Annotated in this window: 91 protein-coding genes and 1 pseudogene (1 of these 92 cut by a window edge); 34 read left to right on the forward strand and 58 right to left on the reverse strand. The window is 37.7% G+C overall.

The window, feature by feature from the left end:
* Window positions 1-102: 102 nt before the first annotated feature.
* On the reverse strand, window positions 103-240 hold the full coding sequence (locus PLEUR7319_RS42425; protein WP_019503500.1) for a hypothetical protein: 138 nt from the start codon (window positions 238-240) through the stop codon (window positions 103-105).
* A 487-nt stretch (window positions 241-727) separates the two neighbouring features.
* On the opposite strand from PLEUR7319_RS42425, the gene PLEUR7319_RS0101835 reads away from it, so the two are divergent.
* The 9 genes from PLEUR7319_RS0101835 (at window position 728) to PLEUR7319_RS33855 (ending at window position 12605) form a co-directional block, all read left to right on the forward strand.
* Window positions 728-1036: a hypothetical protein gene (locus tag PLEUR7319_RS0101835; RefSeq protein ID WP_019503501.1), complete on the forward strand. Its 309-nt coding sequence runs from the start codon at window positions 728-730 to the stop codon at window positions 1034-1036.
* Window positions 1037-1108: 72 nt separating this feature from the next.
* Window positions 1109-2383 carry a hypothetical protein gene (locus tag PLEUR7319_RS0101840; protein ID WP_019503502.1) on the forward strand — a complete coding sequence of 425 codons (1275 nt, stop codon included), beginning with the start codon at window positions 1109-1111 and terminating at the stop codon, window positions 2381-2383.
* A gap of 345 nt (window positions 2384-2728) precedes the next feature.
* Entirely contained in the window at window positions 2729-2944 is a 216-nt protein-coding gene (locus tag PLEUR7319_RS42430) for a hypothetical protein (RefSeq protein ID WP_019503503.1), read from the forward strand.
* Between the two features lie 429 nt (window positions 2945-3373).
* Entirely contained in the window at window positions 3374-4270 is an 897-nt protein-coding gene (locus tag PLEUR7319_RS0101855) for a DPP IV N-terminal domain-containing protein (protein ID WP_158441806.1), read from the forward strand.
* A gap of 170 nt (window positions 4271-4440) precedes the next feature.
* Window positions 4441-6477: an NAD(P)H-quinone oxidoreductase subunit 5 gene (locus PLEUR7319_RS0101860; protein WP_019503505.1), complete on the forward strand. Its 2037-nt coding sequence runs from the start codon at window positions 4441-4443 to the stop codon at window positions 6475-6477.
* 511 nt (window positions 6478-6988) lie between these two features.
* Window positions 6989-8635 (forward strand): NAD(P)H-quinone oxidoreductase subunit 4, encoded by a 1647-nt coding sequence (locus PLEUR7319_RS0101865; RefSeq protein WP_019503506.1) that lies wholly within the window; start codon window positions 6989-6991, stop codon window positions 8633-8635.
* A 169-nt stretch (window positions 8636-8804) separates the two neighbouring features.
* Window positions 8805-10175 carry a guanitoxin biosynthesis MATE family efflux transporter GntT gene (gntT, locus tag PLEUR7319_RS0101870; protein WP_026102249.1) on the forward strand — a complete coding sequence of 457 codons (1371 nt, stop codon included), beginning with the start codon at window positions 8805-8807 and terminating at the stop codon, window positions 10173-10175.
* A 960-nt stretch (window positions 10176-11135) separates the two neighbouring features.
* Complete coding sequence (locus tag PLEUR7319_RS41170) at window positions 11136-12101, forward strand: hypothetical protein (RefSeq protein WP_019503508.1); 966 nt, start codon at window positions 11136-11138, stop codon at window positions 12099-12101.
* Window positions 12102-12155: 54 nt separating this feature from the next.
* Window positions 12156-12605, forward strand: coding sequence for a phosphate-starvation-inducible PsiE family protein (locus PLEUR7319_RS33855; RefSeq protein ID WP_019503509.1), 450 nt, complete (start codon window positions 12156-12158; stop codon window positions 12603-12605).
* 448 nt (window positions 12606-13053) lie between these two features.
* Here the strand turns inward: PLEUR7319_RS33855 and PLEUR7319_RS0101885 are convergent, their stop codons facing one another.
* A complete protein-coding gene (locus PLEUR7319_RS0101885) occupies window positions 13054-13587 on the reverse strand; it encodes a universal stress protein (protein WP_019503510.1) in 534 nt (177 codons plus the stop codon).
* A 465-nt stretch (window positions 13588-14052) separates the two neighbouring features.
* On the opposite strand from PLEUR7319_RS0101885, the gene PLEUR7319_RS0101890 reads away from it, so the two are divergent.
* On the forward strand, window positions 14053-14526 hold the full coding sequence (locus tag PLEUR7319_RS0101890; RefSeq protein WP_019503511.1) for a response regulator: 474 nt from the start codon (window positions 14053-14055) through the stop codon (window positions 14524-14526).
* Between the two features lie 162 nt (window positions 14527-14688).
* On the opposite strand, the gene PLEUR7319_RS0101895 is transcribed toward PLEUR7319_RS0101890, so the two are convergent.
* A complete protein-coding gene (locus tag PLEUR7319_RS0101895; protein ID WP_051044375.1) occupies window positions 14689-15732 on the reverse strand; it encodes a hypothetical protein in 1044 nt (347 codons plus the stop codon).
* An 838-nt stretch (window positions 15733-16570) separates the two neighbouring features.
* Between PLEUR7319_RS0101895 and PLEUR7319_RS0101900 the strand changes: the two genes are divergently transcribed.
* The 3 genes from PLEUR7319_RS0101900 (at window position 16571) to PLEUR7319_RS0101910 (ending at window position 22687) form a co-directional block, all read left to right on the forward strand.
* Window positions 16571-20122 (forward strand): plasmid replication protein, CyRepA1 family, encoded by a 3552-nt coding sequence (locus tag PLEUR7319_RS0101900; RefSeq protein ID WP_019503513.1) that lies wholly within the window; start codon window positions 16571-16573, stop codon window positions 20120-20122.
* 205 nt (window positions 20123-20327) lie between these two features.
* Entirely contained in the window at window positions 20328-21914 is a 1587-nt protein-coding gene (locus tag PLEUR7319_RS0101905) for a BamA/TamA family outer membrane protein (protein ID WP_019503514.1), read from the forward strand.
* A 74-nt stretch (window positions 21915-21988) separates the two neighbouring features.
* Complete coding sequence (locus tag PLEUR7319_RS0101910; protein WP_026102250.1) at window positions 21989-22687, forward strand: hypothetical protein; 699 nt, start codon at window positions 21989-21991, stop codon at window positions 22685-22687.
* A 68-nt stretch (window positions 22688-22755) separates the two neighbouring features.
* Here PLEUR7319_RS0101910 and PLEUR7319_RS0101915 read toward each other — a convergent pair whose 3' ends face one another.
* The 12 genes from PLEUR7319_RS0101915 to PLEUR7319_RS0101975 form a co-directional block, all read right to left on the reverse strand.
* On the reverse strand, window positions 22756-23418 hold the full coding sequence (locus tag PLEUR7319_RS0101915; protein ID WP_019503516.1) for a Na(+)/H(+) antiporter subunit B: 663 nt from the start codon (window positions 23416-23418) through the stop codon (window positions 22756-22758).
* Window positions 23418-23978, reverse strand: coding sequence for a DUF4040 domain-containing protein (locus PLEUR7319_RS0101920; RefSeq protein ID WP_019503517.1), 561 nt, complete (start codon window positions 23976-23978; stop codon window positions 23418-23420). The genes PLEUR7319_RS0101915 and PLEUR7319_RS0101920 overlap by 1 nt, the downstream gene beginning before the upstream one ends.
* A gap of 53 nt (window positions 23979-24031) precedes the next feature.
* Window positions 24032-24301: a monovalent cation/H(+) antiporter subunit G gene (locus PLEUR7319_RS0101925; protein ID WP_019503518.1), complete on the reverse strand. Its 270-nt coding sequence runs from the start codon at window positions 24299-24301 to the stop codon at window positions 24032-24034.
* Window positions 24298-24549: a hypothetical protein gene (locus PLEUR7319_RS0101930; protein WP_019503519.1), complete on the reverse strand. Its 252-nt coding sequence runs from the start codon at window positions 24547-24549 to the stop codon at window positions 24298-24300. Before PLEUR7319_RS0101930 ends, PLEUR7319_RS0101925 begins: the two co-directional genes overlap by 4 nt.
* A gap of 3 nt (window positions 24550-24552) precedes the next feature.
* On the reverse strand, window positions 24553-24963 hold the full coding sequence (locus tag PLEUR7319_RS0101935) for a Na+/H+ antiporter subunit E (RefSeq protein ID WP_019503520.1): 411 nt from the start codon (window positions 24961-24963) through the stop codon (window positions 24553-24555).
* Window positions 24936-26456: a cation:proton antiporter gene (locus PLEUR7319_RS0101940; protein ID WP_019503521.1), complete on the reverse strand. Its 1521-nt coding sequence runs from the start codon at window positions 26454-26456 to the stop codon at window positions 24936-24938. The genes PLEUR7319_RS0101935 and PLEUR7319_RS0101940 overlap by 28 nt, the downstream gene beginning before the upstream one ends.
* A 136-nt stretch (window positions 26457-26592) precedes the next feature.
* Complete coding sequence (locus PLEUR7319_RS0101945; RefSeq protein ID WP_019503523.1) at window positions 26593-28116, reverse strand: cation:proton antiporter; 1524 nt, start codon at window positions 28114-28116, stop codon at window positions 26593-26595.
* Window positions 28113-28448: a cation:proton antiporter subunit C gene (locus PLEUR7319_RS0101950; RefSeq protein ID WP_019503524.1), complete on the reverse strand. Its 336-nt coding sequence runs from the start codon at window positions 28446-28448 to the stop codon at window positions 28113-28115. The genes PLEUR7319_RS0101945 and PLEUR7319_RS0101950 overlap by 4 nt, the downstream gene beginning before the upstream one ends.
* Before the next feature lie 97 nt (window positions 28449-28545).
* Window positions 28546-28764: a hypothetical protein gene (locus PLEUR7319_RS0101955; RefSeq protein ID WP_019503525.1), complete on the reverse strand. Its 219-nt coding sequence runs from the start codon at window positions 28762-28764 to the stop codon at window positions 28546-28548.
* A gap of 36 nt (window positions 28765-28800) precedes the next feature.
* A complete protein-coding gene (locus tag PLEUR7319_RS0101960) occupies window positions 28801-30198 on the reverse strand; it encodes a cation:proton antiporter (protein ID WP_019503526.1) in 1398 nt (465 codons plus the stop codon).
* A gap of 136 nt (window positions 30199-30334) precedes the next feature.
* Window positions 30335-32029 carry a SulP family inorganic anion transporter gene (locus PLEUR7319_RS0101965; RefSeq protein ID WP_019503527.1) on the reverse strand — a complete coding sequence of 565 codons (1695 nt, stop codon included), beginning with the start codon at window positions 32027-32029 and terminating at the stop codon, window positions 30335-30337.
* Window positions 32030-32538: 509 nt separating this feature from the next.
* Window positions 32539-34029 (reverse strand): cell wall metabolism sensor histidine kinase WalK, encoded by a 1491-nt coding sequence (locus PLEUR7319_RS0101975; protein WP_019503529.1) that lies wholly within the window; start codon window positions 34027-34029, stop codon window positions 32539-32541.
* Window positions 34030-34210: 181 nt separating this feature from the next.
* On the opposite strand from PLEUR7319_RS0101975, the gene lon reads away from it, so the two are divergent.
* The 6 genes from lon to PLEUR7319_RS0102005 all read left to right on the forward strand — a co-directional run bounded on the left by lon (window position 34211) and on the right by PLEUR7319_RS0102005 (window position 40681).
* Window positions 34211-36790: an endopeptidase La gene (gene lon, locus PLEUR7319_RS0101980; RefSeq protein ID WP_019503530.1), complete on the forward strand. Its 2580-nt coding sequence runs from the start codon at window positions 34211-34213 to the stop codon at window positions 36788-36790.
* The gene (locus PLEUR7319_RS0101985) at window positions 36729-37241 is read left to right on the forward strand and encodes a pentapeptide repeat-containing protein (protein ID WP_083892432.1); all 513 of its coding nucleotides are present in this window, start codon (window positions 36729-36731) and stop codon (window positions 37239-37241) included. The genes lon and PLEUR7319_RS0101985 overlap by 62 nt, the downstream gene beginning before the upstream one ends.
* Window positions 37242-37295: 54 nt before the next feature.
* Entirely contained in the window at window positions 37296-38849 is a 1554-nt protein-coding gene (locus PLEUR7319_RS0101990; RefSeq protein ID WP_019503532.1) for an NAD(P)/FAD-dependent oxidoreductase, read from the forward strand.
* Window positions 38850-38935: 86 nt separating this feature from the next.
* Window positions 38936-39460, forward strand: coding sequence for a universal stress protein (locus tag PLEUR7319_RS33860; protein ID WP_019503533.1), 525 nt, complete (start codon window positions 38936-38938; stop codon window positions 39458-39460).
* A 179-nt stretch (window positions 39461-39639) separates the two neighbouring features.
* Window positions 39640-40158: a universal stress protein gene (locus PLEUR7319_RS33865; RefSeq protein ID WP_019503534.1), complete on the forward strand. Its 519-nt coding sequence runs from the start codon at window positions 39640-39642 to the stop codon at window positions 40156-40158.
* A gap of 58 nt (window positions 40159-40216) precedes the next feature.
* Window positions 40217-40681 carry a hypothetical protein gene (locus PLEUR7319_RS0102005; RefSeq protein ID WP_036798343.1) on the forward strand — a complete coding sequence of 155 codons (465 nt, stop codon included), beginning with the start codon at window positions 40217-40219 and terminating at the stop codon, window positions 40679-40681.
* A 46-nt stretch (window positions 40682-40727) separates the two neighbouring features.
* On the opposite strand, the gene PLEUR7319_RS0102010 is transcribed toward PLEUR7319_RS0102005, so the two are convergent.
* The 4 genes from PLEUR7319_RS0102010 to PLEUR7319_RS33870 form a co-directional block, all read right to left on the reverse strand.
* Window positions 40728-41834: a right-handed parallel beta-helix repeat-containing protein gene (locus PLEUR7319_RS0102010; RefSeq protein WP_019503536.1), complete on the reverse strand. Its 1107-nt coding sequence runs from the start codon at window positions 41832-41834 to the stop codon at window positions 40728-40730.
* 105 nt (window positions 41835-41939) lie between these two features.
* Window positions 41940-43241: a UDP-glucose/GDP-mannose dehydrogenase family protein gene (locus PLEUR7319_RS0102015; protein ID WP_019503537.1), complete on the reverse strand. Its 1302-nt coding sequence runs from the start codon at window positions 43239-43241 to the stop codon at window positions 41940-41942.
* A gap of 114 nt (window positions 43242-43355) precedes the next feature.
* Window positions 43356-44594, reverse strand: a complete 1239-nt coding sequence (locus tag PLEUR7319_RS0102020) for a glycosyltransferase family 4 protein (RefSeq protein ID WP_019503538.1) — start codon at window positions 44592-44594, stop codon at window positions 43356-43358.
* A 93-nt stretch (window positions 44595-44687) separates the two neighbouring features.
* Window positions 44688-46688, reverse strand: coding sequence for an alginate lyase family protein (locus PLEUR7319_RS33870; RefSeq protein ID WP_019503539.1), 2001 nt, complete (start codon window positions 46686-46688; stop codon window positions 44688-44690).
* Between the two features lie 1015 nt (window positions 46689-47703).
* On the opposite strand from PLEUR7319_RS33870, the gene PLEUR7319_RS0102030 reads away from it, so the two are divergent.
* From PLEUR7319_RS0102030 to PLEUR7319_RS0102055, 6 genes are read left to right on the forward strand one after another with little or no spacing between them, the layout of a single operon-like run.
* Entirely contained in the window at window positions 47704-49974 is a 2271-nt protein-coding gene (locus PLEUR7319_RS0102030; protein ID WP_083892433.1) for a polysaccharide biosynthesis tyrosine autokinase, read from the forward strand.
* Between the two features lie 41 nt (window positions 49975-50015).
* A complete protein-coding gene (locus PLEUR7319_RS0102035; protein ID WP_019503541.1) occupies window positions 50016-51275 on the forward strand; it encodes an O-antigen ligase in 1260 nt (419 codons plus the stop codon).
* Window positions 51265-52539 (forward strand): oligosaccharide flippase family protein, encoded by a 1275-nt coding sequence (locus PLEUR7319_RS0102040; protein WP_019503542.1) that lies wholly within the window; start codon window positions 51265-51267, stop codon window positions 52537-52539. Before PLEUR7319_RS0102035 ends, PLEUR7319_RS0102040 begins: the two co-directional genes overlap by 11 nt.
* 46 nt (window positions 52540-52585) lie before the next feature.
* Entirely contained in the window at window positions 52586-53443 is an 858-nt protein-coding gene (locus PLEUR7319_RS0102045) for a glycosyltransferase family 2 protein (RefSeq protein ID WP_019503543.1), read from the forward strand.
* Between the two features lie 41 nt (window positions 53444-53484).
* Window positions 53485-54621, forward strand: coding sequence for a glycosyltransferase family 4 protein (locus tag PLEUR7319_RS0102050; RefSeq protein WP_019503544.1), 1137 nt, complete (start codon window positions 53485-53487; stop codon window positions 54619-54621).
* A gap of 31 nt (window positions 54622-54652) precedes the next feature.
* A complete protein-coding gene (locus tag PLEUR7319_RS0102055; protein WP_019503545.1) occupies window positions 54653-55540 on the forward strand; it encodes a bifunctional 2-polyprenyl-6-hydroxyphenol methylase/3-demethylubiquinol 3-O-methyltransferase UbiG in 888 nt (295 codons plus the stop codon).
* Window positions 55541-55929: 389 nt separating this feature from the next.
* Here the strand turns inward: PLEUR7319_RS0102055 and PLEUR7319_RS37675 are convergent, their stop codons facing one another.
* From PLEUR7319_RS37675 to PLEUR7319_RS37685, 35 genes are all read right to left on the reverse strand, one after another.
* The gene (locus PLEUR7319_RS37675; protein WP_026102253.1) at window positions 55930-58524 is read right to left on the reverse strand and encodes a condensation domain-containing protein; all 2595 of its coding nucleotides are present in this window, start codon (window positions 58522-58524) and stop codon (window positions 55930-55932) included.
* 46 nt (window positions 58525-58570) lie between these two features.
* Window positions 58571-59701: a 3-deoxy-7-phosphoheptulonate synthase gene (locus PLEUR7319_RS0102065; protein ID WP_019503547.1), complete on the reverse strand. Its 1131-nt coding sequence runs from the start codon at window positions 59699-59701 to the stop codon at window positions 58571-58573.
* A gap of 60 nt (window positions 59702-59761) precedes the next feature.
* The gene (locus PLEUR7319_RS0102070) at window positions 59762-60313 is read right to left on the reverse strand and encodes a chorismate pyruvate-lyase family protein (protein ID WP_036798420.1); all 552 of its coding nucleotides are present in this window, start codon (window positions 60311-60313) and stop codon (window positions 59762-59764) included.
* 115 nt (window positions 60314-60428) lie between these two features.
* A complete protein-coding gene (locus PLEUR7319_RS0102075) occupies window positions 60429-60683 on the reverse strand; it encodes an acyl carrier protein (RefSeq protein ID WP_144054223.1) in 255 nt (84 codons plus the stop codon).
* A gap of 170 nt (window positions 60684-60853) precedes the next feature.
* Window positions 60854-62365, reverse strand: coding sequence for a class I adenylate-forming enzyme family protein (locus PLEUR7319_RS0102080; RefSeq protein WP_019503550.1), 1512 nt, complete (start codon window positions 62363-62365; stop codon window positions 60854-60856).
* A gap of 62 nt (window positions 62366-62427) precedes the next feature.
* Window positions 62428-63417, reverse strand: a complete 990-nt coding sequence (locus PLEUR7319_RS33880; RefSeq protein WP_019503551.1) for a hypothetical protein — start codon at window positions 63415-63417, stop codon at window positions 62428-62430.
* 77 nt (window positions 63418-63494) lie between these two features.
* Window positions 63495-64748 (reverse strand): GDSL-type esterase/lipase family protein, encoded by a 1254-nt coding sequence (locus PLEUR7319_RS0102090; RefSeq protein WP_019503552.1) that lies wholly within the window; start codon window positions 64746-64748, stop codon window positions 63495-63497.
* 412 nt (window positions 64749-65160) lie between these two features.
* On the reverse strand, window positions 65161-66483 hold the full coding sequence (locus PLEUR7319_RS0102095; RefSeq protein WP_019503553.1) for an NAD(P)H-dependent oxidoreductase: 1323 nt from the start codon (window positions 66481-66483) through the stop codon (window positions 65161-65163).
* A gap of 97 nt (window positions 66484-66580) precedes the next feature.
* Window positions 66581-67123, reverse strand: a complete 543-nt coding sequence (rfbC, locus tag PLEUR7319_RS0102100; protein ID WP_019503554.1) for a dTDP-4-dehydrorhamnose 3,5-epimerase — start codon at window positions 67121-67123, stop codon at window positions 66581-66583.
* Window positions 67124-67155: 32 nt separating this feature from the next.
* A complete protein-coding gene (locus tag PLEUR7319_RS0102105; protein WP_019503555.1) occupies window positions 67156-67971 on the reverse strand; it encodes a sugar phosphate nucleotidyltransferase in 816 nt (271 codons plus the stop codon).
* Window positions 67972-68028: 57 nt separating this feature from the next.
* Window positions 68029-68928: a putative capsular polysaccharide synthesis family protein gene (locus PLEUR7319_RS0102110; protein ID WP_019503556.1), complete on the reverse strand. Its 900-nt coding sequence runs from the start codon at window positions 68926-68928 to the stop codon at window positions 68029-68031.
* Between the two features lie 515 nt (window positions 68929-69443).
* Window positions 69444-70478 (reverse strand): heparin lyase I family protein, encoded by a 1035-nt coding sequence (locus PLEUR7319_RS0102120; protein WP_019503558.1) that lies wholly within the window; start codon window positions 70476-70478, stop codon window positions 69444-69446.
* 27 nt (window positions 70479-70505) lie between these two features.
* Complete coding sequence (locus tag PLEUR7319_RS37680; protein ID WP_019503559.1) at window positions 70506-71573, reverse strand: polysaccharide lyase; 1068 nt, start codon at window positions 71571-71573, stop codon at window positions 70506-70508.
* A 208-nt stretch (window positions 71574-71781) separates the two neighbouring features.
* Window positions 71782-72858 carry an NAD(P)-dependent oxidoreductase gene (locus PLEUR7319_RS0102130; protein WP_019503560.1) on the reverse strand — a complete coding sequence of 359 codons (1077 nt, stop codon included), beginning with the start codon at window positions 72856-72858 and terminating at the stop codon, window positions 71782-71784.
* Window positions 72859-72940: 82 nt separating this feature from the next.
* The gene (locus PLEUR7319_RS0102135) at window positions 72941-74200 is read right to left on the reverse strand and encodes a glycosyltransferase (RefSeq protein WP_019503561.1); all 1260 of its coding nucleotides are present in this window, start codon (window positions 74198-74200) and stop codon (window positions 72941-72943) included.
* A 2-nt stretch (window positions 74201-74202) separates the two neighbouring features.
* Entirely contained in the window at window positions 74203-75462 is a 1260-nt protein-coding gene (lhgO, locus tag PLEUR7319_RS0102140; RefSeq protein ID WP_019503562.1) for an L-2-hydroxyglutarate oxidase, read from the reverse strand.
* A 39-nt stretch (window positions 75463-75501) separates the two neighbouring features.
* Window positions 75502-76272, reverse strand: a complete 771-nt coding sequence (gene rfbF, locus PLEUR7319_RS0102145) for a glucose-1-phosphate cytidylyltransferase (protein ID WP_019503563.1) — start codon at window positions 76270-76272, stop codon at window positions 75502-75504.
* Between the two features lie 30 nt (window positions 76273-76302).
* Window positions 76303-77250, reverse strand: coding sequence for a glycosyltransferase family 2 protein (locus PLEUR7319_RS0102150; RefSeq protein ID WP_019503564.1), 948 nt, complete (start codon window positions 77248-77250; stop codon window positions 76303-76305).
* Between the two features lie 85 nt (window positions 77251-77335).
* Window positions 77336-78091 (reverse strand): DapH/DapD/GlmU-related protein, encoded by a 756-nt coding sequence (locus PLEUR7319_RS0102155; RefSeq protein ID WP_019503565.1) that lies wholly within the window; start codon window positions 78089-78091, stop codon window positions 77336-77338.
* Window positions 78084-78626 carry a glycosyltransferase gene (locus tag PLEUR7319_RS0102160; protein WP_019503566.1) on the reverse strand — a complete coding sequence of 181 codons (543 nt, stop codon included), beginning with the start codon at window positions 78624-78626 and terminating at the stop codon, window positions 78084-78086. Before PLEUR7319_RS0102160 ends, PLEUR7319_RS0102155 begins: the two co-directional genes overlap by 8 nt.
* Window positions 78627-78665: 39 nt before the next feature.
* Window positions 78666-79115 (reverse strand): PssD/Cps14F family polysaccharide biosynthesis glycosyltransferase, encoded by a 450-nt coding sequence (gene pssD, locus PLEUR7319_RS0102165; RefSeq protein ID WP_026102255.1) that lies wholly within the window; start codon window positions 79113-79115, stop codon window positions 78666-78668.
* 133 nt (window positions 79116-79248) lie between these two features.
* Window positions 79249-81099 (reverse strand): heterocyst formation ABC transporter subunit HepA, encoded by a 1851-nt coding sequence (gene hepA / locus PLEUR7319_RS0102170; protein WP_019503568.1) that lies wholly within the window; start codon window positions 81097-81099, stop codon window positions 79249-79251.
* 116 nt (window positions 81100-81215) lie between these two features.
* Window positions 81216-81938, reverse strand: a complete 723-nt coding sequence (locus tag PLEUR7319_RS0102175) for a hypothetical protein (RefSeq protein ID WP_019503569.1) — start codon at window positions 81936-81938, stop codon at window positions 81216-81218.
* Between the two features lie 147 nt (window positions 81939-82085).
* Window positions 82086-82913 (reverse strand): sulfotransferase domain-containing protein, encoded by an 828-nt coding sequence (locus tag PLEUR7319_RS0102180; RefSeq protein ID WP_019503570.1) that lies wholly within the window; start codon window positions 82911-82913, stop codon window positions 82086-82088.
* A gap of 295 nt (window positions 82914-83208) precedes the next feature.
* Complete coding sequence (locus PLEUR7319_RS0102185) at window positions 83209-83448, reverse strand: sulfotransferase domain-containing protein (RefSeq protein WP_019503571.1); 240 nt, start codon at window positions 83446-83448, stop codon at window positions 83209-83211.
* Window positions 83429-84619, reverse strand: a complete 1191-nt coding sequence (locus tag PLEUR7319_RS0102190; RefSeq protein ID WP_019503572.1) for a glycosyltransferase — start codon at window positions 84617-84619, stop codon at window positions 83429-83431. The genes PLEUR7319_RS0102185 and PLEUR7319_RS0102190 overlap by 20 nt, the downstream gene beginning before the upstream one ends.
* 21 nt (window positions 84620-84640) lie before the next feature.
* A complete protein-coding gene (locus PLEUR7319_RS0102195) occupies window positions 84641-85498 on the reverse strand; it encodes a sulfotransferase domain-containing protein (protein WP_019503573.1) in 858 nt (285 codons plus the stop codon).
* Window positions 85499-85569: 71 nt separating this feature from the next.
* Entirely contained in the window at window positions 85570-86418 is an 849-nt protein-coding gene (locus tag PLEUR7319_RS0102200) for a sulfotransferase family 2 domain-containing protein (RefSeq protein WP_019503574.1), read from the reverse strand.
* Between the two features lie 46 nt (window positions 86419-86464).
* Window positions 86465-87592 (reverse strand): glycosyltransferase, encoded by a 1128-nt coding sequence (locus PLEUR7319_RS0102205; protein WP_019503575.1) that lies wholly within the window; start codon window positions 87590-87592, stop codon window positions 86465-86467.
* Between the two features lie 38 nt (window positions 87593-87630).
* Window positions 87631-88812, reverse strand: coding sequence for a glycosyltransferase family 4 protein (locus PLEUR7319_RS0102210; protein WP_019503576.1), 1182 nt, complete (start codon window positions 88810-88812; stop codon window positions 87631-87633).
* Window positions 88800-90200 carry an O-antigen ligase gene (locus tag PLEUR7319_RS0102215; RefSeq protein ID WP_019503577.1) on the reverse strand — a complete coding sequence of 467 codons (1401 nt, stop codon included), beginning with the start codon at window positions 90198-90200 and terminating at the stop codon, window positions 88800-88802. The genes PLEUR7319_RS0102210 and PLEUR7319_RS0102215 overlap by 13 nt, the downstream gene beginning before the upstream one ends.
* On the reverse strand, window positions 90181-92430 hold the full coding sequence (locus PLEUR7319_RS0102220) for an exopolysaccharide transport family protein (protein ID WP_019503578.1): 2250 nt from the start codon (window positions 92428-92430) through the stop codon (window positions 90181-90183). The genes PLEUR7319_RS0102215 and PLEUR7319_RS0102220 overlap by 20 nt, the downstream gene beginning before the upstream one ends.
* 48 nt (window positions 92431-92478) lie before the next feature.
* Window positions 92479-93498, reverse strand: coding sequence for a glycosyltransferase (locus PLEUR7319_RS0102225; protein WP_019503579.1), 1020 nt, complete (start codon window positions 93496-93498; stop codon window positions 92479-92481).
* Between the two features lie 655 nt (window positions 93499-94153).
* A complete protein-coding gene (locus PLEUR7319_RS0102230; protein WP_019503580.1) occupies window positions 94154-94564 on the reverse strand; it encodes a hypothetical protein in 411 nt (136 codons plus the stop codon).
* Window positions 94565-95965: 1401 nt separating this feature from the next.
* Complete coding sequence (locus PLEUR7319_RS37685) at window positions 95966-96790, reverse strand: DUF3102 domain-containing protein (protein WP_144054224.1); 825 nt, start codon at window positions 96788-96790, stop codon at window positions 95966-95968.
* 1491 nt (window positions 96791-98281) lie between these two features.
* Between PLEUR7319_RS37685 and PLEUR7319_RS0102240 the strand changes: the two genes are divergently transcribed.
* Complete coding sequence (locus PLEUR7319_RS0102240) at window positions 98282-100519, forward strand: amino acid permease (RefSeq protein ID WP_019503582.1); 2238 nt, start codon at window positions 98282-98284, stop codon at window positions 100517-100519.
* On the opposite strand, the gene PLEUR7319_RS0102245 is transcribed toward PLEUR7319_RS0102240, so the two are convergent.
* Together PLEUR7319_RS0102245 and PLEUR7319_RS0102250 are read right to left on the reverse strand one after the other, a co-directional pair.
* Window positions 100494-103244 (reverse strand): cation-transporting P-type ATPase, encoded by a 2751-nt coding sequence (locus PLEUR7319_RS0102245; protein ID WP_019503583.1) that lies wholly within the window; start codon window positions 103242-103244, stop codon window positions 100494-100496. The genes PLEUR7319_RS0102240 and PLEUR7319_RS0102245 overlap by 26 nt on opposite strands.
* Window positions 103245-103275: 31 nt before the next feature.
* Entirely contained in the window at window positions 103276-104181 is a 906-nt protein-coding gene (locus tag PLEUR7319_RS0102250) for a hypothetical protein (protein ID WP_144054225.1), read from the reverse strand.
* Between the two features lie 460 nt (window positions 104182-104641).
* On the opposite strand from PLEUR7319_RS0102250, the gene PLEUR7319_RS41550 reads away from it, so the two are divergent.
* On the forward strand, window positions 104642-104794 hold the full coding sequence (locus tag PLEUR7319_RS41550; RefSeq protein WP_019503585.1) for a hypothetical protein: 153 nt from the start codon (window positions 104642-104644) through the stop codon (window positions 104792-104794).
* 931 nt (window positions 104795-105725) lie between these two features.
* Here PLEUR7319_RS41550 and PLEUR7319_RS33895 read toward each other — a convergent pair.
* A complete protein-coding gene (locus PLEUR7319_RS33895; protein WP_019503586.1) occupies window positions 105726-106091 on the reverse strand; it encodes a response regulator transcription factor in 366 nt (121 codons plus the stop codon).
* Between the two features lie 750 nt (window positions 106092-106841).
* Between PLEUR7319_RS33895 and PLEUR7319_RS0102265 the strand changes: the two genes are divergently transcribed.
* From PLEUR7319_RS0102265 to PLEUR7319_RS0102290, 6 genes are all read left to right on the forward strand, one after another.
* Entirely contained in the window at window positions 106842-110621 is a 3780-nt protein-coding gene (locus PLEUR7319_RS0102265) for a GAF domain-containing protein (protein ID WP_019503587.1), read from the forward strand.
* A 156-nt stretch (window positions 110622-110777) separates the two neighbouring features.
* Window positions 110778-112430 carry an IS1182 family transposase gene (locus PLEUR7319_RS0102270; protein WP_019503588.1) on the forward strand — a complete coding sequence of 551 codons (1653 nt, stop codon included), beginning with the start codon at window positions 110778-110780 and terminating at the stop codon, window positions 112428-112430.
* A gap of 122 nt (window positions 112431-112552) precedes the next feature.
* Window positions 112553-113332 carry a sensor histidine kinase gene (locus PLEUR7319_RS33900; RefSeq protein ID WP_019503589.1) on the forward strand — a complete coding sequence of 260 codons (780 nt, stop codon included), beginning with the start codon at window positions 112553-112555 and terminating at the stop codon, window positions 113330-113332.
* Between the two features lie 96 nt (window positions 113333-113428).
* Window positions 113429-113632, forward strand: a complete 204-nt coding sequence (locus PLEUR7319_RS0102280) for a hypothetical protein (protein WP_019503590.1) — start codon at window positions 113429-113431, stop codon at window positions 113630-113632.
* Complete coding sequence (locus tag PLEUR7319_RS0102285; protein ID WP_019503591.1) at window positions 113629-113898, forward strand: type II toxin-antitoxin system RelE/ParE family toxin; 270 nt, start codon at window positions 113629-113631, stop codon at window positions 113896-113898. Before PLEUR7319_RS0102280 ends, PLEUR7319_RS0102285 begins: the two co-directional genes overlap by 4 nt.
* Before the next feature lie 212 nt (window positions 113899-114110).
* On the forward strand, window positions 114111-114743 hold the full coding sequence (locus tag PLEUR7319_RS0102290; RefSeq protein WP_019503592.1) for a response regulator transcription factor: 633 nt from the start codon (window positions 114111-114113) through the stop codon (window positions 114741-114743).
* Window positions 114744-114805: 62 nt separating this feature from the next.
* Here the strand turns inward: PLEUR7319_RS0102290 and PLEUR7319_RS43045 are convergent.
* Window positions 114806-114973 (reverse strand): annotated as a pseudogene (locus PLEUR7319_RS43045) (Uma2 family endonuclease); the annotation flags it as partial.
* A 126-nt stretch (window positions 114974-115099) separates the two neighbouring features.
* Between PLEUR7319_RS43045 and PLEUR7319_RS33905 the strand changes: the two are divergent.
* Window positions 115100-115343 carry the 5' portion of a transposase DNA-binding-containing protein gene (locus PLEUR7319_RS33905; RefSeq protein WP_019503594.1) on the forward strand. 419 nt of this gene lie beyond the right edge of the window, so only the first 244 of its 663 coding nucleotides appear in the window; its start codon is at window positions 115100-115102; its stop codon lies off the right edge, out of view.

The following is a 115343-nucleotide window of genomic DNA, read 5'->3' on the forward strand; positions in this document are numbered from 1 at the left end:
CTTCTTCGCCGTCGCTGGCGACATCGACTAGATATTGTTCGTCACTCAATACTTCGCTGAGTAATTCACTTATTTCGCGATCGTCTTCGACTAACAACAGTTTCATGATTTATCTCTTTTTTTCTTAACTACACTACGAGGGACAAACTGATCTTCAATTGGTGTTATGTCTGCTACTTGCTTCTCAAATAGTCGCTTGTTTACTTTACGGTAATCTTCGGCTGCTTCCGAGCAGCTCACTTGATGAAGACAATTTTGGCAGTGGGTCTAATTCCACCTACTAATTTCTAAGTCAGAAAGCTGCAATCTCATTGTTCGCCTTCACAAAACGACTAAATTAAATCCACGAGACAACTCTTACTTTACACTACTTTATATTAAAATTGAATCATTCGGCTATTATCCTTATCCACGATGGACAAAGTCTCGTCAAGCCAAGTACGAGGGCAGTTTTAGATTATGATTTAATTGTAAAAAACGAGATAAGTATAAATAACTAACTAAATCTCTACACAACACATACTTTGAAATTGATATCTGAACTTTTAAAAACTTGAAACTTCGACGTATAGCAACTGTTTTTAGCTAAAAATACTAAGATTTTTACTAGTTTGTTACTTTTTTGTTCCGAGTTCGTTACTTTGATCGGTTTATTCTAAAGGCGGAAATTAATTTCCACTGCATCTATCCCTATTGCTATCTAGTCTAGAGGAACAATTTTTTGGTTATGACTTCTTCTTTATCTCAACTCACTAACTCCCAAAACCATTCTCACTCTATTCCCCATTACCGCCATCGCTCAATCATGACTCAGATTGCTAACGGTCGTCATGTTGTTGCTGGTGCCATTATTAACTCTCAAGTCACCGCTAACTGTTTACCCTCTGTTAATTCTGTTCAGCGCCGTAGACGCTCTAAGTCTGCTCGCCAAAAGCTTTTTAATGGCAATTATCTCTCTGTCGTTACCACTACCTCTTCCACTACTACTCAAAATAATAAAAATCATATTGTGGCCGATAGTTATCTCGCTGCCTGAAACATAATCAGCTTGTTTTTAATAGCGATTTTTTCCCTTTAATTGTAATTTAATCTAACTTTTACCAACATAATGTCATCTGGCTTTTTCCAACGTAAATCTCCTTTGAGCCAACTCAAAGACCAATTTTTTGGTAACCCTGAGCAATCTCTCAAGACTGCTTATGAGGCTGCTTCTAAAATTAAGACGATTGAAAACCACTATTTCAGTGGCTATCGTGTTCCCATTGAATCTCTACAAAACGACCGCTTACAAGCTGAAGTTCTGGAAAATTTGGAGATTTTGCAAGCTGGAGTGGACCAATTTAACTCTAGCAGTTCCGCCTCAGGCAAACTCGGTTCCAATCATCTCGAGAAATTGATTTTTGCCGAAGGGATTTTAGCTAACTATAATCAATCTGGCTCCCCTGCTGCCTTGGTTCCCCTCTCTGAGCCTCCAGCATCTGGCTCCTCCTTATCTACTAATCAGGTAGTCGATGTCCCCTCCAGCACTGCTCCCATCTCTCCACCCCGAGCCCGCACTCAGCAGCCTCGTAATGTTTCTAACCCGGTTAATAACTTTTTAAACACTGGCTCGGTTGGTAAAACTTTTGACAAGATTAAAAATGACTTCAATCCCAAGTCTGAGCAAGAGGTAGTCAATGAGTTTCGCCGTTCTCGTGCCATAACTAAAGTTGCAGTGCGGCTATTAGCCTTACTGATTGTGATCCCGATTTTGACTCAGCAAGTCTCCAAGCATTTTGTGATTGCACCTATCGTCCAGGAGTATCGTGGTGATACTCCGGTTTCTCTCGATGAGTTAAATTCTGAATGGCGCGAAGAAGCACTCATGGAGCTTAATGCCTATGAAGAAGAGCTGAAGATGGAGCATATGTTCAAAGGTGTTCCTCCTATCGCTCCTGAAGTTCTCGAAGAGAAAGTTCAAGAGGAAGCTAATGAAATTGCTACTACTTACCATCGTAAAAATATCAATTCCATTAGTAATGTCTTCGCTGATTTTGTCGGTCTATTTGCCTTTGCCCTGGTGCTCTTAATTCGGCGCCGAGATATTGAGACTCTCAAGTCCTTTGTGGACAATATTATCTACGGTTTGAGTGATAGTGCCAAAGCCTTTGCCATTATTCTGTTTACCGATATGTTTGTCGGTTTCCACTCTCCTCATGGTTGGGAAGTTCTCTTGGAGAGTATGGCTAATCACTTAGGTGTTGCCGCTAATCATAGTGCTATTTCCCTGTTTATTGCGACGGTGCCGGTGGTGATGGATACCATTGTCAAGTACTGGATCTTTAGATATCTCAGTCAAATGTCTGCTTCCACTGTTGCTACTCTCAAGGAAATGGATGATTAATTTTGTTCCCTTTTCCTTCAATTGCTTTCTCTCAAGTTGATTTATGAACTTATCTTTTATAGTGATCGACAATTTTTTAAAGCGTAAAGCTAAAAACTAACTATCTTAAGTTCATACTTCAAACAAGCAATGCCTATTTTCTTCTTGTTTTAGACACTCTACACTTTGAGTTGACTGTACGGAAGTTGAAGTAATTATTACCTCATTAATCTTCATTCTTGATATTGTCTTAGTTTATGTAGATTTAATTGACTGCTAAATCTATCTGTGGAAGAAATTTGGCTTCGGTTAATTATTGTATTAGTTCAATAATCTCTACCTCAGACGTCTCAATTAGCAGTATCAATGCAGGTTAAATGGAAAAAATTAATCGTAAAAACAACTGTTTGGTTATTCATAGAGGTTTTATTTAGCTTCCTGGGTCTAGATAACCTAGCTGATTATAGCGAGTTTGTGTTCGAGAAGTATCTTGCCGATTCCGACTCTAGAAAATCAAGCTTAATTGTTGATAATCTAGCCATGACTACACCAGGAGGTAACAGCCCAGACTCTCATCAATAGAGATTCTTATTTATATTTGATGAGAATTAGAGTAGAGTTAGCAAAGCTTCTTGGTGTAAGGACTCGACAATATATCCCAAAATTCATCTGTAACATTAGGTTGAGTAAAAGCAATTTTGAAGACCTCGCGCAACACATTTTTGATTTCTCAAAAACTATTGGTCTTCTAAAGTTGCCTTAAAAAATTCCATAATTTTGACCGCTGTTAATTCAGAAGCATATCGTTCAATTTTTAGTCCATTTAGTTTAAGGAAAACATTATGTTACTCTTATTTGCCATTGTTGTATTTGCTCTTCCCCCAGTTTCGATCGCCCTAATTGTTTTTGCTCCTGATGCCTATGACTAAAAAACTAATAACCAGTCAAACATAACTACTTGTTTGATTTTTTGATACTAACCGCTAAGAAATGATGATGTATTTTTCTCGATTGATAAGTCCCACGCTATTAGGTTTATTTCTTACTACCTGTCTTACTAGCCCAGTTCAACCTGCTGAAACAGTCTCAAAATCCAATGGCAAGATTGTCTTCTATTCATTTTTTGAGTATGTTTCTTCTGATGGTATCTATGCCGTCAACCCTGATGGTTCTGAACTGCAACAGCTAATTAACTTTGGTATAGAACCAACTTGGTCTCATGACGGTAGTCAAGTTGCGTTCGCCTGGGATGGTTCAATCTGGACAATGAACGCCGATGGAAGTAGTCCATCAAGAATTACTGATCCCAAAGCGGGAGCATTTAGCCCTAACTGGTCTCCTGATGATAGCAAAATTGTCTTTTCTGGATCTGAAGACTCTAAATATATCTATGACCTCTATATAGTGAACTCTGACGGTTCTCAAGAGCATCAACTCACCGATCATAAGCTCACTAGTAATAATGCTCAATCTCCCGTCTGGTCGCCTGATGGTAATAAAATTGCCTTTGTTCTTTTCCCACAGAAATGTTGTGGTAATGAAGATGCTGAAATTTATACTATCGATGCCGATGGTTCTGACTTACAGCAGCTAACCAACAATAGCGAGTATGATTTAGCACCTAGTTGGTCTCCCGACGGCAGCAAGATTGTTTTTAGTAGCGGGCTTCAGAGCTTTGATATTTATATAATGAATACCCAAGGAGACCAATTTAAACAGCTTACCAATACTAAAGATCAAGAGAAAAATCCTAGCTGGTCTCCTGACGGTAGCAAAATTGTATATGATCGCGGTAATGTTTTGTTCACCATGAATACTGACGGTACAAAGCAAACTCAGTTAGTAAAACCGCAAATAGCAGGATTAGACATCAACCCTGACTGGCAATCTTTAGCTTCGACAATATAGGTTAAATTAACTAATCAAAACCATTACTTCATTACTTTAAATCTTTTTAGCAGAAATTTAGATGTTATTTATCCTGGCGATCCCAAGGCTAGCGTAGCTAATCGTCAAGACCTCTATTAACTAATAACAAATTTATCAAGCAAATTACAGCGAAAATTTAACTTAAAATCATGGAACTTCTTTATCAATATGCATGGCTAATTCCATTGCTACCGCTCTTAGGAGCAGCAATGGTTGGAGCTGGTCTGATATCGCTCAATAAATTTACCAATAATCTTAGAAAAATCAACGCTGTCTTCCTGATCTCTCTGATAGGGAGTGCGATGGTACTCTCATTTAATTTACTCTGGAGTCAAATTCAGGGACATGAAGCTTATTCCCGGACAATTGAATGGGCAGCAGCAAGTGATTTTCATATCACGATGGGCTATACCATCGATCCTCTCAGTTCTCTGATGTTGGTCATTGTGACTACTGTAGCTTTTTTGGTGATGATCTACACCGATGGTTATATGGCTCACGATCCAGGTTATGTAAGGTTCTATGCCTACTTGAGCATTTTTAGTTCCTCAATGTTAGGTTTAGTTGTTAGTTCTAACCTGGTACAGATATATGTGTTCTGGGAATTAGTCGGTATGTGTTCTTATCTGCTGATTGGTTTCTGGTTTGAGCGGCAAGGTGCTGCTGATGCCTGTCAAAAAGCTTTTGTAACTAACCGAGTGGGTGACTTTGGCCTCTTACTGGGAATACTTGGTTTGTATTGGGCTACAGGCAGTTTTGATTTTGGATTCATGGGAGAACGTCTACAAGACTTAGTTTCCTCTGGTGCTTTGCCAGGAGGACTGGCAGCTCTGTTTGCAGTGCTAGTTTTTCTAGGACCAGTAGCAAAATCAGCACAATTTCCTCTCCATGTTTGGCTACCAGATGCCATGGAAGGTCCTACGCCTATTTCTGCTTTAATTCACGCTGCCACTATGGTTGCTGCCGGAGTTTTTCTCATTGCTCGGATGTATCCTGTATTTGAGAATATTCCAGTAGTGATGAATACCATCGCTTGGACAGGAGCTTTCACTGCTATGTTGGGAGCTACGATCGCTCTGACCCAAAATGACATTAAAAAGGGTCTAGCATATTCCACTATGTCCCAACTTGGCTATATGGTAATGGCTATGGGGATCGGTGCCTATTCAGCTGGTTTATTTCACCTCATGACCCATGCTTATTTCAAAGCAATGCTTTTCCTTTGTTCTGGTTCAGTAATTCACGGCATGGAAGAAGTAGTCGGACACGACCCAGTCTTAGCGCAAGATATGCGTCTGATGGGTGGTTTACGTAAACATATGCCAATCACAGCTGTGACTTTTTTAATTGGTACTCTAGCAATCTGCGGTATTCCTCCTTTTGCTGGCTTCTGGTCTAAAGATGAAATTTTAGGACTGGCTTTTGGTGCTAATCCTGCTCTCTGGTTTATTGGCTGGGCAACTGCTGGTCTGACTGCTTTTTATATGTTCCGCATCTATTTCATGACCTTTGAAGGTTCATTCCGCGGTAATGAAATGTCGATTAGACAAGAACTTCTAGTAGAGGCGAATCGTCCCGCTTTTGGTCCTGGTGCGATGAATGTTCAAGAATTAGCATCTGAAAACCACGAACATGGTCATAGTGAATCTCCTCATGAATCATCTCTCACCATGACCTTACCTTTAATGGTGTTGGCTATTCCTTCTTTCTTGATCGGTTGGCTTGGTAGACCTTGGGATAATGTCTTTGAAAAATTTATTCATGCCCCAGGAGAAATTGTTACTGAGGCCAGCCACTTTGATTGGACAGAATTTCTGATTATGGCAGGTAACTCTGTAGGTATAGCTTTGATTGGTATTACAGTGGCTTCCCTGATGTATCTTCAGCATAAAATTGAGCCAGCAGCGATCGCCAATAAGTTTCCTGCTCTTTATCGATTATCTCTCAACAAATGGTACATCGATGATATCTATGACAAGATCTTTGTTCAAAGTACTCGTCGTATAGCAAGACAGATTATGGAGGTCGATTCTAAAGTAGTTGATGGTGCAGTTAACTTGACTGGTTTAGTTACTCTCGTTGGTGGTGAAGGTTTAAAATACCTGGAAACTGGTCGTGTTCAATTCTATGCTCTAATTATTTTTGGTGCTGTATTAAGCTTCATGGTGCTATTCACCCTGACTTAGATAAAAGAGTTAATACAGAGTTAATGGACTTTGGTAGTTAGCAAGATAGGCTACTCAATGTTCAATAGCAACCAATAAGAAACACCCAACAACAAAGCGATCGCTTTACCTACAGCGATCGCTTTTTCTTATGTTTAACCACAACTTTTGGTTATAGCACTACGAGAAAATATTAGGACATCTTCTATTCCCTGTTCCCTTTGAACCAATATCTCATGTCCTAAGCTTAAAGCGTAATGCTATGGCTGATAGCTAATAATTGATAACCAAACAACTCTGAGAGCCTAAAACAGTTAATCAAAATAATCAGTAACTAATTCTTGTAACCTATATATGCTAAAGAGATCGCATCCTTTTAAGCACTTTTTTTGGATCTATTTCATTTCTGTTCCAGCTTTGTCACTTTTGTAGGACTACTATAAGTACAAGAAAAATTTGCAGATGGTAAATAAATCTCCACGGTTTTTTTGCACCCATCTTAACTTAACTTAACTTTTACTTATCAAGTCCAATGATTAATACTCATATTCCCTGGCTGACGATAGTCACCGTATTCCCGTTATTAGCTGCCTTGTTCATTCCCTTCATTCCCGATAAAGACGGCAAAACTGTCCGTTGGTATGCCTTCGGTGTTGGTCTGATTGATCTGGCTTTAATCGCTTTCGTTTCCTGGCAACATTACGATTTTCATAATCCCGCATTTCAGTTAGTCGAGACCTATTCCTGGCTCCCCCAACTCGGTCTGAGTTGGTCTCTGGGTGCTGATGACCTCTCTTGGCCCTTAGTCATGCTCACTGGAGTCGTCACTACTCTGTCGATCTTTGCCGCTTGGAAAGTTCAAACTAAGCCCCGCTTGTTTTACTTCCTCTTGTTGGCCATGTATAGCGCCCAGATTGGGGTCTTCCTCGCCAAAGATTTACTCTTATTCTTCCTCATGTGGGAATTAGAGTTGGTTCCTGTCTATCTACTGATTTCCATTTGGGGTGGTCCCAAACGTCGTTATGCTGCTACTAAGTTCATTCTCTACACCGCTCTCGGTTCGGTCTTTATCTTAGCTGCTGGTCTAGCTCTAGCTTTCTACGGTGGTACTACTACTTTTGATATCGAAGCTTTAAGTCTCAAACAATATCCTCTGGCATTAGAAATTCTCGCTTACACTGGTTTCTTAATCTCCTTTGGTGTCAAACTGCCCATCTTTCCTTTCCATACCTGGTTGCCCGATGCCCACGGTGAAGCTTCTGCTCCCATCTCCATGGTTTTAGCCGGTGTCTTGCTCAAAATGGGTGGTTATGCTCTGATTCGCATGAACATTGAAATGTTAGCTGATGCTCATGTTTATTTTGCTCCGGTCTTAATCGTCTTAGGAATTGTCAATATCGTCTACGGTGCCTTCGCTGCTTTTGCACAGACCAATATCAAACGCCGTATGGCCTACTCTTCAATTTCCCACATGGGTTTTGTCTTAATTGGTATTGCTTGCTTCAACGATTTGGGTTTGAGCGGTGCCATGTTACAAATGCTCTCTCACGGTTTGATTGCTGCTAGCCTCTTCTTCCTCTGTGGAGTTGCTTACGAACGCACCCATACTTTGTGGCTGGATGAAATGAGTGGCTTGGCTCAGAAAATGCCCAAAACCTTCGCTCTGTTCACTGCCGGTTGTTTTGCCTCTTTAGCTCTTCCTGGTATGAGTGGTTTTGTCGGCGAGATTACTATCTTCCTCGGTTTAACTACCAGCGATGCTTACACTCCTACTTTCAAAGCTGTGGTAATCATCTTGGCGGCAGTTGGATTGATTATGACTCCCATCTACTTGCTCTCGATGCTCAGAGTCCTCTTCTATGGTGCGGAAAATCCGGTCTTAAGTGTCAAAGACCTAGTTTGGTCCGATGCTAAACCTCGTGAAATCTTCATCACTGCTTGTCTTTTAATTCCCATCATTGGAATTGGTTTCTATCCTAAGTTAGTCACTCAAACTTACGATGCTAAAACTACCGAAGTAGCAGCACATGAACACCACATTTTAGCTCACACTTCACAGATGCCTGAACTCTATGCCTCAACCAAGAATCATCTTGTGCCTGAGCTGCCACACACTGAAACTCTCGGTTTACTTAGTGTCAACGAGTTCGAGCGATTCACTCTCTCCAACATCAGCTAGTTGCTTCTTACCTGAATGTACTAAATAGAACTCAATTGAATAATCGAGAACAGAAGGTAGGTGAAACAAAGCTAAACTTTTGGCTCATCTCCAAAACCTACCTTCACTGTTTTCTCACTATTTGATTTCTTCCAGTTAATACAGTTATCAGCTCAAACATAGCTTTTCTATGAATTCATCACTTTTCTCTCTTTCTCTTTCATCTCGTTATAGTAGCTTTTTACCTCGATTTTCCAAGCTCGCAAGTGTCAATATTTTCTCCAACATGATGATCCCCTTAGCAGGAATCTGCGACACTGCTTTTCTGGGTCATCTCGCAGATATCCGATACTTAGCAGGAGTAGTTTTAGGAGGTATATTATTTGATTATATCTATCGCATATTAAAATTTTTTCGTAGCGGCACTAATGCCATTACTGCTGAAGCAGTAGGTGAAGATAATCATCAAAAAATTCTTTTAGCAGGTTTAAGAGGTGCTGTAGTTGCCCTGGCGATCGCATCAGTCATTTTAATCTTACAATACCCAATTCATAAACTTGGTTTTGCTATCTTATCGGGTTCTCCAGACATTGAAGCTTTCGGGCTTGATTACTTTAATGCTCGGATTTGGGGAGCACCAGCAGTTCTGCTTAACTTCGTTCTTATCGGTTGGTTTTTAGGACAAGAAAAAAGTGCTGTGGTACTAGCAATTTCCATAATCGCTAATGGCTCTAACGCTATTTTAGATTATCTAATGATTAATCAATGGGGCTGGGGAAGTATGGGAGCTGGATTTGCTACAGCATTAAGTCAATATCTAGCACTAATTGTTGGTTTGATCGGTGTCGCTATTAGTATCAAGTGGAAAACGTTACCCTCAGCTTTGAATGAGGTCTTCGATTGGCAAGCCCTAAAATCTATTGTTATGCTCAACGGCAATATTTTTATTCGCTGCCTAGCAGTAATTACTGCTTACTCATTATTCACCAACCTAAGCGCAGGTATGGGAACTGAGATAATTGCCATCAACGGATTATTGCTACAGATTGTACTTCTCAGTCAATATACAATTAATGGTATTGGTCTTACTACCCAAACGCTAATTGGAAACTTTAAAGGGAAGGGTGAAACTGAACAAATGATACCTTTATTAACCGTCTCTATTTTTTCCGGCGTAGCAATTTCATCTATATTTTCCATAATAACGATTCTGCATCCTCAAGCAATTTTGGGTTTACTCACCAGTCATACCGAAGTCAGTCAATCGGCGATCGCCTACTTAACCTGGTTACTGCCGCTTTCGACCTGTTGTGCAACTGGTTACATTCTGGAAGGATATGTTGTTGGCTTAAAAGAAGGGACTATACTAAGAAATTCTGCTTTAACCGCTTTAAGTTTAGGATTTACTCCTATGGCTGCGATTTCTTGGCATCTTCAAAGCAATCATCTACTTTGGTTATCATTGACTCTTTATATGGCAACACTAGCAATTGCTTTAGTCGTGAATATTTTTTCACTTCAGAGTAACCAAAATTTGGCATTACAGAGCGAGTTGAAATAATCAGATTAGTTCCCAATTCAAATTTGAAATTTTTTTCAGTCATCAAAGTATTAATCAACTCTTTTAACAAAAATTACTTTCTCAATGAAACGTAAAACTCAAAGTCTCCCACCTCTCTGTATCTAACAAAAATAAAGGGCAGAATAATACATTCTCTTTCTTCACAGATGAAGAGTCGGGAGAAACTGAGAGTTTAGCTTAAATAACAGTAGAAAAAAATCTACATAAGTAGGTAGACAGAATAATTTATGAAACCATACTATTGAGCTGTTTCTCTGTTCCCTGTTCCCTATTTTCTTGCCGTAGGCATTTTATATTTAATTACACCCACCTACTTATATATTTTAATCTAATTGATTAACCTACTTGATATTAAATATCTTTAGGGAGCATCCCACTTTTGCACACTCCTAATTTCTGTTTTTTGTCAAGTGTATAAAAACCTTGGAAAAAAGGTCATTTTAGCAATGAGTATAATTACTTAATCGAAAAAGTGGGATGCTCCCATATCTTTAATCGTGTAACTAATTTTTTTATTACTTTTAGTAACTACTAAATAAACCAAGCTTTTTATATCTTGTTTGTCAAGTAAAAAGTTTGGTTTATTTTTTAGACTACCTACTTATGTAGTTTGGATTATTTATCTATAAAGATACCAACTAGTAAATCAAAGAGTAAAGCTATCAGCTACCAACCAATTAAATAGGGTTTTAAACCTGATAGCTAACTACGGGTGAGCAAGATTATTTTAAGATAAAACTCACTTTACTCGAACAAGCTCTGAATTTTTAATCAGCTATTTAGTTACTATACAAGTAACTAATTCAACACTTTGAGCCATTAGGTATTAGTTTTCAATTAAAATTGGGAGTTTTTTATTTTTCTTGTTCCGATTTTGTCACTTTTTTTGATTAATGTATATGGTGTAGAAATTAATTTATAGCTCTTAATTCCCAAGCCATGAAATTCGATTTAAATTTATTAAAAGTTCTTCCATTAGCAACATTATCAATTGCACTTTTAGCACCAGGAAAAATTGCTGAAGCTGCTGGCGGTTACGGTGCTGAGACTGGTTACGGTGCTGAGACTAGTTACGGTGCTGATGCTGGTCATGGTCCTGCTACTGGCGGATATGGTGCTGAAACTGGTTACGGTGCTGATGCTGGTCATGGTCCTGCTACTGGCGGATATGGTGCTGAAACTGGTCACGGTGCTGATGCTGGTCATGGTCCTGCTACTGGCGGATATGGTGCTGAAACTGGTTACGGTGCTGATGCTGGTCATGGTCCCGCTACTGGCGGATATGGTACTGATGCTGGTCACGGTGCTGATGCTGGTCATGGTTCCGCTACTGGCGGATATGGTGCCGATGCTGGTCACGGTGCTGATGCTGGTCATGGTCCTGCTACTGGCGGATATGGTGCCGATGCTGGTCACGGTGCCGATGCTGGTCACGGTGCTGATGCTGGTCACGGTGCCGATGCTGGTCACGGTGCTGATGCTGGTCACGGTGCCGATGCTGGTCACGGTGCCGATGCTGGTCACGGTGCTGATGCTGGTCACGGTGCCGATGCTGGTCACGGTGCCGATGCTGCTGGTGGTCCTCTAGGAATTCCTGAGTTCCTTGTCTCTAAAAAAGCACAGCGAATTGAATTTTTCAGTTTCTTAACTGCAATTGGTTTAGGAATAATTATTCCTGAGTTTGTTTATAAACCTAGAAAGAATAGTCAATCGCAAAATTCTAGCGCAAATCAGCAAGAACAAACAGCAGAAATCAAACAAGATACTCCATCTTTAAAAGTTGTTTCTGAAAATACAAAAACACTAAGTGTAGCTGCTGACAATACAGAAAAATCTAACAATCAAGACACGATTGAATTTAAAAATCAAAGCGAGCAAGATCAAGAAGATCAGAAAGCTGCCTAAATAGATAATTTTAACAAGTAACAAAATCGCAAAACTGTAGTAAAAAATAGAATCATGAATAATACAATGGGTGTTCAAAGCAATAATCGTTCTTTCGAGTCTAGATTCAGTCTTAAGCGGATGTTTAAAAGTCTCGATAACTTCCAAGACGTACTTGTCTTCGGCTGCGGGATTGCTTTGGTATTTAAAATGTGTCTGGTCTTAGTAGATACTTTTATGGGATTAAGCGCAGGAGCAGATATTAAGCAAGTTACTGGTCAAAGTCTCTTTTTATTAATCTTAGTAGAATTATTCCGCCTAGTGGCAGTTTATTTAAAACATCATCGCATCTATGTGGGCGTAGCGGTAGAACTTGCTGTTGTATCTGCCTTAAGAGAAGTAATTGTTGAAGGTATAATTCACCTGAGTGCAATGCACATCTTCGCTATCTGTGCTTTCTTAGCCTCTATGGGAGCTCTGATGTTTATTAGCTATAAAGTCGAAGATTTACCAAAAGAACACTAATCTACATTAATTAAATAATGTTGAGTTTATAATAAACATTCCAATTCTTACCTAATTGGAATGTTTTTATATTTAGAATTCGTAGTTAATAGTGAACAAGTTTAAATAAAGATATATACAGGTTGCCAATAAAATCTGTAATAGCTGTTCCAAGTAATTAGGGTTTACTTAGATCAAATAAAGGAAGTTATTAGTAGTTAGTACATGAGGCGAACCAAATCGCCTTTGTTAGTAGTTAGTCATTCAAATATAGTCTTGAACTATACCTAAACGGAGACACTATAAAGACAGTGGAGTCTTATACTCAATTTGTTTTTAGTACTTAATTTAAACTAAAAACTAAAGACTAATGACTAAAAACTTTGATAAAAAAATACCTCCTATCTCATTGAATATTTTGTTAATCAATGTAAGTAGATTTAGCATAACTACTACTTAGTTTATTTTTCTACTGGTTATTAGAAGCTAATTTTTCTTCAGAAGTAATATCATTTGAATCTGATTCTCCCGCAATCGCCAAACGCACAATTAAAACTGAACAAGGCGCATGATGAGTAACATAGTTACTAACACTACCAAGAAACATTTCTTTAATGCCTTTAAGACCACGACTGCCAACCAAAATTAAATCAGCTTCCCAAGTATCTGCTAATTCACAAATCGTCCGTCCTGGATTGCCAGTTAATTGAGTGTATTCAGTGGCTACTCCTTCTTCTGTTGCTTGCTGAGTTAGTTGCTGTAAAAAATCAATGCCCCACTGTTTATACTCTTCTAACTTTTCGTGATACATTTCGTAATTACGATCATCTACTATTGGATAATAAGCATAAGTTGGCAACATAGGATAACCTGCTTCTTCATCCGATAAAACGTGCAAGAGCATCAAAGTTGAACCAGTCGTTTTGGCAAGTGCTACTGCTGAATTAAAGACAGACTTGTTTCTTTCGGAACGGTCTACTGCTACCAGGATTCTATTGATCATCTTAATTTACCTCTAATCCACCTCTTTAAGCGTTAAATAAATAATACTTTGAGACTGATAATTCTTTTGTATACAACCAAGTTGAGGAACTTGTGAAGATTTTTGATCGTGTCACAAAAAAAGATTGTATTGAGAGAAATTGAAACTTGATTTAATTTTCCTCTAGGGAGCTTTTTAATCAGTGTCGTGGTATTCTCTCGACTATAATACCTATAACTATTTTGATAATAAATCTAGTAGAAGATAGATTACTCTCATTTGCTTATTAATTTTTAACGTATAATCATAATTAATTAAGCTATTTTAAATAAAAGAAACTTTACTCAAATCATTCTCTCCTTAACTAGATATCTAAAAGCAGAGAGCGGTGCGATCTATAAGAAAATCTGGCGATCCAACTTACAGTCAGTGCAGATACTCCACTAACCAAGTTGCGTTTTTTTATATCAACTATTAAAGATAAAAATGAACGTAAAATCCTGTCGTCAAAGAATTAAAGCTAATAATTCTAACGTACCTATTATCTTAGTTGTAGAAGATGATGAAGATAACCTACTGTTTATTTCCCAAACGCTAATTTTATTAAACCATAATTTTGTTACAGCAGATACAGGCAAAGATGCTCTAAATTTAGCAACTAAATATGAGATAGATCTAGTTATTCTTGATTTAGTACTGCCAGATATAAATGGATTTGAGGTAATTAGTCTTCTTAAACAACATAAATTAGCTAAAAATATGCCCATTATCGCTATTTCTGCTCTAGCTAGAAAGCAAGAAATAGATAGAGCTTTTGAGGCTGGTTGCGATGATTATCTAAGTAAACCCTATTTTATTGAAGACCTAAAACAGAAAATTCGCCACTATTTAGCTTCTTTTTTTCAAAAAAACATATTTGAAAACTCATTTTGCTCATACAAGCTATCTGCTATCTGCTAGCAGCTTCTGCGTAAACTAGCTTAACAATATACTAAAATTTCCTCTACCCTTGAAAAACTACACAGAAACAATTGAATATCATTTTTTACTGGTTCTTCGCAGTTTCAGTACCTCATGGTTACTATTGATTCTGTCTTGGTCAACTTTTTATGAAAAAATTAATTAATCAATATTTATACATTTAATCTTTTGAGGATTGATCTGAAACTGAATTTTAGTGCGATTGCGTTTTCCTGCCAACTCTTGTGCTTCGTGAATATAATCATCTTGGTTAAGTTGTTCGATAGTACGCCATAAAATTTTGTTGTTACGAGACTTATTACTACCTAAAAGATCGAGATTTTTAAGTAAACAATTCTTAGATATTAATAGATACTGACCATCCCTTAATCGATCCCACTTCATTCTGCTGGCTAAATAAATCAGTAGCTTAGATTTATAGTCGCGTTTAGCATTGCCTCCTGACCTTTCTTTAATATCAATAGTGCTCGAAAAAAGCACATCATGATCTGGTCTTGACGAACCTTCAAAAAACTCAAGCGCAACAGTGTAGGCATCAGCTAGTTCGTAGGTATAGTCTGCCGCCTTAGCTAAATCAAAATTACGGGGAACCTTGTCAATTTCGTAATCTCGAATGCGAAGAATACTTTTGACAGTAACTTTAGCACCCACTTGCTCTCCCTTTTGCAAGGAACGAGCAAAGACTAATTCTGTACGATGCAAAGCTACCAAATCTTGGTTTAGTTGCGATCGCACACGGGCAGTAAATCCACCATCTTTGGTTTTAGAGTATCCTAAACTCTCTAGCAAATCATTAGAACGAAAGGATATCAAAGGACCATTACCCTGACCAGCTGCTTCTCGATATAAATAGAGAATGATACTTACTTGTCTCGGATTCAAGAAAGTCAGCAGAGCTAAAAACAAACGCTGAATTCGACAGTCACTGATTTTTTCTAAAGCTTTATTGATCCCTATATCGTTACAAACACTTAAGTCTAAATCATTATATTGAGCCTCTAATTCGCTCCATTCAGCTTGAGAAAGCTCATTTAGGGCAACACGTCGAGTAACTGCTAACTCTCGGTCATCTTCAGGATCGGCATCAACCTGCATCTCCAGATAATAACTGCTTTTATCTTTCCTGAGAATTGGCAATCGTACATCAGGATTTCTGAGGGATGCTGAGGCTCTAGGTAATACCATCAATAGCTGCCCATCCACCGAAAAAAATTCGTTAGCTTCTCTTTCACTCACTACTTTAATGTCATATCTATAAATATCTTCTATAAAAATATTAACCTTAAATTCTCTTGATTCAGAAACAGTAGCAGTCTCTAAAGTTTACATAACTTAAACTTTACCTGTGAAGCTCGCGTACGATTTTACCTGTGAAGCTCGCGTATTTTTTTTTCTTCTACCTGTGAAGCTCGCGTACAGTTTTACCTGTGAAGCTCGCGTATTTTTTTTGGCTTTTCAAAATTAAAAAACCAATCATAACAGTACCTTGTGAGATTTCACCTGTGAAGCTCGCGTATAGTTTTACCTGTGAAGCTCGCGTATTTTTTTTTCTTCTACCTGTGAAGCTCGCGTACAGTTTTACCTGTGAAGCTCGCGTATTAGTAACTTTATACTATTGAATTAGTATTTTTACCAATGTTAAGCTGCGAGAGAACTAAAGAAAAACAGAGGGAGATTGAGTAGAGACCAAAAAAGTTTAGTAATCCAGTAAAGCCACTGTAAAAAAATAATTCAGTAACTTATCAGCTCCATTTTAAATTTGCACATAAAAATAGAGCCTAGATTCCATGCGATGAATATAAACACAAATCTAAGCCCCACCTACAAACCATTGTCATTTCCCTGGCAGGGGAAACGGCAAAAAATGATAATTATCCAAACATAGTTATTATTCTACCGTTAATCTTTTGAGATTGAAAGCAAAATGCCAAAATTTTTAATTAAATTTAGCATTTGTGGGCTTTGTAGTGCTTATTCAACATGGGATTAAGGCTTCAAACAAAATTTGAAAGTCTTTAATCTAATGACCCAGCAACCAACTTTATCTCCTAACCAATCTCAAATACGAAGCAATTATAATTCAGCAAAACTAAATGATAATACTCTACTACCCAATCAATTAACTTCTGCTCAATATCAAGAACTTAATCTAGGCAGTGGTATTCATCCGGATCTAATCAAGCTCAACTTTTTTCATTTAGCAGGAAATACAGCATTAGATCGTTTGTTTATATCTGATCGCCTGAGCAGAATTAATACAGGTGCAGTTAGCTATAGTGTACTCAAGCGTTATCGACATGTTGAGCAAGGAGGTTGGTGGGTCTCGGGAGTTAATGTTCTCAACAATTATCAAGACGATCTCTGGGGGCAGTTTAAACCACTTCAGCCTCGACTATCGGCAGATAAGGGCAAGATTATTAAATATGAAGCTCCGCCAAAACACCCGACGGGAATAATTGCGCTCAAAGTTTCTCAATATATATGGCTCAAAATCGCCGAACAAAATAATGTAAAACTATTTTTCTCTGCTCTAGCTTTTAAACTGCGGGACAGAAATGAACCAATATCTTTTTGGGAATGGGTAGTAAACCATCCTGAAATTCCCCTAGTTATTACCGAAGGAGCCAAAAAAGCTGCTGCTTTGTTGAGTCAAGGCTATGCTGCGATCGCTCTTCCTGGTGTCTTCAATGGTTATCGTCAACCAAAAGATGAATTTGGACGCAAAACTGGTTTGGCTAAACTCATACCGCAACTTGAAGTCTTTGCTCAACCTGGACGGACAATTTATTTTGCTTTTGATCGGGATACCAAAGCTAATACTATTGCTAATGTCAATAAAGCGATCGCCAAAACAGGAAAACTCTTAGTCAGAGCTGAAGCTCAGGTAAAAGTGATTAGTTGGTTAGAACCAGCCAAGGGAGTTGATGACCTAATTGTTACTCATGGTTCAGAAGCATTCCATCACGCTTACAATAACGCACTAACTTTAGAAACCTGGTTAGTTCAAACTCAAGTGCAACTTACCTATCCAATTAACATAAATCTCAATCAACGCTACTTAGGTTCTCTAGCTAATTCAAAAAAAGAAAGATCTGTTCCCCGTTCCTTATTCCCTGTTCCCTCTCAGACCAAGTGCACTCAACTAGAAGATAATCAAAAAGACACTGACCAGAATCAAGTATCTATCCCAACAGATAATGTTTTATCAGCAGCCTCTGAATCAACCTTAAAAATTCCCGATGATGCCCAACTTATATGCCTAAAATCCCCCAAAGGTACAGGGAAAACTCATTTACTCGAACAAATTGTCAATCAAGCCACTAGAGAGGGAAAATGGGTTTTGCTATTAACTCACCGCATTCAACTTGGTGAAGCACTATGTCAAAGAGTAGGATTGCCCTACCTGACCGAAATAAAGACAGTTGAATACGGTACTGTACTGGGTTATGGACTGTGCATTGACTCCTTACATCCTAATTCTGGTGCTAGATTTGATGCCAATAACTGGGAAGATGGAATAGTAATTATTGATGAAGCGGAACAAGTTATTTGGCATTTACTCAATTCAGCAACCTGTACTCAAGAGCGAGTTGAGATTTTATCCCAGTTTAAAACCCTAATTCAAAATAATCTTTCTGGAGAGGGAAAAGTCTATTTAGCTGATGCAGATTTATCAAATGTCGCGATTGACTACATTGTTTCCCTTGCTGGTTTTCATGTCGAACCCTTTGTGGTTGTAAACGATTGGCAGCCTCCAGAAGAGCAACGCTGGACAATTTATAACTACGAAGAGAAAAATCCCGCTCATTTAGTTCGTGATTTGGTTAGTCATATTCAAGCTGGTGGCAAACCATTTATTAGTTGTTCAGCTCAAAAACTACAATCGAAATGGGGTACTCAAAATTTAGAATCTTATTTGCAGCTAGAATTTCCCCATAAGAAAATTTTGCGTATCGATTCCGAGACAGTAGCCGATCCTCATCATAGTGCTTATGGTTGCATTGCTCATCTCAATGAAATATTACCGCTTTACGATATTGCGATCGCCTCTCCATCAATTGAAACCGGAGTCAGTATTGAATGTAAACGACAGATTACTCCCTATACTCAAATTCCCCTAGCATTTAAGCTTTTATTACAAGGCATTATCACATCTCTAGGAAAAGTAACTACTATACCCCACTTTACTTCCGTCTGGGCGATCGCCCAAGGAGTACAGACAGCCGATTCGATTCGTCAAGTACTAGCCCGTAACCGTTCCCCTGTTCCTCGTTATCTTTGGGCTGCTAAAAGAGGTTTTCATAAATGTATGGTTGGTAATGGAAGTGCAGTCAAAAAAGCTTTGATTGCTAGCACTAAGAACAAAGCGAGTACTAATATTCGCTTCTTACAGGCTGCTGATGCTTCCTTATGCGATCTCGATCTCAATTCTAATTTCCAACCAGAATCGCTAAATACTTGGGCAAGAAGAGGGTGCTATATCAATCTCACCATGCAAAACTATCGTAGATCTATTATTGAAGGATTAATTAGAGAAGGACATCTAGTCACTACTCCCCCCGATCCTCAAGCAGACATACTAAATTCTGCATCAGATATAGAAGCACAACTAAAACAGGTAGCCAACACCAAATATCAAGTTGAATGTGGTCAGATAGCAAATTCGCCCAATCCCACAGATGCAGAATATCAAAAATTAAAAGATAAACGCGCCAAAACTAAACCAGAAAGATGGACTGAACGTAAAGGCAACTTAGTTAGAAGATATGGCGAAGACATTCCCATTACCACAGAATTGGTCACTCAAGACGATCAAGGTTGGTATTCCAAAATACTTTTTCATTATTATCTTACCGTCGGTAGACCTTATCTAATCCAACGGGATTCACGACAACTTCGAGCGATCGCTGCCAACACTAAGAATCGTCTCTGGCTACCAGATTTCAATCGCAGTTTACTATCGACTCCCTTAAGACTATTAGAAACTTTAATTACTGGTTTACTTAAACCTGGAGTTAAACATCGAGGTAGCGATCCCAATTTACAATTAATAGCTGAATTAGCATTATCGAATCAGAGAGAATTAAAGACATTTCTCGGTTTGACAATAGTTAAATCAGACACACCAATTAAAATTGCTCAGAAACTACTCAGTCTTTTAGGTCTTAAACTTACTTACATCGGTCGTCTTGGTTCCAGAAAAACAAGAGAACGAGTATATGTCTTTAAACCGCCTGATGATAGTAGGGAAAGAATTTTTGCATCCTGGCTTCAGCGAGATCAAACTCTAATGCCAGCCAAACTAACAAATAATTCTTCAACTACCTCCAGTAATTCCAATTTACTTTCGGTGTCCACTATCGGGAAAGATAATTCTTTATCCCCTGATACTGACTCTAGTAAAGCAAAAAAACAATTAGCTTCCCCCTATTCAATTCAACCGGGAACGATAGTTAAATGGCTGAGGAATAAAGAACAATGGATCGTCAAAGCAACTACTGGAATAGTCGCTAAGATTATCAATAAACAAGGAGAGGAAACTATAGTCAACTGCCAAGAACTACAATTCTGCTGACCAAGCCAATTTAGAAGAGAAGGAGAAACAAGAACTTGTCGCCATAGAGCTAAACTGAATCAGCTAAGAGGGAGAAATTTGGCTAGTTTCTAAATAAATAGCTGAGAATATTAACAAATAAGCTGGTTTGTATTCACAACTGGCGAATAGCAAGTAATATTGAGCATAAATTTATTTTGAGTCTTAAACACTAAATCCTAGGAATATGAGTAGTAATTTAATCCTAAAATTATGTCAGTTTTTAACCTCTCAACGTTATTCCACTTTTGGTTTTAGTTTGATTTCTATTTATCTAGCTTTAGCAACAGCCAGCTGGGGACAAAAAATACCTATAGCTGCCATATCAGAGCAACAAGCAAAACTTGCTCAAGTATTTAATCAAAATCTAAATAGCGACGACCCTGATACTATACCCCTCGGTAATGAACAAACTATTGACGAAATTCAAGTTAACTTTGTCGATCGCAACAATCAACCAGTAACTGGAAAAACTAAACCAAATATTATTATCCAAGAGTTTGAACTCAAACCAGGAGACGTTTACGATCCTGAGTTGGCACAGAAAGGTTTAGATAGAGTCAACGATTTGTTCATTATTAAGCGTGGTACTCTTGACCTCAAACCATCAACGACAAACAATAATGTAGTCATGGTAGTGACAGTAGAAGAAAGTAATCCTTTCTTCTTGAGATTTGGTTTGACTTTACCTCCGCCAACAGCCTTACAAGGGGCTGCCAGAACAGTAACAGTTATTCCTCAGTCCCATCGAGCTAATGGAATATCTGGTGGAGTCCGTTTGGGTTTACTTAATTTAGGTGGTACAAACAAAACAATATCTTTGGGTGTTGAAGGGGGCGCAGACACTTTAGGTTTAGACTTAGAATATCGAGATTTTTGGCGCCACGATCGCGGTTATGCAGTGAATATATTTAATCGCCAAACTGTAGAACCAGAATTTGAAAACGGAGATACTGAATTAAATTTACCAGATGGTGAGGGCGATCCTTGGATTGAGAGATTTGGTGGAGGTGTAGAATATTTTTTCCCTTTCAGTGAAGATTTTGAAGGTGCATTAGGGGTATCTTATCAAAAAGTTTCTGCTCGAGATGGTATATTTTCTGATTCATTAGAGCCAGTAGATGAAAATGGCAATCAACTAACTTTTAGTGATAATGGTCGAGATGATTTATTAACTATTAACTTTGCCAGTGTTTTAGATCGACGTAATAGTACCTCTAATCCTACACTGGGATATCGGTTACTGTTTGGTATGGATCAGTCAATTCCGATCGGTGATGCCAGTATTTTATACAACCGTCTGACTGCTAACTATACTCAGTTTTTACCTTTAAACTTATTTGGTTTTACTGAAGGAGATCGGACTTTAGTTTTAAATTTTCAAGGAGGAACAGTGATTGGGGATTTGCCTCCCTACGAAGGATTTAGCTTGGGCGGTTCTAGTTCGGTGCGGGGCTTTACTGGTGGTGAAGTGGGTACTGGAAGAAGTTTTGTGCAAGCTACAGCAGAATACCGCTTTCCGATGTTTAAGTTTGATGCTTTTAGTAACAAATTTGATGTAGGAGGCACTTTATTTGTAGACTATGGAACAGATCTCGATTCAGCAGATAGTGTTAAAGGCAGACCAGCCGAAGTCAGAGATAAACCAGGTAGTGCTTTCGGTTATGGTTTGGGTTTAAGGGTTTTGACTCGTTATGGCACTGTAAGACTAGAATTTGCTCTCAATGATGATGGAGGAAGTGCCTTTCACTTTAATATTGGTGAGCGTTTTTGATCAATTTCGTTATGATACTTGAGACAGTGCTATTTTTAAGGTGGCGAAAATTCAACTACAGATTATTAGTACTCGTGTTACTGGGTAAGTTATGCTTTTCTGTACTTTCAATCTCATCTGCTATTGCTCAAGAGGCAACACCAGATAAAACTGAGCAGAATAATATTCTATTTAACGAAATTGATATTCCTCAAAAAGTGATTGAAGACAGCCCTGTATTACAAAAGTGGCTTCAAGAAGTACCTAATATAAGGGAAGAAATTCGTTATGATCCTGCTTTTCTGACTCGTTTGCGTTTAGGTTTTAATTGGTTTCCTTCTACTGATGATGCAACTGGTTTTAATATCGGAGTGGAAGATATTTTTATCAAACGTACTGGTTTAACTTTTAGTGCAGATTATCAAATAGGAATTAATGGCGATCGCAATGCTGCTGGGGCAGATTTACACTATTTCTTATTGCCTTTAGGGAACTATGTTAATTTTGCTCCTTTGATAGGATATCGATACGTACAAAGCAATAATTTTTCTACCGATGGAGTACACTTAGGACTACGCTTGATGCTATCTTTTTCCCGTACTGGAGGAGGAGATATTTCATTCTCTCAAAGTTTTATTTCTCCAGGAGCAAATGAAGAAGTAGGCATAACTTCTGTTTCCGTTGGTTATGCAGTTTCTTCTCACTTACGTTTGGCTAGCGATTTCGAATTACAGAATTCTGAGGAAGATAATGATAATCGCTTTGGAATTAATTTAGAATGGTTACTCTACTGAATTACTTTTTGTTTCGTTCAAATTATTTCGTTCAAAAAATCATATCTTCCAACTCGGAACTTATGTTGTCATAATAGCCCTCGATAACGAATAAACAGCAAAATAACTGTCCACGAACCTAATGCGACTTTTATCGCTACTAGAATATTCAGTAAAGGAATTACCCCTCCACTAACCAGCGCACCTAATTCTCCTGGAGGTAATTCCCATCCCATTAAAGTTAATGCGGCCAGAAGAATAAATACTAGAACTGAAATTTTTTCCCAAGTAGCTGCTTGCCACTTATGATATACAGCTTCCATCCATTGAGATGAGGAAGTAATGGCAATCAAACCAATCGCTGTTCCTCCAGCCACCCCTGCCGCAAAGCCGCCACCAGGACTGAGATGACCTCTAATTGCTAATTCAATACTGACGATCGCGGCAATGGTTGCCCCCAGGCAGGCTAATACAATCGAGGGGCGATCGCTAAATTGATATACTTTTTCAGTTGGTTTTTCATTTGCCAGCAGAAAACCTACACCCAAAATCGCGATCGTAAATACTACCACTTCAAAAATCGTGTCATAGAGCCGATTCCGAAAAATTATCCCAGAAACTGCATTAGATACACCACTATCTTTTACTACTGATTCCACAATGGAAATTTCTGACCATTCTGCTACAGGATTAGGCATAGCTAGCATTTTGAAAAATAATGCTATCCCTGCTGCAATATAAACCCACTTCATTAATGTTTATCCTCCACGTTAGATACAGTTACATAGGTCAAGGTTGTCTCTGGAAAAGTTAGCTCAGTTTGCAGAATCTCAAAAAGACGACGAACTCTAATGGCAGTATCGTAAATTTGCTCGTCATCTGGTTTTACCTGTTGTCGTTTATTACAGGTAGCGTGAACTTCCTTGGTCATTAATGCCTTTTCCAAGGCTTGTGAATTAGGATATTCAACTAATTCAAGTCTTAAATGATACTTATTAACAACTTTCCTGAGATTAGTTATTATTTCTGCAAAATAACTTTCTTTTTCTATAGTCAAATCTTTAAGTATTCCCAGACGCATCACCAGAGAAGAGCGAACTGCTATCACATAAAGAGTCACTACTAACATCGTCCCTACCAAAGCTTCGGTTAAAGCTACATCTGAAGCACCTAAAACTGCATAAACTAATGCTGCTACTGCTCCTAAAATTGCTCTAATAACTAGCGCATGATAGGGATTAACTTGAAACAACAACATCAATGCAGCTAGAGGTAGTAGAGCGACAATGACGTAAACATAGTTATCAATCATATCTACAAATTTTCAATTTAAAGTTAGATATTAAAAAAAAATGTTAGTCTGATTTATCCCTTATCACTAGAACAGTATGCTAAGACATAACCTAAGACTGTATTCCAAATTGCTAAGGTAATAATTGCTAACAGTAACAATGGCCATTCACGAGGTATCTTAAGTAGTAAACCCACCACTATAGTCATTGAGCCCAGGGTATCGGCTACTGAAAGACTATGGAGTTTAAATAAAACCGATCTGTTTCCTATCAGAGGGAATGTGCCCCAAAACCAGAAAATAATGCCGATAACTATTAGGCTGTAACTTAAGATATCAATCATGCTTCGTTCAATTGCTTAATTAAATGTGCTAGTAACATCAATCCCGCTTCACCTACACTGAGAATAATGACTGCAACTACTCCAATCGACCAATCATCTCTTAAAACTGAGACAAACAGCATCATAATTGAGGTTTTAGTCGCAATACTGGCAAATGCAAGCATTTTTTGCCAGATATCATTGTCTTGCCAAGCTTCGTAAATTGGTATCAGTAAAGCCAAAATCATGGCTATTAAAATTGAGTCCATTTTTTATAATTTTTGCTTAATTTTCTTTTTCTTACGTCTCACCAAATGTACTTCGTACCAACCTTGTTCATCGTATTTAGTAACAATAGTTTTAGGTGTAAAGGTAATCAAAAATATATCCAGAAATATTAGTCCTGGCGTACGTCTTGGTTTAACTTTTTCTCTGACAATCTCTTCTTCATTGTGGGGACGTAGTATGATTTGAATCGCTTCAAAATAGGCTTGAGGAATCGCTACCATAATTTCCCACAACACCCGTAGCCAATCTTTTAACTTCCCTGGGGATATCGAACCATGAGGTAACAAGAAGGCGATCGCTACACCAATGATAATATTGGCTAAACCGAAATCGGCAGTGAGTAAAAACCAAATTGTTAGTCGGAGTATTATATTGAGTATTGTGATCGTGCCCATATTATCCAGAAGAGTAAAATTAAAATTAAGCTCATAATTCCTATGAGATGATCGAATTTTTCACTTGCTCGGGGTAATTTAATTACCAATTTCTTAAAAATTAGGAGATATGTTAGCCATCCAATAGCAATAGTTACCAGTGGCTTGACAATATTTTCCAAAGTGTAGGCTTCGTAGTAAAAAATATTGGCTCCAATTAATCCACCAAGTAGGATTACCATTGCCCACCAAAAACCAGACTGAATTTTTTTTTGACCGTCAATTTCTCCAGCTGTATTACTATCAGCCTTAAACTGGTTATCATGGCGTAATACCAATTTCTTGTGAGGTAAGAAAATAAATTTAGCAAAGGAAATTGCTGTTCCCAATGCAGCAATATTCATAGCAATAGCTTGCCAGGGTAAGAGATTTTTGGTAGTTAAGACTTTGGCTCCAAAACCGGATAGTAGAGGAAAACCAGAGATCGAAAAACTAGCAATAACTAAAGCAATCCAGATTGGAGTATCAATAGGCTTATACTGTAATTCTTTAAAGTTTCGGCTGGGTAAAATACCAGCAATCAAAAATAGAGCAGACTTAACTAAGCCGTGAGTGAGGGCATAAAATCCAGCTACTATTGGCGCAGCTAGGACAAAACCCAACTGAGAAATTGTGTGAAATGCTAACATTCGCTTCGTGTCTTTTTCAAAGACGGCATAGCCCACACCTAAAAGGGCTGTACTAACACCAAAAAACCTTACAATTGGATCGATTTCTTCTAACATCAGCGCACAGCGCACCAAAGGGAAGACACCCGCTTTGACCACCACCCCCGAAAGCATCGCCGATACTGGAGTTTCTGATTCTGAATGGGTTAAGGGCAACCACAAGCCCGATACAAAAATTCCTCCCTTAGCCAATAACCCCAAAAAAATTAGGGCGATCGCCTCTGGAGGAGAATCGAGTAAACCTGTAAATTGAAAGGAATTATTGGCTTGATATACCAGTACTGCCCCCACCAGATAAAACAACATTGCTGTATTACTGACAAAGAGATAACGCAATCCTACCCAAATCGATCTGTCTGAACGAGGATAAGCAATCAGCAGAAATGAGGCAATACTGATAACTTCTAATGCTACGTACAAACTAATAAAATCGGCACAGATAAAAGTAGCATTAACGCTACCATGCAGAATAACGATCTGCATATAAAAAAAAGCTTTTTTATTAGTTTGCCAACAGTAAAGAATAACTGCGATTGTTACTAGAGCATTAGTTAAAATAAAGAAGCCACTCAATTGATCGACAATTAAAGTAACGCCGAAATTATCTAATAGCTGAATTAACTGTACATCTAAAGGCGAAGCCATTAAAAATATCTGCACAGAGTAGCCAGCCGAAAGCAATGCTAATCCCAGTGATAGAGTTCGAGAGAGTTTAGGTAATAAATAAATAACAAACCCAATAAAAAATGACGATGCGATCCAAGTAATTGTAAGATTATTGGTCATACCATATTGTTTTCTACGTTCGCGTTGTATCTTAAGGGAAAAATTAGCCTAGTTTTTCGCCTTAAGTTATCTTTATCCTTGGGCAATAACATTCTTAATTTATACTTAATTTTTAAAAGTAAATTAAAATATCCAATCATATACGCACCATCCAGAAGACTAAAATTAACATTAAGCTCATAACCCCAATTAAATGCTCAAATTTTTCGACTGCGCGAGGTAATTTGAGCATTAGCTTTTGGAAAATTAACAGATGTGCCAACCAGCCGATAGCGATAATTACTAACGATTTGGTAATATTAGCAACGGTATAAGCTTCGTAATAAATACCATTGGCTACAATTAATCCACCGAGTAGAATAACTATTGCTCGCCAAAGCCCAGAAGGAATTTTCTTCCCTCCGCTTCCCAGTTTCTTAGTTTCCTCACCAGTTTTAACCCTGTCATCATGAGATAATACAGGTTTTGAGCGGGGTAAAAAGACGAATTTAGCAAAAGTTATTGCTGTACCTACGGCGGCAACGTTCATCGCCATAACTTGCCAAGGTAAAAGGTTTTTGGTGGTTAATACCTTTGACCCAAAGCCAGACAGTAAAGGAAAACCAGAAATCGAAAAACTAGCAATAATTAAAGGGAGCCAAATTTTAGGATCAATTCCCTGTTCTTTTAATTCTTGAAAATTGCGACTTGGTAGGAAACCTGCAATTAAAAACAGTACGGATTTGACTAAGCCATGGGTGAGGGCATAAAAACCAGCTGCCACTGGCGCGGCAAGGACAAAACCTAATTGAGAAACGGTGCTAAATGCCAGAGTACGCTTAGTGTCCGCTGCAAATATAGCATAGCCTACTCCTAAGAGTGCTGTGCCAACACCAAAGATTTTCACAACCGGCTCAATTTCTTCCATCATCAACGCACAACGTACTAGAGGAAATACTCCAGCTTTAACCACCACTCCTGAAAGCATTGCTGATACCGGAGTTTCTGATTCTGAATGGGTTAAGGGCAACCATAGACCCGATACAAAAGTTCCTCCCTTAGCCAATAATCCTAAAAAAATTAGGGCGATCGCTTCTGGGGGAGAATTGATCAAACCGTCAAATTGAAAGGAATTATTGGCTTTATATACTAGTATTGCCCCCACCAGATAAAATAACATCGCTGTATTGCTGACAAAGAGATAGCGCAATCCTACCCAAATCGATTTGTCTGTGCGCGGATAAGCAATCAGCAAAAAAGCAGCAATACTGATAACCTCTAATGCTACGTACAAACTAATAAAATCGGCACAGATAAAAGCAGCATTGACACTACCGTGCAGAATAACGATCTGCATATAAAAAAAAGCTTTTTTATTAGTTTGCCAACAGTAAAGAATAACTGCGATTGTTACCAGGGCGTTAGTTAAAATAAAGAAGCCACTCAATTGATCGACAATTAAAGTAACGCCGAAATTATCTAATAGCTGAATTAACTGTCCATCTGGCGAACCCGTTAAAAATATCTGTAAGGCATAGCTAGCCGAAAGTAATGCTATTACTACTGCTAGCCAACGAGCAAATTTGGGCAGTAGATAAATCACGAACCCAATAAAAAATGGTAGAGCAATCCAGATAATTGATAAAACCGGCGTGCTCTGGGCAATTAGAGTATTGGTCATGGCGTATTATTGTCTTCGATCACGCTAGTTTCTAAAGTGGGATTATCTCTTGCTAACTTCATGACACACACCAGCATCAAAGCCTGAATGGAAAAGCCAATTACAATCGCTGTTAAGATAACGGCTTGGGGAACAGGATCGGCATAGGCTACATCCTTGGTGTCGGCAATAATTGGTGTGAATAAACCATCCCGTGATGCCACTAGTACGTAATAAGCAATCACCCCAGTGCTCATGATGTCCATCGAGATTATTTTCATCACTAGATTTTTCTTCAAGATAATTCCTAAAAACCCGCACAACATGGTGATTAAAACAAAAGCTTCTAACATTGAAATTAGTCTGGTGGTTAATGTTTAGCTATCAAGATCAATAATCGCTAACTATTAATTGCCAAAAATTAATCACTTTAACGATTATTGATGACTATTAAATATTGTTGTTGATTAAAATTAGGAGGGGTAAAATCAAAGCAATACGTAACATAAGTTGGCTCACGAATTGCAATTCTGGTTCATTGGGAGTATCCACAGATAAAGCTTTAACATTGGAATTGTTCACATTGGGAATTATCAACAGGGCAGTTAATGTATAAGCAGTGAAAAAAAACCAAACTAAAGTATTTTTATCTGACGATAAATAATGCATTGTATTCTAATTACTGATTACTGATTACTGGTTGTTCTACTCACTGGTTACTGGTTGTTCTACTAATTGTTCTTCCGCTTTAAAAGCAAAACGTAACAGAGGAGGAGCGATAAAAGTAGTTAGAATTACCATGATAATAATTGCTGCTTGTAGAGGTTTATCCAAAACACCACTAGCTGCACCAATACCAGCGAAGACTAAACCGACTTCACCCCGAGGAATCATACCAATGCCAATGGCTAAACGATTGATTTTCTCTTGACCAAAAATTGCCCAACCAGTAATAATTTTGCCGATAATAGCTACCACAATTAAGAAAGCTGCGATCACTAATCCTTGACGATTATCAGCACTAGTTGGATTCAAAACGCTGAGATCGACTCTCGCACCTACAGAGACAAAGAAGATAGGAACTAAAATGTCAGCAATAGGAATAACCTGTTGGTCTAATTCTTTACGTTTGTCAGTTTCATCCAAGACTAAACCAGCAGCAAAAGCACCTAAAATTGCTTCAAGATGAATCGCATTAGCTAAAAATGCCATTGAGAAAGCAAAGATCAAAGCAGGAATTACTAGTTTGCCTCTAGTTTGCAATTTTTCGGCGATCGCCACAAAGCTTTTATTAAAGAATTTACCTAAAAAGACCGAACCCAATAAGAAAGCTGTAGCACTAATAATTAAGTAAACTAAGTTGAGAACATCCACATCTCCAGTTTTGGCTAAACTAGCAACTACAGCTAACACAATAATTCCGAGAATGTCGTCAATAACTGCTGCGCCAACAATAATTTGACCTTCTGTAGATTTTAGCTGTCCCAACTCAGATAATACCTTAGATGTAATTCCAATACTGGTAGCAGTTAATGCTGCCCCGGCAAATATCGCCGGAATAGTTGGCATATTAAAGATTAATACCAGTCCTACTGTACCAGCGACAAAAGGAGCAACTACACCGACAACGGCAACGATCGCGGCTCGGACACCAACTTTTTGTAATTCTCTTAAATCCGATTCTAAACCGATTTCAAATAAGAGGATAATTACTCCCAGTTCGGCTAAGACCGAGATTACCTCGCTTTGAGAAGTAAACACTTCCGAAATGCTTTCAGGATTTAAACCAGCAATCTGTTGCAAAATAGTCATAACGACTGAATCGCTAGCAACTGCACCTGTTTCGGGAAACACCAATAAGTGTAATGCCGAAACCCCGACTACTACACCGGCAACTAATTCACCCAAGACAGGAGGTAAATCGACTAATTTAGAAAGTTCTCCCCCTAGTTTGCTTGCTAAATAGATAAAGACGAGACTTAATAAAACTCCTGCTAATACCATCGGCGCAGTTTCGGAACTGGGCTCAGTTGCTAACAACAAGTCGGAAAATACAAGATCGGGAGCTAATCCACTATTTAATAGTGATGCTAAATGGATCATGGTTATTATTTACTCGGTTAAAGGATTATTCAAAAAAGGATTATTCAAATTAGAATCAAACTGAAATCAAAATGGGGCTTCGATTAATCAGAAGAACTGTCTTAATTAATCGAATTAATCGAAGCTGGCAGGCAAGTTAGCCAATAGCCTGGGGAGGAATTGTCCCGGGCTCGAAATCGCCAACGTTTTCGTCAACGTAATTGACTGCCTGTCTAAGAGCGGTAGTACGATCGCTGAGCAGATTTTGGTTAGGGACTATATCCATGACCCCCAACTTTCTTAACCGTTTTTCAGCTTGTCCGCTAACACCTACTAGAAATACTTGGCGGCCTTTTTCTACTGCCTCTTCAATGGCATTTTCTAGAGCCAAGGAGGATGTAACACCTAGAATAGGCACTTCAGATAAGTCTAAAACTAACGCCTGATAATCATTGATTAAATTGTGTTCGCGAGAGATAGCTTTAGCTACACCAAAAATCATCGGGCCACTGAGATAGAATAAGAGTACGCGACCATTGGCTCTTTCTAATAAACCTTTCTCTTCACTATTCAGCTCAATCTCTTCATCATCATAAGTAACAGCTTTGACTTTATCCGCACGATGGTTAGAAAGACGTTCGATAGTCAGAATATTGGCAACAAATACTCCAACGCCTACAGCCACAATCAAATCTACAAAAACTGTCAGGGCAATTACCCCATACATAATGACTGCTGCTTTGGGAGAAATTTTATGAGCGCGCTTGAGGAAACCCCAATCAACAATATCTAGACCCACCTTAAACGCAATACCAGCCAAAACTGCACTGGGAATTACCGATAAATACTGGCTTAAACCCAAAACTACTACTAATAGAACTAAAGCACGGCTTAGACCAGATACAGCAGTTCGACCCCCAGACTGGATATTAACCACTGTTCCCATAGTTGCCCCAGCACCAGCAATACCACCAAATAAACCAGAAACTAAATTACCGAGACCTTGTCCGATTAATTCTTTGTTGGAATTATGTTCTGTACGAGTTAAACTATCAGCTACTAGTGAAGTAAGTAAAGCATCAATACAACCCAACATAGCTAAAACTAATGCGTCAACCAACATTGTTTGCAGTTGGGTAGCACTAAAAGTAGGTAACTGTATACTCGGTAAACCAACAGTTATCTCACCAATACGGCGGATATCGGCATCACCAAATATAAATATGGCAATAAAAGTTCCGACAATTAATGCCAGTAGCTGAGGAGGCAAAAATTTCTTTAATTTAGAAGGATAAAACAGCAGAATCGCAACAGTTAAAGCAGCTAATATAGTTTCAAGAGGATTAATATTTGCTATCAGTGTTGGCAAATTTTGTACTGTACCGATTACGCCACCTTTGGGACTAGCTTGCCCCAAAAATGGCGCGGTCTGTAAGATAATTAGAATTACCCCTATCCCTGACATAAAGCCAGAAATAACCGTATAGGGCATCAAGGTAACATATTTACCTAGTTTCAGGACTCCAAAAATTATTTGGAAAACTCCTGCTAGCATAACTACGGTAAATGCCATTGCTAAACCATTTTCTGGATTAGCAGCTGTAAGAGAGGCAATGACTGCGGTCATAACAACAGTCATGGGACCTGTGGGTTCGGAAATTAGAGTAGGAGTCCCTCCAAACAGGGCGGCAAAAAAGCCGACTAAAATCGCGCCCCATAACCCCGCAGAAGCTCCTGCACCAGAAGCAACCCCGAAGGTTAAAGCCATTGGTAAGGCGATAACTGCAGCAGTGATCCCGCCGAAGATATCGCCTTTTACGTTCCTGAAGTGAATCCTGTTAGTAATTGACATGAAAAAAGTTGGGAATGTTATCTTAGTGAATTTTACTATGTTTTAAGCTTTTAATATTGACAAAAGAGCAAAATCTATGGTACATACAAAAATCTATGATAGGCACGAAAATCATAGTGATGACTCAACTGTAGAAATATAAATTTGGTAAACACCCAAAATTAAGATTCCAATCAGCCATCGAAATAAGGAAGGGCTAGAAAAGTAGCTCCAAGCCAAAATAATCAGACCAGCAGCAGCTATAGCTAATCGATATACTTCTTCTGTCGTTTTAAGACAGACCCTGAATATTGCTAGTCCTAAGAGAAACAGAATGCAGTATGTCATTAGATTAAACAGTTTCTTGAGTTTGCTGATTATTTGATAGATTTAAATCTATTGTAATTTTTTTATTATTGATTTAAGTCTATATATAAATCCTACAACAATAATTGAAAAAAGCAATACCCAGAGCTTAAAGTTTTTTTTATCTAATCAATAAAAATATCTTGTGGGAATGGAGTAATTAGTTATGATTCAGTATTTTCGTCAACTGCTAATACTGTTTTTAAAGGCACAGTCAAGGTAAAACTAGAACCCATTCCCAACTGACTATATAATTCAATCTTTCCTCTATGAGATTGAGCGATCGCCTGAACAATAGATAAGCCCAATCCTGCGCCATTGGAACTCCTACGACTATTGGCAGCACGGGCAAAACGCTGAAAAATCCGCTTTTGATCGGCCAGGGCAATCCCTGTACCCGTATCACTTACCCAAAAGTGAGCGTGATCCTGAGATGAAGATGAACCGAGGGTAATGGTGTCGGTTTCGGATGTATGCTGAGTGGCATTGACTGCTAAATTCATTATTGCTTGGGTAATTTTCTGGCGATCGGCGATCAGGGTACCGCTGCCTTTTGTTTCCAATTGCCAATGGCGATCGGCAAGAGCTTGGGCTTTGCTATAGAGTTCGTCGGTAAACTTCTCAACATCAATAGTTTCTAGCTGCAGGAACTCTTGTTTTTCTACTTTAGTTAACAGAATCAAATCTTCCACAAACCGTGTCATGCGATCGAGTTCGTCCAAAACTAAGGCGATCGTTTCTGCTCTTTCCTGAGGATCATCTTCAAGTAATTCTAAGTGACCGCGAATAATTGTAATCGGCGTTCGTAATTCATGACCTGCATTATTAATAAACTCTCGTTGAGTGATAAATGATGCCTCCAGACGATCCATCATGCGATTAAAAGTTGCGGCTAATTCTCCCATCTCGCCGTGACCTTGTATTTGAATTCTCTGACTGAGATCGTTGTCACTAATTAAACGAGCAGTATTCATCAAATTACGTATGGGCTTTAAAACTCTTCCTACAGCTACCCAAGCCAAAATTACTCCTAAAATAAAAGCTACAACTAATACTTGGATCACAATCTTGACCGCAGCCAGGACTTCTTCCCGTTCTCCATCAGTTATTTGAACCACAATTAAAACGCCAGCAACTTGACCATTAATAACTATTGGTTCAGATTTATAAAACAAATCGCCAAATTGCTTATCTTTAACTATATTTTCTTGTCTATTAGGTTTTTCAGTCTGAGCCAACCTGTGAAGCAATTGAGAATCGCGATTAATAACTTGAGGTAGTCCTATGGGACTGGAACGATAAAATTGACCATTAATTGTGCCTATGAGAAAAGTCTTATCAGCAGGTACTTTGTAGCGTAAAAATTGATTAAAAATATCGGCAGCTTTTTCTTGGGGAGTTATTTCTGTTGAAGAATTTGCTGAGTCCACAAATTTTTGAAACGATTCTAATTCTTCTCCGAGATCCTCTCTGACCCTTTCGTCTACCTGTATAAATACTAATCTCGTAAAAATGGGAATTGATAATCCTACGAGTAGGGACGTCAACAAGATATACCAGAAAAAGATTCTAGTTCTAGCTTCCCAGAAAAAGCCTTGGGAAAAACCAGAAGTAGTTTTGATAGATTTACCGACTTTAGTTTGTGGTAGTTGCACAAGCAAAAAATGAAGTAATAATTTTCAACTTAGCATTCGATCATACAGATAGAGATTAATCTAAAATTTAATACTTCTCACAACATCCTCAAGTTTTCTGTCTATTTTGGAGTTAAGAAAGCAGATTGTGCAAATTTGACAAATTGTCATTAAGTGTTGATCTTCAGTTGCAGGAGGTTATATGCTCTATCCTGCTCCTCTATTTTTTAACCGACCAAACAAACTAGAAACTAGTATTTTGCTGCCTTTGCGTAATGTAGTTCTGTTACCTGGAATTACTTTACCAGTAGTAGCCGGCAAACCGCGTTCTGTTGCTGCGGTGGAATCTGCTATGCTTACGGAAACTAAACGACTGGTTGTAACTGCGATTCGTCCTGAAGCTCGACGAAGAATAGAAGAATTAGAAACTAGTCGCCAAACATCAGAGATTGATGAGACTCCTCAATCTACTCAATCTAAATTCGTAGAAGTTGAAAGCCTTGAAGAAATTTATCCTGTAGCAACTCTAGCAGTTATTCATAAGATGAGTCGTTTGCCTATAGGTCCAATTCAACTCATTATTGAAGGTATAGAACGAGTTGAGATCGTTGAATTAGTTGAGACTAGCCCTACATATAAAGTCAACTACAAACGATTGCCAGCAGTCAATCAACAAGATGCGATCTCTAAAGGTACAGATGAACAAACTTTAGAGGCTTTAACCCAAGCAATCAAGTCTCTCTGGACGGAAGCAGCAACTATAAATCCACGATTTCCTGAAGAACTTTTAGGAGTTTTAATCAAAAGTACCGAACCAGCTCAGTTAGCTTATCAAACCTCTGTATTGCTAGAACAAGACGTTATTACTAGCCAAGAATTGTTAGAGGAGGAAAATCTCGAAAAATTGCTGCGTCCAATCCTCACAGATTTACAAAAAGCAATTGAAGTTCAAAAGCTACAAGGACAAATTTTAGGCGAAACTAAAAAAGAGATCGACCAGCAGCAGAAAGAATTCTTTTTACGCCAGCAACTCAAAAAAATTCAGGAAGAATTAGGGGATACAGATTCAGATACCCAAGAAATTGCCGAGTTGCGATCGCGTCTGGCAGCAGCAGATTTACCAAAAATAGTCGAAAAGCAAGTTAAACGGGAATTAGACCGCTTAGAAAGAGTTACTAGTGCTTCTGCTGAAGGAGGAGTAATTCGTACCTATCTAGACTGGTTATTAGAAATGCCTTGGCGGCAGCAAGTAGAAGATAATCTCGATTTAGATAATGCTCGAATTATTTTAGATGAAGATCATTATGGCTTGGAGAAAATCAAAGAACGAATTATCGAACATTTAGCTACTTTTAAACTGAAAAAACTAACTCAACAGCAGTTAGTGTCACCATCAGCTAATAAAACTCCCCAGTCATACACCGTAGGTACGGTAATTTGTTTTGCCGGACCTCCAGGTGTGGGTAAAACTAGTTTAGGTCAGTCGATCGCCCGGACATTAGGCAGACCATTCGAGCGTATTAGTTTAGGTGGATTGAGGGATGAAGCTGAACTACGGGGTCATCGTCGTACCTATATTGGGGCGATGCCTGGTCGTATTGTCCAAGCCCTTCATCGAGCCGAAGTTAGAAATCCCGTGATTATGTTGGATGAATTAGATAAAGTCGGGATGGATTATCGTGGCGATCCGGCTTCGGTATTATTAGAAATTCTCGACCCTCAGCAAAATCATAGTTTCCGAGATCTCTACTTAGATTTAAATTTTGATCTTTCTCAAGTGCTGTTTATTGGCACGGCTAACGATCTGTCTCATATTCCCGCACCTCTACTAGATCGTCTAGAAATTATTGAATTGTCTGGTTATTCTCCAGAGGAAAAACTGAAAATTGCGGACCAATATCTTCTACCTCGACAAATTACTAAAGCAGGACTACCAGAGGATGCGGTGAAGCTTCCCTCATCGACATTGAAATTGATTGTCGAATACTATACTCACGAAGCAGGAGTAAGAAAACTAGAACAGCAACTAGGTAATCTGTGTCGTAAAGTTGCCGTCTGCCATGCTCAAGGCAAAACTCATTCCCAGCTAATTCATCCCGAACAATTAGAAGAATTTCTAGGTGCCAGACAATTTCTTCAATCAAAAATACGTTCAGCAAGTAAATTGGGTGTCGCTACTGGTCTAGCCTGGACATTACAGGGAGGGGAAATTTTATTTATCGAAGCCGTACTCTTACCCCAAGGAAAAGACTTAATCTTAACCGGTCAATTGGGAGAAGTTATGCAGGAATCGGCTGAAATTGCCCGTTCCTATGTATGGTCACGATCGCGATCATTGGGTATTGATCTAAATGTCTTTAAAGCCAATGGCTTGCACATTCACGTTCCTTCAGGCGCGATTCCCAAAGATGGTCCTTCAGCTGGCATAACTATGGTAACAGCGATCGCCTCTTTATTAATGGATAATCCGGTTCGCAACGATACCGCTATGACAGGAGAAATTAATCTTAGTGGCGAAGTCTTACCCATTGGTGGCGTACGGGAAAAAGTTTTAGCTGCTCATCGCGCAGGGATTAAGCGAGTTTTGCTACCTCGACACAACGAAAAAGATTTAGTTGATGTTCCAGTAGATGTACGTCAGCAAATAGAATTTGTTTTTTGCGATCGCATAGAACAAGTGTTAACTAAGGTCCTAGTAAATCCACAGGGGGTTGAGTCTAATGGCAAAAATGGCAATGATGGGGGAACCCAAGTTATGGAAGCTAGATATGATGGAAATTGAGCAACTAATAGCAGAATATAAATCAGGTAGAAGAAATTTTCCTCGATTAAACTTACTTAAGGCCGATCTACACAAAGCTCACTTGGCAGATATTAATCTCAGCCAGGCTTATCTCTATCGAGCTATTTTGAAGAAAGCTCACCTGCAAAGGGCTTTTTTGAATCATGCCATCCTTAATCATGCCAATTTACACCAAGCGCAGCTATTTCGAGCCAGTTTGATCGCTGCCGATTTAGAAAATGCTGACTTAACCAGAGCAATTCTCAATCATGCCAATTTAAATGGAACTAATTTGCGGGGTGCCAATCTCAACCATGCTCATTTGGTATGGGCAAATTTACGCCATGCGAACCTAACCGATGCCAATCTCAACCATGCTGATTTAAGCGGTGCCAAATTCTGTCAGACAATTATGCCGGACGGCACAGTGAGAAACGATCATTGCCATTAAGGAGAAGAAATTGCCAAATCTTTAACTAATCTAGTATTAGCAGGAGAAGAGAAAATGAGTCGTTATGATTATGTAATTTTGGGTGCTGGGTTGGGTGGACTTTCTGCCGCTGCTTGTTTGACTCGCCAAGGATATCGAGTCGCTGTACTAGAACAGCATTATTTACCAGGGGGATGTTGTCATACTTTTGATTATGGTGACTATAGCTTTTGTGCTGATGTCCACTATATCTATCAATGTGGTGCAGGACGAGCGGTAAATCAATTTTTGAACTATCTTGATCGGGATGTTCCCTTTAATTCTCTAGATCCAGAATGTATTGACAGGATTATTACTCCAGAACTTGATTTTCGTATTCCTTTAGACTGGGAGAAATTTCGCGATCGCCTGCTGGCTACTTTTCCTGAAGAAACCCAGGCAATCAACCTCTATTGCGACGAAATTAAACAGTTACATCAAGAAATACGTCAGTTTACTAGCGAAGTACGCTGGTTCGATCTCAATTGGTCAGATTGGCTATCTTTGCCGAAATACTGGCACTTATTTACCAGACGTAACTGGACGTTACAAGATCTCTACGCCCATGCAGGACTGTCGCCCAAACTACAGGCATTATTGGCTGGACAAAGTGGAGATTATGGATTGCCTCCCTCAGAAATTGCTCTAATTACCCATACGTCCTTGGTTTGGGATTATTCTGAAGGAGCTTATTATCCTCAGCATCATTTTAAACACTTAGTTGACACTATTGTTTCTGTGATTACTGAAGGCGGAGGCGTAGTTAAATACTCTACTCCTGTTCAGCATATTGAAGTCGAGAATCATCGAGTTCAAAGTATTACTGCAGGAGAAAAATCTTATCAAGCTGATCGTGCCTATATTAGCGATCTTGACCCTAAACTGACCGTAAAATTAATGCATGATTCATCGGCTTTAAGCAGACAAGAATATCGTCGTCTTACGGACTATGAATATTCGGCTAGTGCTTTTAACATTTATCTTGGTTTAGATTCACGGTTTGAACCTCAATCCTACGGTATTGGGAATTGGAATATCTGGTACTATCCCAATAGCGATCTCAACCAAGCTTATCAACAGCAGTTGGAAGGTAATTTAGAACATCCTTGGATATTTTTATCCTGTCCCACCTTAAAATCTACTGAGCCTGGTATGGCACCAACAGGTCATCATGTTTTAGAAATTACCACAGTATGTCCTTACGAGCCTTTTAGAAAACTCCATCTATCGGATACTAAAGCCTACAAAATACAAAAACGTGCTGTATATCAGCGGATAATGGCTAGCGTTCACGATTTAATTCCTGATATCAATAAATATATTCGGATGAAAATCTTTGGTACGCCCACCACTAGCGAATATTATCTCGGACAGCCGGAAGGAAATATGTATGGTGCGAAACTAATTCCTCGACAAATTGGCTTGAATCGTTTGGGTTATAAAACCGAATTATCCAATCTATTTCTAGTCGGTGCAACTGCTGGCTATCCTAGCGTTCCGGGAGTAATTAGTAACGGTATGGACGTGGTGGAAATGTTAACAGGGGAATCAATTCGGCAGCAGAAGCCTGAGTTAGTAATGAGCCGTTAATAGTTGAACGTCTTAATTATTCTCAACCCTAACTTCTGAATAATTTCCAAGGTAAATTTCAATACTGGCTGATAGGAGACTAAGGTATGTTTGACAAAATTTTAGTAGCGTTAAGTGATTCTTCGGATGGGTCGACCGTTTTTGATTATGCTTTGTCTATTGCCAAACCAAAAATAAGTCAGATGTTACTACTACATTTTATTGACTGGCAAGTTGTCAAATCATTCCCTTTAGCCGATCTAGAATTTTTTTACGGCATGGATTTACCAGACGATTGTGGTAACTGGAGTCATAAATATCTAGAACAAAAAGTCGCAGAAAATGGAACATGGTTAAAATCGTACGCTGAAAAAGCCCATCAACATGACATTTCCTGCCAGTATGAATGCCAGATAGGGAGTTGTAATTCAGGAATAGGCGATCGCGCCAAAGAATGGGAAGCAGATTTAATTGTTATTGGTCGTCGAGGTCATGAAAATATATCAGAGATCCTTTTGGGTAGTGTTAGTAATTATGTGGTTCATCATGCACCCTGCTCAGTTTTGGTCGTTCAGGGGTCGAAAACTACAGAAGTAGATGAATTGGATGGTGCAGTTTTAATTAATAGTTAGTTGCTTGTATAGCGTTTCTCAAATAAGTGAGGTACAAATATAAACTTAGTCCAAAACCTTAAAACCCCTATTCCCTGACTCCACCAAGGTGTATCTCATTAATACGAGAAACGCTATAGTGTCTTTTCAATTATCACTTCATAAATCCTGACTCCTGACTTCATAAAGAGGAAATTAAGATGTATAAAAAGATTTTAGTAGCTTTAGATCGCTCACCAGAAGCAGCACTGATTTTCGATTTTGCTTTATCCTTAGCACAAGCCAAAACTAGTGAATTATTACTATTACATTTTATTGACTGGCAGATGCAGGATGCATCTCCTTGGATTGGGGTGGCGACTTTATATGATGTTGATGTTTCAGGCAAACACCATGATTGGAGTCGCCGACACTTACAGAAAGAAATTGAGCATTCTCAAAGTTGGCTAGAATCTCTGGCAATAAAAGCCAATCAACATGACATTCCCTGTAATTATGAATGTCGGGTGGCTAATTGCAATTTGGGCATAGGCGATCGCGCTAAAGAATGGGGAGCAGATTTAATTGTTATTGGTCGTCGAGGTCACAAAAATATATCGGAGATACTTTTAGGTAGTGTTAGTAATTATGTAATTCATCATGCACCCTGCTCCGTTTTAGTTATTCAAGGTAATAAAACTGCGGAAACTGATGAGTTGGCGAATGCGCTCGAAGTTTAAGTGACTAACTTCAGCAACAGAAGTTAAGTGAAATAACTATAGTGATGGAGATTTGAGAATGACCAACATAAATTCCCTAAACTATCGGGAGCAGATTATTACTCTGTGGATGGTGTTTCTCTTCGGAACAATATTTCATACCCAATTAGCTTTGATGCCTTTATTTCACGATATAGATGTGGCAATTATGGGACACCATCACCAAGAAGCAGCAACTATGGTGGAAATTGCACCAATTTTGTGGGGAATGTTGCTATTTTTTGTTTTACCTATGTTAGCTATTGTGGCTACCGCTTTCTGCGAGTTTAAACGCTTTCGAGTATTCCATTTTGGTTTAACCCTAGTTTACACAGTTTTAAATTTCGCTCATGCGATCGCCGATTTGTTAGTCGATCCGATAGCTTGGTATCAAATTGTTTTAATGGTGTTACTATTTTTGGTTGGCATCTTACTAAATATTGTTGCCTATCAATGGATGCAAATAGGTTCTCGTCGAGGAAAGACAATAGCATTAGTGAAATAATGACGGAGTTATTTTCTGTGTTTAAAGGCTGAGACTAAACTCATATTTATAGATTTGAATCTACTGAGCCAAGATTAGGGCAACTAGAATTGTTCAAAGAATTCATATCTTGATATTCAATAGAAGAAGTTTCAATATAACTAAAAAATCTTTGATTTTTTCGCTGGTCAATTAAATCATTATTCACAATAGTTAAATTATCTAGTGGATATAATTTGACTATGGGAAGACTATCTAATTGTTCGGTACACATAGCTAATTTATTGTTGCGAACAGTTATAGTTTCATAGCGTAAAGGATATTTTTTATTCCAGTTAATAAATAATAACGGTATCCACTCAGGTCCCGGAGGTTTATTATCTGTAAAATACAACTCGTTATCTTCAAAAACTGATTTCATTGAAGAACCGGGTGGTTTCATTTGCGAAAATCCAACAGCAGCCATTCTTGTATCCCAAACCTTATTTTTGACAACTACTGCTGTACTTCTGATGCTGATGCCTTGACCATCAAAAACATTATATACAGTGTTATTGGCAATATAAGCATCTTGTGCTTTGACATACATTCCATGCATTGGGGCGGCTTCTACTGGGGTTGGTGTTTTTCCCGTATCATGAATCAGATTATCGGTTATTTTCAAGCCTGGAACTGGCATATCATGAGTAGTTTCAGTTGTAGCACAGCTAGAACAACCATCCGAGACAATACCATTTCCATACACATCATAAATATGATTGTTATCAATGGTAATGTTAGCTGTATTTGCTCCCTCTATTTTAATTCCTGCTGTAAAGTTAGGGCTATAAATTCCAGAAATAGTAGAATTTTTAATTGTAATATTCGTACTATTATCAATATCAATACCATCTAGATTATAGTCAGCATGAGCCTGGTAAATTCCCTCAATTGTCACATTCTCAAGATGAACGTTATGAGAATTTTCAATAACGATGCCATCACTACCTTTAATATTTTTGAAAGTACTGTTTTTAATTACAACATTTTTCATTCCCTGAATATATAGTGCTTTGTCTCGATCTAAACCATCATAAACAGTGTATTTAACTTGGTTATTTTGATATGCCAAACAGAAAGATATTACTGCTAATAGTAATAGAATTAGCCACTTCAGTTTTTTGTTTAGTTTCACATTATCTAATGATATCTTTTTAGATCTAAATATTTTTATTTGTTTCTTGAACTAGAGTTTTAAAAACAAAAATTGATTAAATCTTATATAAATTTTGATATTGTTTTACCAAGCTAAACCTTCATACTCCCTATTTTTTGGAGGATCGCTAAAAACTCCCACTAAATCTAAAATTTTAATCTTAGGAGATGCTTGCTCAAGTGCTTGAAAAACTTTGGGAGTGTTGTGAGTAGCAACAGCTAACTCTGTATCTGTAAAAGCTTCTTCAAAACTACCAACCAATAAGTTTTGGAAATGAGGTATATTTTGTTGAATATAGTTTAAATTAGTACCTATTAAATTAGCCTTGTAAACTGCGGGATCATAAATTTTGATCTGACATCCCTCTCCCAATAAACGTTTAATCAAGTAAACTGAGGGGCTTTCTCTCAGATCATCAGTATTGGGCTTAAAGGCTAAACCTAAAATGGCAATATTTCTAACTTTGGTCTTTAAAATTTTCTCTACAGCCAGATTTATTTGTAGATTATTGGTAGCTGGAACTGCATTTATTAGCGGAGCAAAAACATTCTTACTGCGAGCATAATAAAGTAATGCGCCTAAATCTTTGGGTAAACAAGATCCTCCGTAAGCAAACCCTGGGCGCATATAGACAGATGAAATATTTAACTTGTCATCTTGCACGATTACATTCATTACTTCTCGTCCATCGATACCAAAAGCTTTGGAAACCCTACCTATTTCATTAGCAAAGCTTACTTTAGTTGCGTGCCAAGTATTAGCAACATATTTAATCATTTCGGCTACGGCGGGCTCAACCACTACAATTGGTGCTTTAACTTTTTGATATAGCTGGCGTAAGGCTTGTTCTGCAACTTTAGATTCAGTTCCAATAATAGTGTAGGGAGGATAATCAAAATCCTTGATTGCCGTACCTTCTCTTAAAAACTCTGGATTAAAAGCTGTACTAATCAAATCCTTTTTGGTCACTTCTTGCATTAGACTGTGACAATGTTCGAGAGTTCCTGGCGGTACAGTACTTCGTAACATAACCACATGAGATGTTCCTTTTTTCTCTACTGCGATCGCAATTTCTTTACAAACATCCAATACATAACTCAAATCTGGTTGCCCCTGTTCTATAGGCGGAGTTCCAACGCTGATCAGGGATATTTCTGTCTCCATTACGGCAACTTCAGAGTCAACAGATGCTTTAATCTGACCAGATTGAACACCTTTTTTGAGTAAATCTTCTAAACCTGGTTCGATAATTGGCGATTCACCTTGGTTGATTAGGTCAACTTTATTTTTATTGACATCTACTCCGATTACATGATGACCATCTTTGGCAAAGCAAGCTGCTGTTACCATCCCTACATAGCCAAGACCAAAAATACTGATTTTCATCGCAATTTTTTCCGGTAAATTAGTTTGTGAACTGCCAACGCCAAATATGATTTAAATTTTGAACAATATAATATATAGCTTCAAAAATATGTTTGTATCTATGAAGCTATATATTTAAATAATGATCTTGATCTGATCGTTAGAATTTTTACTAGCTATTTTGGACTGGTCTTCATTTCCATAGGCCTTCAAGAGAATAGGAATTTGATAACGCCACTCTAATTTCTCTTTCATTCGCTGAATTCCGATGGCTCCCATCTTTTCTCTTTGTTCGGGGTCTGCTAAAAGTTCTAAAATTTTGCTCGCAAAATCAATAGAATCATTACCTTTGGCATAGACTGAAGCCCCCTCTGCTGAATGTCTTCCTTCTACAAGGTCAAATTGAACGATGGGTTTTCCCATCGCCATATACTCCATAATCTTGTTCATAGTAGATTTGTCGTTATAGGGCATTTTTTTGTCAGGATTGACACAAACATCGCAACTTGAAAGTCGCGCTAATAGTTCTTCATCAGAAATACGTCCTGTAAATTCTACAAATTCTTTAATTTCAAGCTGTTCAGCCAAACTTTGTAATTCCTCAAACATCGGCCCACTACCAATCAACATGAAGTGAATGTCTTGGCGATTTTGGTCGTAGATGATGTAGCGTATCGATTCGAGAAGATAGTCTATGCCTTCTGGTTCGCCCATAACACCTAAATAAGCTACTAGATATTCCTTTTTACGCTTATAAGATTGATCTATTTGTACGGGTTTAAAACGAGATAAGTCTGGTCCACTGCGAACTACATAGACATCCTCTGGTTTTTTACGACCACGGGTTAGGGCTATATTCCGATAAGATTCGTTGGTAGAAATAACTGTGTCGGCAAGGGCAAAAGTTAAACGTTCGACTAAACGCAGCCCATAATAGAATATATCTCTGCGATCATATTTTGCCTCATACATCTCAGGATTAATATCATGGTGATCGAAAATAACTTTGACACCTTTGATTAATTTGAACCATCCTGCAGTTATGAATAGTAGATCGGGAGGATTACAAATATGAATAATATCAAAACCACGTTTCCACCATACGCGATGAGCTAGATAAAATTCCCAAAATATAGCTACTGCGTATTCTGTTAGATATCCAACTACCGAACTAATATCTGGCGGCATGGGATGACGAAATATATGAATATCATCAATTACTTCATACCTTTTTTCATAACCTTTTCCTTTGGGGCAAATAATTGAAACTTCGTATCCCGCTGCTATCAAAGTTGTTGCTTCCATCCAGACACGGCGATCAAAAGGAGAAGGAAGATTTTCTACTATGATAAGGACTTTAGTTGGATTACCCATGATCAAACTTACTCATGAATTTCAGATGTATCTCTCCAATTTTGATGTATCTTGAAAATCGAAAATCAAGTTAATTTACTGTTTACCTAAAGCTCAATTCAATATAGTCGCTGAATCTGCTACTTCAGTTTCAGTCTCTTGGTAAAAATTTGGTTCTAATAAGCCGATAGAGTTATTAAAAGTGATACTTCCTGTAGTATTGGTAATTCCGACTAAAGTAGTTGTTGGTTGCTTGAGATTGAAACCTGAAGAATACCATCCTCCTAATTGTTCACCGGTAAGTAAGCTCCAGTCTATTTGCCGATCTAAGGAAATAATTATTGAACCTGAATCCCATTTAACTAGACAATTTCTTTTTTTTAGAGAGACTGAGCAAAGAGGAGAAAAATGTAATCTCCACTCAATATTATGGGAACCATTGCCTTGAAGATTATCTACAATTTCTAATCTTTCTTGACTTAGAGTTAATTGACGGCGATGAACAATTTTTTCTTGGAGGCGAGTATAGCCATCATGTTCTGCTACTAACATGATTTCATCGTCTGTTTGCTGCCAATCCAAAACATTAGTTTGAGCTTTGCTAGTCCACAAGAATGTACCTCCTGGATTTGATTGATCGAGGTTATCAACAACGATAGTATTATGAGCCCTGGTACTGCGAAAATAGTTACGCCAGTAATTATCCGCATGATATGTATAAGTACCAGGATCGACAATGATTGGTACACCACCAATATTTAAAGTAAATGAAAGAGCATCCGCATGACCATGAGCAGCAATAGAGAGAAATCCTAGATTACCTGCGTCTGCTAGACATAAAACTTCCTGGGGTTTGCCCCGATTTTGAGCGAGGACATAAAGTCCAGCATCTGGGAAAGCAATTGAATTTTCGACGGATATAGTTTCTTCTACGGTATCTGGCTTAGGAAAATTGACTAAACTGGCAGCCAAGTTACCAGAATCGCTATTTGGTAAAGGTACTCTGGCACCGATCCACTGTCTTCCTAAACGCAATAGCCAATCTACTCGAGATGATTGATGAGGGCGGATTTGAAGTGCCATTCCTTCATCGCCATCTCCATAATTTGGTAAATTACCTTTGAGATCAACTAGGAGAGGAATAACTTCTAGCATCCTCCGCATTAAATCTTGATACTGATCGGAAACAGTAATTTGATGTCTTGCAGCTTCTAAACCTGCCAAGAGGAAAAATTCTGTAGTGAAAATATGGTATTCAAAAGCTTGTTCACGATTTAAACCACTAGAGAAGGTCTGTTTGGATATTTCTTGTTCTAAGATCTTCCAGCTAAAAGATTGCCAATGTTTTGATGAGGGGAATACTGACCAATGACAGCTACTAATAAATAGTCCTGCCATTTCACCAATCAAGTGGTTATTTGCTGAGGAACCATGAGAATAGTATTTGGAGATTAACCATTGATGCCAATAAATCGCAGACCATAATAGCCCTGATTCTCCAAAAAGCTGACTGTGAACTGTACTACCTCTTAATAAACGATCAATCCAAACCCAGGATATGAGACGAACTCCTAATTCCAGAGAACTGGTCCAGTTAACTCCTAGAGGAAATGGGTTTTTGTTTAGCCAATCTTGAAGTTGTTCCGCTACTGCGATCGCATATTTTTCATCCCTAGTCAATGCATAGGCAGCAGAGATTACTGTAAGGTGGTGATGACGGCTTTTCTCCCAGATGTTTTTGACGTTTCCTACTAGCTCATAATCCCTATAATTTAGCTCCAATCCAAATTTTAGAGGAGCTACTTTACCTGTTTGAGGATCGAAATGCCAATTTGGAAGAGATTCTTGGTAGGGAACATTTAACCAAATGTAGCTTCCTTGAAGATAGTTATGTGCTTCAACAAGAAGGGCTTCGTATTCTCGACTTTCATTTAAAGTTAAGCTAGGAAATTCCCAATAATCTTGGTGTTCTTTTGATAATTTAGGGGTAGGGGGAATCCAAGAGTTGCGCCTCTTAACATATTGTTTTACAAGCAAGCAATTAATTCTCTGCAATATCTCAAATAGAGTCATTGCTTTCAAACGCCAAACATACCACTTTAGATTTCCTAACATAAAAGAATTTGTATATTTTGCGATTTTTTTCTAAGTTTTGCAGCGTTTTTCCAATAGCAATCTGACTGGAAAAACCTAGTTTCAACAAACTGTCACTGTGACTATTAGCAAATCATTAAAAAATCTGTCAAAATCACTGAGTATGAAATACTTGGGAATCTGCAATCAACGATCTTGTCACAATAAAACATACATAAATAAAGTAAAATCTGAGCAAGTCAAAAACACACGTATATTTACTTACGTAATTATACAGCTTAAATTGAGCTTACATGATAGTATAGAGTATATAAAATGTAAAGTACTGCGTAAAAAATTGGAGTAAACATAATCACCTGTTAGTTAGTTAGTTCTACTTAAGTAGCTGGTTGAAATTAAATCTAATAAAATAGAAAGTTTTTTCTCTCCCTGCTGCTAAGGCTTTTCACGTTTTGACTTAATGATGTCTACTTAACCTACACATAACCAAAAAAGTCTATTAAAAAAATTTTCAGGTTAGGGAAATCTAATTAATACAGAATTATACAAATGAGTTATGTTGTATTAATGAACTCATACTAGCTCCAAGATGAAATCATGTCCGTAATATATATTGCATTTCAAATAGATCCATGATACTTTTTCAAAAAACACATATTATCTCTAAAATTATATTATTTAGCTTGGAGACTAAAGTCGTTAATCAGTTGTCAGTACACAGATATACTGCTTCTTAATGATTTAGATACAGTATTAAGCTATTCATATTGGAAATCTTTTACTAAAAAACTGCTGTTTAGTTAAATTAAGAAGAATTGTAAAAATATCACTAGAGTAATAAATATCATGAATACTGTAAATATCAATTTTCTAGACAATTAAATTGAAATAATACTAGCAACTAATGCTAATAAGTAGATATTTTCTAATTATCAGATCTCAAACAAATTTGTATTCTAATTAACAATAGTTTAATTTATATAACCCCAAAGAAATATCTCTAATACCTTTAGAAAAACAATAATTTACTAGATTTATGACATATGTTACGAGTCAGGATATAGATTTAGAAATAAGGAAACTATGGATGCTCTTAAAACGTCGCTGGCAACTTGGTTTGGCGATTATAGTTGTGAGTATCATTTTGTCAGTAGTAGCTTCCATTCAAAAAAAACCACAATATACTGCCAACGGTAAATTGCTATTTAAAAATAGTGATACTTCTAATTTGACGGGAATAGAAACAAATCTGGATAGTTTTGAAGCTTTAGAACAAAATGCAAATCCTGTTGTTACTGAAATAGAGGTGATTAAGTCTATTCCCATAGCTCAAAAAGTAATCAACGAACTGAAGCTAACGGATACAGAAGGTAAAGTTCTTAAACCATCAAAATTTATTGCTAAATTAGATGTCAAGCCATTATCGGGAACAGATGTGGTAATGATTTCTTATAGTCATTCCGATCCGGATTTAGTCTTAAATGTAATTAATTTATTGATGGAAAAATATATTCAAAGTAGCCATTATGTTAACCGTGAAAATGTAATTGTCGCTGACCAAATTATTAATAATCAGTTGCCAAAAGCTCAAGCAAAAGTTCGAGAGCAAGAAGAAGCATTACAAAAGTTTCAAGAAAAATATAATGTTTCTTTTGTCGATGAAAAGTCTAAGGCTGATATTGAAAACTTGAGGAGTTTGGAGCAAGAAATTCAGGCAACGGAAGCCGAACTTCAAGAAGCTGAAGCAAACTCTACTGAACTTCAACAACAAATTTCCCTGTCTCCTCAACAAGCTATTGCGTGGAATAAACTTAGTCAGTCCCCAATTGTTCAGAAGCAAATTAAAGATTTGCAAGAGGCTCAAAGCAAATTACTGGAAGAAAAAGAACGCTTTAATGATGGTCATCCCAGGATTACAGCACTTGAAGAGCAAATTTTGGCTATAGAAACTTCACTTGGGGAACAAATTTCCCAGCAATCTTCAACGGGAACTCCACAATTATCTATAAAGGATTTACAGGTAGCAAATAGAGAAAATCTACCGCAAAAACTAACCTCATCATTAGCAGAAACAGAAGTTAGAAGGATAGGTTTGAGTAAAAAGTTAAATAAGTTAAAAAGTATTCAAAACAACTATCAAAACGCTCTCGCTGAGATGCCCCAGTTGCAAAATAAATATGGAAATTTAAAGTTGAAGTTGGAATCAGCCCAATCTAGATATAAATTTCTCTTAGAGAAAGCTCAAGAATTAAATTTAGCAAAACAGCAAAATTTTGATAAAGTTCGTATTATTGAGCCAGCTCAGATAGATGATTCAAATATATATGCTCCATCAATAATGCTAGTTGGTTTGGGAATTTCTTTTGGTATTGTCGTAGCTATAATAACAATGACTAGCTTAGATGTCGTTGATAAATTCATCAAGACGCCTGAAGAAATTAGGAGTATCTTTAAATATAAGTTAATTGGTGTAATACCTAGCTTTGATAAGTCATTAGAGTCTCTTGGCTCTACGAATAAATCAGATTTTGCTGAATATAACTCTTTACCAGAAGCAAAAGATCAATCTGGATTTCTGATTCATCAGCCAACATCTACAAGGGATTCAAATCACCAATTAGCTATACTTCCAGTAAAAGATATTCCCCATTCCCCTGTTAGTAAAGCCTTCTGGATGATGCAAGCTAAATTTAAACATTACAATAAGGCTAATTCAGAGCAAAAGATGATAGTGGTATCGAGTTCTTTGCGAGGAGAAGGAAAGTCTCTGGTTAGTGCTAATCTAGCATTGACTCTGTCTCAGCTTGGACATAAAGTCTTGATAATAGACGGAGATTTATATAAATCTTCACAGTCAATGTTATGGAACATTAGCAATTCTGTAGGTCTAAGTAATGTAATTGAAGATGAAGGAATATTAGATTCAGCAATTACGAGTGTTAGCGATAATTTGGATGTGCTTTCCTCGGGATCTCTAGAATTAGGATTCAATCCTTTAACTATAATCGATTCCACAAAAATGAAGTTTTTGTTGTGGAAACTAGTTGAAAAGTACAATTTTGTCATAATTGATTCTCCTCCTCTATTAGAAGTTCCAGATGCTATTAGCTTGGGTAAGTTGGCTGACGGAATGATTTTGGTTTCTAGGTTGGGAGTATTAGATTATGCTTCTGCTCAGGAATGTCAAGAACTTTTAGAAAGTACTGGACAAAATGTTTTGGGTTTAGTAATTAATGGAGTCACTAAGAACAATACTGACGCATATGGATATGGCTATGGAATCGGTAATAAAGATGCAGTTGCTTAGTTATTACTAGCTTTTTTCCAAAATATAGATGAATTTACGCAGTGAAAAAAATATTAGAGTTAATTGAATCAGGATTTGTCATTGTATCTTTAATGTTTTATTCAGGAGGTGTCTTAGCGGTAGTGTTGTCAGGAGGTATCAGTCAGGGCGATCTTCAGCAAGATTTTGATACTGGATTAATTCGCTTAGTTTTTAGTTTAATTTACGTCATTACTTTTTTTTTACTGGTACTGATGTGGAAAAAAATTGTATATTTTGCCTCCAGAAATATACTTTTTTGGGTATTAATTGGGTTGACTTTTGCTTCTATTTTTTGGTCTTATGTACCAGATGTTACCTTGCGTCGTTTGGTAGCCTTGATTGGAACAACGATGTTCGGAATTTACTTGTCTTCTAAATACAGCATAGAACAGCAATTAAAAATGCTAGTTTGGACGTATGGTATTGCTGTCTTTCTTAGCTTTTTATTTGTGATCGCTTTACCACAATACGGATTGGAGAGTGGAACTCATGAGGGACTATGGCGGGGAATATATAGCCATAAAAATACCTTAGGTGTAAATATGGCAACTAGTAGTATTATCTTTTGGATAATGGCTATTAACTCCCAAGAAAATCGTCATCTTTTATGGATTGGCTTTTATTCTTCGATAATTTTAGTAATACTATCAGGTGCTTCATCTGCATTAGCAAATGTATTTATCATTATAGTTATCTATTTCTTTTGCCAAATTTTTCGCTTACGTTTGACAATTCAAATACCTTTATTAATTTGCCTATTAATTACTGGTGTATGGATGAATATATTAGTTACTAGTAATTTAGATTTCTTACTAGGTTTATTGGGAAAAGATATAACATTGACAGGTCGTACTGAACTATGGCAACTAACATGGCAATCTATCCAAAAAGAATATTGGTTGGGTTACGGATATCGTGCGTTTTGGACAGAGGGGAATAGTGAAGCTAGCATTATAAACACTACTTTGAGTTGGATAGTTCCCCATGCTCATAATGGCTTGTTACAGCTCTGGACTAATTTAGGTTTATTAGGTGTACTAATCTATCTAGCTGGATTTTTGACTATTTTTATGACTGCGTTTATGCAATTTCAACAAAACAAACAGTGGGAATTTTGTTGGATAATACTATTTTTGTCATTCGTTATATTAACCAATACAACTGAGCAAAATTTGCTGAGAGAAAATAACATTGTCTGGGTCTTATATGTGGCAACTTATTTTTCAATGGGATTACTTAAAAAGACAAGCAAATTGCCAAGAATAAGTAATGATATTTAAATATCTTCAATCCCGTTCTTCTGAACTTTTTAAAAAATCACTAGTAAAAAATACCATTTGGATGTTATTTTCCAATTTGGTAAGTCTCAGCATCAGTGCCGCATATTTTATAACTGTAGCTAGAGCTTTGGGAGCAGAAAGATATGGTGCATTTGTAGGTGCAATTGCATTGATAGCAATTGTTGCTCCTTTTTCTAGTTGTGGAAGTGGAGATTTAATTGTTAAGAATGTTTCTCGAAATAAAACTTTATTCAATCAGTACTGGGGAAATGCTTTATTAATTACCAACGTTAGTGGTCTATTATTAATTATTTTGGTTGTATTGGCAGCAAAAGTAATCTTGCCTGCAACAATTTCTCTACCAATAGTCTTCTTGTTTGCTCTTTCAGATTTACTATTTGCCAAAATTGTTAGTATTAGTAGTCAAGCTTTCATGGCAGTTGGTTTACTTAATCGAACAGCTCAACTAAATATACTTCTTCGATTAAATAGACTAATTGCAGCGCTATGTTTAGTAAACTTTTTCTCTATTCCAAAATTAAATATTTGGGCTAGCTTATATTTGGGAAGTAGTGTTATATCTGCTTTGGTCAGTTTTTTACTTGTACAACAAACTTTAGGTTCTCCCAAGTTAAAATCTTGGAAAATTAAATCTGAAATAACTGAAGGATTCTTTTATTCTGTTAGCTTATGTTCCCAAAATATTTATAACGACGTAGACAAAACTATGTTAGCAAGACTGGCAACATTAGAAGCGACTGGAATATATGGTGCAGCTTATCGTTTAATTGATGTTGCGTTTGCCCCGACACGTTCTTTGGTCTATGCTTCTTATAGAAAATTTTTCCAAGCTGGAGTTTCAGGGATTAGTGGAAGTTTAAATCTGGCAAAAAAGCTTGTACCCATAGCAGCTATCTTAGGTGTCTCTGCTGGTCTAGGAGTATATTTCTTGGCTCCAATAGTTCCTCTCATTTTAGGTAGTGAATATGCAAATTCAGTTGAAGTATTGATCTGGCTAGCCCCTTTACCATTTCTCAAGTCTATGCACTACTTCGGTGCAGATACTCTTACTGGAGCAGGATTTCAAAAGGTACGAAGCTTAATTCAAGTTCTAATAGCTATGTTTAATGTAGTGGCAAATTTTTGGCTAATACCTATTTTTTCTTGGAAGGGAGCAATTTGGGCTACCCTGGCTGCCGATACATTATTGATGTGTAATTTATGGATAATAGTATGGTTCTTAAATAAAAGAAAAAGCAGTTGAATAAAATAGCATCGAAATATCTATCTAAATATATATATTCTAAATAATGGATACTACTATGATCGCAATTCTCATGACCTGTCATAATCGACGTGATACCACATTAGCTTGCCTAAAAGCACTCTACAGGCAAAATTTGCCATTTGAAGTTTATTTGACAGATGATGGTAGTACTGATGGTACTTCAGAAGCGGTAAGAGCTAACTATCCAAAAGTAAAAATTCTTCAAGGAGACGGAAATTTGTTTTGGGGGGGAGGTACTAGGTTGGCTTTTGCTGAAGCTTTAAAGGCTGACTATAATTATTACGTTTGGCTGAACGACGATAGTATACTAAAATCAAATGCTTTACAAGTGCTTCTAGAAACTTATCAGGAACTCAAACAAAGAGGTAGCCCAAATTCGATTGTTGTAGGTTCAATGAAGGATTCAACAACTGGAAAAACTAGCTATGGTGGACATATTAGAAACTCTTGGCGACCACTTAAGTTTAAAATTTTACAGTCATCAGAAGAAATTCAAGAATGTGAAACGATTAATGGAAACTTAGTTTTGATACCTCGTTCGGTGGCTGCAATAGTGGGTAATATAGACAAAGCTTTTCGTCATCAGGTAGGAGATTTTGATTATGGATTAAGAGCGAGGAAGCTTGGTTGTCATTTATATGTAGCTCCTGGGCATTTGGGTACTTGTTCTCGTAATATTATTCAAGGAACTTGGTTGGATATCAATCTGTCATTTAAACAACGATTGCAAAAATTTAAATTCAAAGGTTCATCTCTTTTACGTCCAGATTCGTGGTTGTATGCTAGGAGACATGGAGGTTTGCTGTGGCTATTGTATTGGATTACACCATATGTGCAGTTGATTTATATTAGCTTGTTCAAAAAAAGCTCTTTGTCATGACGCCTTAGTGAACAGCATTTGATCAAAAACATTTATAAATTATGAAAAAAGTATTGATCGCCCATCAATCAACTATTCCTCATTATCGTGTTCCTTTTTATAATGCTTTAGAACAACATAAATCTGATGATTGGTGTTTTGATGTGGTTTTCGATCCCAGTGAACTGGACAAGAAAACATTTTTCAAAGAAGAACTTAATTTAAATTCGTTTAAATTTTCCATTCTAGAAGTAAGTACAATTAGTCTGAAAATAGCCGGAACTAAAATTTGCTACCAAACATTTTGGCAAAAAGCAGCAGCATACGATCTAATTGTCATTGAACAGGCTCTCAATAATCTGGCGTATCCTCTTTGTCATTTTCACCAGTTACAGGGAATAAAATTAATGTATTGGGGACATGGAAAACACAGAAAAATCCAGAAACCATCTTTTTTCAGAAGTTTGTCGGAGCAAGCAAAACTGTTTTTGACTAAGCAAGCTAATGGTTTTTTTGCTTACACACCTGGAGTTAAGTCTTTTTTAATTGAACAAGGTTTTCCAGCCAATCAAATTTTCGTTCTTAATAATACTGTCGATATCAATAAACAACGTCAAGCATTTGAAAAGTTTAAGGAACAAAAAGAGAAAATTAAGCGATCGCTAGGAATCGCAAATAAGAAAGTATTATTATTTGTAGGTAGATTTGGTAATACTAAGCGTGTTGATTTTTTGCTAGAAGCTTTCTCAATTTTGCAAAAAAACGATAACAGTTTTCATTTATTAATGCTAGGAACTGGTGGACAAGAATATCTGCAAGATAAACCAGAAAATATAACTTATTTTGGCTCTATTCTAGACTTAGATAAAGTAGCACCGATTTATGTTGCTGCTGATGTGTTTAGTTTTCCCGGTTCGGTCGGCTTAGGTCCACTTCAAGCACTTTGTTATAATTTACCAGTTGTCACTATTGATTCTCACATTCAATCACCTGAAATTGAATATTTGTCGCCACAAAATTCTTTAATCTTACCTTCTAATACGACTCCGAAAGAGTATGCTAAATCAATAGTTGAACTTTTTGCTAAGCCTCAGAGATTAGCTGACTTACAAAATAATGCTTGGTCAACTATTAGACATTTGACTATTGAACAAATGGCACAGAATTTTGCCCAGGGAATTGATAGTATTTTAAATTAGTTGCTAATTAATTTCCTAGTAAGTATTGAATATGACTTATAATTCATTGACAAATCTAAATGGACTTAATTTCCAAGCACCCAAGTATAAGCAGTTAATTGCTAATACTATGCTGGAAGATATTAGGAAAGTAGAATATTATGCTCAATCACAATATAGAGATCTTGATATTGTTGAAACGCTTAAATTTTATACTAATCGATATGTAAAGCAACTGTTTGATTTTGCATCTATCAATAGTAATACTGTAATTTTAGACGTTGGAGCTGGTTTTGGTTGGCTTTCAATGGCTTTTGCATATTCAACAGAGGCAAAAATAATTGCCATTGATCTGAATGAAACTCGATTAAATGCCGGAAAAAAAATTGCCAATATTCTGGGAATAGAAGATAAAATTGATTGGAGAATAGGTGCCTTGGGAGATCTTCCTATCAAAGACCAAGAAGCTGATATAGTCTATTGTATTGAAGTAATCGAACATGTATACAAATCTAAAGCCGCTATTTATGACTTATCTAGAGTTACTAAAGATCTAGTAATTGTAACTACACCTAATTTGTGGTTTCCAATTATTGCCCACGATACTCAATTGCCATTTTGTCATTGGTTACCAATCTCTTGGCGTAAGAGATATGCTAAATTATTCGACAGACATAAAAGAGAAATTGACAACTTATTTTGGTCTCCCTATTCATTGCAGAAAGAGCTAAAAGAATTTAAACCAATTTCTCAATGGTTGCATTACACATCCTATCAAAAATTTAAAGATACTTTTCCTTTTTATCTTCCCTATGGTACTGGTAAATATTTAAATAAATTGAGTTTAAGTAAAAAGCTATATTATGATATTATCTCGAAGTTAGGAATTTATTCTCATTGGTTTTTACCTTCATTAGCATATGTTTTTAAAAGAAAATAACATTAAAGTGGCTTCTATTTTGAGAGCAAGAATATAAAAAGATAAATACTTTCAATTATTTTGCAAAAGCTACACAATACTTTGAATCGCTAGAAAATTAAGGCTCAAAGCAATAATAATAGCTTAGCATTTCATTTTTGATGTCAGTCTGTACAACGTGAGTGGTATCAAAACCAGTATTTTTCGATTTTCTAGGAAATAATCATAGTTTCAGCTTACGAAATAATAAGTTTTTAAGCCCCCGTCAAACTCTTGGGGGACAATTTTTCCTCTCCAGACATAACGAATTCTTTTCGTTGGATGCTCACGTTGTACAAATTACTGGTAATTAACTTGTTGATTGTTGCTGTACATAACTCTCAGACTTGTCCGAGGTATTGAGCTATCAGCTAAATATGAACATTTGTCTTTTGTTGAGCTTCATCCAAGCAAGCTCTTAACTTACCTGCTAAAACTCCTACATGTGGTTCTTGATCGATCGTGCCGTGGCTACCACCAACAAAATGACAATCAATTCCTTCGGTTGCCAATTCTTCCCAGCTCGCTTGTTGATCTAGTCGTAAAGTACCACTGGCAAAGATGGTAATCTTACCAGGATAACTACTTGTTGGTAGATATTTAGCTCTTGCTTTAAGATGACTTCTAAAAACCTTTTTAACATTTGCCATTAAAGGATCTGGTGCAGCTTGACTAGGTAAAAATTTCGCTTTCAACTTGCGTAATTGCTTACGATATTTGTATTCAAGGATCGTCAACAGTTGACCATTACGGCAAAAATAAGCAAAGCTTTGCCAATATTCAGCTAAAGTTTTTGTTTTTTGACTACCATTAGTATTTCTCAACTTAGAGTAGATATTAGGCGGCATTCCACCATCAATCAAAGCTAAGAGACCAACTTTTTGTCCTTGCTGTGATAATTGTCGTGCCATTTCAAAAGCAACAATCCCACCGAAACATCTTCCACCTAGATAATAAGGTCCAACAGGTTGAATTGCTCTAATTTCCTTGATGTAGTGTGCTGCCATGTCTTCAACCCGTTCATGGGGTTCGGTTTCTCCTTCCAATCCCAGGGGTTGAGGAACGTAAAATGGCTGGTCTTTACCCAGATGACGTACTAAATTAGCAAATCCTAGTAAACTATTACCTGCTGGAGGAATACAAAATAAAGTTGGACGAGAACTACCAGGTTGTGGGGGATTTAACCAGGAACTAGAATTAGTGTCTCCATTTTCGCTAATTAGCTTAGCTAACTTTTCGACTGTTGGCGCTTCTAACAACGCAGATAAGGGTAGCTTTTTGCCGAAAGAGCTTTCAATTTCCCCAATTAGGCGGAAAGCAAGGAGAGAACTACCTCCTATTTCAAAAAAGTTATCTTGAAGATGGATATCTTGGTTGTCTAAAATTTCTGACCAAAGTTCAGTCAGTCTCAATTCTAAAGCATTTCTAGGTTTAGAATTATTCGTTGATTTAGATGAAGATCTACCGGGAACTGACAAATTATTAGTGCGTTTAGCGCGTAGTTGTTGGCGATCGCGATTACTTAATACTAATAATTCACTAATTGGTTTGGTTGGGTCAGCGACAATTTTCTCGAGTAAGGTTTGCCAATCCTCTGCCATCTTAGCGATCGACTCTGGAGAAAATAAATCGGTATTATATTTCCAGACTCCAACTAGTTCGTCTTGACACTCTGTTAAAGAAAGCGATAAATCAAAATCAGCTTTGCCATTATCTATGTCTAAGGTTTCCACAGCCAAACCAGATAGATTGGGCTTATTTTGTTCATTGTTTTGGAGGACAAACATAACTTGGGATAGTGATTTTTGTCCTAAACCAAGGTCTTGAACTAGTTGCTGTAGAGGAAAATCTTGGTGAGCATAGGAACCAGTAACTGTTTGACGTACTTGATTCAATAATTCTTGAACACTAGGATTGCCAGACAAATCACTTCTAAGAATTAGCAGGTTAACAAAATAACCCATTAACTGCTTAAGTTCTGGACGATTACGATTAGCAATGGGACTACAGACAAAAAGATCTTCTTGCTCGGTGTAAACATAAAGCAAAATCTTAAACGCCGTCAGTAAGGTAGCAAAAAGGGTTGCTCCAGATTGATAACTAAGCTGTTTAAGCTCAGCAGTAAGTGGGGCAGATATAGTTAGTTTATGAGTGGAACTTTTACGGGTGGGTACTGCTGGTGGAGAATAGTCTGTCGGGAGTGTCAAATCTGGAAGATTAGCGCCCAATTTCTCTTGCCAATAAGAACGAAGGGCAGCCAGAAAATCACTTTGTAACCATTGGCGTTGCCAAACCGCAAAATCTGCGTACTGAATAGATAATTTTGGTAAAGGGGAGGATTCTCCCTGAACAAAAGATTCATAAAGTGAAGTTAGTTCTTGCCACAACATTCCCTCTGACCAACCATCAAAAACAATGTGGTGAACACTGATGAGTAGTATATTTTCTTCTGGTTCTAGTTCTAGTAGAGAAGCGCGAAAGAGTAGATCACTACTGATGTCAAAAGGTTTTTGAGCTTCCTGTATTGAAAGTCGTAGTGCCTCTTGCTCCCGTTCTACCTTCGGCAATTCCTGTAAATTCTGAATAGTTAAGCTCCAGTTCTGGTCTTCAGAGGAAATGATTTGAACTGGTTTATTCTCTACGGTGCTAAAAGTAGTTCTAAGGGCTTCATGGCGTCTGACAATTTCTTTGAGGCTCTGCTCAAGAGCGGAGATGTTGAGAGAACCGCTTAGTCGCAAAGCTAAAGGAATATTGTACGCAGTACTGCTTCCTGATTCTAATTGGTCAATAAGCCAGAGTCGCTCCTGGGTAAAAGAGAGGGGAAGATTCTGTTCGCGTGAAGTAGGAATTAAAGGTGGAGCTTGATTCTGTAAGCTAATAATAGTTCTAATTGCTTGCCAAAGATCTGCTGGAGCCTGAGCTGAGGCAGTCTGTTTTTGGGGAATTGTTTCTGTTGTATTACTCATAATCTTTTCTGCTATAGGTTTCGCTCTTCCAATCTGTAACACCCGATTAACCTTTAGTGGTTAGTAAATTGCGAACAAGTACTCCAGACACTTCCATGCCACAGGTGTACAAAGTAATGTTTCGGTCAGCACTTAATTTTTCATGAGCTGACAAAATAATCTTTTCTGTTTCTTCCCAGCCAATACACTTATCCGTAACAGAAACACCATATTTTAATTCCTGCAGATTTTTAGGAATTTTTTGATTGCCTTCATACAAGTTAGATTCCAACATCATCCCAACTATGGATTGATTGCCATCGGCAATTTGTTGCAAAATATTTTCTAACACCGAAGCTTGTAATTTATGATTTTTGTGAGAGTTTCCGTGACTACAATCGATGACAATGGTCTGCGGTAAATTTAAATCTTTGAGTTTTTGTTCTGCTCTGGTAACTGTCGCGGCATCAAAATTAGGCTGGCGATCACCACCTCGTAAAATAAGATGACTATAAGGATTACCTTTAGTTCTAAAAGTACTTACTTGCCCCTCGCGATCAAGTCCGATAAAGTTATGGGGCATCTTCGATGATTGGATTGCATTTAAAGCCACTTGAATATTACCATCTGTACCATTTTTAAAACCCACTGGCATAGACAATCCACTTGCCATTTCCCGATGAGTTTGTGATTCAATAGTACGAGCTCCAATAGCTGACCAAGAAATTAATTCCGCTAGATATTGAGGGGTTATCGGATCTAATGCTTCTGTAGCTACTGGTAATCCTATTTCGCCAATTTTAATTAGTAGGTTACGAGCAGTAGATAGACCCTTCTGCATATTAAATGAACCATCCAGATCGGGATCGTTGATCAATCCTTTCCAGCCTACAGTTGTTCTGGGTTTTTCAAAGTAAACCCTCATGACAATTAATAATTTGTCTTTAACCCTCTCAGCTAAATCTTTTAGCTTTTTAGCATAATCTTCTGCAGCTTTTGGGGAGTGAATGGAGCAAGGGCCGATGATGATAAATTTTCTAGAGTCTTTGCCATCTAAAATATTTTGTAGCTCATTTCTTCCTTGTAAAACTGTTTTGGCAGCAGCTTCGGTCAAGGGTAATTGACTCTTGAGTTGAATCGGGGTCATTAAAACCTGAGAAGATTCAATATTGACATCTAGTATTTCTTTAATATTCATCTTGCTTAACGAGGGGAATCAATTTAAAAAATGTGATTTGATTTGAAAAGTGGTTCTGATTCAAAAGTCCGTCAGAAAATAGCTGGCGGGAAATTTTTCAGTAATCATGATAATGGGTTTACCCTGAGAAAAGACTAGATAAGTACGAGATAGAATTGAATCTTCTGGTTGAATCGGAAAATAAGTAGACAATTTACCTACAGTTTCTTCAGCTGTATCAACTATCTCTTTAAAAGTTTCAAACTTATTTTCTAACCAGAGTCTGCCCAGAGGAGTTTTAGAGTGTAATAATTCATCTTTAAACTTTTCTTCTAATCTTTCAGTAACCAGAATTGACTCAGCATAAATAAAGTTTTTTCTGCTGATTTTTCCTTGAAGTAATATTTTCCTTTCAATTACTTCACTACCCTGTTTAACTTCTAACGGTAAAATATCCTGTGTAATTGAAACTATTCCTTCTGATAGCTTGACTACCCGAATTTGTTCAAATAAGTAGGCTTCTAATATTTCAGTTAGTGTCCCATCAGTTGTTAGTAAGATACGCTGAAATGTACTTAGTTTTGATGGATTGATATGACTACGGATTAAAGATTGATTTAAATCTTCACGCATCAGATCAATATTATTGTTATTCACTTAAATAATTTTTGTTAGTTTTAGTTAATTGAGTTAGAACAGTTTAAGCTGAAAAGAAAAACTAGAAGAATTGAAAATTCAAGTATTATGGCTATGCTTTGGTTTTCTGATCGATTAATTTTACAATATCGCTGATTGTCCGAAAATTATCGAGACTAATCTCAGCATCGTTAAAAGTAATACCAAAAGCTTCTTGCAAATTAAAAATTAAGGTCATGGCATTAATCGAGTTTAATCCCAAATAAAAAATGTCCTGATCATCGTCAATTTGTTGACTATTAATATTTGGAAGTAACTCAGAAACTACATTTTTGGTTTTAAGTTTTAGTTCTTCAGTTGTCATCATGGTTGCTAAAAGTCGGTTAAAAAAGTAATAATTTGATTGGTATAAATTTGATTGAATTAATACTAGTTTTCGTTAAGATTAACATACTAGCAAAATATGATAGTAGGCAGCTAGATATTGCAACAAGTTAATTATAATTTGCCTTATCTAGCTGAGTAAAATAGTTAGTTTTATACTAGATCTTTGCGCAAAATTTTACCCAAAGAACTGCGAGGTATTTCGCTGCGAAATTCAATGATTCTGGGAATTTTAAAATCAGCTAGCTGCTCTTGACAATAGGCAATTAATTCCTCTTCCGGACACTGTTCTCGACAGACAACAACTGCTTTAACAATCTCTCCAGTGTAGGGTTGTTTAGTTCCAACTACTACCGCTTCTTCTACATTGGGATGAGTTACTAAAACATCTTCAACTTCGAAGGGATCGACTTTATGTCCTCCTGTCTCAATAAAGATTCTTTTTCTACCAGTGATTGAAAGATAACCTTGTTCGTCTTTTTTACCTAAATCACCGGTAAAGTAGTGACCATTTTGAAACACTTCTTTGTTCACTTCAGGAGAATTATGGTATCCCTTGGTCAAAGTTTGACTGGTAATTACTAATTCGCCTTCCAGACCAGGAGGTAATTCTTGTCCGCGATCGCCAATTACTTTAATCTCAACATTATGCATTGGTAAACCAATAGAATCGTATTTAACATCTTGGCTACTTTGCATATTAATGGCTACTGAACCTGCTTCTGTACAACCATAAAGCTGTCGCAGAGGAATGCCAAACCGTTGTAAAAACTTATCAAAAATGTCTTGAGAGAGGAAGTTCCCCGCCGATATACACAATCGAAGACTTGGTAATTCAGCATATGTATCTGCTGGTGCTGCTGCCAGGATGCTAAAGATATAAGGAACAGCAGGTAGAATTGTGATCTTTTCTTGCTCAATTAATTCTAGAACGCGAGCCCGACGGAAAACAAAGGGCATCTCTACTGGGACACCGTCCTGCAAAAACGGTTCTAAAATTGTTAGGGTGGCTCCTGAACAGATTGCTGCCAGTAAACATTCACCAAATCCATAGGCATGATACAGCGGTACAAGACAAAGAATGTTATCGGAGCTTGTTACCTGCAGTGTCTCAACACAATTAATTGCTTGATGATAGAGATTATTCTGGGTACGACAGACTCTTTTGGGTCTTCCTGTAGAACCCGATGAATATTGATAAAGAACATCTCCTAAATAGGATTCTTCTGGCTGCCAATCTCCAAAATCAGACTGGATCAAGTTGTTAAACGCCAGACCAACAGTGGGTTTCTCTGAGACTACAATTAAATCAACAGAGCGTTCCAAGCGGGAAATTGCCTGATGACAAGCTTCAGCTCTAATACTATCAGTAATAATAACTTTGGCATTACTATCCCGGAGGTAGTGTTCCAGTTCGTTTTCTTTGAATCCTGGATTTAGCAACAGAGCGATCGCATTCAAGGAGGTGACCGCACAAAAACTAACCACAAACTCAGGACAATTAGGTAAGATTAAAGCGACACAATCTGATTGTTGAACCCCTAAAACACTTAGACCTTGGCTAAATCCTCGCACTTGTTGCTCAAGTTCTTGATAACTAGTTCGGGTTTGACCATAGACAAGAGCTGTTTTGTCAGGTTGCTCTGCTACAGTCTTTTGAAGCATTTGATATAGCATAATCGATAAAAAAGAATCTGAGATATAAAGAAATTAAGTTAAAGAGTTGACTATTTTTCTTGGATAACGGCTTCGATTTCGATATCTAGTTCATAGCGACAGATATCTGAACGCAGGTAAATAATATGGTCTTCCTCAGTGGCTAAAATACTTTGAGGAAATAACTCTCGAACTATGGCAGCATCAGATTCGCGGCGAATATAAACTTTGAAAAAGCGATCATACTTCGCCGAATCGGGCATCAGACTGCCGAAACTCATCCGTTCGTGTACTAACCCCATATTCATAAACACTAAACTCATATTGTCGAGGGTAGTATACATCTGTTCGGCAACGTCACTAAGAGTTACTGACTTGTGGCTTTTAATGCTAGCCGTACCAGATAAATAACCGACACGTTTACCTCCAAGCTCGATCACCGTTCCCCTAGCAAAACTAGGAGATCGAGGTCCATATTGTTGAGGATATTTGAATGCTGAAACTTGTTCGGGATTCTCGATGTGGGTAGCTTCGGCTTTTCCTGCTATAAAATACAGCACTAATTTGCGATCGTTGATACCCACCGCTGATGCTGCTGGTAATTTAACCTCAAAATCAGTGCCATAAAACGCTTCAAAAGCTAGAGAACGTCCTTTACAAAAAGATTTATAATTTTCTAAAGCAGAAGTTTCATTGTTGATGTAAGGAACATAGTTCCAGACACGAAACAAGTTCCAGTCTTTGGTTAATTCTAGAAAGTCCATGTAGACTTCATAGGCAGCTTTTTCCAAAGGAAAGTCGACCTCTTTAACTAGAACACCAGCTAAATATTCCTCTGATTCTATAAGTTGAAAACCAAGACGACTATGAATACGTCCAGGTTGCGAGGCAATTCGCTCGCGACTATCTTGACCCAAAACAGGAATTTTAACATAGAGATCGATACCATTTTCGGTAGAGACGCAGCGAGTTTCTTCACGACCAAATAGTACCTGTAGGGTCTTATTTGGTAGATTTGTTTTTTCACTGTTGCTTGGGGTTTTAGATTCTACGGTTGTCATAAACATCGCAATCACCAATAAATTTTACTATGGTTAAAGTCTAAGTTATATAATTTGAAGTCTTTTTCAGCTTTTGACTAAGCAATAATCTTGAGGTTTTCACTGCCGAAAGTCGGTAGATTAGATAAGTAGGCAATATCTACTACAGACTCAGAACCATTACCATCTGGATCAAAACTGAGCAGACCATCATCCGAATTGTAGATAACATAGGGACAAATTCCATATGGGCATGGATTATAATCAATAAATACTCCAGTTTTCCTGGGGTGTGGCCTTAAATTCTCGTCAGGAACCAAGCTAGTATCAAATCCCGATGCAGAGATTAAGATATGATCGTCGCCATCAAAATCAGTAATCGTATCTAATTCTGAATCTAAATTTTCATACACAAAGTTATCTGCACCTTGACCCCCAGCCAGAATATCTGCGCCACCATAACCAAACAAAATATTTGCCTGGTCATTACCTGTCAATTGATCGCTAAATGCTGTCCCGGTAATATGATCGATTTCCGAAAGCGTTTCTGATTCTACTAAAGCATCATACCAAGCATTTCCAATCTCTTGATATCCTGTGCTATCAGGATGAATTCCGTCAGGTACTAAATTGCTGATGTCAACTTGCCCACCAGCGTTGACATAGGTTACTTGCTGACCATACTCTGAAGCTAGTTCAGGTAGAAAGTCATTAAAATATTCGACAACGTCAGGTCGCGGATTACCCTTTATTGCTGGATCGAGAGGAGCAAGGGATGAAACAAATATTTGTACATCTGGTGCCTCATCTATTAGTCGCTCAATCAGGTAATCGAGTTCATCAATAGTTTGAGCAGCAATTTCAGCTAGCTGATCGGGATTATCAGCAGCATCTTGAGCAGCTCTACCAGATTGCAAAATATCGTTAGTTCCTGCCATCAACAGTACGATATCAGGCTGATAGTTTGTCAGTAGCCCTTCATCGACGAGTGTTGTCAGTTCATCAATTGTAAACCCTGGATGCCCTTCATGTTCTGCATCATCTATATTAGTTCCTTCATTTTCTTGAGAACCAATAAAATCAACACTCAAATCATCATCTACAAAGTTATTCGATAACTGTAGGCGATATGCACCAGGAGTAGGCTCGGTCGGATATTCACCTGAAGTTATCGAATCACCAAATGCCATGATTTCCGGTTGCTCAGTGGCTCCATAAATTGGAGTCAAAACTTTATCTGTAGAAAGATTGGCAACTATCCCTCTATCACTCTGGCCATAGTCAGCGATGTTATTTTGTTCAACGATTAAATCGTTATCAGAATCATTGAGCAAAGTTAAATCAATTGCCATAATAAATTTGTTTTAGATACAACTCAATTTACAATAGGTCAGACAAAAATTAGATATGCAGGAATAATTGACGAATAAATCAAATCTACTGCTTGTTTTTAAGCAAACAAGAGAGATTAATGACTTCAAAGCGTAAATCAAAACTTTCTGAAGTATTGTATCAAGTTAGACATTAAACTTCGAGCTGAGTAGCTTTCGAAGTTTGTATTCTGAGGAAAACTCAAAATATCAATATCTTTTCGTTGTATAAAAAATTAACTTCTGACTCTTAAGACCTAAGATAAAGCTATTTTCTGATTTTTAAGAGTGACTTTGCCAAAATAAGCATTTCGTTCGACTTTTAATTGATTTCCTCATAAAAAATGATATTTAGATACTACTCAAACAAACTTTTTCAATTGACTTTTGAGCCCTAAGACAAAGCTATTTTCTGATTTTTAAGAGTGACTTTGCCAAAATAAGCATTTTGTTCGGCTCTTAGTTGATCGCATAGTCTATTACTAGGAAGTTCTACGTCATCGTAAGTTAACACAGAATCTTTAGCAATATCTCGTTTGAGACGACAGCCTTCAGCTAGCCCCATCGGCAATAAATTTTCTTTGAGCGCAACTTCAGAATTTTCACATTGTCCGTAAGTCATATAGAAGCCAATGCCATCGAGCATGTCTCCAGCTTTGAGGTCAATTTTTGCTGTTGTCACTACATCTACCTGAGGTTTACCAATCGGACTCATGACTGCATCCTGTAATAAAACTACGCGAGCCACAGATAAAGGTACTTCAAAATGGCAGAGGTGATAAGGGGTATAGAAGCTATATAAAGGTCCTTCTCCCAACTTATATAAATTGAGATAATGCTGTTGTTTAGGATCGTCATGGGTAGCAAAGACAAATACACCAGGACCAGGCTTGGCTCCTACTACATAATCAACAATGCCGCCCAATTCTTTTAATTGTTCAACATCGTACATACCAGTCATTTCGTCCACATGACCTTTAAAGTCATAGCCTAACATTCCGCGCTGGGCAACTTTCATTCCGGTGGCATTGGCGACGATCGCCTGTTCAAAAGAAATTTTAGTACCATCGGCGAAACTTGTTACCATATGGGGTTTTTGTCCCCAACGTCTGGCAAAACCTTCTTGAGTTGTGGGATTGCGATAGGGATCTTGTAAACCTTTGATATTGCCGCAGAGCAAAGGAGTCAAGCCGATACTTTTGACAAAGCGATACAAGTTCATTTGTACTCCGGGCTGATCGCCATCACAGGCACTAAGAATAACTCCTGCTCGATCCGCATAGACTTTGAGAATGGAGCCAATTGTGCCATCTAATTCTGCATTCATCAGAATTACGTGTTTACGATTAGCGATCGCTTCCATGACTATACCCGCAGCATATTCGATTGTCCCTGTAACTTCAATCAGGGCATCGATTTGTTCTGCTTGGCACAAAAGTTTGGCATCTTCGGTAATGGCATATTTCCCTTGAGAAATTGCTTCTTCTAATGCCGTAGTTGTTTCAACGTCTAATAATTCTTGGACTCCTGCCTCTTGGTAAGCTCTTTTTGCCCCCTCAAGACGACGGTTAGCGATCGCCACTAATTCCATTCCGGGAACAGAATTGATAATTTGATTGGCAATACCACGCCCCATAAAACCGGCTCCAATCATACCCACTTTGACAGGGTTTCCAGTTGCCACGCAATCTTGTAAAGCTTTATCGACAATAATCATTAATTAATCCTCTATGAAAATAAAACAATGTCACTACTAAATACGCCCCACATCTGATGGTGAGTAGGGATTGCTTGTCTGTTTGCAGTTATTTGAATTAACTAACTACAGGGGTTTTGAGTAAAGACCAATTAGTGTCTTTCTCAGAAATCTCACTAATAGGCAACGGCCATTCAATCCCTAATACAGGATCGTCGTAGCGTAAACCTCTTTCCCGATTCGGTGTATAAAATTCACTTACTTGGTAAATGACCTCGGAATCATCACTCAAGGCTTGATAACCATGGGCAAACATTTCCGGAACGTATAGAGCACGACGATTTTCGGCAGTTAGTTCGACACCAATATGTTGCAGATAAGTCTCCGACTCTGGACGCAAATCTACAATCACATCATATATTCCCCCTTGAGTGCAACGGATAAATTTAGTTTCTGTTGCGGGAGATAATTGATAATGCATGCCCCGCAGAGTCCCCTGTTTATAATTAAAAGATACATTGCACTGGGCAACTGCTGGTTTCAAATTGTAAGCTTCAAACTCTTTGGCACAAAAAGTTCTGGCAAAAAAACCGCGGTGGTCTTGTATTGGTTCTAAGTCAATAATATAGGCACCCTTGAGTTTTGTTTCTGTGAATTTCATAATTTTTTACTAGTTAAACACTAAATTCTTTACTAAATAAATCTACGTACAGCGCGAACTAAATCTTCTGATGTGCCAATATCTAAATATTCTCCATCAGTAAAAACCTCTGCTTGTACTTCTAAACCCTTGTTGATCGCGGCTTGAATTACATCTCCGATCGGCAATTCCCATTTCTTGGTGGGATAGTTCTCAGCCTCATGGTGCTGTCTACTAGCTTCAATAGAGACTACATATTCATGTAGAAAGGAGGTAAATACGGGTGTCCACACTGCTGTTCCCCACATATAGCGTAATTTTGTTTGTTTAGGTTTTTCTGTAATCAGACGAACTCGACCCTGTGAGTCAAAATCAACCATACCTGCTTTCTGAGGTTGGTCAGTCGGAAATAAACCTAAAACCACATCAGCTTTGCTAATAGCTTGTCGAGCTAATAACTTAGAATAAACATCGTCTGGCTGGAAAAGAATATCAGGAAATCCCAGAGCAATAATCGCTTTTTGCACAAATTGATAAGCTTGATCCAATGTATAAGGAACACCAAAAGGTAAGTTCATCATTAGGTAGCCTAAGTGCATATTAACTATGGCTCCATCACCTAGATATGTAGGGATGTCCCATTTACCCGCACGCATGATTATGTATGCTTTACTAATGCCTGCTAAGCGCATTTTTTCTAACAGATAATGACAGACAACTTTAGGGCGAAGGTTGTGATTCTCGTCTACAGAACGAAATCCAATGGGGTACAATTCTTTACTCAATGGTAAAGGAGCAATGCGTTTCGCCTGCCCTGCTGCTGGCAGCAATCCAATCACTTCCAGCTCCCGTCCCTGTTTTTTTTGCATATACTAGCTTTAAATGGGGTTTTCTGATTAAGAAGGTAGAGAAATAAACCCCAATTCTTATATATTTTTCTGCCATTTTTTTCTAAATCTTTTTATTTCTTCTTCACTGTAAAAATGTTTGGTGTACCTCGAATTGTAAATTTTATCCATGTATGATAAAGGTAAATTTATTGACTTTAAAAATTCTTGATAGATAGTTTTATACTCTTTATTATTACCAGTATTTGCTGTTACCAAGTTAAAGTCATCTAGATCTAAAAACTCTTTGAAAGCTTTTTGGGCACAGTTATTTAGATCCTCAACTCTTAGTAATAATAATTGTATCTGTTCATTTTCATAAGTTTTATATCCTTCAGAACAAGAGAAACTTTTGGCAAAAACATCAAGTTCGAACACTGATTTTAATTCTCGATCAAACCAATACATAAAATCATAATGAGAGTTAAATTTTTCGAAAAATAGTTGCTTAAGTTCTCTAACAATATCTTCGGTTTTCATCGTATTGATTTTGTCTTGTAAATCATAATTCATTAAGAGATGGAGATTCTGAAAAAATTTTGAAATATTTCTAGCAATCGGTTCTCGAACAAGGGTCACTACCTTAAGCTTTTTTTTCTTCTTACTTTTATCCAGTCTCTGTCGTAAATACAAGCTTTGTAAGAAATGATTGTGGATTATTCTGGTACGAGCAAAATTTTCTCTGTAAACTTTTTCAACTCTTTTGATACCCTCATATGATAAGGCATGAACATGATAAATAGATAGATCTAGGTCAAGAGATTTTAGTGACCAGACAATAGTTCTAGAGCCAACTTTGCCCATTTGATAGACTATTATTTCTTCTCTAGAATGTTCTAAATTGAAACCATAAACTAGAAAGTCATTAAGATAGTTTTTGAGGGAATAATACAGTTTAGCCGTAGCGTAATTAGGCGATAGCTTAGTGATTGTGGACATATACTTTTTTTCCTATTTTCTTATAGGGATAATAGTTGTTAGCTTTAATTGCTTTTTGCACAAACTGATTTCCCCGCTCGCATGATTATGTATGCTTTACTAATTCTTGTTCCTGCTAGGCGCATTTTCTCTAGCAGATAACGACAGACAATTTTGGGGCAAAGGTTGTAATTTTCGTCTACCGAACGAAATCCAATGAGGTATAATTCTTTACCTTAAAAAGCTTTAAGCTCTAAGCCTTAAGCTTTAAGCTCTAAAGTTTACGCTTTGTAAACGGCTAACAGCTTATAGCTATCGGGTTTAATGCCCCCAGCAAACGAAGTTTGGTGGTCTACAATTAGGAGAGGTTAAAGCCTCTTATAATTGGCTTACAGCTTACAGCTTACAGCTTACAGCTTATAGCTGCGGCTCTGCCGCTTTACTCAATGCTAAAAGAGCAATGCGTTTCGCCTGTCCTGCTACTGGCAGTAATCCAATCACTTCCAGCTCAGGCTCCTGGTTTTTTAACATAGACCTTATTTGAAGTGGCTAACTATACTATTCAAATATTTTTTTAATCTTTGAAACATTGTTTGGTCTTGGCTGGGGTTAGAGGATATTTGCTCATCAACGCCAGGAATCGCCGATTTCATTTCCTCGTAACTGGAGTTTTTGCCAATTCTTAAATCATCAAAGTAAACTACTATTTTTTCAGATCTAGCTGGATCGCCGGGCTGCTTATTATATCCCCGTTTATAAATACCAACAGGCTTAATATGCAGTACTCTACGCCAGTCATTTAAAGGGATATCCCTAGGGTGAAATCCTGAAGGACCTTGGTAACTGAGAACCTGCTTGCCATTGATCCAAATATTGGCATAACCATTATCTTCATGGGTTGATTTGAGATTAACCACAATGTCTTGCCATTCACCCAGCTCGAAAGGAGCTTCCTCCAATACCCAATCTTTGCGGAGTGAATTTTGCTCAGTCCGACAAGTATTTTGCTGCATATATTGCAGACCAAATACCCAGGCAAATTGACCACTATCAAGTTGTTCGATGCCAAAACTATAATTGGGTCCACCTCTGTCACATCCACCACCTCTTCTCCAGGCAGCATGTAATACAGGTCCACCTTGACCGATAATATTCCAGCTATTATCAGGCTCATATTCTTCGATCATGACTTTGTAGCCGTACCAAATATCTGTACCTCCAGGTCCAACTTGGAGTCGCTTATCCTTAAAAACAAGCTCACTTCTAACTGGTAGTTCACCTTTTTCATCTCGATCCTGATCGTCACTTCTGAGTTCGAATCGAGCTGCCCATTCACCATCAGCAGCATTGGAATTAACAAAATTGAAAGCATAATCGAGAGTTTTGGAAGCTAACAATTTTGCTCTAAGGCGATCGCAGCTATTACTTCTTGATCTTCGCTCTATTTGTCTTTGACATTTAGTTTCAAAGCTAGTTTTGCCAATTATTTCTGCTAGAGCTGGTTTGGGGGCAATTAGCAACAATAGCGATGTCAATTTAATCAAGTCGAAATAGTAGTTTTGAGAAATCATTTTAGTTGTTATCTTTATTCCTTAGAGCTAGACAGTTTCAGTTTCTGAAACAACTGGAACTACTGGTTCCAAAGCTAAAGCATTGAGAATTTGGTTACTATTAAGGTTGCCTACAGTCTCGATCAAGCCAACACCATCTCCTGATGATGTAAAGAAGTTGGAAATAGTGAGATCGTTAACAGGATCAAATACTCCATCATGGTTAATGTCTATTAGTAAATCATTTGTTTCTCGTAGAAGATCTTCTAGACTTAAACGAAGACCACTAGTGAAGACAAGAGTATCTGTCCCTCCTAGATCGTTAATCTGACTTCCTGGAGCTGTCTGATTATTAAGTACATAAATATTGTCCTCATTTCCCCCACTAAGAAGATAATCTCCTTCTTGAATTGAAAGGACTTCTAGGTCATCATAGTAAAGTTCTCGTTGTGTCAACTGAGTATCTTGCCACTTTTTGTTATACAAGCCTACTTTTAGATAGGGACCAGACTCATCATTGTAAGTATTTGGTCCAGTTTGCCGCAGAACTAAATTATCGTTTTGCCACACTTCAATTAGGCCATCAGCTTCATGAGACCACCTGACATGAAAAGTCCAATCAGTCCATACTCCAGTTTGATAATCTCCCAATTCATAGCTTATAGAACCCTCAGCTGTTAGACCTCTTTGTTCGTCTGATTCTCTGATGATTTGTCGACTATCCCATTTATTACCGACTCTCCATTCTCCATCTACTGTTGTCAAAGTCAACACTGGTCCCGTTCTCGACCAAGTTTCACCTAAATGAAAATCCGGAAAAGCATGCCATTGGGCAACGATTTCAGGAACTGGATCCGCGACATAGGTATCAGGTAGAAAAATTCTAAAACTATAAGTAATCTCAGAGTTACTAGGAACGCGATCTAATGATAATTCCTCTCGTTTATCGGGATCTTGCAAGACAAACTTGACAGTATTATTACTATTTTGATCGTTTAAGTCAGACGTGGAAATAATTCCAGAAGAAGAATGATTAAAGTCCGATTCTTTCAATCCATCTAAACTCGTTTCAAAATCATTTTGAAGTATTGTTGAACCTGGATATATGATGTTCATTTTGAAGTTGTCTCACCAAGTAAAAATAAATTAGTACTAAGATTTTTGTGCAAATTTCTACTAAAGATACTTCTACTAAAGATACTTCCGTGAACAATCTGATTTTGGATGTTTAAAATCACTTTAAAACTCCTCAGATTTAACTAATTCAAGTATCTGAGGAGTTGAACCTACTCCAAAAAAGTCAATCGGACTTTTTTACTATCTTCTAAGCGATTGCTGGTTCTTTGTCTCCTTTGGGAATACCAACTAGCTTAGATTGCTTACTCCAGAAAAAGTTGCGGTCAATTTGCTGAGTTCTAATTAGATACTCCAGTTGCTTCAAGCGAGTAAATCCCTTGAAAGTGAAAGTCTCAGCAGACATATCTATTTGGGTAAATACATCAAATAATTGCTGAGCACCACTTTGAGCGTTCCAATCACATTTAAATCCTGGCAATGTTTGATTAATTTTCTCAAAAGAAACTCGGTAGCTACGGTTATCGCCATCACTCGTACCAAAACTGAGCTGACATCCTGTAAATACTCCAGCAATAGTCTCAGCAATTTCTTTCACTTGATAGTTGTGAGCTGTATCACCAACATTAAATATTTGCTGGTGTACTACATCCCTTGGGGCTTCAAGAGTGCATAAAATAGCCTTACAAATATCCAAAGCATGAACTAGAGGACGCCAGGGAGTACCGTCGCTGGTCATCTTTATTTCTTGAGTTGTCCAGGCTAATCCCGATAAGTTATTTAAAACAATATCAAAACGCATCCTAGGAGAAGCACCGTAGGCAGTGGCATTACGGAGAAATGTGGGAGAAAAATTATCATCAGCTAAAGGCTGAACATCTCTCTCTACTAAAGTTTTGCATTTAGCATAATCAGTTTGAGGATTGACAGGTGATGATTCAGTCACATAGTCCTCAGTCGCCACACCATAGACGCTACAGGAAGACATATAAACAAAACGTTCTACCCCTGCTGCCTTAGCTAATTCGGCAAGACGAACTGACCCCTGATGATTAATTTCGTAAGTAATATGAGGGGCTAATTGACCAGCAGGATCGTTGGAAAGTTCTGCCATATGAACTACGGCATTAACTCCCTCAAGGTCTTCATCTGTAATATGCCGAATATCTTTATTGAGGGTTTTAGCAGTTAAATCAGTACCGTTAAAAAGCCATCCTACTTTATAAAATCCTGTGTCTACGCCGATTACTTCATGCCCCTTTTGCATTAAAAGAGGAGCTAATAAAGATCCAAGATAACCTTCTGTTCCGGTAACTAATATTTTCATAATTGATAACAAATGGTAAGTTTTATTGATTTGATTACTTGTTTACAACAATTATTGTTGCTACTTTTTTCCAGACATTAGCTTACAATCGCTCTGAGCACTTAACTTTAGTGACTCGCCAGCTCAATTTATAGTTAAGCCAAAAATTCCAAATTGTTACTGCCGCGATCGCAGTTAGGTTGGCTAGATATCGGTTGATGTCTAACAAATTGAACAGCAAATTCAAAAGTAAAACATTTAAAATTAATCCTCCTAGACAGATTAGGTTGAACTTAAGCAATCTTTTCCAACGCATGCCCCATCCCGGTTGAAGATTGGCGATATCCCCAAAAGTCCAACGGTCATTCCAGCAAAAGTTGTTAATGATAGCTAATTCTGCTGCCATAATTTTGCTACGAGTCAAACCCCAACCGAGGGAGGTCGGATCACTAAGTAGGTAAAAAATAGTCATATCCACGAATACTCCGCTTAAACCAACCAGACAAAAGCGGATAAATCGGCTAGCAGGAAACTGGATGTATTTTTTAAGACGACTAATTCGCCCTCGAGCCAGAGACAATCGTAACAGATGCTGTAGATACTGTACATATTGTTTCGGAGCAACCTTAGTCTCGCCTTGTTGACGCTCTTGAAACACATAACCAACTTCACTGATTTTGTCTATATTTCCACGACCTAATACCTCAATCAGAATTTTGTATCCCACAGGATTTAACTTATGTCCAGCAATGGCACGACGATGTAGCACAAAATAGCCACTCATTGGATCCGAGACTCGAGCAACAACTTCTGGAAGCATAATTAATCCCAAAATTTGTGCACCGCGAGATAAAAAGCGTCTCACGATACTCCAGTCGCTGACTCCTCCCCGATCAATGTGCCGACTAGCAATTACTAAATCTGCACCCTGCTCAAGAGTTTGTAAAAGGTTGAGTAATATTTCTGGGGGATGCTGTAAGTCACCATCAATAACTCCCAAAATTTCTCCTCTCGCTACCTGCCATCCTCTAATTACAGCTGTAGCAAGACCTCGTTCTCGTTGACGACGCATTACCTGCAACTGAGAATACTCAGCTACAAGGCTTTGAGCTTTTTTCCAGGTACGATCAGGGCTGTTATCATCGACCACAATCAACTCGTAATTGTCAGGTAAAATTTCGTCTAGCAATTTGCCGATCAGTCTGATGATCTGAGCAATATTTTTACTCTCTTGATAAGTTGGAATTACCAAAGAGAAATATACAGGATTGTAAACAGCAATTTGACCTCTAGAAGGAAGTTTAGGAATCACCAACGAACCTTGCGGCTCCGGCACCAGTACCTTACTTCTATTAATCTCCATTACTATAAAGATGATTCGGTTTCTTTAGCATATTCTGCTATTTTAGTGGTCCGAATTGCCGTTCTTTTAATTGGTGCTAGCTCAACAATATTTTCAACTATAGCTTTTCCAATTTCGATGGCGGAAGTTGCTGCTGGAGAAGGTGCATTACATACATGAACTGAATTATGATTAGACACAATCAAGAAATCATCAACTAACTTGCCGTTATTTCTTAGTGCTTGAGCGCGAACTCCAGCATGAGTTGGTAGCAGATCTTCTGCTTGAACTTCAGGGATCAATCTTTGCAAACTACGTACAAATGCCGCTTTGCTATAAGAGCGAATAATTTCTTGTATTCCTTCATCCCTGTGTTTAGCAGCCAATCTCCAAAAACCGGGATAGGTCATCACCTCCACAAAATCTCGAAGGTTGAAGTCTGTTTTTTGATAGCCTTCTCGTTTAAAGCTGAGTACCGCATTAGGTCCTGCATAAACACTACCATCAATCATCCTAGTAAAGTGAACTCCTAAAAAAGGGAACGCTGGATTAGGTACTGGGTAGATTAAAGTGTTGACTAAAGAGCATTTTTCTGGCGTGAGCTTGTAATATTCTCCTCGAAAAGGAACGATTTTAGCTTTTGGTTTAGCTTTATCTAGTTTGGCAACGCGATCGCTCTGTAAACCAGCACAGTTAACGATAAATCGAGTAGTAAACTCCCTTTGAGAAGTTTCTATTACTGTAGTATTTTTGGTGTGATTAATTTTAAGAACTTCAGTATTAAGAAACAGCTCTCCCCCCTGTAGCCTAATTAAATCGGCAAACTTTTGAGACACTTGTTGATAATTAACAATACCCGTGCTAGGTACGTGTAAAGCAGCCAGACAGCGTACATGAGGTTCAATTTCTTTTACTTGGGCGGCATTAATTTTGCTGACTTGCAAACCATTTTCTAATCCCCGTTGATAGAGATTTTGTAGTAGTGGTAATTCCGATTCTTCCACCGCCACAATAATTTTGCCACAGATATCATAATCAATATTATGCTGCTGACAAAATTGCACCATTGAGTGATTTCCTGCACGACAAAATCGGGCTTTAAAACCACCAGGCTTATAATAAATTCCTGAGTGAATTACTCCGCTATTATGTCCTGTTTGATGAAAAGCCCACTGGGATTCTTTCTCTAAAACAGCAATTTTAGATCGAGGGTAGTTTTGACTTAAAGTCATAGCAGTGGACAGCCCCACAATTCCACCACCAATAATCGTAAAATCGTACATCAAATATTTATTTAGTTTAGTTGTTTAATTTAGCTTGAGTTACCAAATTTTCCATGGAGCCTGGTTATTTTGCCATAAACCTTCTAAATATCGTTTGTCTCGCAACGTATCCATTGGCTGCCAGAATCCATTATGTTTGTAGGCAGATAGTTGTTCTAAATGAGCTAATTTCTTTAAAGGTTCTTGTTCCCAAACTGTGGCATCATCGGCAATAAAATCAATTACTTCTGGTTCAAGAACAAAATAACCACCGTTAATCCAAGCGCCATCGCCTTCAGGTTTTTCCTGAAAGCTGGTTATTTTCGTCTGTTCTTGACCCAAGACAATTGCTCCAAAGCGTCCTGGTGGTTGGGTCGCAGTCAAAGTTGCCAAGGTTTTTTGTTCACGATGAAAAGCTATTAATTCGGTGATGTTGATATTACTAACTCCATCGCCATAGGTAAAACAAAAGGTTTCGTTAATATGCTCGCCAACTCTTTTAAGTCTACCGCCCGTCATGGTTGATGCTCCGGTATCGATCAGGGTGACTTTCCAGGGTTCAGCATTGCCACGGTGGACATTCATCTGATTAAATCGCATGTCAAAGGTGACATCAGACCTGTGCAAAAAGTAATTGGCGAAATATTCTTTAATTACGTAGCCTTTATAACCACAACAAATAATAAAATCGTTGATTCCGTGGGCAGAATAAATTTTCATAATGTGCCACAAAATCGGCATGCCACCAATTTCTACCATCGGTTTGGGTCGAATACTGGTTTCTTCACTTAAACGAGTTCCCAATCCACCTGCTAAGATTACGGCTTTCATTAGTTTGACTCCTAATTATAGTTACTTATTTCAACTGATGCGAGCTGTTCTAGCGGTTTTGAACTGTCTATTGCTGAACAACTTGATAATTGGCCAGGCAGTAGCCTTCATTAAATCTTTGGTTAACCAAACGCTGTTCCAACCAAGCCATGGCAGTATCTGCAAATAACATTTGATTCTCTCTTGCCAGTTTAAAGGGGCTTGACGAATAACAGAAATATATTCTCTTAACCACTTCCATCTAGTTAGATGCAGTTTTCCTTTTTTAGTTGGATCGTACCAGGCGATACGTTCTCGGAAAGGGCGATGAGCTCTCATCGAGGTGTCAGGATGATCTCGTTTCCAGAATAAATAACTGGGAACTTCATAAAATTTGCCATAGAGAGCTAGTTTACCTAGTAAAACTAAATCAGAGGAAGGATAACTTCCTAAAGGTAATAATTTGGCAATCACGTCTCGTCGTATCAAACCATGGAAGGGATGACAATGATGTCCGTTACGGACTAAATGGAGATAAATTTTAAATCGTTCAGCAGGTTGAGCAGATTGTAAGTGAAAACGATCTTCATGTTTTTCAATCTCAGAACCATGTTCATCAATAATTAAGCTTTTGGGATAAGCCAAGACGAGGCTAGGATCTTCTTCTAAGATTTTGACACATTGCTCCAGGAATTCTAGAGCACATAAATCGTCATGACAAGCCCATTTGAAATACTTTCCAGTGGCCAACTCAGCTACCCGATCAAAGTTCCAACCAGCTCCTAAATTATTTTCCTGGCGATAGTAACGAATGCGATGATCTGTGTTGGCGTAATGGCGACAAATCTCTTCTGTTCTATCCGTTGAGCCGTTATCAGAAATAATCAACTCAAAATCTTTAAAGGTTTGACCCAAGATAGAATTTATAGCACTGTCTAAGAAACGCTCGCCATTATAGACAGGCATACCAACACTGACCAAAGGTTGATTTTGGTTCATGATTTTTGTTTTTCTTAATTTAATAAAAAGTTAAGTAGGAAAAAAAGAAGCAAATAACAACTGTCTAACTCGATCTTATCGAATGCTAAATTTTCGATAATTCTGGCGCACTACGCATTTTGACTACTCGAGCGGGGGCGCCTACTGCGATCGCTCCGGGAGGAATATCTTTGGTGACGATTGAACCCGCTCCCACCACTGCTCCCTGACCAATACGAACACCATCAAGAACAATCACCCGATAACCAAGCCAAACATTATCTTCAACAATGATGCCACCTTTAGTGGTTAAGGGCTGTTGCTGAATTGGTCGCTCTGCCTCCATGCCATGAGCATAAGGATAAAAAGCACAGCCAGGTGCGATTTGTACCCCAGAGCCAACTTTAATTGGTGCTTTATAGCCAGAAAATTGACATCGTGGTTGAATTTGAGTGTCATTACCAATTTCTATAGTGCCGCCATAACCAGTTTGAATATAAGTATCACCATACAAATGAACTCGATCGCCTAAGATAATTTGACCGCCATCTCGGTCTTGAAAAATGGTTGTGCGATCGCCTATAAATATATTCGCTCCTAGTTGCAGTAATTGATGATAAATAGTCGCTCCGGGCGCAATATAACCCTGGGGATGATATCGAGCCAAACAACGACGGGCGTAATATGGTGGAGCCAGCCAAGTTGCGATTACCGTAGCAATTTTTCCGAGATAACCCCATCCAGACCAACGCATCCAAAACCACATCCAACCAGTTGCCAATAGACCTCGCGGTCCAGCAGCTTGCCATTTAGCTTGCAATCGTCTCCAAGTAGAAGTAGAGTTTGGGGACAAGTTAGTCATAGTAAAATTCTGAGCTAAGGTTATTAGTAGAAGATGGTCCTTTATCAGGAATAACGGGAACTTGATAAAATTCACGCAAATACTTTCCTAGAGAGGGTCCATCAAATAGTTTTCCTTCAAAAGGCTTTGGTGGAGATTTAATATAGTTAGCTAAATCAGAAAACTCAGTGCAATAGATGATGCCAAGTTTTTCTACTGCCTGAGCAAATAATAGTTGATGATCGTCTACGTGTTCGCCATAGTTTTTAAGTCGGGGTAGCAAAACAAAAGATGCTCCCATTTTTGCTAACATCCTGGTGGAACCCTGTCCGGCATGGGAGATTACTAGTGATGCCTCCTGAACTAAATCCTGCATTTCAGATTTAGTAAAGGAAGGGACAGCAGTTAACAAGGGATGATTGAGCCGAGCAACGGAAGTTGCCCCATGTTGAAATACAACTGGTTCGGTAATGATCTCTTGTTTTAAAAGCAGATCTAACCAATCAACAGTGCGATCAAAGGGAAAAATAATTGTTCCTAAAGTAAAGACGATCATAGTAAATTAAGTGACCAATTTTATAGTTCATATTCATATTTATGTAACCACTCCTCGATATTTGGCTTTGGGATAGCGTTCTAAGCATTCTGGCCATTGAACATAAAATTCATCAACGACGTAGTAGACAAGTTTACCGCTCAGGCTGAGAGCTCTGGAACGAGAAATACTTTCAATAAAAACCGTTCTAATACCAAAAAGTTTACTAGCGTAGATAAACGGAACAGCTAAACCAGCTCCAGTGGAAATTACTAAATCTGGTTTGCTTTGGTAAAGAATAAACAGAGCATGGCAAAAATTAATGACTGCTCTACCTAACATCCTGGCTTCTTGCATGATTACCCAGTGGACAATTTCTTGACGACGTAGCCTTTCAGTATCAAATTTGGGGTAAGTCACCCATTCTCGGTAATGTGCCGACCAAAATTCTTTTAAACCCATCATCGTGGCAAAGTGCCCTCCTGGGTTGCATACAAGTAATAATCGCATGATTTTAAATCCCCGATAAGATTAAGATAGAGAACATTGATTTACAGTTCGTGTTTATCAGCTAATAAAATAACCAGTCAATACTGATTTTATTTACGCTTGACTCTTGACTTCTATGCATCGGCAATAATCACTAGCGAGTCAACTCCACTTCATTTTGCATCTGATGATATTGCCATAGTTGACCTTTTTGCTCTAGCAGTTCCTGGTAAGTACCTTGTTCTACAATTCGACCTTGTTCCAGTACCACCACTTTATCTGCCCTCATAATTGTCGAAAGCCGATGAGCGATCGCAATTACTGTCCGACCAGCAGCCAGTTTTTCTAAAGACTCTTGAATTAGTCTTTCGGAAATTGAATCTAAAGCACTAGTAGCCTCATCAAGAATTAATATTTCCGGATCTCTCAGCAAAGCTCTGGCGATCGCCAGTCGCTGACGTTGTCCTCCAGAAAGTCGTACTCCGCGATCGCCCAATTGAGTTTCTAGACCCTCTGGTAATTCTTGAATAAACTCCCAAGCATTAGCGCGCTTAGCTGCTTGCTTAATCCTCGCTTCCTCTACTCCTGTTAGTCCGTAGGCGATATTCTCACGTACAGAGGTGTTAAAGATAAAGGTATCTTGACTAACTACAGCTAATTTGCGGCGCAGGGAATCAATTTCCAATTTTGCTAATTCAACGCCATCAATGAGTATTTTGCCCCTGATGGGATCGTAAAATCTAGTGATTAGATCGGCCAAAGTTGATTTTCCCGCGCCAGAAGATCCCACTAAAGCCACAGTTTCTCCCTGAGCAATGCTGAGAGAAATATCGTGTAAAACTAGCTTATTGGGCTCATAGCCAAAATCTAGACCGACAAACTCAATTTCTCGTTGTAATTTAGTAAATTGAATTTGTCCATTTTTCATATAGGGCTTATCTTTTCTGTCTAATAACCCTCGAATATTAGCTAATGGACCGTAACAGTTACTTAACTTGGCGCGAACTCCATTTAGAGTTCGAACAATGGGTATTATTCTCAGCAAGACAAAGAGAAAAGTGAAAAAACCGGCTTTTTCTAATAGTCCTTGAGGAATTAGAACGGTAACGCCTAGAAGCAAAATGCTAAGTAGCATAATGGTTCCACCCCCTTCTGACAAAGGCTCCACAAACGCCTGTACGGCTCTTGCCTGACTAGAGGCCTCTAATACCTGTTTACTAGCATTGTAAAAACGCTTACGCTCAAAATCTTTAGCAGCAAAGATGTGTACGGTGCGAATTCCATTAATAAGTTCTAAGGATACCGAAGCAAATAGGCTATTGGCTTGAGTGATGTCAAAACTGACTTCTCGTATCTTCCGCAATAGAGTTGATAATCCCACCGCAATTAAGATAAAGAGTAGACCTGAAATAATTGTTAATTGCCAGGATAGTAATAACAGCGACACCATCAATACCACTAAGGTGAAACCCCGAATAATAAACACCGAAATAACATTTAAGGCCTGCATCAGACGGGTGATTTCAGTGGTCAGGGTATTAATTAAATTGCCTGAGCGAGTGCTGGTAAAGTAGGAGATCGATAGAGCTTGTAATTGTTCAAATATTCTTAAACGAATTCGATATGCTAGTTGAATCTGTGAGATGTAACTATAAAGCTGTCCCAAATAGGAAAAACTCAAACGGCAGAAGGTGGCGATTAAAATCACCACTGGTATTCGATATAGTCGTTCCGAAGGCGGTAGATTAACTCCTAAAATCCAGACATCAATCCATTGCATTCCCGTCTGAATCGGTTCAGCATTGGGTTCTGTAAAACTTTTTAGGAAAGAAAGAATAAGACCAATAGTAAATCCTTCAAAAGCAGCAGCTAAGAGAGAAAAAATAATTGCCAGCAAAGCAATGCGACGAAAATGTTTAAACTCTCGCAACAGAAAATAATTGTCTTGCCAAAAACTAGTCGCTTTCATAAAACGACGAAGTAGTTGGGGAATTTTAATACGCATTTAAAACACTGTTTAGCAAAAATAAAATAGCTGTTGACATAATTATCAAATCAAGAGACACAAAGATCCTAGACTAATGTAATAAGTTAGTAATATCCTTACTAAGGAAGAAAAATTTAAACACGCATCTTAACCACTTGAGCAGGCACTCCTACAGCGATCGCCTGGGGGGGAATATCTTGTTCAACCATTGACCCAGAACCAATCACGGCACCTTTGCCGATGTTGACACCAGGCAAAATGGTTACTCCATGACCAATCCAGGCATCATCATCAACAACAATATTGGATGAGTTTAAAATTTTCTCTTGTTGAACTGGTCGATGAACTGGATGAGCATCAAAAATACATTCTGGGGCAATTTGTACCCGATCGCCAATCTGAATTGAGCCTTGCAATGCGGAAAATTGGCAACCCACTTGGACATGGGTATTACTACCAATAGTCAAAGTTCCGCCTTCTCCAGTTTCCAGTACATTATCATTATGTAAATGAGCTCGTGTTCCTAGGTTAATCGTTCCACCAGCAGGATGCTGAAAAATTGTGACGCGATCGCCAATAAAAATGTTTTTTCCTAACTTCAGAGCATTGTGTGCCACAGTTGCACTGGGTGAAATGTAACCCTTGGCGTGATAACGTGCCAAAGACTTACGCATTTTGAAGGGAGGAGCTAACCAAGTCGCCAGCCAAGTAGCGATTCTTCCTGCAAATCCCAAACCTGCAAAACTCATCCAAAAATATGACCAGATGGTTGCCAAAATTCCGTTAATTCCCCGAGATTGCCACACCTGATGAAAACGTTGCCAGCTATTAGATTGAGATTGTTTCACAATATTCATTTTTAAAATTAAAATTTGCCACTTAATTACTAATTAATAGGAAAGAAAATATTTTAGGCACTGTAAAGGGAGCTAATAAAGCTCCCTTTTGTTAGTTAATTTATCTGGGGTATTGTATTGTCCTCATATTAATCTTTATTGAAACGTTTAATGACTCCAACCGAAATCTGTTCCTAAGAGTTCAAATAGCTTATGGTTATGGGGACGAAAGTATTCAGTCAAGCTTTCCCTGGTACTTTCTTTAAGTGGTTCAGGATATTGGTTAAAGTTATGCTTCCGATAATTCTTTAAGGACCAGCTAGGCAGTTTTAAAAAATTAATTACTTGTTTGAAACTGCTTGGGGGGTTTCTGAAAAAGTCTTCGCTGTTAAGAACTAGTAGTTGTTGTTTACTAAATTGTTCCAACCAATTCTGAAGTTGCTCTGCATACAATCCGGAGGATAAATAAGTATAGTTATAAGCTTGAGGCTGGTTATTTCCCGGTCTCCGACCACCGCTTTCAATTTGTCTTACTCTGGTTTCTTCTTGCGCGATCGCCTCTTCAAAAGACAAATTCTCTCGACCAATTCTCTTGGTGTGATGATAATGAGAATAAGCACGATCTACAGGATCTCTAAGTAATGCTATCAGCTTAACGTGGGGTAAAACCTTAGCAATTCGCTTAGGTGCTTTTGGATGGCAAATATAGCTAGCGCTAGCTTCACCAGTGATTAAGGTCTGCGATTCTAAATTAGGCAAAGACATCGGAAAAAAACTTCGATACCAGATATTACCTTTGGCAAAATTAAGATCAAAATAAGAGATTTCTTTCGTGCTAGGAGCACCAATATTTGGATGTTCAATTAGATAGCGAAAAAGTGAAGTAGTACCACATTTTTTAGCTCCAATAATAATAAAACTAGGCATAATTCTGAATGGACTCGTGGCAATTCTACCAGACTTGTTCAATACTCGCTCAACTGTTAATTTACTCATGGATATTGAAGCTATTGTTGATTTTTACAATTGAAGGCTAGTTCGTCATTAATCTCTAATTGACTGTAATACTTAATGAATCAATGCTTATATCGAGTAAGAGCAATAGATAAAAATCTTAATTTTTATCTGCCAACGTACACTATTAAGTCTTTTTTCTTTTGTTCTAGATAATTAGGTCTAATTTTAGTTCTATTAAAAATTTCTGGGAATTTTATCAGATTATTCTGGAACAAAGACACTAATTTATCTAAAGTACATAATATTTTTATATTTATATTATAAAACTTTATTTCTATTTATCCCAATTAAAATTAATATTTATAAGTTGATATAGTCTTTCATTATGTGGTTTATAGTAATCAACTTCTTTCTTATGTGGTTTACCAATATTTGGATGTTGTACTAAAAAATCAAATAAGGAAGTGGTGCCGCATTTTTGAGCACCAATAATTAGAAAATCAGGCATTCTTCTAATAGGACTAGTCAGAATTCTGCCAATTTTTAAACTCTGACTAACTAACTTTTTGTCCATAAATCTTACTATTATTTTGAAAATCTAATATTTTATTATCAAAGAGACCATCGTTGATAGTTCCTAAGGCTTGATTAACAACTTCTTGATATCGATCTAAGCTAAATGTAGCTAAAACTTTCTGACGAGTTCGCTCCCAATCAACAGCAGATGCTGTACCATTAGCAATTGGGAGAATTGATTCAGCAATTGACTCTGGAGTGGGTTGACAAGTCCAGAGATCGGTTTTGGGTTCAAAGAACTCATCTAATGCTGGAGAATTCATGGTTAAGGTAGGAATTCCCATTGATAAAGATTCGATTAATTTATTAGGGACGGTATTATAAGCTTTATCAGTATTGCCAAAAATTCCTAATGCCAAATTGCAGTTGGCAACTAAGTACTGGGGAAGGGATTGGTCAGAAAAGGTTAAGTCTTTCCGCAGAGTAACACAATCATCGAGTTTTTCTAGTTTAATTTTTTCGCAATATTTTAAAAATAAGGCGTTATTTACCCCAAATAGACTACAAGTAAATTGCAGCTTTTGTGCTTTTAAAATTTTCAGGGCTTGCAAAATATTATCTAAACCATGCAGAGGGATAAATGTTCCCCACCAGCAGATTTCAAATCTGTTTTTTCGTACAGGTTTTTCTTGAAAGTTTGAGAGTGAAACATTAAAGTTTGGTGCAATTAAAACTTTATTTTTATCAATTTTGATATCGAATAAATTTTCCCAATAATTAAGTTCATGACTAGCTGTATGAATTATTAGATCAGATTTTGTCAACGCCAAAACATCCCTTCTAAGCATAGCTTGGGCTTGTTTACTACCAGCTTGAACTTGTTTCCCTTTCAGGATTTTTTGATCTCTTACGTAAGTATCGTAGATTGATGTATACATTTCTACGATTAATTTTTTACGAAAACCTTTGGCCGCCCATAAAGCACTTTTAATAAATCTTGTATTCATGGGAGGTAGGTAAATTACATCAGCAAAGCTAGCTTTGACCAACAGTTCAATGAGATATAGAAAATTGAATATTGATTTTTTGATGCCACGATAAAAATCTGGACAAATTAATGAAATATGATGTCCAGACTCCAGCAGCACTTTAAGTAGTGCCTGGGAACGGTAGTCACGAAAGACATTTCCGTAAATTAAGACTTTTATTTTCTTACTTTTAGTAGACATTATTAGTAGTAATGTGGAAGCTCACAACTGCCATTGACTAAGTGACAGACCAGTTAATCGAGCTAAATTGCGATTTTTCTCATAAAAGTATTCTTGGAGATAGTTAGATTCTGCTTCTGAAATATTAGGAATGATCTTATGGGAATCTACTGTGTGTGTATTGATAAATTTTCTTACTTTAGATGGTGCGATAAAACCAAATCCAGAGTAGTCTAATTCTTTAAATATTCTGTTAAATTGACGACCAGCATAGTTAACATTCTGGGTTTTATTTCTATGTTGTTGTAAATTGATTTGAATATCATCAGAGCCAACTCCTAAAAAGTTAAAACACTTTTGAACCAGCTGCCGAGGATCATTTTTCATATCCTCAAATAATACAAACAGAAAAGAATCTAGGGAGAAGTATTCTAGCCACAATGCTAACTGTCCATAGTAATTACTGACATCAACATAGAAAAAGTCTTTTTTGATGGCATCGGGAAAGCTGCGATCTTCTCTTCCGGTATTAAAGCTATGCCAGTAACTTGAGTAAGTTCTCTTAATTGGTTCTCTTAAGAGATAAATAAATTTGGCGTTAGGATTAAGAGCATGAATTCTTTGGGGAATATTATGAAAGCATTTTTTTGATTGGTATGAATTTTCTAAACTCAGGGGGGCAAAGGAATAACTTGTTGAGGCATCAATACAGATTGCATCTTGATAGTTAGGAAATTGAGCTTGATACCAAGCTGAACTTCGATGACTATTACCTGTAAAATAATGTGGTTCTTTGGTTTTAGCCAGGCAAATGTCAGGATGCTGTGAAAGTAAAGAGGCTAGGGTGGTAGTGCCTGCTTTTTGAGCACCAATGAGGAAGACTTGAGGGGAGAACGACATTTTTAAAATACTTTATGTATTCAGTCATTTTTCTGACTGCATAGTTGAGCAAAACTTAAAGTGAAATCTAGCTATGATTTGACTAATTCTTTATAAATTCTATTTACGGCTCGATTATAGATAGAATTTACTCTGTAATAAAGTTTATGGGAACCAGACTGATTGGCTTTTTGAAATTCGGCAAATTCTTGAGTAAACGTAGCGCCTTGTTCTTCAATCAGTTGCTCAAAAATAGTTACTGCATATTGATAGAGCTGAGAATCAAATTGATTAAGCTCTTCTATTAGTTTTATGGTGTCTTGGTCGATATTATTGGGTTTTTTAGAAATATTACTTCGATCGTATAGCGGGATTTTCCAGCCTAGTTGCTTTTGCAACAGCATCAAGCTTTCATCAAATCTCTCCGAAATACCCACAAATTTGAAATGCTTTTGAATATTTTCTTGAGCAATTTTAAGACTTTCCTCAGTACAGAAAAATTTTTGACTGCGATCGCCATCGGATAATTGACTTTCCAGAACTATTCCCGATAAGTTTTTAGTCATACCATTTTGAACACCACCGTAGGACTGGACAAATTCTCGCAGTGATAAATTTGAGAATCTAAAATTTTTAGTTTTTTGATAATAGTAATACATTGAAATTGCCCGATTAACGGGCTCACGTAAAAACGTGATATATGTATAAGGCTGCTGTAAGTAATTATGCAAGCCAAAGCCTAAATGGGTATTAATAATCTTGATTTTCTTTCTTTGAGATTCAGATAAATTTTGTAGTTTATTAATCCGTTGAATATGAGGTCCTGAAGAGCCGTACAGTTCACAGATAGCACTGGGTGGAAACTGATATTGAATGATATATCTGAATGTAGTCCCTGCTGTTTTGGGAATATGTTGAAATATAATTACTGGTTCTTCCATGAGATTTTGGTATATAAATTTATAATTAAGCAATACTGATGTGTTTTTAAGTCAGCAAAGAATCGTATATTCCTTCTAACTTGGCTGTCTGCTTGCCAATATCAAATCGTTCTTTAATCAACTTTCGACCTTGTTTTCCCATTTGTTGACCCAAACTGCGATCGCTCAATAAAATATCTAACTTTTCAGCTAAGGCTTGATCGTCTTTTTCTGATACTAAAAAACCTGTTTGACCGTCAATCACGGCTTCGGGAATCCCACTATGATAAGTAGAAACCACAGGGACTCCGCAAGCAGAGGCTTCGAGTATTACAATCGGTAATCCCTCACATTCTCCCGTTTTAGCTACTTGACTGGGAAGAGCAAAAATTTCTGCTTTTTGCACTAGTTGTAGAACTTGTTCGTGTGGCTTGGGTCCTAAAAAACGAACACGATTTTCTATTCCTAGTTGTTTAGTTAATCTTTTTAACTTGGAGGTAAGAGCACCTTGACCAACTTGGAAGAGATAAATATCAGGATATTTAGCAACAATCTTGGCAAAGGCTCGCAATAAAGTATCAATACCTTTCTTTTCCGTATGTCGACCGACACAGAGAATATAACGCTCTTTAGCTAACTGATTAGAGGGACAAAATTTATCAGTATTCACGCCAATATAGTGTTTAATAATTTTTTCTTGGGGATAGCCTTGAGCAATCAGTTTCTCGCGAATAAAATCAGAAACGGCAATAAATACTTGTGTTCTTTGCTTTAATGTCTCCTCATGCCAAAGAAGTTGATAGTACAGCAGTTTTCCTGTCCGCCAAACAGCTTGACGATTGAGAGTAATGTCATAACCATGAACAGTCACTACCAAAGGAATATTGAGCTGTTCGGCAAGACTCATGATGTAGACACCATTAGGGGCAAAATGGGCGTGAATTAAAGCTAAATTACTAAGATGAGACCAATAACTGCGAAATACCTCGGGACTACGAGTTACAGTGTGGGTAATTTGTTTTAATCGAAAACGATCATCTTGACTCAAAGCAACATGAGGTAAAGGAGTTTTCTGTAACAGGGTATCAGTGATATAGGTTGGTTGATATTGCTTGAGATATTGAGCCTGTTCAGTGACAAAGGCTTCCGAAACACGGGGAAAAGTTCGGAGATAGATGCCAATTGGTTTAGTCATTTAGCATTGCTAATTTGCAAAAGAATCTAGAGTTTTATTTAAAGTTTTACTGTCTCGGGTTTTAAATCCAGGTCAACAATTTTCGCCAGTTTCCGAGCATATTCTTGGGGATTGCAATTGGCTTCAATCCATTGTTGTCCTTTGAGCAAGGTCTGGCTAGTTTGATCGTGGTAGTTGCGCTCAAGCTCAATAATGGTTTGGGCGACGGCTTGGGGATCTTCAGGATTGACCATCCAATGGGGGGCAAAATTACTTAAAATTTCCCCAATACCACCAGTACAACTGCCAACTACTGGTACACCACTAGATACTGCTTCGACTACCGTACGACCAAAAGGCTCTCTAGGAGCTAATGTAACTAGGACATTAGCATGTTGATAGTAATCTGGAATGGAAAAACTAGGAGGTAAAATGGTCAGGCGTTCGGATACCTTTAGCTCCATCGCTAATTGAAGTAAGTTCTTACTATTGATCTGTTCTGGAGAATGGTCTTGACCAATAATCACACTGTGATAGTTAGCCCCCAGCTCCTTTAACTTAGCTAAAACTAAAATTAGACCTCGTAGATTCTTGTCATTAATCTGTCCTGGTTTGCTAATTCGCGTTGGAGTCAGCATGATCTTGGCTCCAGAAGCGAGGATTGGTTTTAATTCTGACGGTGCTTCACTCTTAGGTGAGCGAATGCTAAACTTCTCTCGCTCTAAGGGTGGATATAAAATTCCTTTAATTTTAAGTCCCAAATTTTTGGCAACTTTCTCAGAGGTAAACTGAGAATTACAAATTGCTCCCGGTGCCAGACCAGCAAAAATCAGTTTTCGCAATAAATTACCCCCAAGATTGTAGGAATATGCTGCATCACGGAAACAATGATAAACTCGGCGACGGCTTAACTTTAATTGAAGGATGTTACGAGCCAGAATGGGCAGTAGATAAAGAGTTGTACAGTTTTCTATGAGTAAAGGATAGTCTCGTGGTTGTTGAGCAACCCATTTTAGTGCTCGTTCATAAAATTGAGCGCCATCAGTTGCTACAATTGGCTGGAGGCAGTCTCCTTGACCTTGGTGCTGCAGGTAATTTTCTAACAGAGAATTGGCTTTGACTAGTACACTTATACGATCTAAGCTCTGCAATTTATCAAATCCCGCGATCGTCATCGAAAGGGAAACAGTCATTCCACCCAAACTTTCGCACCAAGAAGGTAGTATTATTAGTTTTTCCACAACGCACTCCTGGCAAAAGGATTATGATTTACTTGGCCTCGTTGATGAATCAGCATACACATTAGAATACTGGCAATCATTGAGAATTGTAGGCTGGTCACAGCCAGCTGAAAGGTGAATAGAGCTAGCACAGGTGGCCACAGCATCGGTCTCTCTCTGCGAGTCTCATAGAACCAAGCAAGTAGAGCGGCCCAAAAAGCTAGAAATATTCCCATCCCTAGCACACCCTTTTGGTAAAGAAGATCTCCTAGATAAAAGCTGTGAGAGCCAATTCGAATACCACTATCCTGCACATAAAAAGTAGCATTACCTTCTACAGCTGGTGGACCTTCAACCTTATGACCAAAAAATATTCTGTCGGGAATTCTTTCCCAAGTTTCTTTATATACTAAACCTCGAATTTCAGTAGACCCGACACGAGCACTAGCTACGCTTGATGCTGTCTCGTTATAAGTCGCGAAAAGCTGTTGAGTGAGAGGAGTAAGAGAAAATGCTGCAAAACTAAACAGAGCTAATAGCGCAAACACGAATGCAGTCAATCGTAGTCTAACTAAAGTTATGAAAAAGCGAATCATTAACGCTGCTGGTAATGCTAACCAAACTGAACGTGAAGCAATTAAAAAAATCAAGAAGCTGCAACCTAATAAAAGCAGGAATGACCAAACACGATTTTTGAGTTCTACAGCGATTAAACCTACGAAACCTAAATATGAAGCTGTTGCTTGATAATGATTAAAGAAAAATCTGACTCGATCTTCGTCGTAAAACGCCAAGTAATTGCCCCAACCTCCAACATCTGCTGGATCAAAGCTTTTTTTTCCTGTCAGTATGGCATAGAGAGTGCGAGGTGGATTATCAATCCATCCAACAAAGGCGAATTTAAAAATTAGCCAGCCTATAAACATTTGAATCACGCTGACTGAGCAGGCCCAAGCAACGACCTCTAGACGCACTTTAGCCTTGTTACTTTGGATGTACCAAATCAGGAAGGGAACTGCAAATGAAAGAATTGACTTGATCAGAGTATTGGGATTGACCCTCATATCTGAAGGTATATCTACAGTCCAGTAAGCATTCAAATAAAGTAAAACATTGTCTAAGTAGCCGTATGCAAAAAAGGCGAATAAGGCAATTACTGCCCAACTAGGACGTTTTAATCTTAATTCACCATAATGACGCCATTCGTAAATTATTATTCCTAAAGATATCGAGGACAACATATAGTTGGTGATTCCTACGAGCCACCAGACTGGAAGCAAGACTATATTTGCGCAGACAACTTTTTCGGTTAAGTTGAGAGCACCCCAACGGAGAAAAAGTCCTCTAAACAATCTTTCTGAGGACTTTTGAGGTTGAGGATAATTTTGTCTAGTTATGATTTGAGTCATAGTTTGGTACTGCTTGCTGGGCGACAAGGGCTGGTGGTAATTGTGGCTTGTAGTAACTATAGCGATAACTGCTATTTGAATCACCAACGCCATTTAAGATTAAACCTTGGATTTGCGCCTTATGTAATTTAAGCTGCTCTAAACTATCCATCACCGAATTGCGATCGCTATTTCCAGGTCTGACGATAAACAATACGTTTTCAACAATGGGAGCCATGAGCATGGACTCACTAGTAAGATGAACAGGAGAAGTATCTACCAGGATATAATCATAGTTTCCTTCTGCCTGTACCTGATCGAGATACTGTTCAAAGTTTCCTTTGGCTAAAAACTCAGCTGTTTTTTCCTTAGGTAGTAAAGGAGCTGGGATAAAATCTAATCCAGCGCTGAGATTAATGGTTGTCGGAATTTCTAAGTCCTCTACCTCTCGTTGTTCTGGCGTAACATTGATATGTTTACTCAAGCTGGCTCTTTGGAGATCTCCGTCAACCACTAGAATCTGAAACCCTAATTTTTTAAGAGCGATCGCTAAACCTAAAGTAATAGTAGTCTTACCTTCTCCAGACTTGGCACTCGTAATCATTACGCGACCATTATCTAACTCTAGTGAACGAAAATTAGTTGCTAGACGCTCAAATTCTCTCTCGGTCAAATCATTACATTGCCAGTCAGTTGATTGGTCCTTTCCAATCCAAGAGTTATCTTTGTATATTGGTAAATACGATTCGTCGTATTCTCTAAGTTTTGAAGCTTCCTCAAAAGATGAATTTAGTCGTTTGTTAGCCAGGTTATCCCAACTTAAATAAGGCTGCTTTAAATTACCAATACTAAACAATATTGGATAATCCAGCATTACCAAGTCTTTGGGACTTAGTAGTGGCGAAGAAGATTCCAGGAATAACAATAAACTAACACTACCAAATGCTGAAGCCATGATCCCACCAAGTAAAATTAGTTTCTTACTAGCTTCCTCAGGTTCGGGATCGAGAACTGGACCATCAATCAGTTGCACATTGGGATAGCTATTGAAGTTATCAATCTTGGCTTTATTTATCTGAGCAACAATCCCTTTATAAACTCCTTCAGCAATACTGTGTTTTCTTTCCAGTTCGACTAGTTTACTTTTACTAGCAGAAATAGCATTTAATTCACTAGTTAATTTGTTAATTTGATTTTGAATTTGATTTGTTTGCTGTTGGAGTCCTTGAGTAGTTGTCTGAGAAGCAATTAACTCAGATATCATATCTAAACGTTTAGTTGAATTATTGCTACCTAAAGTAATATCAATCTCCTCCAGATTGGCATTAGGTATTGCGGTGCTAACTCTTTGGTTTAGCTCCTGAGTCAATTGTTCCCGCCTGGTCAAAAGATTTTGTATTTGAGGACTGGAGTCTTTGTACTTACCACGTGCTTCAGTCAACTCAATTTCTGTTTGAGCTAACTTTTGTCTTACCTCTTGATATTCTTGATTTTCAGCTAAGTTAAGTGATTGAATTGCTCTTTCTGGGGTAGTGTTGAACTGACTAGCTGCAATATCTGCCCTAGCTTGACTAGCCTCTGCTTCAGATTGCAGTAAAGTCAAATTAGTTCTCAGTTCATTGATAGAACTGACTAACTGTTGCGTTTGATTTTCACTATCAACAATACCAGTAACACGACGAAATTCAGCTAATTCCTGCTGTGCTGACACTAGTTTATCTTGAGCTTGTTGCAGTTCTTCTTGAGAAAAATCTTGACGAAAACTAGCGTCTGAAGAACGTAACTCATTAAGACGCTGTTGATAGGTTTTCGCTAAATTACGCGCCCTAGCAAGAGCCAACTCAGTACTAGAACCCTTAGCTTCAAGTAACATAACTGTCGATTGAGGTTGCGGCTCAACAGTAAACAAACTTTTAAAGGCTTTTAAGCGGGGAAAAGAGTCTTTATCAGGGTCTATTGATAAGGCTTTTTCCATCACAGAATCGCTAGTCATAATAGTTGACTGGATTTGTAGAGGATTTACTTCTTTAGAAAAAGCAGCAGTACCCTCATTGAAAGTACCTACACCTATATCTGTATTTAAATTGCCTCCAGAGTTAGGCACATTAAATTTTGCTGTGGCTTTCCAAACAGGAGGAGAAAAAATTTCTGCAAGTACTGTTGCTGATAGTAGAGTAGCCAGTATGAAAAATAGATTCAGTAATAGTAAAGGATTACGATGTCTGCGAATAACATTAAAATTATGATTCATCGTTAGTTAATTTCTTAAATTTATAGTTATTTACGATTAATTAAACCGTTATCCTACGCGAGTCAGATACTGACGAAAATAGCCCCGCAATCCGAGACGTAAGACCGATTTTCCTTGAGTAGGAAATAAAGTGCAGAAACTCCGCCGCAAAACTCTTTCTAGAGTATCTTTGGTACTGAGTCCAATGGCTGCACTTTCTCGAAGAGAAAGCCAGATAACTTGAAGTGTTTCTGCCCCTAAGCTTTTTCCCTGTTCTATTGCTTTAAGACTGCGATAGTCGGCATCCCGTCGCAGAGTAAAGCGATCGCTTAGTCCAACTTTGGCAGCTGTCTCATTAATATAAGTAGCAGTTAGCTCACGCTGTTGGATTAGACGAGGCCAGTTATCATTGTGTCCTCTACGATTGTTACCATGAAGACGGTAAAACATCAGCGGTTCGTCAATGCAACCTACTTCACCATAAAAGGGAATTACTACAGTCAAAAAAGTATCGGCAGCTTCAGTCCTTTTAGTAGGAATGGGTAAGATGTGCTCGAGAACCGAACGACGGTAAGCTAGTGAGGAGGTTATTCCCATGGCGTATCTACCAAATTCAAGCAATAAAGGGGTTACGTCACCATAATTATGAGTGCTATATCCTTGACCTATTGCTACGCCTTCTCGATCTACGGAAATTCTCCCATGAGAAACTTGTACCCATTGAGGATGCTCTTGAAAAGCTGCCACCACTTTTGCTAGTTTATCCTCACGAAAATAGTCATCTGCATCAAGCAAACAAATTATTTCGCCTTGTGCTTTGGCAATTCCAGTATTAAAAGCCATTCCTTGACCACTATTGGCTTGAAAAATGGCAGTTAACTGACCCTGAAAAGATTCAATAACCTCTCGTGAGTTATCAGTGGAACCGTCATCTACAACAATCAACTCAAAATTTTTGTAGGTTTGCTGTAAAACACTTTCAATCGCTTTAGGCAAGAAACAGCCATAATTATAGTTATCAATAATGACACTTACCAAGGGATTTTTCTGGTCGATGTCTAACTTATGGTGTTGCAGTGATTGCGACATTTCTAATTGCTTAACTATATAAAAATTTCCAAGTAATTGTAAGTGAATTAATTGTTAAAAAAAGACATACTTTTCCTATAATCAGGGATTACTAAAGTTCACTCTTTGGTGTCTTCTCGAATAATCCTCAACAGAAAAACTGCTGCTAAACTTCAAGCTATTTATTTTATTTTGAAAATGCAATGTACTTAAGCTTTATATAAGCTACAGTGTTTGACAACTAGAGTTATTGCTTATAAAAGCTACAATTTTTAGTTAGAATGAAAAACTTTTAGATACTCATTATCTTTCAATATTTAAAACTATACGGGGAGAATAAAATAAAAAAGTGACTTTCGATACTTTTAATGACTGCAATTTACAAACTAATAAAAGTTTTCTGTGCATTAAATTTCAGAAATAATTTTTCACTACTTAGCTAGTAAGCTAAAAATTTAAAGATTTAATACTAAACATAATAATAATAGCAAAAAACTATTTTCAAAAAATTTAGGTCATCTAAATAAAATCTTACCAAATTTTCAATATTTTTACATAAATATTTTTACATAAGAGGTTTCACTTAAATAAATACCTTAACAAGCAAAGTAGGACGATTTATTTGTTCAAATTAATATAGGAATTAACAAATATTTTTTATTTATGCTTAATGCTTTTAATGATTAAAACTTTTGATTTTTGGTTTGCGGCTCATAGCATACGTAAACTCACTCACAGATGGATTAGGAAAATTAGGGTTAATAGTCCCAGTTGTATTCTTCCAATCATCATCACTAGCAGGAGATATTTCCATTGGATGACCAACTTTGCAAGAGACTTTTAACCACATTTTGCCATGCTGCTCACAAAAAAAATCTTCAATCCAAGTGCTTTGATCAAGATATGTATTGTGCTGGGCTTTGATAAAACTAGCTTTTTTTCGAGATATACTGAGATTTTTTTGTATTTGGGATAATTCTTGATAATAGAGATAGTGTTTGGGGCTTCCCGTTCGCCATAATCTTGTTTGACAATCGGGACAATAAAACTTTTGCTTTTTATTCCCTCTACTACGTTTACCTGGCATAATTTTAAGGCTCCTAAAGATATAAATTCTACTTAAGAATACGTCGACTCTTAAAAAGTATGCATAATTACTTTGACAAACGATAATCAGGAGCTAACTCTGAAATATGCTTTGCCAATTCTGATTATTATTTAATTAAGTGTTTTTTTACCTGAGCTAACTTCTGTTACTTTACTATATCTACTAGTTAGCAAACTTAACTACAACTTACTTTTAATAGTATCGTAATATCTACAAATAATTTTTTTTTTAAGATTACTTAACCATTATAGGACAATATTGTAAATCTCTAAAACTCAAGAAAATAGTTTTCTTGAGTCTAATATTAGTTAGTTATAAAACTAATTCCAAAATTAGAAACTATAGATATTCGACTAGTATCTAGAACATCCAAAATTTTTGAATAAGAATATTAATGTGTATATTTTAACAATTTAAAAAAATCTTACGGAGTCTCTGACAACAAAATTTATTAAATTTGTAGCCAAAATTTGTAGCTTAAACTACAAATATAGTTTTGAAAAATTGTGGGATTTTGACTATTGACTCAAAAATGGAAAATAGGTAATTATATTTTCCGCGTCAGAATAGTCTTTTCTCAATCTCTTTTTTAAGATTAGCTAAAGGGTAAAAACCTGCGTAGCTACTTAAAACGAACTAACTGCTTCACTTCCGAAGGTAGCTAAGAGCTAGAATCACCGACCGTTCACGGCGGTGAGCAGTCAATGATTACTTATTCAAAAAACTTATAAAACATTGCTTCTTGTTTTCAAAGCCCAATCTACACAAATTTGTTGAGAAAATGTAAATTTTGCATGAATATTTGTTCATCAAAAAATATTTGAGTCTCGGATTGATTAGAACAAGCTATTTACACACATATAAGGCTTGCTGTAAATCAGCTTCTGAAAGCCAGTAGTTTCGTTAAAATTATGAGAATAGTTGTTTATATAATTGACATTCTCCCATCGGCGTAGGAGAGAGATTCTTTGGACAAAACCGAAATTACATTCGATTAGAATCATGTAAAGTTTCACGCACCACGATGCCTTTGGTGCAAATAGCAAAAGCTACCCAGAACACAGCAGTAAATGGGCGCAGTTTTGTGTGTCAAGGCAATGCCAATTGACTCTACTCCTTCGCTCCAATTAGAGTCTGAGCATACTTTTAATTTGGGTTGTCGTTAGCTATGTTTATCTATAAAGTATTTGCCTATCAAATAGTAGTATAAACAATCTTTAAAATATATGATTATTGTATTCCCTAAATTATCTCTTTGGGTTAATCTGGTTTCTAATAATTAATCTCAAACTAGGTTTAAACTTGATTATTCTGATTAAATAATGTGAATCTCCAGTTATTAAATTCTAACTAACTTTACAATTGAGCCTCACACTGCAATTATTCGGATAAAGATCTTGCTTGTCTAAATACATCTTCAGCAAACTGTGGATTATCTTGCATCTTCTGGAATAAAATTGTTAAGTCTTGAGGTCTACCTTCTACTGCAATGCAAGTCCCTGCGTAAATAATTTCAAAATCTTGAATTCTGTCTTCCACGCATTTCGGTTTTTCTTGCTTGATATTAACAATTCGGACACTTTTATCCTCAAGTTTATCTGTTATCTTGTTTTCACTAATATCATTTTCACTAATATCAATGGTCAATGCTTGGCTTTCATTATCTGATCGTTCCAGCTTGGTTAGGTTTGGTTGACTAGAAGAAGAAGGATAGGAATTAATCTCAACTGATTCTTTATGGTGTTTAACAATTAATTTGGCTAAAGAATAAGTAATATTTTCTCCCCGACTAGCAAGTTGTAGGGCGTGTTCGCGGGCAGTTTCTGGAGTTGAAGGAGCGGCTAAAACATAAAGTGCAGAAGTAGAAAAATTAAAATGCGTAAAATTTACGTTTTTAAATTGCTCACTAACTTGCATAAATTTAGTTGCGGATGAAACACTCCAATTAAACTCAGTTTTGAGCCAATTTCTAAATTGTCCATGCTTAAGTTGCTGTTTAACTTCAGCTAGCTTTTGTCCTACTTTAAAAATATCTTGAGCAGTTTGACGAATTAGACCTTTGATTTCACATGTCTTTTGCTTAACGCTAATCTGAGTTTGTTGATCGAGAATCCCATAGTCAAAACATTGCCGATTAACAACATTAGGCATTGGCTTTGGGGATAATTGGTTTTTTTGCTCTTTAACCAAATTTTTGAAGTTCAAAATTTATACCTCTCAAATAACAAAATGACAATAGCTTTTGACAATACCCTTTGACAATACCTTTCCAATTAAATTATGTTTTTCTCCAACTAAATATGCTCGATTTGAGTTGATCCCTTGGTTAATTACAAAATAGTGGAGTTCGGACTTAATCGTGAAAATGATGTCGCTAGAGTATGAGATACAAAACTTGCCAATTGAGAAATAGAGATTTTAGAAGTCTTAGAGCTTCTTTTTCTTAAGCGATCAATATATATAGTTGAGATTGCATATTCTATTTCAAGCTGTATAGTGGCTAACTTATTAGTTAAATACTCAGAAGACTTAAGCTGCTGCATAAATGCTTTTTTCCTCAGTTTATTTAGTAGTTTTTTGACAGCCGCACAAGTAACTGAAATTAATTAACCAAGTAGTTTTTTTAGTAACAGATTTTGGGAAAACCAACTAAACAGTAAATCATAGTACCTAAGGGTGAAATTACTTACAGTATGAACTATTTATACAGTGTAATTGTTCCTAAAGTTATTGACTTGAGCTGTTTTGCTTTTGTATTCTCATTAAGAGTTTCCTTGATATTTTTGTAGTATTTAGCCTTAAATAAGCATTACCAAAAGTAATAATACTATTTAAATTTAAAATAGAACGATTTTAAGCCATTTAGCACTATTTAAGAAAAATTAAACTATGCCCAAAATAAATATCAAACTACCCCAAGGATATGCTACCAATAATTACTTACGTAAATTGTAATTTATTTTACAGTTTTACAATTATTGACAGTTTTACAATGGAAGTTTGAAAAATCCAACTAAAAATTTTTTGCTTTCAAAAAGTACACATGATTAATACTCAAAAATGAGATTTTAGCTATTTTATACTCGTTAACAGAATTCAAGTAGATATTCTTCAAACTAAGGAATTTAAGACTACCAATAGTGTTTCAGTATCTTGAAGACACTCAATAATACAATCAATATTATTAATTATTAGTTCGAGAATACAATGGTAGCGAAAACTGAAGGTGATTACACTCCTCTTAGTCTTCAGAGCGCAAATCTAATCTCAAATAAGTTATTGATATGTTGATAAATTTACCATCTGTATACCTCTTACATTTGTTTTTAAAGTAAGGCCAAACTTTCTAAAGCTATCCCCAGAAAATAGAAAGTCTTAAACGACAAGTATTGTACTGAGGGAGTCTCAGCATATTCAATCGAGACATTGGGGTTTCTCCAAAATGTTGACTGCCCCCATTACTTTACTACTAACATAGTACATTATTAGTGTTTTAATGTCGATCCTTTTTTTTGCATTTTTAAAGATAGATTTAAGTAGAATTCTGAAGCGATAACTTCTAAATCTCATCAAGTAGAATAGTATCGGCTGAAAACCTAGAAAAATACTTACCAATTGAGTTAGAGAAACTGATGCTACCAATATTAACTACTAATCCTATCAACTAATTTAATGTGCTGGTAGCGTGCTTTTTAAATGAACATCAAAAATCCTCTAGCAAAACTAAAAGCTATTTTTAGTCAATCCAATTCTGTAAAACCCAAATCCTACAACACTTTTGAAGGTGTATTTAAACCTACTTTGCTGACAATACTAGGTGCCATTATGTATTTGCGGGTAGGTTGGGTAGTGGGAAATGCTGGATTGCTGGGAGGAATGCTAGTAATTTTTGCTGCTCTCAGTATTACCTTGGCTACTGGGTTATCCCTTTCTTCAATTGCTAGTAATACTCGCTTAGAAGCGGGGGGTCCTTATGCAATGATTGCTAAAGCTTTGGGTTTGGAAGTTGGTGGTGCAATCGGTATTCCCTTATTTCTCTCTCAAGCCTGCGCAGTAGCAATGTATATCTTCGGTTTTCGTGAGGGTTGGTTGAGTATTTTTCCTCAACATTCTACGCTGCTTGTCGATTTAATGGTATTTTTAATAGTCTTGACGATCGCATATATAAGTGCAGGATTAGCTTTTCGCATTCAATATTTGGTGATGGCATTAATTACCATCTCCCTGATTTCTATTTTTGCCAGCACAACTTTTTGGGAGTCTCAGCAAACTTTAGTTTTACTGGGAAATTTCCCTGGTTCTCCAGAAAATCAATTTACCGGCACAACTTTTTGGGAAGTTTTTGCTGTGTTCTTTCCCGCAGTTACAGGTATTATGGCTGGAGTAAATATGTCTGGTGAATTGAAAAATAGTCGTAAAAATATCCCCAGAGGAACACTATCGGCTATTGGCGTTAGCAGTATAGTGTATATTTCTCTATGTTGGTGGGCAGTTCGAGTAGCTTCTCCCGAGGAACTGGTTAACAACTACACTATTATGATCGACCGAGCCCTGTGGCATCCTGCGGTTTTAGCAGGACTATTAGCCGCAACCTTTTCAGCAGCTCTTTCTTCATTAGTTGGCGCACCACGCATTTTGGTGGCACTAGCACGAGATGATGTAATCCCTCAGGGGAAATTGATTAGCAAACTATCGACTAACGGTGAACCTCGTCGGGGACTATTGATTAGTAGCTTATTTGTTTTAGGTGCGCTCATGGTTAGGGATTTAAATGCGATCGCGCCTTTGATTACCATGTTTTTCTTGATTACCTATGCAACCCTAAATTTGGTCGTACTCCTAGAATCGCAACTGGGCTTAATGAACTTTCGTCCTACTTTTAAAATACCGTCAATTATTCCTTTTTATGGCTTTAGTAGTTGTCTGCTTGCTATGTTGGTTATCGATCCCAGGTTTAGTTTTATTGCCACGATAATTGTTCTGGCAATTTATTTTCAGTTGGTTAAAAGACCTGATAATCCCAAAATAGCCGGTGATGTCCGCAGTGGAATTTTTGAGGCGATCGCTCAATGGGCAGCGAAAAAAGTCATCGAAATAGATGTTAACAATTATCGAGCTTGGCGACCGACTTTATTAGTACCTGTCGAGCATTGGTCCCAGTTATTAGGTGAATTTCGCTTACTACTCGACGTCTGTCTGCCAGAAGGTTCGATCCAGTTATTAGGACTAACGGGAGAAGAATTGGATTCAAATTTTTCCTATCAGATCAAAAAATTGGCGGCGGCTTTTCGCCGACGGGGTATTTTTACTACTTTTTCGCTACTTAAATTTCAGACCCCATTAGAGGGAATTTTGGTAATTCTCCAATCTTCACAAAGCACTTTTTTTCGTCCCAATATTTTGTTCTTGAGAGTTCCCGAACAAGCTACAGACTGGGAACAGATGCAACCCATACTGGCTGAAGCTAAGAGATTAGAAGTCGGAGTGATGTTATTTGGGTTACATCCTCTAGCAGGCATGGGAAGAATGGAAATAATTAACGTTTGGCTTACTCCGCAAACAGGTGAATTGTCTTTCTTTGAAAAACTACAACAAGGAAATCTTAATTTAACTATGTTAATGGCATTGAGATTATACAGAAGTTGGCAGGGTTCATTACACTTGATTACTGTCGTTTCTAGTACCGAGGAAGTAAAGCCAGCTCAACAGTATATCGAAGAACTGCGGGATCTTTGTCGTATTCCCAATCAAGCTAAAACTTTTGTTCTTGTTGGAAAATTTGAAGACTGTATTACTCAAGCACCCCAATCTGATATGAACTTTATCGGCTTACCGCAAAAACCTAATTTCGATTTTGTCTATCATATGCTTGATTTAACTGGTTCTTCCTGTCTGTTTTTTCGGGATTCTAGTAATGAAAGTGCGATTGCTTAATTTTGGTTGTTTCATTAATAATCAACGGTAGCAAGGCACTTACCAGAATAACTACACTATCCCCTAAACCGATTCCTGTTACCTTGAGTAAACTACCAAAACTGGGAATAATTAGACATATAAACTGCAAACTTAGAGAAATTCCTAGAGCTAATCTTAAATAGTGATTTGGTTTGAGCTTAACTCGCCAAAATGGTTGACTAGATCGACAACTAAAAGCATGTAGTAATTGTGCCGTTACCAAACTCATAAAAGCAATAGTGCTAGCGCGATCGCCAATACCGTAGTTAATAATACTGTAGCTATAAGCTCCTAAAGTAAATAGAGAAATTATACCCGCCTCAAAACCGAGCCGTTTAAAGTCAGCAGAGTCAATAATTGCTGCTTCTGGATTACGAGGAGGAACATTTAAAACATCTGGTTCGGGTGCTTCTAAACCCAATGCTAAACCAGGAAATATATCAGTTACCAAATTTAACCATAAAAGCTGAATCGCGTTGAGGGGTTGACCAATTCCGCATAAATTAGCTAAAACCATCACTATAATTTCGCTCAGGTTAGTAGATAGCAAAAAATGAAGTGCCTTTTTGATGTTGTTATAGATAGTTCTTCCCTGACTGACAGCAGCGATCGCTGTTGCTAAATTGTCATCTTCTAAAACAATATCAGCAACTTCTCTAGCTACATCAGTACCACTTTTACCCATTGCAATGCCCACCTCAGCAGCTTTTAGGGCAGGAGCATCATTAATCCCATCTCCCGTCATCGCCACAACTTTGCCTGCCTTTTGCAAGGCGCGAACTATTTTTAATTTGTCAGCAGGACTAATTCTGGCGAAGAAATTAACTGGGACTTGAGCGAGATTAGCTAAGGACGGATGATTTTCCAGGTTTGACTCTTTTCTTAACAGTGTATTTTGTTCCTCTAGTTTCAAGTCGAAAAACTCACTCACCAAAAGTAACTCACCATCTATTCCTACTAATTCTTTTTCCTGGCTTAGATTCAACTCTGATGCGATCGCACGAGCTGTATTTGCTTGATCGCCCGTAACCATTACAGTGTCGATTCCTGCTCGATGAAAGTCGGCAATTAATTCTTTAACTCCAGGTCGGATTGGATTAGTAATGCCAATCAGACCCAACCAGACAAGTTTATCTGAAGCGATCTCTTCTGTGCCTTCAATCTCTTTATAGGCTGTTCCCAATACACGGAGGGCTTGACTGGTCATTTGTTGATTAGCTTTGGCGCTCGCTTGTCGCTCTATTTCAGTTAATAATACTGGGCGATCATTTTTAAGTTGAAACTTACATAGTTCTAAAACTTCTGAGGGATTACCTTTAACTGCAATTAGTTTCTGGGATTCATTGATCTGATGTACCGTAGCCATATAGTTTTGACCATCGGCACGATGATTAATTTCTAGCAGCGGATATTTGGTTTGCAGAGCAATTATATCTATATCTGCCGAGATTGCCATTTGCATTAAAGCATTTTCGGTCGGCGAGCCGTCAATTATATTTTGACTGGGATTTATCTGACTTTCGTTACAAAGAACGGCAACCTTAATTAGCTGCCATAATTCTTCATGGCGATCGCCAGAAAATTCCCCATCTTTAACTTTAATCTGGTGGCTAGGGGTTTGAATTTCTACCACTGACATTTGATTAGCAGTAAGTGTCCCGGTTTTATCCAAACAGATAGTTTGTACCGAACCCAAAGCTTCGATGGCATCGAGACGGCGAACTAAAACCCGTTTCTGTCTCATGACGTTAATTCCCAATGCCAAAGTGATCGTAGCGACAGTCGGCAATCCTTCGGGTACGGCAGCTACAGCTAAGGCGATCGAGGTTTTGAGCATTTCGATGAAACCATAACCGCGAACTATTCCCAGTCCTAAAACTAGGATACATACGGCACTAGATAATAAAACCAGTTGACCAGCAGCGCGATCGAGTTGTTTTTCTAGTGGAGTTTGTGGAATAGAGGTTTCACTGACCAAAGCCTGAATCCGACCCATTTCCGTCTTTTGCCCCGTAGCTACTACCACTCCTAATCCTTGTCCCCCAGTCACAAAAGTACTGCGATAAACCATATTGGTACGTTTGGCTAAGGGAAGATCTAATTCTGGTAGAGTTTGCCAAGTTTTGATAACAGGAATACTTTCCCCTGTGAGGACAGATTCATCAACACTTAGGCGATCGCTCTCCACCAGCCTGGCATCGGCAGCAACGTAACTACCAGGTTTGAGAATCAAGATATCGCCAACTACAACCCCTTGTGATTCAATTTCTATCGCTTGACCATCTCTAATTACCCAGGTAGATGGATTAATCAGGTTTTTTAACGAGAGAATAATTCGTTCTGAGCGGCTTTCAGTTATATAACCTAATACAGCATTGATAAAGACTACACCTAAAATCACCAGCGCATCAACTTTACTATCAGTGGCAATTGAAAGTATGGCAGCTAAGGTTAAAAGAGCAACAGGAATTGACCAAAAGTAGCCCAGAAAAATTATCAATCCCGAACGAGGTTTAGTTTCAGCTAAAACATTTGCTCCATATTGAGCTACATTTTGCTTTACTGCCTGTGCTGATAATCCCGATGTTACGGAAGTTTTTAACTCGGCTAAAGTTGATTCAGCTGATTTAAAATGCCAATTTTGCTGGAAAGTACTATTTATTTGCTTTTCATGAAATTCTTGATTCCCTGTTTCAATCACCATTTATTTTTCAGAGCGATCACGATTCCTGTGCTTATCCTCCTGATGGTTGTATAGTACCTTCTAACTGATCGAATCGCTTTTGAATAGTTTCTGGTTGCATCGTACCTACTCGTGATAGTAATACTGCACCAAAACCAAATAAATTAAGCATTAAAATTATCAATCCTCCAGCGATTGGAATCAGACTCATGATGACTAAAATTAGCATTCCCACTAAAAAAGGAATAATAGCCTTATCTGAATGCGGAATAATTTTCTTGCCAATCCATAGTCCAGTAGCGATCGCACCAAGCAAACCGGCAACAGCAAAGCCTAGATTAGCGATGGGAATAAGTAAAAAGCCAAATACACTACCAGCAAATAGAGCAACAAACAGGGTAATCGCTACAATACCACCTAAACCCCACATCCCACTTTTAAACGGATGTTGGTGCATAGTAGCCGTAATGCTTTGAATGTGACCTGGAAGTAGTAAAAGTAAAAATATGCCAAAAGCAAAGACAACTATTAGAGAAGCTAAAGAGAATAAAGCATTCATTAAATAAACAGTGCCCAATAAGCCAAAACGCTCAAATAATACTTTAGCATTACTGAATATTACTACTTCACTACCACCGACCATAGCACCTTCTTGTTTAATAATCTCTCCGCCAATAGCTACCGCATCCCCTCCAACGCTAGCATTGGGTTTAAGGATTACATCTCCCCCAAGAGCTAAGGCATCATGAGTAACTTGTCCCTCATTAAAGATAGTTACATTTCCGCCAATAGCTACTGCATCAGTCACAACTTGTTTTTCAGGAACTGTGACATCAGTATTCATTTTGAAGATTTGAATATCGTTCTCGTTATTAGCAACAGCAACTCCAGTTACAAAAATCAACAGGAAAGTTGCCATAAAAGCCACGATTAGCGGTCTTAGTTTTCGCCAGCTCATTATAAGAATTCTCCTATGATTAGGTTAGTGATTAATAGTTAGTGCTTAGTTTTTCTTAGCTATAAATTTTACTTTGAGTTTAGACTAAAAGTTTGAGGATATTGTGAAGAGAGCAATTTTCAAGCTAAACCTTGGCATAACCACTTTTTTCTAAAAACTCGACAAAAAGCAAATACTAGTTTTCGAATAGTAATTGATAATTTAATAACAGGTAAGATAATAATTTATCTTCAAAAAGGTAATTAGAAAATTAATATTTTAGTAAATTTATATGTCATATCAATTTATATTGATAGAAGAGTGATAAATTAGAAATAAGAGATTTTAAAACTTTGTCAATATAGATACAACTTAATTTATATTGAATCAAGAAAGTTAAACTTTTGAACTTATCTCAAGCAAAAACTATTAGTAAAAAGTAATGGCATAATCTATCTTAATAATTAAGGAGGTAAAGGTTATGAAACCAATGATTTGGCATCCTGAACCGAAGGATAAAAAAGTTAATCAATATTTAGATAAAACTAATCGTGAACCCTGGGTAGCTATTTTAGTTGGAATCTTGTTAATTGTGTGTTGTTTCACGCTTCTGGTTCTTCTAGGTACTTTTTAATGCTGGATTCATAGTCATTCCAATTAGTTAAACTATGGTGAAAGATTGTTTCAGAACAGATAATTCTTGTTAGGGCAATATTTTTACGAGAAGGCTCAAGACAATACGATTCACTTTTAGCCTAATATATAAGTTTTATGGGGAATGACTATATTTTTTATATGGATAAATCGCAAGCCCTAATCTTTGACTGCCGGAAGTATTTCAGTAAAACTAGCTAAAGATTTTGCATTTTAGTTCCTAAATTTAAGTTAATCAGATAGCATTTTTAACTTTGTCCCTAAATTTTTATGGAATCTTTATCGTTTCTCAGGCTGGCGGTCAATTTTCATTTTTCAAGTCTGATTTTTTCGTTATTCATTTTCATTAACTATAGATTAATGAGAATCAGGCTTGGAAAGAAACCTTTATTTGAAGGGGCTTTTAGAGCTGCTGTGAAGAGTAAGAACTTTGTCTGAGTTTAAAAAATAACCATAGAGTCTTAACAGTTGATTTACTCAGACAATAAAGGTTTAAGTCTCTAAGTGGATTAATTAATTTCTCCTACTCGACCTTGGTAAAATATGCCGAGGTTTTTACTTGCTAATAAATGAAAAAAATCAGAAGTTTTGTATTACTTTTGCAACTATTTAGATTTTAACTTGAGTTGAAACCAAGATTGTCACAGATTTAAAATCAGTAAATCACTATTAATAGATTCAATATTAGATTTAGTACTTTGTTAGATGATGAAAGTAAAAAAGCTTGGTTTTTCTCAGTTTTTTATTTCGATTATTTTTATCAAAAAGTTTTTAGTTTTTAGTTTAAATTAAATACTAAAAACAATTGTGTTTAAGATCCCATAGTCTTACTGTGTCCCCGTTCAGGTATAGTTTAAGACTATATTTGAACGACTAATAACTAATTACTAACGACTAACGACTTTTTTTATTTATAAGTTTAACATTTTATTGATCGCTGCTTTAAGTTCTCGTATTGTACAAGATTTACTGAGATAACCGTTTACTCCCAACTTAATAGCATATGCTCGTTCGGCTTCACTATTTAACGAAGTAAAAAAAATAAAGGGAATCATTACCGTTATCGGATTTTGGCGTAGGGCTTGAAGAACTTGATAACCACTTAATCCAGGCATATTAATATCGCAGACAATTACATCAGGTAAATGTTTTTGTGCTTTGTCTAGACCATTTTTGCCAGATGCTACCGTAATAATCTCGTAATTTAGATCTTCCAGGCTTTCAGAAATTAGCTCTCTGATATCTTCATCGTCTTCTATAATCAAAATCTTAGGCATTTTACTCCATTTTTAGCTCAATAAAGTACATTATCTTTGCATTCTAGTAAAAGGCTATATTAGACGTTTAAATGCTATTGAAAATCTAGTTTAAAAAACTCCGCAAAATTAATGATTTATTTGGTAATCAAAAGTAAATATTTGTCTTGATCTAAGTAGGACTTTAATTGAATACCATTATGATAAAATAACTTATATAAGGCTGTCTGTTATTTAGTTAACGCCTTCCAAAATTAATGTATAAATAACAGCAGGATTTAGGGCGATTTCTGGCAAATTTTCCCAACTATATCAAAATATTGGCAAATTTATAGTATTCAGTTTTGATAATTTAATGTATATTTTGATACTAGTTTTTCGTACTTAACCGTTTGATTGATAAAGATATAAGTTTAATTTTGATCGGTATTAATTGTCACAAACCTAATTAAGTAAACAAAGTAATTCCAAATATTTATAGAATTAGATTTAACTTTTATAGACGCTTTAATAATTACAGAAGTTTTAAAAAGATACAACTAATAAAACTAATATTACAAATGACCTTTGGTCATATATTTACAAATGACCTTTGGTCATATATACCAATATTGCAAAATAGGACACGATGTAAAGCCAGGCGATCGCTTATTTATTGTTGTACCCCAAAAAATGCCTCGGAGATAACTCAAAGGTTTACATAGCATGGGTATCATTATCATAGCCCCCTAGTTACAAGACTGGGGGAACATAATATCGAATTAATCCCCAATGGCGCAACAGCAGTCAGAACATCCCGACAATTTAACCAAGACAAACAGTCTACTTCAAGCAACAGCAGATTGTACTATTACTTTGCTAAGTGATGATAATTTTGAACGGGGTGTTAATCAAGCCTTAAAAATATTAGGTACGAGTTTTGGTGCAGATCGCCTGGGGATAGACGAGCATATTGAAGACATCACAGGTCAAACTATCGGTCACGTAATTGTTCTTCCCTACGAATGGCTATCTGATTATGCTGCTTCTCAATTTTCTCATCCTAAGATGAAGATAATTCCCTACGATGGTATCGAGGAACTTTACGAGCAATTAAAAGTAGGTCAACATTGGGGTGGCTTAATTGAAACATTTTCCGAACCGTTTCGCAGCTATCAAAGAGATAAGTTAGGGGTAAAGTCTACTTATGCTATTCCAATTACGATTGATGGAGAATATTGGGGATTAATCGGTTTAGATTTTTGTCGTACCGCCAGGGAATTATGCGAGGCAGAAATTGCGGTATTAAAAACGGCTGCTGCCTGTATTGGGAGTGCGATCGAGCGAGAACGCGATCGCCAAACTAAAGAAGAGGCTCAAAGAAAGGCATTATTAGAACAACAAAAAGCCATTGAGTTACAAGAGCGCGATCGCCTACTCAATCTTACCGCTTCTGCTACCCAGGCTTTACTGAATAACGAGGATTTAGATAATGCGATCGCAAATGCTTTAGAAATTATCGGGGAAGGAATTGCTACAGATCGAGTGTGCGTCATGGAACACTACGACAATACGACAGGAGAAACTTTAGGTTATTTGCAAGCACTATATGAATGGCATTCAGACTATGCCGTATCTCAGCTACAGCATCCCGAATTACAGCAGGTAAACTATGAGGGGATTGAAGAGTGGTACGAAAGCTTTAAACGAGGGGAAGCAGCAGGGGGAGTAATTGAGGAAATACCCGAACCAGTTAGAAGCGGACAAAAAGCGATCGGCGTAAAGTCTACCTATGCCGTTCCTATTGCGATCGATGGGGAGTATTGGGGCGTGGTGGGGTTTGATGACTGTCAAGAAGCCCAACAGCGCAGCGAGTCGGAAATCTCAATCCTCAAAACCGTCGCTGCGGGTATCGGTAGTGCAATCCAACAGTTTCGCATTCGCACCGAAAGGGAAGCAGCCCAACGCAATGTCTTATTAGAACAACAAAAAGCAAGTCAGTTACGAGAACACAATAGAGTTTTAGAACAGCGCGATCGCATTTTGGCAGCCACCGCAGAAGCTTCTAATGTTTTGTTGACAGGGGCAGAGTTTGATGAGGCGGTAAATACGGCGTTGCAGATTATTGGAGAGAGTATCGATACCGATCGGGTTTGTGTTATTGAAAATTTGCACAACTTATTAAAGCCATCAATTCCAAACTGGCGAATGTCATACGAATGGAATTCAGCTTGTGCTGTTTCACAAATCGCAGATCCAGAACTTTCTCAAGGAAGTTATCAGGGTATAGAAGAATGGTACGAACTTCAAAGTCAAGGTAAAACTATCAGTTGCCGATTAGAGGAAATGCCCGAACCTTTTCGGAGCAAAATGGCAGAAGTAAAAGTGAAAGCCCTTCATGTCGTTCCGATTTTCGTAGAGGGCAAACATTGGGGTGTCATTGGTATTGATGATTGTCGGGAAGAAATACAGCGTAGCGAAACAGAACTATCGATTTTAAAGACTGCTGCTGCCTGTATTGGTGGAGCGATCGATCGCGAACGAACCAGACGGGCAAAGGAACAAGCCGAACGCAATATTTTATTAGAAAGAGAACAAGCAGCCCAAGAACGAGCCAAACTGTTGCAAGCTGTAGCTACGGTGGCTAATTCTCTGTTGCGATCGCCCGATTACCATACCGCTTTACCAGAAGTGTTACAGATATTGGGAGAAGCTGCAAAAAGCGATCGCTGTGGCTTAGTACAAAACATACCTAATCCCGTCACGGGTGAAGCTGCGATAAAACTGCATACGGAATGGTGTCGTGAAGGTATTACCAGATCGGTTGAATCAACACCCGAACTAGAAACTGCCTTATTGTGGTCGGATTTTCCCCAGTTTAGAGAAAAACTATTTCAAGGAAAAATCTCTAATTTCTTAATCGACGAACTATCAGAACCCGCTCGCAGTATTTTACAGGCACAGGGCAATATTTCTATGACGTTAGTTCCCATTATGGTGCAGGGAGAATTTTGGGGCGTGTTTGGGTTCGACTATTGCCAAGAAGTAAGGTTATTTGAAGAAGCGGATACAGCAGTCTTTGCGATCGCAGTAGATAGTATTGCAGCAGCGATCGCACGAGAACAACAAGATGAGGCGTTACGAGCATCAGAAAAACGCTATCGAACTCTGTTTGAGTTGAGCAATGAAGGGATTTATCGCTTTGAGTTTGATGAACCGATTTCAACCTCTTTATCTGTAGAAGAACAGCTTGAATTCACCTATCAATATTTTCGGATCGCAGAAGTCAATTCCACTTTTATCAATCAGTATAGTTTTAATTCATCAGAGGATATTGTTGATAAAAGGCTTGTTGATATTTATCCTGAAGAATCACAAACAAATTTAGAAAGTAATCGCGCTATTATTGAAAACAGCTACCAAATCCGTAATGCTGAAACTGAAGAAATAGATGCAGATGGACAACGTAGATATTTTTTGCAAAATATTGTCGGCGATGTAAGAGATGGTTATTTCTGGGGCGGTTGGGGAGTGCAAACCGACATTACCGAACTCAAACAGGCACAACAAGCCCTACTAGAAGCCGAACGACAACGGGTAGCCCAACTAGAACAAAGTAACCGAGTATTATCTTTACGCGACAGATGGTTAGAAGCTACCGCACTTGCAGCCAATCAATTACTGGCAACTCCCGATCTCGATGCGGGGATAAATGCAGCCCTGAAGATGTTAGGAGAAAGTTTAGATTGCGATCGTGTGGGGGTATTTCAATGTATCTATAACCAGGAAAGTGCAAATGTACCCACATTAGGTCATCTAATTTACGAATGGAATTCTTCTCATGTTTCTTCTCAACTGTTAAATCCAGAATTAAAACAAATACCTGTTAGCGATCTTGGTGAGGAATGGATCGAGCGACTCATGAGAGGAGAATGGGTTGGAAGTGTTGTAGATGAACTTGCAGAACCATTTCGTCATTTTGAAATAGAAGTAGAGGCTCAATCTACCTATATAGTGCCGTTTTTCTTAAATGGAACTTGGTGGGGAACGGTATCAATCGATTATTGCCGAGAAGCAAAGCGTTTAACCCTACCAGAAATTGCCGTATTTAAAACCGCAGCAAGCTGTGTGGGTAGTGCCATTTATCGCCAACAAATACAAACTGAAAAAGAACAAGCCGAAAAACAAAGATTAATTCAACTAGAACAAAGTAACCAAGTTTTATCATTACGCGATAGATGGTTAGAAGCTACCGCACTTGCAGCCAATCAATTACTGGCAACTCCCGATCTCGATGCGGGGATAAATGCAGCCCTGAAGATGTTAGGAGAAAGTTTAGATTGCGATCGCATAGGTGTATGTCAACATTTTGAAGGTAATATCGACGAACCTATAGGTTTTTTGCTTGCTTTTTATGAATGGAATTCATCTTTCGCTATTCCTCAAATAAAATATCCAGAACATAATAAAATTTCTTGGCAAGGAATGGAAGATTGGCTAGTTCAAATGAAAGGGGGTGAGTTCACAGGCGGAACTGTTAAGGAACTGATACTGCTGACGAACTTAACATAAGCCCAATTTTTTCTACAGGGCGATCGCAAAATTCTTGAATTGAGAATCTCAATAGCGTGGTTGGATATGCTGAACTAAATTCAGCATCCCCCACGCTCAAAATGACTTAAATTGAGCTTATAGAGCAGAACAAAAGTTCAAGGGAGTCATTTCAGCATGGTTCTACATCATCAATTAATTAAATCCATCCCACCTCTCACCAAAGAAATAGCACACAGAGCTTTTCCCAAGGGGAATCTTTACATGAGTCTTAGAGATGAATTGGGTACATTTTATGATGATAGTGATTTTGTCGAACTTTATTCATCTGAAGGTCAGCCAGCATTACGTCCTGGAAGTTTAGCTTTGATCTGTGTGATGCAGTATATGGCTAATTTATCTGACAGAGGAGCAGTAGAAGCAGTAGCTGCCCGTATTGACTGGAAATATGCTCTAGGACTGGAATTGACCGATTCAAGTTTTGATTCTTCTGTATTGACCTTATTTCGTTCTCGATTGCTGAATGGAGGAAAAGAAAAGCTTTTGTTAGATAAGCTTTTAGAACGCTGCCAACAACTTCAACTAATTAAAGCTAAAGGAAAAGCTAGAACTGATTCAACTCATATCTTGGCAGCAATTCGTAATCTTAATCGACTTGAATATGTTGGTGAAACCTTGCGTTCTGCTTTGAATACTTTAGCTGTAGCCCATCCAGATTGGTTATCCAATATAGTCGCTTCTGACTGGTTTGACCGTTACAGTAAACCTGTTGAAGAATCTCGACTGCCCAGAGGAACAAAAGCGCGTAATGAATATGCTGCCAATATTGGACGAGATGGAATGAAAATTTTAATGGCTATTTACGATGAACCGACTGCACCGCAATGGCTTAGAGAGATTCCAGCAATCAAAACTCTTAGAATTGCTTGGGTACATCAATACTGGATTAATAATGGTCAACTTCATTGGCGTAGTCACAAGGATTTACCCCCAGCAGGAATCAGAAGTAATTCCCCTTATGATACTGAAGCTCGTTATGGTAACAAGCGACATACTACTTGGCTTGGCTACAAGGTACATCTGACTGAAACTTGTGCTCGAAATCGAGTTCATTTAATTACCAATGTTCAAACGACAGAAGCTCATCTAGCTGATGTAGACCAAACTGAGTTAATTCATCAATCTTTAGCTGACAAGAATTTATCACCATCCGAGCATCTGGTTGATGCTGGTTATGTGGATGGCACTCTGTTAGTTGAAAGTAAGCAACAACATAATATTGAACTAATTGGACCAGTCCGTGACAATGTTAGTTGGCAATCCAAAAACCCTGAAGCCTATGATTTGAGTCATTTTAAAATTAACTGGAAAAAACAACAAGCTACTTGTCCCCAAGGAATCAAGAGTACGAAAAAATGGACTGTACACAAAGATAAATGGGACAATACAGTTATTGGAATTAAATTTCCTCGAAAAGCTTGTCGAGAGTGTCAGTGTCGTCACTTATGTACCCGCTCAAAAACCGAACCGAGAGAAATTACTCTACGTCCAAAAGAGGAACATCTAGCCATTGTCAAAAGACGAAAACAGCAAGAAACTAAAAAATGGTCCAAACAATACAATCAACGTGCAGGAGTTGAAGGCACAATTTCTCAGGGAGTCCGTGGTTTTGGTTTACGCAAATGCCGTTATATAGGTTTGGATAAAGTTCATTTACAACATATCCTCACTGCAACTGCGATCAATGCGATTCGTTTGTTTGCATGGTTTGAAGGTGTTCCTTTGGCTAAAACTCGTGTTTCTTCTTTTGCTAAATTAGCTCCTGATTAACTTTGACTATTTTAGCTAGCGATCGCTCTTCAGTATATTGTTAAGTTCGTCAGCAGTATCAGGAACTACACGAACCATTCCGTAGTCAATCAATTGAACTCGGTGTGAAATCCACCTACGCCGTGCCAATTTTTGTAAACGAACAGTTTTGGGGTATTTTAGGCATCGATTTTTGTCGAGAAGCAAAGCGTTTAACCCTACCCGAAATTGCCGTATTCAAAACCGCAGCAAGCTGTGTTGGTAGTGCCATTTATCGCCAACAGATTATCACAGAACAGAAAGAAGCCGAACGCGCTGTAATCGAAGAACGCAACGAACTAGCGCGGGAAATTCACGATACGATCGGTCAGTCATTCACCGCCATTGTCATGCAGCTTGAGGCTGGTAAACGCCTGCTAATTACCAAAAGCGATCGCGTTTCTTCTTGTCTCAATCTCGCCCAAAATTTAGCACATCAAGGAATTACTCAAGTACAGCAGTCACTATGGACTCTGAGGGAAAATGCTGACGAGTACAACGATTTAGTTGCTGCTTTTCAAAGATTGGTCACTACTTTAAATACTAATGTTCCAGTTCAAATAGAATTCTCAACCTCTGGCACTCAGACCCCTTTATCTCCCGATGTTCGTCTTAACCTATTACGCATCGGTCAAGAAGCTGTTACCAATGCCCTCAAACACGCCGAAGCCCGACAGATAGATTTGAATCTTATCTTTAATAGCGATCGGCTACAGCTACAAATTCAGGATGATGGAAGGGGTTTTGCTCCCGAACTGCTGGGGGTTAATAGCGGTTTTGGAATTAAAAGTATCGAACAGCGAGCCGAACAGATTAACGCCGTGGTAAATATTATAACTAACCCAGGTAATGGCACGACTATTAGCGTGACCGTTCCCCTATAGATCGAGCCAAAGTAGAGAAATATCAGCAAGTCTGTGAAAATATCACGGAGAAGAAACACTAAAATTTAAAATAGATAAAATCAACTAACAATAAAAATGACTAAGATCGATTATCCCTTCGCCCAAGAACTGATTACCGATACCCAAGGTAATATTCGTCAAGTTATTCTCAACTTCGATGACTATCAACAATTGTTAGAAGGACTAGAGGACGAGGCACTATATCAAGCTATGAAAACAACTATTAGCGAAACGCCTATGAGTCGAGAGGAGGCATTAAAAGCACTAGAAGAAGAATGAAAACGGAATATCTTTCCAGCTTCATCAAAGACCTCAAAAAACTCAAAAAAACATCTGTCTACTCAGAGATTAAAAATTTAGCATTTCAAACTATTCCCAACTGTCAGAATATAACTGAAATTAAAAGTCTCAAAAAAATCAAGGGACACCAGAATGCCTACCGTATCAGAGTTGGTGATTATCGGATTGGCATTTTTATACAAAAGGAAACGATAACCTTCGCACGAGTGCTTCATCGGCGAGATGTTTACCGCTATTTTCCTTGAAAATTAACCTGACAGTAGCCATTTACCGTATTTAAAAGAAATTTGTATTCTAAATTACAAAATGATACTAAATCCGATTGATAAAGGTCACGTTCGCCGTTCTTCAAGTCCCCCAGAATTGGGGAGGCACGGGTGCGGACGCAGGTTCCGCACATTGAGTGCCGTGGATTTAGGGGGCTTTTTAAAAGTAACTTATACGAACAGAATTTAGTATGACTTCCACTTCGCCAATTCGCGTTTTACTTGCCGACGACCATCCCGTTTTAGTCGATGGTCTTGCCCTAATTCTCGATACCGAACCCGACATGACCGTAGTTGGTCGAGCCAGTAGCGGAACTGAAGCCGTGACTCTGTTTGCCCAACACCAACCAGATGTTGCCCTGCTGGATTTGCGGATGCCAGGAGAATTGAGCGGGGCTGATGCGATCGCCCAAATTCGCACCCAGTTTCCCGAAGCCTGTATAATTATGTTCACCATTTACGACGGTGATGAAGATATCTATCAAGGATTGAAAGCAGGAGCGAAAGCCTATCTGCTTAAAAGTACCCCCTGCGACGAAATCATTGCTACAATTCGTCGGGTTTATGCGGGAAAAAAACATATTCCACCTCAAGTTGCGGTTAAAATAGCAGAACGCATGAACCAAACACCTTTAACCAAGCGGGAGCGAGAGGTGCTGTGTTTGATGACAGAAGGGAAAAATAATCAAGAAATTAGTACCGCGTTAAATGTCACTGAAGGGACGGTTAAATTTCACATCAACAAAATTTTCGATAAGTTAGCCGTCAGAAATCGCACTGAAGCGGTTTTGGTGGCACTCAAGCGAGGTATTGCCTGTTTGTAGCAAGTAGGGAGTAGGGAGAGTAGGCATTGCCCACCTTACAGTATTGATTCTTAAGAACTCAATCATGCGAAATTCAACCAATTAAATATATCTTCAACTTTTAGCTGCCAGTTTTGCAAGACATTTAACACGGGCAATACGTCTTGCTTTTCTTTTATCTCTGGCAACTGGTTTGGTTGAAATACCGTAACAGACTTATCATCAGGGTCGATAAAGTAGCCCAATTTTGTACTGACTTTTCACGGCATCTTTTGGAGGAAATATAAGTTGTGTAACAATATTCGCTAACAATTACTCATTTAGAGAAATCTGCGCTCTCGATAGAGCAAAATAATTGAGCCGATTGTAAGTTATGAATGAATCAGACCAAAAATTCAATAACGGAAAAATGCGACTTTGGAGATCAACGTTTAACCAAAAGGGCGATGTTCATCGAATCAAGATTATCGTTAAAATATGGCAAGCCACTCTCAGAGATTTTTGAGAGAGCAAGTGACCTGAAAAGAGCTTATGAATTCTTTGCCAATCCGAAAACTAGCTTAAGCAGTGTGTGCCAACCCTATCATCTTCAAACAGCAGCTCAGATTAAAGCACTCCCCA

The organism is Pleurocapsa sp. PCC 7319 (assembly GCF_000332195.1).
In the GTDB taxonomy this organism is placed as follows: domain Bacteria; phylum Cyanobacteriota; class Cyanobacteriia; order Cyanobacteriales; family Xenococcaceae; genus Waterburya.

Coding starts and splice junctions, on each gene's coding strand:
- PLEUR7319_RS0102065 (WP_019503547.1), bottom strand. CDS start 59,701: ATGAATATTAAAGAAATACTAGATGTCAATATTGAATCTTCTCAGGTT.
- PLEUR7319_RS0102280 (WP_019503590.1), top strand. CDS start 113,429: ATGACTAAGATCGATTATCCCTTCGCCCAAGAACTGATTACCGATACC.
- PLEUR7319_RS0102175 (WP_019503569.1), bottom strand. CDS start 81,938: ATGAATATTGTGAAACAATCTCAATCTAATAGCTGGCAACGTTTTCAT.
- PLEUR7319_RS37675 (WP_026102253.1), bottom strand. CDS start 58,524: ATGAGTAATACAACAGAAACAATTCCCCAAAAACAGACTGCCTCAGCT.
- PLEUR7319_RS0102265 (WP_019503587.1), top strand. CDS start 106,842: ATGGCGCAACAGCAGTCAGAACATCCCGACAATTTAACCAAGACAAAC.
- lon (WP_019503530.1), top strand. CDS start 34,211: ATGCTCTATCCTGCTCCTCTATTTTTTAACCGACCAAACAAACTAGAA.
- PLEUR7319_RS0101940 (WP_019503521.1), bottom strand. CDS start 26,456: ATGACCAATAATCTTACAATTACTTGGATCGCATCGTCATTTTTTATT.
- PLEUR7319_RS0101905 (WP_019503514.1), top strand. CDS start 20,328: ATGAGTAGTAATTTAATCCTAAAATTATGTCAGTTTTTAACCTCTCAA.
- PLEUR7319_RS0102220 (WP_019503578.1), bottom strand. CDS start 92,430: ATGAATCATAATTTTAATGTTATTCGCAGACATCGTAATCCTTTACTA.
- PLEUR7319_RS0101965 (WP_019503527.1), bottom strand. CDS start 32,029: ATGTCAATTACTAACAGGATTCACTTCAGGAACGTAAAAGGCGATATC.
- PLEUR7319_RS0101945 (WP_019503523.1), bottom strand. CDS start 28,116: ATGACCAATACTCTAATTGCCCAGAGCACGCCGGTTTTATCAATTATC.
- lhgO (WP_019503562.1), bottom strand. CDS start 75,462: ATGTACGATTTTACGATTATTGGTGGTGGAATTGTGGGGCTGTCCACT.
- PLEUR7319_RS0101920 (WP_019503517.1), bottom strand. CDS start 23,978: ATGATTGATAACTATGTTTACGTCATTGTCGCTCTACTACCTCTAGCT.
- PLEUR7319_RS0101950 (WP_019503524.1), bottom strand. CDS start 28,448: ATGTTAGAAGCTTTTGTTTTAATCACCATGTTGTGCGGGTTTTTAGGA.
- PLEUR7319_RS33860 (WP_019503533.1), top strand. CDS start 38,936: ATGTTTGACAAAATTTTAGTAGCGTTAAGTGATTCTTCGGATGGGTCG.
- PLEUR7319_RS37680 (WP_019503559.1), bottom strand. CDS start 71,573: ATGAACATCATATATCCAGGTTCAACAATACTTCAAAATGATTTTGAA.
- PLEUR7319_RS0102240 (WP_019503582.1), top strand. CDS start 98,282: ATGAACATCAAAAATCCTCTAGCAAAACTAAAAGCTATTTTTAGTCAA.
- PLEUR7319_RS33855 (WP_019503509.1), top strand. CDS start 12,156: ATGAATAATACAATGGGTGTTCAAAGCAATAATCGTTCTTTCGAGTCT.
- PLEUR7319_RS0102045 (WP_019503543.1), top strand. CDS start 52,586: ATGGATACTACTATGATCGCAATTCTCATGACCTGTCATAATCGACGT.
- PLEUR7319_RS0102250 (WP_144054225.1), bottom strand. CDS start 104,181: ATGAGCTGGCGAAAACTAAGACCGCTAATCGTGGCTTTTATGGCAACT.
- PLEUR7319_RS0102195 (WP_019503573.1), bottom strand. CDS start 85,498: ATGTCGTTCTCCCCTCAAGTCTTCCTCATTGGTGCTCAAAAAGCAGGC.
- PLEUR7319_RS0102290 (WP_019503592.1), top strand. CDS start 114,111: ATGACTTCCACTTCGCCAATTCGCGTTTTACTTGCCGACGACCATCCC.
- PLEUR7319_RS0101915 (WP_019503516.1), bottom strand. CDS start 23,418: ATGAAGTGGGTTTATATTGCAGCAGGGATAGCATTATTTTTCAAAATG.
- PLEUR7319_RS0101930 (WP_019503519.1), bottom strand. CDS start 24,549: ATGGACTCAATTTTAATAGCCATGATTTTGGCTTTACTGATACCAATT.
- PLEUR7319_RS0101865 (WP_019503506.1), top strand. CDS start 6,989: ATGATTAATACTCATATTCCCTGGCTGACGATAGTCACCGTATTCCCG.
- PLEUR7319_RS0101990 (WP_019503532.1), top strand. CDS start 37,296: ATGAGTCGTTATGATTATGTAATTTTGGGTGCTGGGTTGGGTGGACTT.
- PLEUR7319_RS0102075 (WP_144054223.1), bottom strand. CDS start 60,683: ATGATGACAACTGAAGAACTAAAACTTAAAACCAAAAATGTAGTTTCT.
- PLEUR7319_RS0102230 (WP_019503580.1), bottom strand. CDS start 94,564: ATGCCAGGTAAACGTAGTAGAGGGAATAAAAAGCAAAAGTTTTATTGT.
- PLEUR7319_RS0102110 (WP_019503556.1), bottom strand. CDS start 68,928: ATGTCCACAATCACTAAGCTATCGCCTAATTACGCTACGGCTAAACTG.
- PLEUR7319_RS0102120 (WP_019503558.1), bottom strand. CDS start 70,478: ATGATTTCTCAAAACTACTATTTCGACTTGATTAAATTGACATCGCTA.
- PLEUR7319_RS0102130 (WP_019503560.1), bottom strand. CDS start 72,858: ATGAAAATATTAGTTACCGGAACAGAAGGTTATCTTGGATCTTTATTA.
- PLEUR7319_RS0102270 (WP_019503588.1), top strand. CDS start 110,778: ATGGTTCTACATCATCAATTAATTAAATCCATCCCACCTCTCACCAAA.
- PLEUR7319_RS0102070 (WP_036798420.1), bottom strand. CDS start 60,313: ATGCGTGAAGATTTAAATCAATCTTTAATCCGTAGTCATATCAATCCA.
- PLEUR7319_RS0101900 (WP_019503513.1), top strand. CDS start 16,571: ATGACCCAGCAACCAACTTTATCTCCTAACCAATCTCAAATACGAAGC.
- PLEUR7319_RS33880 (WP_019503551.1), bottom strand. CDS start 63,417: ATGACAACCGTAGAATCTAAAACCCCAAGCAACAGTGAAAAAACAAAT.
- PLEUR7319_RS0102090 (WP_019503552.1), bottom strand. CDS start 64,748: ATGGCAATTGATTTAACTTTGCTCAATGATTCTGATAACGATTTAATC.
- rfbC (WP_019503554.1), bottom strand. CDS start 67,123: ATGAAATTCACAGAAACAAAACTCAAGGGTGCCTATATTATTGACTTA.
- PLEUR7319_RS0101895 (WP_051044375.1), bottom strand. CDS start 15,732: ATGGTATTACCTAGAGCCTCAGCATCCCTCAGAAATCCTGATGTACGA.
- PLEUR7319_RS33870 (WP_019503539.1), bottom strand. CDS start 46,688: ATGTTAGGAAATCTAAAGTGGTATGTTTGGCGTTTGAAAGCAATGACT.
- pssD (WP_026102255.1), bottom strand. CDS start 79,115: ATGCGATTATTACTTGTATGCAACCCAGGAGGGCACTTTGCCACGATG.
- PLEUR7319_RS0102180 (WP_019503570.1), bottom strand. CDS start 82,913: ATGAGTAAATTAACAGTTGAGCGAGTATTGAACAAGTCTGGTAGAATT.
- PLEUR7319_RS0101885 (WP_019503510.1), bottom strand. CDS start 13,587: ATGATCAATAGAATCCTGGTAGCAGTAGACCGTTCCGAAAGAAACAAG.
- PLEUR7319_RS0101960 (WP_019503526.1), bottom strand. CDS start 30,198: ATGATCCATTTAGCATCACTATTAAATAGTGGATTAGCTCCCGATCTT.
- PLEUR7319_RS0102225 (WP_019503579.1), bottom strand. CDS start 93,498: ATGTCGCAATCACTGCAACACCATAAGTTAGACATCGACCAGAAAAAT.
- PLEUR7319_RS0102105 (WP_019503555.1), bottom strand. CDS start 67,971: ATGCAAAAAAAACAGGGACGGGAGCTGGAAGTGATTGGATTGCTGCCA.
- PLEUR7319_RS0102020 (WP_019503538.1), bottom strand. CDS start 44,594: ATGGGTAATCCAACTAAAGTCCTTATCATAGTAGAAAATCTTCCTTCT.
- PLEUR7319_RS0101925 (WP_019503518.1), bottom strand. CDS start 24,301: ATGATTGATATCTTAAGTTACAGCCTAATAGTTATCGGCATTATTTTC.
- PLEUR7319_RS0102150 (WP_019503564.1), bottom strand. CDS start 77,250: ATGAACCAAAATCAACCTTTGGTCAGTGTTGGTATGCCTGTCTATAAT.
- PLEUR7319_RS33895 (WP_019503586.1), bottom strand. CDS start 106,091: ATGCCTAAGATTTTGATTATAGAAGACGATGAAGATATCAGAGAGCTA.
- rfbF (WP_019503563.1), bottom strand. CDS start 76,272: ATGAAAGCCGTAATCTTAGCAGGTGGATTGGGAACTCGTTTAAGTGAA.
- gntT (WP_026102249.1), top strand. CDS start 8,805: ATGAATTCATCACTTTTCTCTCTTTCTCTTTCATCTCGTTATAGTAGC.
- PLEUR7319_RS33865 (WP_019503534.1), top strand. CDS start 39,640: ATGTATAAAAAGATTTTAGTAGCTTTAGATCGCTCACCAGAAGCAGCA.
- PLEUR7319_RS0102055 (WP_019503545.1), top strand. CDS start 54,653: ATGACTTATAATTCATTGACAAATCTAAATGGACTTAATTTCCAAGCA.
- PLEUR7319_RS0102005 (WP_036798343.1), top strand. CDS start 40,217: ATGACCAACATAAATTCCCTAAACTATCGGGAGCAGATTATTACTCTG.
- PLEUR7319_RS0101840 (WP_019503502.1), top strand. CDS start 1,109: ATGTCATCTGGCTTTTTCCAACGTAAATCTCCTTTGAGCCAACTCAAA.
- PLEUR7319_RS0102015 (WP_019503537.1), bottom strand. CDS start 43,241: ATGAAAATCAGTATTTTTGGTCTTGGCTATGTAGGGATGGTAACAGCA.
- PLEUR7319_RS0102040 (WP_019503542.1), top strand. CDS start 51,265: ATGATATTTAAATATCTTCAATCCCGTTCTTCTGAACTTTTTAAAAAA.
- PLEUR7319_RS0101860 (WP_019503505.1), top strand. CDS start 4,441: ATGGAACTTCTTTATCAATATGCATGGCTAATTCCATTGCTACCGCTC.
- PLEUR7319_RS0102200 (WP_019503574.1), bottom strand. CDS start 86,418: ATGGAAGAACCAGTAATTATATTTCAACATATTCCCAAAACAGCAGGG.
- PLEUR7319_RS0101985 (WP_083892432.1), top strand. CDS start 36,729: ATGGCAAAAATGGCAATGATGGGGGAACCCAAGTTATGGAAGCTAGAT.
- PLEUR7319_RS0102245 (WP_019503583.1), bottom strand. CDS start 103,244: ATGGTGATTGAAACAGGGAATCAAGAATTTCATGAAAAGCAAATAAAT.
- PLEUR7319_RS0102050 (WP_019503544.1), top strand. CDS start 53,485: ATGAAAAAAGTATTGATCGCCCATCAATCAACTATTCCTCATTATCGT.
- PLEUR7319_RS0102160 (WP_019503566.1), bottom strand. CDS start 78,626: ATGATCGTCTTTACTTTAGGAACAATTATTTTTCCCTTTGATCGCACT.
- PLEUR7319_RS41550 (WP_019503585.1), top strand. CDS start 104,642: ATGAAACCAATGATTTGGCATCCTGAACCGAAGGATAAAAAAGTTAAT.
- PLEUR7319_RS0102185 (WP_019503571.1), bottom strand. CDS start 83,448: ATGGACAAAAAGTTAGTTAGTCAGAGTTTAAAAATTGGCAGAATTCTG.
- PLEUR7319_RS0101890 (WP_019503511.1), top strand. CDS start 14,053: ATGAACGTAAAATCCTGTCGTCAAAGAATTAAAGCTAATAATTCTAAC.
- PLEUR7319_RS0102205 (WP_019503575.1), bottom strand. CDS start 87,592: ATGACTAAACCAATTGGCATCTATCTCCGAACTTTTCCCCGTGTTTCG.
- PLEUR7319_RS0101935 (WP_019503520.1), bottom strand. CDS start 24,963: ATGGGCACGATCACAATACTCAATATAATACTCCGACTAACAATTTGG.
- PLEUR7319_RS0102190 (WP_019503572.1), bottom strand. CDS start 84,619: ATGTCTACTAAAAGTAAGAAAATAAAAGTCTTAATTTACGGAAATGTC.
- PLEUR7319_RS0102285 (WP_019503591.1), top strand. CDS start 113,629: ATGAAAACGGAATATCTTTCCAGCTTCATCAAAGACCTCAAAAAACTC.
- PLEUR7319_RS41170 (WP_019503508.1), top strand. CDS start 11,136: ATGAAATTCGATTTAAATTTATTAAAAGTTCTTCCATTAGCAACATTA.
- PLEUR7319_RS42430 (WP_019503503.1), top strand. CDS start 2,729: ATGCAGGTTAAATGGAAAAAATTAATCGTAAAAACAACTGTTTGGTTA.
- PLEUR7319_RS0102080 (WP_019503550.1), bottom strand. CDS start 62,365: ATGCTTCAAAAGACTGTAGCAGAGCAACCTGACAAAACAGCTCTTGTC.
- PLEUR7319_RS0102030 (WP_083892433.1), top strand. CDS start 47,704: ATGACATATGTTACGAGTCAGGATATAGATTTAGAAATAAGGAAACTA.
- PLEUR7319_RS0101835 (WP_019503501.1), top strand. CDS start 728: ATGACTTCTTCTTTATCTCAACTCACTAACTCCCAAAACCATTCTCAC.
- PLEUR7319_RS0102155 (WP_019503565.1), bottom strand. CDS start 78,091: ATGACTAACTTGTCCCCAAACTCTACTTCTACTTGGAGACGATTGCAA.
- hepA (WP_019503568.1), bottom strand. CDS start 81,099: ATGCGTATTAAAATTCCCCAACTACTTCGTCGTTTTATGAAAGCGACT.
- PLEUR7319_RS0102095 (WP_019503553.1), bottom strand. CDS start 66,483: ATGATTATTGTCGATAAAGCTTTACAAGATTGCGTGGCAACTGGAAAC.
- PLEUR7319_RS0101955 (WP_019503525.1), bottom strand. CDS start 28,764: ATGCATTATTTATCGTCAGATAAAAATACTTTAGTTTGGTTTTTTTTC.
- PLEUR7319_RS0102135 (WP_019503561.1), bottom strand. CDS start 74,200: ATGGAGATTAATAGAAGTAAGGTACTGGTGCCGGAGCCGCAAGGTTCG.
- PLEUR7319_RS0102215 (WP_019503577.1), bottom strand. CDS start 90,200: ATGACTCAAATCATAACTAGACAAAATTATCCTCAACCTCAAAAGTCC.